This is a genomic window from Marinobacter albus, assembly GCF_030238305.1.
GTDB classification, from domain to species: Bacteria; Pseudomonadota; Gammaproteobacteria; order Pseudomonadales; family Oleiphilaceae; genus Marinobacter; species Marinobacter albus.
Genome location: NZ_JASSQD010000002.1, coordinates 229,573 through 344,215, shown reverse-complemented (window position 1 = coordinate 344,215; position 114,643 = coordinate 229,573). Strand labels below are relative to the sequence as shown.

Sequence of the window (114,643 nt, the reverse complement as noted above, 5' to 3'; positions counted from 1 at the left end):
GGAGCGCCCGCTCGGAATGGGTTCCAATGGCTCGGACTGGAGCGTGCCATCCCGGCGCTGCTCCAGATACGCCTTGGCCTGATCCGGGAACATGGCGTAGGTCAGCACATCCTCATCGCTCTCGGCCAGCTCGCCCACCTGCTTGCGCAACTCCTCAAGCTCGCGAGGAATCAGGTTCGCTGGCCGTTCTTCAACCAGCTCCTCCTTGCCAACCGCGCGACGCTGTAGTTCGGCGTCCACCTCGGCAGGCGCCTGGCCATACCAGCCCTGGAGGTACTTTTTCACCTCGTTGGTGATGGTGTCGTAGCGCTTACCTCCCAGCACGTTAATGACCGCCTGGGTGCCGACAATTTGGGAGGTCGGGGTAACCAGCGGCGGGAAGCCGAGGTCCTTGCGAACCCTCGGGATTTCCTCGAACACCTCCTGGATGCGGTCCAGGGCGCCCTGCTCCTTGAGCTGATTGGCCAGGTTGGACATCATGCCGCCCGGCACCTGGGACAACAGCACCGAGGTATCGACACCGTTGTAGGCGCTCTCGAACTGGTGGTACTTCTTGCGCACTTCCCGGAAATGGCCGGTGGCCTTGTCCAGCAGCTCCAGATTCAGGCCGGTGTCGAAGCCGGCGTCGTGCAACGCCGCCACCAGCGATTCCGTAGGCGGATGGCTGGTGCCGCCGGCAAAGGCCGACAATGCGGTATCGATGTGATCGACACCGGCTTCCATCGCCGCCCACTGGCACATCGGCGCCATGCCCGAGGTGGCGTGGGAGTGCAGGAACACCGGTAGATCAAGGGTGCTCTTGAGCTTGCCCACCAGCTCGGCGGTGACCGCCGGCGTCAGCAGACCGGCCATGTCCTTGATGGCGATGCTGTCCGCGCCCATCTCGGCCATGGCTTTGGCCTGCTCCAGATAAGCATCGGTGTCGTGCACCGGGCTGACGGTGTAGCACAGGGTACCCTGGGCGTGCTTACCGGCTTTCTTGACGGCCTTGATGCTGGTTTCCAGGTTGCGCACGTCGTTCAGGGCGTCGAACACCCGGAATACATCGATGCCGTTTTCAGCGGCCTTGGCGACGAAGGCTTCCACCACGTCGTCGCCGTAGTGGCGATAGCCCAGCAGGTTCTGCCCGCGCAGGAGCATCTGCAGACGGGTGTTGGGCAGGGCCTGGCGCAGCGTGCGCAGGCGCTCCCAGGGGTCTTCCTTCAGGAATCGGACACAGGCGTCGAAGGTGGCACCGCCCCAGCACTCCAGGGACCAGTATCCGGCCTGATCGAGCCATTCACAGGCCGGCAGCATGTCTTCGGTCCGCATTCGGGTGGCGATCAGGGACTGATGGGCGTCCCGCAGGATAACGTCGGTAATATGAATCTTGCGCTTGGTCATTCTGGATCTCTCCGGTGTTCGGTTTACAGGCCCGCCTGGGCGGCGATGGCCGCGGCGATGGCTGTGGCGATGGCTTCAGGACGGGTCTTGGTGCTGTACTCCAGCAACTGAGGATTTGCTTCGACAAAGCCGGTGTTAAAATTGGCGGCCTGGAATTCCTCATGGTTCAGGATCTGTTGGTAATAGGGGATGGTGGTCTTGACCCCGTAGATGGCCATATCGTTCAGCGCCCGGCGCGAGCGGGCAATCAGCTCCGGCCAGTCCATGGCCCAGACAATCAGCTTGGCGCACATGGAGTCGTAGTAAGGCGGGATCTCGTAGCCGGTGTACATGTTGGCGTCGGTACGCACGCCCGGGCCACCGGCCGAGTAGTAGCGGCTGATCCGGCCAAAACTGGGCAGGAAGCCGTTCTTGGGGTCTTCGGCGTTGATCCGGAACTGGGCGGCAAAGCCCCGGTAGCTGATGTCCTCCTGCTTGAGCCACAGCTCCTCGCCGGAGGCAATCCGGATCTGGGCCTTGATGATGTCCACCCCGGTGATTTCTTCGGTGATGGTGTGCTCCACCTGCACCCGGGTGTTCATCTCCATGAAATAGAAACTGCCGTCGTGGTCGAGCAAGAATTCCACGGTGCCGGCATTCTCGTACCCGCACTGCTTGGCCACCCGCCGCGCCAGTTCGCCGATGTACTCACGCTGGTTCTCTTCCAGCTGCGGCGATGGCGCCAGCTCAATCAGCTTCTGGTTCCGGCGCTGGATCGAACAGTCACGTTCGTACAGGTGTACCACGTTGCCGTGGCTGTCTGCCAGGATCTGCACCTCGATATGGCGGGGGTCGATGATGCACTTTTCCAGAAAGACCTCGGCGCTGCCGAACGCCTTGGTGGCCTCGGAAATCACCCGCACGTAGTTCTGACGCAGCTCCTTCTCGTTGTCGCAGCGACGGATACCCCGACCACCGCCGCCGGAGGTTGCCTTGAGCATGACCGGATAGCCAATCTCAGAGGCCTGCCGAACCGCGTCTTCGACATCTTCCAGATTCCCCCTGGACCCGGGCGTTACCGGCACACCGGCGGCCTCGGCCGTCTGACGGGCCTGGGTCTTGTCACCCATGGAGGCAATGGCCTCTGATGACGGGCCGACAAAGGTGATCCCCCGCTGTTTGCAGATCGCCGGCAGCTCGGCATTTTCCGAGAGGAACCCGTAGCCGGGATGCAGCGCATCGCAGCCGGTTTCAACTGCCATATTGACGATATGATGGGGGTTCAGATACCCGGATAGCGGATCCTGACTGATCTGGTAGGACTCGTCGGCTTTTTTGACATGCAGGGAATACTCGTCCGCCTTCGAATAGATGGCGACCGAGCGTATACCCAGTTCGCTACAGGCCCGGGCAATTCTGACTGCAATCTCACCGCGATTGGCAATCAGCAGCTTCCTTATGGCCATGAAGTTACCTCCGGTATTGGTTTTGGTTGATGTTGACGGCCGGCACTCCCTGGCCAGCTCCGCCATGCCCGGACCGGCCCCGAGGGGATGCCGGGGCCGAACCGGGCCGTGCTAGTTCTAGAAATTCCCCTGAACGACATTCACGATTTCCGAGAACGACGACGCGCGATGCTCAAGGTCGATGGGAATGTGGAGCTTTTCGACCAGCTGGCTGGCCGAGACAATGCCACGCAGGTACTGCTCGCCGGCGTTGTTCCGGTCGTCGTCCACGACCAGCAGGTACTCCTCATGGACCGACCTGAAAGTACTGACAAGGTCGCCGACGGAGGCGCGGCACAGGTCCTGGTAGTGGATCGCGGGGAGGCTGCTGAGGGGGGTCATGATGTCCCTGACCCGAATTTCCCCGGGTAACACCCCCCGACGGTTGGCAAGGCTCAGGGGCAACTCGCCGTTGATGTCTGCGATGGTGATGACCCCGACACACTCGTTGACCCCGTTCTCCACCAGCTTGAATGCGGTATCGGCCATTTTCATCCACAGCCTCGCCTCGGAGACGCTCATGTCTGAGTTCAGGGCCGGTGGACGGCGCGCGCGGAAATCGGTCAGCAGATGAACCGCAGAATCATTGCTGCCGATGTTGTAGGCGGGCTGGAGGGTGGCCAGGGAGTGGGTACGTCCCAGGTCGCGTACTGGTATCGCGTGAAAGTGCTTGCTCATGATGAACCTCACTGATTCCGGATGTTCGCTGTAACACTCCGCCTGTTCTGGCCAGGCAATGGGAGTGCGGTTAATCGACGGAGATCAGGTGAGCGAAGGCGGGCCCTGAGGCAGGGCGGGATAGCTAACGAGGCGAACCGGCGGCTCGATGAAGGATAGATTCGGGGAATGCCCCGGATATCCCGTAATGAGGGGAAGGCCAGGGCCCAGTGAACCGGTCAGCCCGGCTTCGCCGGATGGTGAATCCCCGGATGCATCCAGCATGGTGACCTGGAACGATCCCGGTTCCTCCAACTGAGGGTCCAGCGCCGGCACGTTGAAACCCGAAGTGGCCCACGCGAGAACGACCAGTGCCATCACAGTTGTCAGGCAAAGACGAACCTTGTTTTCCGATGCTCGCAAATGGGCCATGAAAATCCTTTGGCGGGCGCTAACGTCCAGACTATTTAATTTCTATCACAGTTGAATCAGCAGGCATGATCGTTTTTTTGAGTGTTTAAATTCGTTTTTTTCGATGTCCTACACCCAGAATCCCGCAACCCGCTCCACCAGCCAGAAGGACGCGATACCACCGATGGCATAACTGGCCACCCGCTTCCCGGTGCTCTCGAACCACTGCAAGCCGACATCCCGACGCTGGAATGCCCTTCTGGCCAGATAGCCGCCCAGAACCACCGCAACGACAAACGCGATCTGACCCGCCTCCACCCCCAGATTAAAACTCAACAGCGCCAGCGGGACGTCCCCCGCGGGCAGACCGATCTCCCTCAGCGCCCCGGCAAAGCCAAAGCCGTGCAGAAGACCAAACGAAAATGAAACCAGCCAGGGATAACGGGTCGTGAGTCTCTGACTATCCGTCGGCCGGGCCAATTCCGTGGCGAGGAACACAATCGACAGCGCGATCACCGCTTCCACCGGAGGTGCCGGGAGCGTGAACATGCCCAGCGTCACTCCGGCCATGGTCAGGCTGTGGGCCAGGGTGAAGGAGGTCAGCGCGGCAACCAGCATCCGGAGGGTTGGAATCAGGAGCAGCAGGGCAAAGACAAACAGGAGGTGATCGAAGCCTTCGAGAATGTGTTCGACACCCAGCGCAAAGTAGCTGGACAGCACCGAATCAAAGGACCCTGTCCGGGCAATATCGAAAGCGACGGCATCCGGCGTCAACCGGGTCACCACCGGCGCCGCGCCGGAATCCGGGCTGTAACGCACCAGCACGTCCGTTCGCGTGGCTTCCAGGCCTCGGACCGCTACCGTGCCACCCTCCAGTCCTCCCGCGCAGGTGGCTACCCAGCGGCTGACAAAGGCGCGGCCATCGAACTGCATCGGGCCGGGCGCGACTCGGGGCGCGCAGGTCTCGGGCAGCACCGCCTCGATCACCATCGGTTGGCCGCGCACCTGGGGCACCCGCCAGACCGCCTGCCAACGGTCGTTACCGGCCGGCGCCAGGCTCAGGAAACCCGGCTCCAGGGCATGGGCCTGAAGCAGTGACGGCACAGTCATTAAAACGGCCAACAGGACCGCCGGCACCACTCTGGTCATTGCGATACCCCGTCCACATCCGGTACGGAGATGTCGTAGTCCGATTTCATCGCCAGCAGCTGTTCCTTGCTCAGCCGTTCGGCGGTATCACGGCGCCAGGCGTCCTCCACCTGCTCCCGGATAGCCTCGAAGCCGGGCACCGTGCCAGTGGTTTTTCCGGTCACTTTCACCAGGTGCAGGCCAAAAGCCGACTGAACCGGGCCGGCCCAGATGTCCGGTGGCAGGGTAACGAGCTGGTCAAAGAATCCGACGCCGAAATTCGAATCCACGGTGGTCGACACACTGGGCCGCATTTCCGGCGCCAGCAAGGTGGCCTGCCCGACCTCGCCCGGCGCCGCGCCCGCCTCAAGTGCCTGACGCGTGGATGCCACCGTTGCCTCGTCGACGGTTTTACCCAGGAAAACCTGCTGGAACCCGACATTGGGCCGGGTGGTAAACAGCTCGGCATTGGCGCGGTAGTACTCTCTCAAAGCCTGGTCAGACGGCACCAGAGACGCGACGGCGCCATCAAGAATAAATTCCATCTTTTGCCTCAGGCGCTGGCGAATCACCGCATCACCGGTGTCGAGCCCCATGGCCAGGGCTTCCCGGACCAGGATTTCTTCCTGCACGTACTTGTCGACCAGGCGCTGCAGCTCTTCACGGGTTGGCGGTCGTTGCCAGACCTGCCGGAAATTGCTTGCCAGTTGCGCGACGTCACCTTCGGTGATCACCAGACTCCGGACCGACGTGTCTTGAGGCGCGTCGTTCAGCCAGCCATAAAGCCCGAAGAGCGCCACTCCGATCAGCAGGAAGTGAACGAAAGGCTCGGTTACCAGTCGTTTGATTGATCGATCAGCCACCGGATCAGCCCTCCGGTCCGTACCAGATGGGTGAGGTGTAGGCGCGGTCGACCACCTCCATAGGCGTGCCTTCCGGCATTTCAATCTGGAAGTACTTCGCGTCGTAGGCCGTCCAGCGGGGTGTCGGGATCTCCAGGACGCGCACGTAATAGAAGGCGCGCTGGTCCGGATCGAACTCGGGGTCGGTCCAGTGGCCGGCCAACGCGGCGCTGCCGATATCGTTGGTGTAACTGGCGTTGGCAACGTTCACGGTATTGCCGACGTCGCGGTCGCAGCCGCCGTCCACGATCTCGCGTCCGGCACAGGCGACATCCCAGATCTTCTCGTGGGTATCGCCGCTGTCATCAACCCAGCCCTTGATCATCTGAATCCGGTCGAGGTTGGCACCGTCCGGATCCCTCAGGGCCCGAACCATAAAGGTTGGCGCCTCCTGGCCTTCCGGTGCCGGCCGCAGATCGCCCCCCATGGGCACACCCCGTGAGTAGCCGGCATCGGCAAAGTCCGGGCGCAGCACCTCTTCCGGCTGGAAATCCCAGCCCCCGAACACCCGCACGCGGAGCCGGCTGCCGGAAGTGGCGAATACCTCGCGCCGGGCGAAAGCATCCCAGATGGCTTCCCGGGTGTTTTCCGTGGCCCAGACCCCGGCCAGGCCAGAGGCCCCCAGGTCAATGTCGTAAATGGACAGCTTCGGATCCACGGTGCTTTCGATCAGCACGCCTTCCTTACGGTGGGGCGAGGGTTCGACGATGTAGGCCTTGCCGAACCAGTTCTCCTCCCGGGTCGAAGGCAGGGCGTTGTGGGCATCGGTCGCACCGATCATGCCGAACTTGAAGGGATTCACGCCCAAACGTTCGGCTTCGGCGAGCCCTAACTTCAACGCGGAACGGGCGTATTCGGTGCGGAGCATCTCCTGCTCCTTGGCCGCGGAACCGGCCAGGTTGGAGGTGTCGATAATTTCGTGGTCGGCAAAGGCATCGTCCGGCGACAGGAAAGGGTGGGTTTCCCCTGTGCCCTTGGGCTGGGTCACTTCGACCACCGGCTCAAAATTTGCGCGCCGCCGGGCGTAGGCTTCGTCGAACGCATCACCGTCGAAGGTTTCCAGCATAAACATCATGCCGTTGGACAGGTTGCCGTTGTGGGGAATGGCCAGCACCTGGCCTCCCGTGTCCTTTTCATAGGCCTCGAGGTAGTCCCAGAGGTCTTCGGGGTCGTCGCTGTCCAGTGCGGAAAAAGGCACGACCTGACGAGTCCGGTCGGCGCCGTCCCGGAAGATGACGTTCCGGTGCAGGTTGTTTCCGTCCGGGCCGGAGGTCCATTCGTAGCCGATAAAGGTGGTGAAGACGCCCGGTTCATAATAATGCTCGGCATTGTCGATCACCTTTTGCCAGACCGCAGCCACCATCTCCGGACTCTTGATCATGTCCTCACCACGCCCGTTGGCCGCGATCCATTCGATGAACGCATCGTAACCATCCCCGGCCTTAAACATCTGGTACCAGCGCTCGCCACCTTCGGTGCGGCGCACGAGCGGATCACCGCGTTCCAGGTAATCCGATAGCCCCAGATTCTCGGCGTGATCAGCGACGACCACGAAATCCAGGGGTCGAATCAGCTTGAACGGGCCCGCAGTCTGGCTTTGGACCACCTCACCGCGCGCGGCGCGGTAGGCCACGTCCGGACCCGGTTTTGCTCCGCCCATGCCAGCGTCGGCGGACCAGGCGGTGTGCAGATGGGTATCACCAAAATAGACATTTTGGGGGAAGTGATCGTCGACGTAGGGGGAATATGGGTTCGCCGGCGCGGCGTACTCATCTTCGCTGATGCTCAGATCCTGGCCGTGGGTTCCCTGGGTCATGAAACCCACTGCAAGGGGCAACAGACAACAGTGCCAACCTCTTCGGTTCATCGCGGACCTCCTGATCCTTAACTCTGGTGCTCGCTTAGACCAGACCGCCATCCTTGGTCACACCGACATTTACGAAGCACTCATTACTATAGCTCACTTTCTGACCAGCGAACCGACAACCGGAACTACCTGTCAGGCACCTCCGTCCGTGCACAAAAAAGCCCCGGCACGGGGGACGTTGCCGGGGCTGAAGATGCAAAGCGAGATTTGCGTTAACTCAACTCAGGTGGTTCCTACCGCACTCAGAAACTCAGCTTCGCAGATGCCATCACCTGCTCGTACTGATTGCTGCCACTGCCGGCAATCTCGCCGAAGTCCCAGTAGGCGTACTCCAGGCCCAGGGTCAGGTTGGAATGCGCGGACCAAAGCAGGTTCACATGAGCCGAGGTGGAGGAGTCGAAGTAGCTCAGGGTTCCCGCCGGCGGTGCAGTCAGATCGTCCACGATTTCGGTGTGGGACACGGTCACCGTGGAGCGCCATGCCGGCGACCAGAAATGGCGGTAAGCCGCGGTCGCGCCGTAGGTATCCAGTGCCTTCACCTCGCCACCGGCCTGGGCCACGAGATCCACATCCGGGTAGGTGAACAGCCCCATGTAGCGACCCAGCGCGCCGTAGCTGTACTGCAGACGGATGTCGTCCTTGCCAATGGTCGGAATGCGGGCACTGACGGAAACGGCACCGGCCAGCTCAGACTCACCGGAGGCGTCGTCCTCCAGGTTGCGCAGCAGACCTGCAACCGAGTAGAACCCGTGTTTGCCGCGAATCTGGTAGCGGGCGGTGAGGTCCGGATAGGACTGATCGTCATAGGAGTTGGTGCCAAACCCGTCTTCCGGGTTTTCCAGGGCCATCATCAGCTTGCCGCCGGGAACGGCCATGTTGTAGCGAATCATCGGCTGGGTCACGTAAATGAAGGCGGCCTGTTTGCCCTGATTCAGGATTTCCGGCATCGCCGCGAGGTCGGTAAAGGTGGTGTAGGTCTGGCCGAACTCCCAGCCATTCCAGTTGCCGTAGGCCTGACGCAGGCGCGGTGAATAGCTGTTGGAGACCACCTCGTTGCCGGGTGCACCAATACCCTGCTGGAAGTCCATCTCGAGGTAAGTGCGCAGTTGATGCCCGGCCACGCCTTCAGTGGAGGTACCAAAACTGAAACGGGATTCCCGGGCACTGAACCCGACCTTCCAGTCGTTGTCGGTCGCGGCCGCGGACGCGAAGGTGCGGGGCAGCCCGACGGAGTAGGTGTTGCGCTGACCGTTGCCGTTGGAGCCATACATCATGTCGGCCTTGATAAAACCGCCGAAAGAGATAGTGGTACCACCGATTTTCAGGCCGTCGCCTTCGCGCAGGATGTAGGGATTGTCTTCGCTCGCCTCCGGAGCGGTGGAAACCGCGCCTTCCAGCTTGCTCTCGAGCATCTGCACACGTTCCCGCAACTGGTCCAGCTCGGCGTTGCTCTGGGCGGAGACGCCAGCGGACGCAAACGTGATCAGTGGCAGGCTGGCGAGGGCCATGGCACGGGCAAGCGGACGGGGTTTGAAGGATGTTCTTGTTGTCATAACTAACCTCTGACGGAGTTGATTGTGTCTTTGTTATTGAACTCTCCGGCGCCGGTACAGCGGGACGCACTTTCAACCTTTCAGTTTCGCACTGCGGTATTTTTTATATTTAGATTTCCGCATAGCGGTACCAGCTTCCGTGTTAGCGACTATAGACAAACGCATTTACACCATCAACCCGCATTTAATATTTTTTTATGAAAGCAATGGTTACCTAGCGTTTCATAATTTCATTATCGTTGACACGGGGCGAATTATTGAAGGATCATTGAGTAATTCTGCTATGCGGTATATATTTTCGCTGTAATGCAAACGAGGTTATCTCATGAACATGAACTACACGGCCGAGGAACTTGCCTTCCGAAATGAAGTGCGCGCGTTCCTGGATGAGAAGCTGCCGGCGGATATTGCCGCCAAAGTGAAAGGTTTTCGCCGCCTGACCAAAGACGACCATCTGCGGTGGCAGAAAATCCTCAATGCCCAGGGCTGGTACGCCACCCACTGGCCGGAAGAGTACGGCGGCGTTAAATGGACGCCGGTCCAGAAACACATCTGGGATGAAGAGTCCTGCCGCTACGGCGTACCCCGTTCCATTCCATTCGGGGTCAACATGGTGGCACCGGTCATCATCAAGTTCGGCAACGAGGAGCAGAAGCAGCGCTACCTGCCCCGCATCCTCAGCGGCGAAGACTGGTGGTGCCAGGGTTACTCTGAGCCGGGCGCCGGTTCTGACCTTGCCTCGCTGAAAACCCGTGCCGTGCGCGAAGGCGATCACTACATTGTTAACGGCCAGAAGACCTGGACGACGCTGGGCCAGCACGCCAACATGATTTTCTGCCTGGTCCGCACCAATACCGAGGTGAAGGCCCAGGAAGGCATCTCGTTTTTGCTGATCGATATGGATACCCCGGGCATCACCGTACGTCCGATCATCACGCTGGACGGTGAACACGAAGTGAACGAGGTGTTCTTCGAAGACGTGAAGGTGCCGGTGGAAAACCTGGTGGGCGAAGAGGACAAGGGCTGGACCTATGCCAAGTTCCTGCTTACCTACGAACGCACCGGACTGGCCGGCATCGGCATGTCCAAGGCGGCGTTGTCACACCTGAAACAGCTGGCCTCCCGTCGCATCAAGAATGGCCGACCGCTGATCGAGGATCCTTCCTTCAGCCAGCGCATTGCCAAAGTCGAGATTGACCTGACCGCGGCGGCCATCAGCAACCTGCGCATCATCGCCTCGGTCGAGGGTGGTGGCGTGCCGGGCGCCGAAAGCTCCATGCTCAAGGTCAAGGGGACCGAGATCCGTCAGTCCATCAATGACCTGGCACGACGCGCGATCGGCCCCTACGCGATCCCCTTCGTCGAAGAGGAACTGGACTACGAGTACGACGGCGACTTCCTGTCAGACGAGAACGCCGCCCCGCTGACCGCCCAGTACTTCAATAACCGCAAGCTGTCGATTTTCGGCGGATCCAACGAGATCCAGAAAAACATCGTGTCGAAAATGATTCTCGGGCTTTAAGGAGGCGACCATGGATTTCCGACTGAATGAAGAGCAGCAGATGCTGCAGGACACCGTGGCCCGCCTGGTGCGCGGTGAATACAGTTTTGAAAAGCGCCTGGAGTTCAGCGAAACCGACGCCGGGTTCAGCGAGGCCTTCTGGACCCAACTGAGCGAGCTGGGTCTGACGGCCGTGCCTTTTGCCGAGGAGCTCGGTGGGTTCGGCGGTGGTGGCGTGGAGGTTCAGTCGGTAATGACTGAGCTCGGTCGCGGCCTGTGCCTGGAACCGTACATGCAGTCCGTGATCCTCGGCGGCGGCCTGATTGATCACGCCGGCAACGATAGCCAGAAAGAGCGATGGCTGACCGGCATCGCCAGCGGCGAACTCAAGGCCGCCGTGGCCCTGCAGGAGCCACAAAGCTTCTACAATCTGAAAGACGTGGCAACCCGCGCTGAAAAGTCCGGCGACGGCTACGTACTCAACGGCCGCAAAGCCGTGGTGATCGGCGGCCACTGTGCCGATCTGATCCTGGTGTCCGCCCGCACCTCCGGTGACAGCCGCGATACCGACGGCATCAGCCTGTTCGCACTCAGTCCGGAGCTGGCCGGCGTCGAGCGCCGGACCTATCCCACGATCGATGGCTCAAAGGGCTGCGACATCACCCTGAATAACGTCGAGGTGGGCGCCGATGCCCTGTTGGGCGGCGAAGGCCGGGCCGGCGAGATCATCGAGTACCAGAGCGGTCGCGCCATTGCGGCCGTGTGTGCCGAAGCCGTTGGCGTTATGGAGATGGCCAACGAACTGACCCTGGACTACCTCAAGCAACGCAAGCAGTTCGGTGTGCCCATTGGCAAGTTCCAGGTTCTGCAGCACCGCATGGTGGACATGATGTCGGAGCTGGAACAGGCCCGTTCCATGGCCATCCTGGCCGCCAGCGTGGCCGATGCAGAGCAGAGTGACGAGCGGCGCCGGATTCTGGCCGCCGCGAAGAACGTGATTGGCCGCAGCGGCCAGTTCATCTCCGAGAACGGCATCCAGTCCCACGGCGGCATCGGCATGACCTGGGAATACAACTTTGCCCATTACGCCAAGCGGCTGATCATGATCAACCACCAACTGGGCGATGACGATTTCCACCTGGAGCGGTACGCGGGCCTGTTGCAGGCCAGCTGACCCCCTTCACCAGTGAGCCTGGGGCCTCTCTCCTTCCAGTCAGAGGTCGTGTTCGGGGGTGCCCTTCAGGCCACCCCCTTTTTTTGGTTCTGCACCAATCGAGGTGATCACAATGACAACAGACGCCCAACACACCAACACCGAGTCGCTGAACAAGGCCGAATGGCAGGTGCGCACGGAACTGGCAGCCGCTTATCGGCTGGTGGCGCTGTTCGGCTGGGACGACCTGGTCTTCACCCACCTGTCGGCCCGGGTGCCCGGTCCTGACCATCATTTCCTGATCAACCCCTACGGCCTGCTGTTCCACGAAATCACCGCCTCGTCGCTGGTGAAGGTGGACCGCGATGGCCAGGTGGTGGCCGCGGGTGGCCTGGGCCGGGTCAATCCGGCCGGTTTCACCATCCACAGTGCCGTGCACATGGGACGGGCGGACGCCGGCGCGGTGATGCACCTGCACGCCGCCGATGGCGTGGCCGTGTCGGCCCACCGGGACGGCCTGCTCCCCCTGAGCCAGACTGCCATGCTGTGCCTGGACCACCTCAGTTACCACGATTACGAAGGGGTGGCCCTGAATCTGGACGAGCGCGAGCGGCTGATCCGGGATCTGGGCGACAAGTCGATGATGCTGTTGCGCAACCACGGCGTTCTGACCGCCGGTGAGTCGGTGCCGGAGACCTTCACCTACCTGTACTTCCTGATGAAAGCCTGTGAGATCCAGGTCAAGGCGCAGAGCTGTGGGCCCACCTGGATGCCGTCGGAACAGGCGGTGCAGACCACCGCCGAGCAATCGAAAAATCTGGGCGCGGCCGCGAAGCTCACCTGGCCCGCGCTGTTGCGCCTGCTCGACAGCAAGAACCCGGGCTACGCGGTTTAAGGGGAAAACAGATGATTGAAGTCAAATTGGACGAACTGGCTGATAAAAAAGGCACTCTTGTCAGTCACAGCCCCTGGTTGACCGTCACCCAGGAGATGATTGAAGCGTTTGCTGACGCCACTGGCGACCATCAGTGGATTCACATCGATATCGAACGGGCGAAGAAGGAATCCCCCTGGAAAAGTCCGATTGCCCATGGCTATCTGACCGTGTCATTGATATCGCGGCTGAACCCGCAGGCTCTCAAGGTGACCGGGCCCACGGCAACCATCAACTATGGCCTGAACAAGTTGCGGTTTCCGTCTGCGGTTAAGTCCGGATCGGATATCCGCACCAAGGTCCAGCTGCTCGACGTCAACCAGGTGGATGAGCACCGTTATATGGCCAGCTACCTCACCACGGTAGAGATCAAGGGCGAGGACAAGCCCGCGTGCGTCGCAGAAAACCTGGTGATGTACGTGATCTGACCGGTTGACCGGGCCCTCAGGCCCGGCCTTCCAGTGCCGCCCGCATCTTCAGCGTGACCAACACGGTATTCAGGTGTGGAACGGCAATGCCTTGACGCTCGGCAATGGCCACCACATTGCCCAGCACGGCATCCCGCTCGATGGGGCGATCGTTGAGGTAATCCAGTGCCATGCTGTTCTTGTAGGGCGGCATCTTGCGGGTACCGTCAATGTTCTGATCAATCAGCGACTCGTCCATGGGGTAACCTTCCGCTGCGGCCACGGCCATCACTTCGCCGATCATGGCCCGAATCAGCGCCTCTCCGCCGTCGGTATCCAGAATGGTTTTCGTGTCAGCACCGTTGGCAATCACCGACAAAGGATTGAATGGTGTATTCCACAGACATTTGCGCCAGCGTTCGCCCACCACAGCTTCTGTCACATCCACCTTGATCCCACCTTCGATGAACAGTTCCGACAGGGTCCGGCAATGCTCGTCGATGCCCCGGGGGTAAGTCCCCATAACCAGTTTGCCATAGGCCTTGTGCTCAACAACGCCCGGTTCCGTCCGACTAGCGGCAATAAAGGCCAGACAGCTGATGATGGGATTCTCAGGGAACGCCTCCGCCAGCTCCTGCTCGATGCCCAGACCATTTTCGATCAATACCAGGCGGGTGTTCGGCCCCATCCAGGGCTTGACCAGTTCGGCCCGGTTGACGCCGGGTAACACTTTCACACACAGAATGAGGTAGTCCGGCCAGACCTCCGGCGTACCACCGTCACGGTATACATGATCCGGCCGGAAAGACAGGTCCCCCAAGGGGCTGGTGATCCGGATACCCTTTTCCCTCACCACTTCGTACTCGGAGCGCAAGACGGTGTCGACCGGACATCCGGCCTTTTTGAGGATGGCCCCATAGAAGCTACCGATGGCGCCGGCGCCAACAATCAGGATGCTTGGTTTTTCAGTCATTTTCTGCTCACTTTGCCTGCTGCGATGCCCTGTTTTATCTTCGTACCGGAGCCATGCCCAGGTGCGCTCCACCGTCGATCAGCAGGGTCTCGCCGGTGGTCAGATCCCCCCCTACGATAAGCCCGAGACACACATCGGCCACTGATTCCGGGGAAGCGGTATCGTTCAGCGGTGCGGCGCCTTTGGTTTTGGCCAGCAACGCGTCATATTTGTCTTCGCCCAGCCCCTTTTTCAGCCACTCGCCCTGAACAAAGCCCGGACATACAGCATTCACCCGCACTTCCGGACCCATCACGCGGGCGAGCGATCGAGTCATGGTGATCAGCGCGCCCTTGGAGGCCGCGTACGCAATTGAACTGCCAATTCCTGCCAGTCCGGCGATGGAGGCCATATTGATGATGTGGCCGGACCCGTTTGCTCGAAGCGCGGTCTCAGCTGCCCGGGTCATCTGGAACGGTCCCACGGTATTAATCGCATAGAGGTCCAGAAAATCCCGCTTGTCCAGGCCCTCAAGGTCACCGTGGTTACAGAACTTCGTGGTTCCTGCGTTGTTGACCAGGATGTCTATACGACCAAACTGCGCCAGGGTTTCGTCCACAAGGGCACGACAGTCTGCATCCTCTGACACATCGGCCCGGCACACCAGCGCTTTTACACCATACTGTTCACAGTCCGAGGCCACGGCGCGTGCACCAGTCTCGTTCCGACTGAAGTTGATCACCACATGACAGCCATGCTCGGCAAATAATCGAGCCACTGCGGCTCCAATTCCTGACGAGGATCCGGTCACGATGGCGACAGAGTCTTTCAGTTTCATAGAGCGCCTCACCTACCAAAAAAAGGGGCAGGCCATTCGTGGCCTGCCCCCTGTTTAACACAGTGACGTTTACTCGATCTCTTCCTGAACAATCTTGCCATCTTTTACCACGGCCAGCGTGGTATCCGTGACAAAACCGCCCTTGTCGGTCACGTTGGTCACCTCATACGGGTTCTTGCGAGTGGGCATGTTCTTCAGGGCATCACCCATGGCGGCGCGGATCACCTTTGGATCGGTCGACTCGGTGGCATCCATCGCTTCCACCAGCCCGTGCAGGGCCAGGTAGTTGTAGGCGGCTTCCGATCCCGGGGTCTTGCCGTATTCGGCCTCGTAGCGCTTGATGAAGTCCTGGGCGGCCTCGGTCTCATAGACGCTCAGGGGCACCACGCCAACCGCACCTTCAACCATCTCCAGCCCGCCAGCGACATTGGCGACCTCGTCAATCTTGGCTTGATCCATGACGATGAAACCGCCCTGGAAGCCCATCTGTCGGGCCTGCTGAACCACCAGACCGGTCGGCTCGGAGGCACCACCGACGAACATCACGTCCGGGTCCTCGGCAATGATCCGGCTCACGCCGGTGAAGAAGTCGGCGGACTTGTTGTAGTCCATCGGGTTGTTGGCCACCACTGTACCGCCCTTGGAGGTCCACTCCTTTTCAATCATGGAGGCCCAGATCTTGGCATACTCATGGGTCGCACCGGCCATGCCCAGGGAGGTACCCAGGTTTTCCAGGGCATAGTCCGTGAACGCCCGGACATAGCCATCAAAGGTCGGCGGGATTCGTATGGTCAGGGCATTCCCCTTTTCGGTCACGGTCGGCACGCTGGTGTAGGCCATGATCAGGAAATTGTCCTTCTCATTGAAGTCCTGCAACGCAAACACACCCCCGGAATGCGGGATAAAGATCGCCGGCACGTTCGATTCCTGCTTCAGGCGCTTGGCGTTGGTGGCCGCCTGGGCCGGGGAATAGCGGTCGTCCAGGGAGACCAGATTGATGGTGGTTTTTTCCCCGTTGAGGTCGAAACCGCCGGCGGCGTTGATTTCTTCCGCGGCCATACGCAGACCGGACAGGGTGTTCTCTCCGTACAGGGCGGCGCCACCGCTCAGCGGGCCGGTGAATCCAATGTTGACTTCACCCGCCATGGCGCCGGCGGTGAGGCTCATACCAAGGGTCGCCGCTGCAACCGTTTTCCCCAGTGTCTTTGCTGTTTTCATTGTTGTCTCCTGGTTGATTGTGCTCGTCGAAATTCACTTGCCGGAGCCGTCAGGCCCCGATATATGCCTTACGGACCTGCTCGTTGCCTAGCATGGCCTCGCGGTCACCCTCCATGACGAGGTGCCCGTTCTCCATGACGTAGGCCCGGTGGGCGATCTTGAGGGCCGCAAAGGCGTTCTGTTCAGCCAGCAGCACCGTAGTACCCAGGCTGTTGATCTGCCGGATGGTCTCGAACATCTGCTTGACCACCAGCGGCGCCAGACCGAGCGAGGGCTCGTCCAGCATCAAAAGCCGCGGACGACTCATCATGGCGCGGCCAATGGCGACCATCTGTTGCTGCCCCCCGGACAGGGAGCCGGCCGGCTGCTGGGCCTTGTCCTCGAGGATCGGGAACAGCTCAAGCACCTCATTCAGACGCTTCCGGTTGCCCTGCCGGTCACCCCGATGGACATAGGCGCCCATCATCAGGTTCTGCTGGACGGTCATCTGTGGAAACAGCTTGCGACCTTCGGCGCACTGCACCACCCCGCTGGACACAATGGCGCTGGCCTTCATGCCGTTGAGTTTCTTGTCCTCGAACCTGATCTCGCCGGCGGCGGGCTTGACCAGTCCGCTGATGCCGTTGAACAGGGTGGTCTTGCCGGCCCCGTTGGCGCCCAGCAGAACCACCAACTCGCCGGTTTCCACAGTCATGGAGATGTCGGTCAGGGCCTTGAAGCTGCCGTAGCAGACATCCACGTGATTAAGCTGCAGCATCTTCATCCCCTCCCAGGTAGGCCTCGATCACCACCGGATTATTACGGACCTCCTCGGCTGTGCCCTCGGCAATCTTCTCGCCGTGGTCCAGCACCATGATCTTGTCCGCAAGGCTCATGATCATGTCCATCTTGTGTTCGATCAGGCACACGGTCAGGCCGTTATCCACCATCTTGCGCATGAGCGTGGCAAAACCTTCGGTCTCCTCCGGGTTGATCCCGGCGGCCGGCTCATCCAGAAGCACAATCTTCGGGTCGGTAGCCAACGCCAGGGCGAAGGCCACCCGCTTGCGCTCTTCCTGGGTGATGTCCGCGATGAACTTGCCGGCTACGTTGGTCAGCCCGACGAAGTCCAGCGCTTCCATGGCCTTGTCCCGGGCCGCCTTCTCTTCGCGCTGCAGCCGCTGGCTGTTGATCAGCACGTCCCAGAGCCCGGATTTCGTCCGCAGGCGATGGCCAACAATGAGGTTGTCCAGAACAGTTGCCTGTTCGAACAGGTTGGTGGTCTGGAAGGTCCGGCCGACACCGAGCCGCGCGACCTGGTCGCAGGGCATGCGGGTCACATCCTCGCCATCCAGCAGAATCCGGCCGGACGTGGGTTGATGCAGCCCGGAGATCAGATTGAAGAACGTGCTCTTGCCGGCGCCGTTGGGCCCGATGATCGCGTTGATCTTGCCCGCCTCGAATTCCACGGACACATCGTTTACCGCGGCCAGGCCGCCAAACATCTTGGTCAGGTGCTCTACCTTAAGCATTGTTCTCGGCCTCCCGGGTCCGGGTTGTGGTCACCTTGCTCTCGGTGCGCTTCTTCTCCGGCGCAACGCTCTGGGCCTTGCGATGCATCCAGGTCAGGAACGAGCCGGTGATGCCCCGCGGGAAGAAGATCACCAGCAGCACCAGCAGCGGACCGAAGATAATCATCCGGTACTCTTCCAGGAACTGCAGCGACTGGGTGATCCAGACGATACCGACGGTCCCCAGCAGTGGCCCGGTGATGGTGCCGATACCGCCAACCAGCAGGTAGGTGATCATGTCGAAGGTGTGCACGATGTTGGCCTCTTCCGGCCCGATGAACCGGACCATCCCGGCGTAGAGTGCACCGGCCAGACCGGCGTAGGTGGTGGACAACACGAATGCCAGCACCTTGTTGCGCATCAGGTTGATACCCAGGGACTGGGCCAGCTCATCGCCGTTACGGATGGCGATGAAGGTACGCCCCAACAGGGAACGGGAAAGCCGCCCCATGAACCAGATCGCGAACACCAGAAACGCCAGCACCAGGTAATAGAAGGGGGTGGTTTCGGTGAAGTCCACCAAGCCAAAGCCATAGGGTTCGGCAATGTCACGTACCCCGATAGGCCCATGGGTCAACTCCTCCCACTTGTCGATCAGCAGGTAGATGATGAACCCCACACACAGCGTGAAAATGGCAAAGTAATGCTCTTTCAGACGCAGGGACACGATGCCCACGAAAAATCCCAGGACGGCGGTCACCACCAGGGCGGCCACAAAGGCAGGCCAGAAACTCCAGCCGGCATCCGCGGTCAGCAGGCCCAGGGTGTAGGCACCGATGGCGAAGAAGCCACCGTGGGCCAGGTTCAGCTGACCGCAGAAACCGGTAATGATGTTCAGGCCGTATACCGCAATAGCCCAGACGAAGGCCGACGCCATCACATAGACCTGGTACTCGTTACTGGCGAGAAATGGAAACACGATCGCAAAAACCAGCAGTGCCAGTTTCGCGCCCGGTGTCATTAACATGGCTCCAAGCTTGAACAACATGGTCAGTGCGCCCCCTTTGCGAACAGGCCCTGTGGGCGTATGGAGAGAATCAGTACCAGCAGGCCGAAGGCGATAATGTCCTTGTAGGCGGTGGAGATGTAGAAGCCGCCAAACGCCTCGGCAAAACCGATGATCATGCCGCCGACAATGGCGCCGGGAATGCTGCCCATGCCGCCAAGGATGATGATCACGAAGGCTTTCATGATCACCAGATGCCCCATGGCCGGGTACACCAGGTTGATGGGGGCATACAGGGTGGCTGCCACCGCGGCCAGGGCACCGGATATCGCGAACGTCATCATCGCCACCCGGTTGGCGTCGATACCGACCAGGAATGCGCCTTCCCGGCTCTGGGCCATGGCGATAATGGTGGCGCCGGTCATGGTCTTGCGCAGGAACATCTGCAGCGCAAACACCAGCACAAAGGCAGCGACGATGATGAGCAGGCGCTGCTCCGGAATGATCAGACCGTCAAAATTCATGATGCCGGTGAAGGGCGAGCTCATGCGGCGGAAATCGGCGCCCCAGAACATCTGCACCAGCGCCTCCAGGAACAACAGAATGCCGATCGCGGCGATCTTGTCGTGGATGGGTGGCGAGTGCCTCAGGGGGTGGAACACCAGTCGCTCACAGACAATGCCCAGCAAGGCGATGACGGCCGCAGACCCTGCCATGGCAAGCCAGTAATGGACACCGAGGTCGACCATGAAGAAGTAGGACATGAATGCACCGACCATGTAGAGCGCGCCGTGTGCAAAGTTCGGAATGTGGAGTATTCCGTAGACCAGGGTCAGCCCCAGGGCTACGAGACCGTAGATGCTCCCCAGGGTTAACCCGTTGATGACTTGCTGCAGGAAAAGGTTCAATTCTGCCCCTCCGTTGGTTGTTTTTATCGGAAATCTTTGAGGCTAAAGTCTGCAGGGCATGGCGGCCCTGCGGCTTGATTGAAACAATTACATTGATCGTCTCAATTGTCAATTATTTAAAATCATGTTTCGCAGTGCGAATCTTAGGTATCGATTTTAAATATTTCTAGGCATTTTTCTTCCACTCTTCTTCCTGAAGGGCGCGCCACATCAATTTACCGGTGGGCGACTTTGGGAGCGTCTCCACGAACTCGACCAGCGTGGGCACCTTGTAGGCGGCCATCTGCTCCTTGCACCAGCCGGTGATGTCCTCGACCGAGGTCTTGCCGTCCGCTTCCGGGGTCAGCACGATGCAGGCCTTCACGGTCTCGCCCCGCTTGGGATCGGGCGAGGAAATGATGCAGACCTCGTGGATGGCCGGGTGCCGGTACATGAGACCTTCCACCTCGGACGGCCAGACCTTGAAGCCCGAGGCGTTGATCATGCGCTTGACGCGATCGACCATGAAGAAATAGCCATCCTCGTCGTAGTAACCCAGATCTCCGGTGCGGAAGAAGCGTTTGCCGTCGATTTCCACAAAGGCCGCCTCGGTCTCCGCCGGCCGGTTCCAGTAGCCGATCGTGACCTGGGGGCCACAGGAGACAATCTCGCCGGTCTCGCCCGGGGCCTTTTCTTCCAGGGTTTCCACATCGATGATGCGGCTGTCCACGTCGAACACCGGGATTCCCAGACACTGGGGTTTGGGATTGGCGTTCGGATTGATGTGGGTAGCCGCCATGGTCTCGGACAGGCCATAGCCTTCGATGTAGTCCAGCCCGGTCATCGCTTTCAGCTTTTCAGCCACTGCAACCGGCATGGCGGCGCCACCGCCCCCGATCATGTTGAGGCTGGAAAGGTCGTACTTGCCGATGTCCGGATTGGACAGGAAGTCCACCGCCATGGTCACGATGTTGGTCCAGCCAGTGACGCTGTACCGCTCAATGAGTCGCGCCGCCGTGGTGCGCTCCCAGCGGGTCATGATCACGGACGTCGAACCGCTGTAAATGGGACCGTTCATGGAGCCGGTCATGCCCGTCACGTGGAAGAACGGCAGGGTCGCCAGCTGCACGCTGTCCGGGGTGCTCAGATTCCAGAACACCCGATGTACGGCCGTGGCCATCACCGACCGGTGGGTGTGCATGCAGCCCTTGGGCGCACCGGTGGTTCCGGAGCTATAGGGAATGACCGCCAGGTCATCCGGCGTCGCCGTATGGGGCGCCGGCGTGTGGTGGGCGGCCATGGCCGTTTCCCAGCTCACCATGCCGGGAAGATCTTTGGACCACACCGGCGCCGCCACTTCCGCCGGCAGGTCCAGATCGGTATCCGGCTTGATGTAGGCGCTGTAGGACGCCACCACCACCTGTTCAAGATCGGTTTCCGACAGCAACGGCGAAATAAATCCGGCCAACTCCTGGCCGGCGAGGCACACGGAAGCCCCCGTATCGGCGATGTAATGCTCCAGTTCAGCAGCCCGGTTCATCGGGTTGACCGGAATCACCACGGCATCCGCACGGAGAATGGCGTAGTAGGAAATGACGTACTGGGGCGAGTTCTGCATGTACAGCAGCACCCGGTCACCCTTCTTGACGCCCTGGGCCTGCAGGTAGCCCGCCATGGCCTCGACCTCATCCAGCAGCCGACGGTAGGTGATCGGTGCATCGTAGAAAATGATCGCCGTGTGGTCCGGAAACCGTTGGGCCGAGATCTCCAGATTGGTGAACACACTGGTCTTCGGAAGGGTCATGGTCTTGGGCAGTTCGTGGGGCCAGACCTTGTAATGGCGCGTGAACATCATTGTTGTTCTCCAGGTTTTAATCAGTCAGCCGCCAATGCGGACAGATCGAATTCGTTGACGCCCCCGGGCAGGGGGTCTTCGTGTCGTAGGGGGGTAATGGCGATGGCCTGGTTCCGCAGCACGGTCACGTCGGCGTCCGGCGCAACGATGTGGCGGGAGTTGCGATCAAAGCCGAGCCACCAGTAGGGCAGGCTCCGGGCGTCCCGTCCGGCCATGAGCCGGGCGCGCTGAATGGAGCCGGTGGACTGGCGGCACCAGTGAGCCCGGGTAATAGCGGTGGCCTCGCAGGCGGGGAAATTGACGTTCCAGGCCCGCACCTGGTCCGGCTGAAAGAGTTTGCGGACAACGGCCTCGCCAAAACGCCGGACCGGGTCCCACTGGATACCCTCGCGGGACAGAAACGCCTGACTCAGGGCGATGGCCGGAATGTCCATGTGCACGGCACTGAGCACCGCACCGACCGTGCCGGAGTACTGCACCGAATCACTGATATTGGCCCCGCAGTTGACGCCGGAAAGCACCAGGTCCGGTGGACTCTCCTCGAACCACTTGGCCAGGGAATAGAGCACACAATCCGCCGGGGTGCCGGACACCGCAAAGCGCCTCGGACCGGTTTCGTAAACCCGCAGCGGATCGTGGATGGAGATGCTCTGGCCGGCGCCACTGCGATCATGCTCCGGCGCCACCACCCAGACCTCTTCGGCCAGGTTGTTGGCAATGGCCTCCAACACCGCCAGCCCGGGGGCGTTGATGCCGTCGTCGTTGGTGATCAGGATGCGTTGAACGATGGGACCCGTCATGACTTTGCTCCTTCGCTGGCGATCTTCCAGCCCACCTGAGCGAGCAGGCTGGCGCGTTTACCGACGTCCAGGGCGTTGGCATTGGCGGCGTTACCATCCAGGGCACGCTTGTAGACACCTTGCAGGATGGCGGCCAGACGGAACAGCGAGAACGCCAGATACACATGCCAGTCATCAATGCCGTCACGTCCGGTCCGGGCGCAGTATCGGGCGATGGTTTCCTGTTCGTTGGGAATCCCCAGCGCCTCCAGGTCCTCCCCTTGCAGCCCTCGCATGCCTTCCAAATCCGATGGCAGGTAATAAGGCAGGCAGTAATAGGCCAGATCCGCCAGTGGATGCCCCAGGGTGGACAGTTCCCAGTCCAGGATGGCGATCACCTCGGGCTTATCCGGCGCCAGCATCAGGTTGCCAAACCGGTAATCCCCATGGGCGATGGCGCACTCGTCGCTGGACGGCAGGTTCTCCGGCAGCCACGCCATCAGTTTGTCCATGGCTGGCATGTCATCGGTCTTGGAGGCCAGGTATTGCTTGGTCCAGCGCGACACCTGCCGGGCCACGTAACCCTCGGGCCGGCCAAAATCACCGAGGCCGACGGCGTTGACATCCACCGAATGCAGCTTTGCCAGAGTGTCGATGGCGGAGAGGTGGGCCGGCAGTCGTTCATGACGGTCCAGCGCCCGAAGGGCCGAATGGCTGACAATCCGGCCTTCCATGTAGTCCATGACGTAGAACGGGGTACCAATGACATCGCTGTTCTCACACAGCACCCGAACCTTTGGCACTGGCACGGTGGTATGCTCCGACAGAGCACGCATTACCTTGTACTCGCGCTCGACCATGTGGGCGGAGGGCAAGGTTTTCCCGGGCGGTTTCTTGCGCAGGACATAACGGCCACTGTCGGTGTCCAGCAGGAACGTGGGGTTGGACTGACCGCCCTGAAATTGTTTGACGTCCAGTCGGTTACCAATCTCTGGCAACTCTTTTTGCAGCCAAACCAACAGCCTGGACTCGTCGAACTTGTGTGCTGGCAGAACGTCCACCAACTCCGGCTCAATACTCATCGTCTCAGCCTTCTTTAACTCTTTGTGTACCGCAGCCCGCAACGGTTTCAGCGGACGGCGGGTGGGTTGCCTTTCTGCAGGGAACAAAGGTGTCTGAGCGCAGCGAGTTCTTTTTTCCGGAAGAAAGGCAACCCACTCGCCGGCCCACCGCCACTCACAAGGACCTGCCTCAACAAATGGTTTCCCCACCATCGGCGACGATCACCTGACCAGTGATATAGGCACTGGCCTTGGTGGACAAAAACACCGCCAGCCCGGCGATGTCGACCGGATCGCCGATTCTTCGAAGCGGAGTCTTGTCTTCCGCGCGCTTAACCCGGACAGGGTCTTCCCAGAGCGCCTTGGCGAAGTCGGTCTTGATCAGGCCGGGGGCGATGCTGTTGATGCGGACGCCTTTCGGGCCCCACTCAACCGCAAGGTTCCGGGCCAGCGCCGCTTCCGCGGCCTTGGACACGCCGTAGGTACCGATGGTGGTGTTGCCCCGGATACCGGCGATACTGGACAGCAGTACCACGGCGCCTTCGCCTTTCTCAGCCATCTGCGGCAGCACCATGTTGGTGAGCCAGAAGGTCCCCTTGACGTTGGTGTCCATGATCTTGTCCCAGGCCTCGTCGGTCATTTCGGACGTCGGGCCGTAGACCGGGTTGGTGGCTGCGTTGCACACCAGTACGTCGATGGCACCCCAGGTTGCGTTGGTTTTCTCGACCAGGTTCTGAAGGTCTTCTTTCTTACCGACATGGCAGGGAATGGCGAGAGCCTCGAAGCCCTGCTCCTTCAGCTCGTTGGCCACCTGCTCGCAGGCGTCGGCCTTGCGGCTGGAGATGACGACTTTCGCGCCCAGGCGCGCCATTTCTTCCGCAATGGAACGGCCAATACCCTTGGTGGAGCCGGTAATCAGGGCAACCTTGCCGGTCATGTCAAAAAGCGGGTTGTTCATAACAAGATCCTCATACTCAAAACTCGCGACACACGTGAACAGCGGCCATGATTCAAATCAGCGGTACTGGCGAAGTTCCAGCTTGGCCACCGAATCCAGGTGTACCTCGTCCGGCCCGTCCGCCAGCCGCAACGTCCGCACCTTGGCCCAGGCCGCTGCCAGGAAGGTGTCCTGACTGACACCGGCACCGCCGTGCACCTGGATGGCCCGGTCGATTACCTTCAGCGCCATGCTCGGGGCAATCACCTTGATCATGGCAATCTCCTGGCGGGCCACCTTGTTGCCCACGGTGTCCATCATGTGGGCCGCCTTCAGGGTCATCAGGCGGGCCTGTTCAATCTCGATGCGGCTGCGGGCGATGTCCTTGCGAATGGAATCAAAGCTCGACAGCGGCTTGCCGAAAGCTTCGCGTTCGTTGGCGCGCTTGCACATCAGCTCCAGCGCCCGCTCGGCCACGCCGATGGTGCGCATGCAATGGTGGATGCGGCCCGGCCCGAGACGGCCCTGGGCGATCTCGAAACCCCGCCCTTCTCCCAGCAACATGTTGCTGGCCGGCACGCGGACGTTCTCATAATGGATCTCGGCATGGCCGTGAGGCGCGTGGTCGTAGCCGAACACCGTCAGCGGCCGGATCATCTTCACGCCAGGCGCGTCCAGCGGCACCAGGATCATCGACTGCTGCTTGTGCTTTTCCGCCGTCGGGTCGGTCTTGCCCATGACAATGGCGATCTTGCTGGTGGTCGTCATGGCACCGGAGGACCACCATTTCTTGCCGTTGATCACGTACTCATCGCCCTCGCGGCGGATCTCGCAGGCAACGTTGGTGGCGTCGGAGGACGCGACATCCGGCTCGGTCATGGAGAAACAGGAGCGGATCTCGCCGGCCAGCAGGGGTTTCAGCCACTGTTCCTGCTGCTCGGCGTTGCCATAGCGGGCGATGGTTTCCATGTTGCCGGTGTCCGGCGCTGAGCAGTTGAACACTTCCGGTGCCATTTCCGAACGCCCCATGATTTCGCACAGGTGGGCGTATTCGAAGTTGGTCAGGCCGGCGCCGTACTCGCTCTCCGGCAGGAACAGGTTCCACAGGCCCTCGGCCCTGGCCTTGACCTTCAGTTCCTCGATGATCGGCACCGGCGCCCAGCGGTTCTCGGCCTGCTCGACCTGTTCATGGTGCTTGTGCTCGTTCGGATAGATGTGCGCATCCATGAACTCGTTCAACTGCGCCTGCAGTTTTTTTGCCTTGTCAGACAGCTCAAACATGTCCGCTTCCTCTTGTTGGTCTTGTCAAAAATTCAGATCGGGACGCCTTCCGGCTTGTCGCTGCCAGACCGGATCCGGAAGGTGCCTTCGGCAATGGCCAGCAGGTTGCCCTGGTCATCGTGGACTTCACCGGTGCTGTTGAAAATCCGGGTACCACCGGCACGCTTGCGGCCAGTCACGCGGATGGTTCCGCCCGAACACTGGCCGGTGAACGTGGTGGTCAGAGACAGGGTGATGGCCTTGCGCATTCGACCGGGATAGGGGCAATAGGTGCCGGCCTGTGCCATGGCGATGTCCAGCAGCGAGGTCAGCACGCCACCGTGAATCACACCGGCGAGGTTCAGGTGCCTGGGCTGGAGTTCCAGCGCAATGACCGCCTCGCCCTCGACCCATTCCGCCTGTTGATAACCCAGCAGGCTGTGGAAGCCCGACAGCTCGGCGCCATGGAGGAACTCGGAATCGTGATCGCCCATCAGACTTTCATCCCCGGCAGGTTAAGTGAAGCGGTGTTGCCACCATCCACCGCCAATGCCTGGCCGGTGATATAACTGGCATCGTCACTGGCCAGAAACAGGATGGCGGCCGCAATTTCCTCGGGGTCGCCGTAGCGACGCAGTTCGCAGCGGGAGCCCAGCTTGTGGGCTTTCTCGTTGGCGCGAGCGTAATCGAATACCGCCCGGGTCATGCCACTTTCGACCAGGCCCGGGCAGACCGCGTTCACCCTGACATTGTCGCTGCCCAAATCGCAGGCCGCGGTCATGGTGAGGTTGATCACACCTGCCTTGGAGGCACTGTAGGCGTTGCCGCCGGCGCCGGAACGAATACCTGCCACCGACGCCGTATTGACGATCGAACCCAGCTTGCGGGCCTGCATGTGCGGCGCCACGTGCTTGATCAGGAGCATGGTACCCACCAGGTTTACCGACAGGACCTTGTCCCACTCCTCGCGCAGGTTACCGGTGACCGGCGGATGCTTGCCTGTGGTGCTGGCGATGCCGGCGATGTTGCACAGGACATCAATCTTGCCGAAGCTCGCCAGGGTTTCCTCGACCAGGGCTTCCACTTCGGCTTCGTTGGCCACGTCCACCACACGGCGCAGGTGCTTCGAGCCCTCGGGCATACTGTTTTCCGTTTCAACCAGTCCCGATTCGGAGGTATCCGCCATCACCACCCGGGCCCCCTCACGGGCCAGGCGCAGGGCCGTCGCCCGGCCGATACCGCTGCCGGCACCGGTTACGATGGCAGTCCGGTTTTCAAAACGCGCCATGCCACTTGCTCCTTATGTTTCTGGATTCTTGTTGTCCCGGCGGCTATTACTGTCGCAATAATTTGTCACGCCTTCCGGTTTTGAGTCAATATATTCGAAAGATAGTTTCACTAGTCAAAACACCATAGCACCGGAGCGTCGCAAAATGAAAAACAACATGCAATCGATGCCCGTCTTCGCACCCGTGGAGGCCGGCGAACCCCTGAACCCCATCGGACACCAGATCCAGCAGCACGCCAGTCAACGGGCAGACCAGCCGGCAATCATCGACGAGGAGGGGACCGTCAGCTGGGGCGCCCTGATTGACCGGGTCAACCGGATTGCCAACCGCCTCCGGGAGGCCGGCCTGGAACCGGGCGAGGCCGTCGCTGCCGTGTCCGAAAACAGTGCAGACTACGTCGCGCTGTACCTGGGCACCCTGGTTGCCGGTGGGTGCATGGTGCCGCTGTCCGGCATGGCCAGTGCAAACGCGCTGGCCCTGATGCTGGAGGACTGTGAAGCGCGCTTCCTGTTTGTGTCGCCGAAAAATGCCGAGCTGCTGTCAACGTTGCGGTCGCAACTGACAACCCTGGACGACAGCCGCATCCTCGCGCTCCGGGGAAACGGGGACGGAATCGGTGCCTGTCTGCCGGACTGGCTTGACGGCGTTTCTGCCATCCCCGCACCAGCCGCCGTCACCCTCGATGCCCCCTTCAACATTATTTACAGCTCCGGCACCACCGGCACGCCCAAGGGGATCCTGCACGACTACCGTTTTCGCCAGCGCCAGATCCTGCGCATGAGCCGGTTCGGTCTGGACGGCGATGCCATCAACCTGGTTTCCACCCCGCTGTACTCGAACACCACCCTGGTGTCGGTTTTGCCGACCCTCTTCTACGGCGGCACCCTGGTCCTGATGGCGAAATTCAACGCGCATCGGTTCCTGGAGCTGTCGGAGCAGCACCGGGTCACCCACGCCATGCTGGTCCCGGTCCAGTATCAGCGCATCCTGGCGGAACCGGATTTCGACCGGTTTGACCTGTCCAGCTACAGCTTGAAGCTCTGCACCAGTGCGCCCTTACGGGCCGAGGTAATCGCCGACGCCATGGCGCGCTGGCCCGGTAACATCCGGGAAGTCTATGGCCTGACCGAGGGCGGCATTTCCACCTGTCTGGACTGTGCCGCCCATCCGGACAAGTGGGAGTCGGTAGGAACGCCCACCGAAGGCGCCGAGGTACGAGTGATTGACGAGGCCGGCCGGGAACTGGGGCAGGGCGAGATTGGCGAGATTGTCGGGCGCGCCATCTCGATGATGCGCGGCTATATCAACCGGCCCGAACAGACGGAGGAGATGCTGTGGACCAGCCCGGAAGGCGAGATTTTCTACCGCAGCGGCGACATGGGACGCATTGACGAGGACGGCTTCGTCTACATTCTTGACCGTCGCAAGGACATGATCATTTCCGGGGGGTTCAACATCTACGCGGTGGATCTGGAGAAAGTGCTCCTGGCCCATCCGGCCGTGGCTGATGCCGCAGTAATCGGGATTCCCAGCGAGCACTGGGGCGAGACACCGCTGGGGCTGGTGGTAAGGCGCCCCGGGTACACCGACAGCGTGGCCGACATTCTCGACTGGGCCAATGAACGGCTGGGCAAGTCCCAGCGCCTGGCCACCCTTGAATTCCGGAACGACCTGCCGCGTTCAACCATCGGCAAAGTGCTCAAGCGGGAGCTGCGCGCGCCCTACTGGGACAGGCACGCACACTGACAGTCAGCGCCGGCCCAGTCGGGCCAGTGCCGCCCGGCAGTCGTCCGACCGGAGCCGCTCGGTAAACACCGTCCGCTCCCGCTCCAGCGCTTCCTTGATCTGTTCCCGCCAGGGCGCGCGCATCAGTTGCTTGCTGGCCCGCAAGGCGTCCCGCGGCTTGCCGGCCAGCCGCCGGGCCAGCGCGAGCGCCTCGTGCACGGCGCAGCCATCATCCACCACCTTGCTGACCAGTCCGCACTCCCGGGCCTCGTCACCGTTGAGCACCTCACCGAGCAATAACAGGTCCGCCGCCCGTCGGGCCCCCAGGTGCAGCGGCATGGTCACCGTCGAGGCCGCCTCCGGCACCAGGCCCAGATCGACGAATGCGGTCTTGAAGGTTGCACTCCGGGCCGAGATTACCGAATCGCAATGCAGCAGCATGGTGGTACCGATACCGATGGCCAGGCCTTCAACGGCGGCGATCACCGGGGTATCGCAATTCATCAGGGTTTCGATAAAGGCCAGTCCCGCCGAGGGCCTGGGGTTGTCATCGGTGGCGCGGGCGCGGAAATCATCCAGATCGTTGCCGGCGGTAAACACCGCTCCGGCCCCGGAAACGACAATGGCACTGACCTGCTCATCCTCGTTGGCAACGCTCACCGCGCGGGCCAGGGCCTCGTACATGCTCCGGGTCAGCGCGTTTTTCTTTTCCGGACGGTTAATCACGAGGTGGAGAACACCGTCGGCCTGCTGAACGTCGATCATTGGGCTATCCTTCTGACACAGTTTTCGGTTGTGGTGCCCAAACATCCTATTGCAAACGACCGATCTTGTGATAGATTCAGAGAACACAAATTCACCATGCAGTTAACAGTTCTGCACAGTGAAACACCAAGAGACATCATTACAACAACGAATGAGGCCCCTCATGACTCTTTTTGCACATGCCCGCAAAACCCTGACCGTTTACGCGTCGGCCCTGACCCTGGGGATTTCGGCCGCCCTGAGTGCCGGCCCGGCCGCTGCCCAGGAAACCTACACCTGGAAGGTCCAGTCACACTGGCCGGGTTCCAGCAGCTCCTATACCGACAGCCTCGAACGACTGCAGCGGGTTCTGGACGAGCGCACCGATGGACGTCTGCAGCTGAAGCTCTATGAGGCCGGCGCCCTGTTCAAGGCCAAGGAGACCTTCAACGCCGTCAGCCGTGGCATTCTCGAAATGGGCACCATCTCCCCGGCCTACGCCCAGGACAAGATATCGCTCGCCGGCATTGCCTCCGGCCTGCCGTTCGCATTCCGCAATGTCTGGGAAGCCGCTTACTTCCACCAGAACCTGGGCTTCGAGCAAATGCTTCGGGACGAAGCTGCCGAGCATGGTGTCTACTGGGCCACCGACAAGGTATACCCGACCGAGATGGTGGTGAAGAAGCCGATCACCAGCTGGGACGATTTCACCAGCCTGAAGATCCGTTCTTCCGGCGCACTGCAGACCTTCCTGACCGAAGCAGGTGCGGCCGCTTCCTATATACCGGGCGGTGAGCTCTACACCGCGCTGGATTCCGGCATTGTCGACGGCGCCCATTGGGGTGCGTCCCAGGGTGCCTTCAGCATGGGTCTTTACGAAGTCGCCAAGTACCACGTGCAGCCCGCCCTCAACATCGCCGGCACCGACGCGATCATTGTCAGCCAGAAAGCGCTCGACAAGCTGCCGGAAGACATGCAGAAAATCGTCAAGGACACACTGCAGGAGCAGTTCTGGATCCGCACCAACGAGTACCAGTATAAGGAACGCATCACCCTGGCCAAGGCGATTGCCGAGCAGGGTGTCGAGGTGAATGTCCTGCCGGACGAGGTCCAGAACAAGCTGGTGCAAACCGCCCAGAAAATGTGGGACGAGGAAGCCAAACGCAGCGACAACGCCAAGAAGGCGCTGGCCATGCTGAAAGACTACCTGGCCGAGCTGGGTTACCTGTAAGCCCCGCATACCAGGCACAAACCAGGCCGGAGCATCGCGTCTCCGGCTTTTTTGCCTCCGATAAAAATCACCGTCCTTCTGGAGAAAGCCATGGGTGTGTTGACCGCATTCATGAGAGGGGTCACCCGTCTCAATGATTTCGTCGGGCGATGGATAGCCCTCCTCATTTTCGCCATGTTCGCGTTTCTGTTGCTGGAGGTTGGCTTTCGCTACCTGCTCAACTCGCCCACGGTCTGGACCAACGAGCTGACCCAGATGCTGTTCGGAATCTACGCGGTGATGTCCGGCGGTTACATCATGGCCCATCGCGGGCACGTGAACGTCGACCTGCTGCATTCCCACCTGGCGCCGCGCAAACGGGCGCTCATGGATATGTTCACATCACTGGTGTTCTTCATTTTTACCCTGGCCCTGCTGTGGTTCGGGGTCGACATGGCCCAGGAATCCATGTCCAGCTGGGAAACCTCCTACTCGGCCTGGAATCCGCCGATCTGGCCGGTGAAGCTCGCCATCCCCCTGGGCACCGGCCTGCTGGTCCTGCAGGGGCTGGTCAAGCTGCTGGAAGACATAGCCGTAGCGTTCGACCTGGATTACTACACGCCGGACGCGGGTGATTCCGAAGGAGAACAGCTGTGAGCATTGAAGTCCTGACCCTGCTGTTCTTTGGCGCCCTGCTGTTTTTCCTGCTGCTGGGACTGCCACTGGCATTCGTGCTTGGTGGCGTCTCCGTGGTGTTCCTGTATTTCACCTGGGGCTTTGACTCCTTCTATATGGTGGCCTCCCAGATCTGGGGCACCATGGGCAGCTTTACGCTGGTGGCAATCCCGCTGTTCGTGTTCATGGCCATGGTGCTGGAACGCACTGGGGTAGCCCGGGACCTGTATCGCATGATGCACCTCTGGTGCGGCGGCCTCCGGGGCGGATTGGCGCTGGGTACCCTGATTATCTGCGCGGTGTTTGCCGCCATGGTGGGCATCAGTGGCGCGGCCGTGGTGGCCATGGGCACGATCGCCCTGCCATCGATGCTGGAGCGCGGCTATGACCGCAGCATGGCCCTGGGCGTGATCAACACCGGCGGTGGCTGGGGCATCCTGATACCGCCCAGCATCCTGATGATCCTGTACGCCCTGATCACCGGTGTGTCGGTCGGCCAGATGTTCGCCGCCGGCATCATGCCCGGAATACTGCTGATGGTGCTCACCGCCATCTATATCCTGGTCCGCTGCCACCTGCAGCCGGAACTGGCACCCGCACTGCCGGAAGAGGAACGCGCGAGCTGGCCGGAGAAATTGCGCGCCCTGCGGGCCGTTCTCCTGCCAATCGGCGTGGTGATCATGGTCCTTGGCTCCATCATCGGCGGCATCACCACACCGACCGAAGCGGCTGCCATGGGCGTACTCGGGGCGCTGATTTCCGCCGCGGTTTACCGCCAGTTCAAGTGGAGCGTGATGCAGGAAGCGGCCATCCGCACCTTCAAGCTCACCGGCATGATCATGTGGATTCTGTTCGCCGCCCATGCGTTCAGTGCGGCCTATCAGAGCATGGGCGCGCAGGAACTGATTGAAAGCCTGATGAACATGATTCCTGGCGGGCCCTGGGGGATCATTATCGCGATGATGGTGATCGTGTTCCTGCTGGCCATGGTTCTGGATCCGGTCGGCATCATGCTGATCACCCTGCCGGTGTTCATGCCCATCGTGGAGAACCTGGGCTTCGATCCGATCTGGTTCGGCATCCTGTTCGTGATCAACATGGAAATCGGCTACATGACACCGCCGTTCGGATTCAACCTGTTTTACCTGAAAGGCATCGTGCCGCCCGGCATCACCATGACCGACATCTACAAGTCGATCATTCCGTTCGTCATCGTGGAAATCGTCGGGCTTGGACTGATCATGGTGTTCCCGGAGATCGCGACTTGGTTACCAGATCTGTTCTTCTGACGGTCTGAATCTGCCACCCCGGCCCCCTGTGGGTGGCAGATTTCCGAACTACGCATTACTCTCAGATCACGGCCCCGGACTCAAGGAACCGGGGCCGATCAACAAGGAGAGTACCCATGATTCAACCCTACCCCGACCACCAGAACCCGCTGGCCCACCTGCTGACCCCGTTACTGATTGCTGTTCTGGCCCTGGCTTCCCTGCCTGCCCAGGCCCGCGACCTGACAGAACAGACCATCCGCTCGTTCGTTGACACCATGAAAGCCGCGGAGTCCCTGGAACCCGAGTTCGAAGCACTCGCCGATGAGATGGCCACCGACCAGGAATCCGAGATGCCGGATTTCGCCCACATCTTTTCCGACACCCTGTCCTCGATGGAAGGCCAGCCGGCCTATGGACGCCTGGAAGATATTGCCCAGGACCACGGCTTCAGCGATCTTGAGGAATGGGGCGCCACGGGTGACCGGATCTACCGCGCGTGGATGGCGATTGAACTGGAACGGCAAAACCCGGAGGCCCGGCAGGAAATGGCTTCGGCCCTGGCGGAGATCGAGAACAGCCCCCACCTGACCGAGGCCCAGAAAGCGCAGATGCGGGCCATGATGGAGAACGCCATGAGAGCCATGGAGAGCGCCAAGGATGCGCCTCAGGAAGACGTTGAAGCGGTCCGCCCGCACCTCGATATCCTGAGGTCGTTCTCGCAGCCCGAGTAGGCCTCCCGGCACAAAAAAACCCGGCTCACGAGGAGCCGGGTTTTCGGTCTGACGACAATTGCCGCCGGATCAGGCCATCAGGTTATAGGCAAACACGATGACGACCGCAACCGGGGTGACGAAGCGGATCAGGTTGTACCAGAGGGTGAACGCGCCTCCTTCCAGAGCCAGGTCCAGCTTCAGGGACTCCCTGGCCACAAACCAGCCGACAAAGACCGCGGTCAGCAAGCCTGACAGTGGCAGCATGATATTGGCAGTCACATAGTCGAGCAGATCGAAGATGGTCTTGCCGTCAAACCGCTCAAACATACCCAGCGGTGCAAAGTCCGACCAGACGTTCAGCGAAAGGATCGAGGCGATGCCCAGCGCCCAGCACAACACCCCCACCAGAATGGCACTAGCGGAACGACCCAGGCTGCTTCTCTCTTCCACCCACTCGACCACGGGTTCCAGCAGGGAAATGCCGGACGTCCAGGCGGCGAACAGCAGCAGAACAAAGAACAGGGTGCCGAAGAGACCGCCCAGGGGCATGTTGCCGAATGCCAGCGGCAGGGTCTGGAAAATCAGTCCAGGACCCGCACCGGCTTCCAGGCCGTTGGCAAACACCACCGGGAAAATCGCCAGCCCGGCCAGCAATGCCACCACCGTGTCCATGATCGCCACGCTGATCGCGGTACGGGCGATGGAAACATCCCGGCCCAGGTAGGACCCGTAGGCCATCATGATCGCCATGCCCAGACTCAGGGTGAAAAAGGCATGTCCCAGGGCAATCAGCACACCACTGATCGACAGGGCACCGAAGTCCGGGGTGAACAGGAAGCTGACGGCTTCACCGAAATGGCCGGTGGTGGTGGCGTAACCTACCGCAGCCAGCAGCAGAATGAACAGGGCCGGCATCAGGATCGTGGCGGCTCGTTCCAGGCCACCCTTGAGGCCTCGGGAAACCACCAGAACCACCAGAGCCATGAAGATGGTGTGCCAGATCAGTAACTGGACGGGGCTCGCCAGCAAACCGCCGAACAGATCACCGATGGATTCCGCGGTACCCCCGGTGAAGTCGCCCATGGCCGCGTGCTCAATGTAGGACGCCGACCAGCCACCGATCACCGAATAGAACGACAGAATGACGAACGCGGCGATCATGCCGACAATCGCCGAGGCCCGCCACAGAGGCGATTTCAGGTTGCGCTCGGCCACCAGACGCATGCTGGTGATCGGGTTGTGCCGGCCGTTACGACCAATGAAGACTTCCGCCATCATGATCGGAATACCGATCACGGCGATACACAGCAGGTACACCAGTACGAAGGCACCGCCACCGTTCTCACCGGTTACGTAGGGGAACTTCCAGATATTGCCGAGGCCGACGGCAGAACCGGTTGCGGCCAGGATGAAGGCCAACCGGGATGACCAGAGACCGCGAGAAGCCGCTGCGCCATTGCCCGAAGCCGAAGTGGACTGAGTCATGATTGCTTCCTGTGCGTGTGGCTGAGGAATAGAAAACGACGACGAACGCCCGGGCCATGCCCGGACTGTTGGAGCGCGATTCTGCCAGCACTGGCGGCGCGATTCCAGCGTCGGCACGGCATCGGACGGAAGGTGCCCGACGCCGTGCCGGAGCACGAAAAGCTAACTAGCCGTTTTTGCTGATAAAGCGTGCCACCAGATCTTTCAGGCCCCGGGACATGTCACTGAGGTGGTCGCTGCTCTTTGATTCGGATCTGAAAACGAAACGACGGACCGCAGGTAACCATGCCCATGCTACCCATTGTAGTTATCAGGCACGATCCTGTAATCCGGTCGATATCGGCAAGACCGTCAAAGACCTTAGTACGAGCAAATACCTACGCTGTTGCCACGAGGCGGGCGCGGGGATGGAAGCGGGCGTTGACCCACAGCGAAAAGGCGATCACGCCGCCTCCGATGGCCAGGCGCATCAGATCGGCATCCCGGTTCCAGATCAGCAGGTTGACGAGCAAACCGGCGGGCACCAGCGCGTTGTTCATGATCGCCAGGGTACCGGCGTCCACATAGCAGGCACCCCGGTTCCACAGGAACAGGCCAAGCCCCGAAGCGGCCAGGCCCAGCCAGGCCAGAATGCCCCATTGCAGGGAGGTGGACGGCAGGCGCTCGGCATTGCCGAAAATCAGGAACGACGGCAGCGCAATGAGCAACGCACCGATAAAGAAATAGCCAAAGGTGCGGAACGCGGGCAGCTCCAGGGGATAGTGCCGCATGATGTGCTTGTACCCCACCTGACCGGCAGCAAAGGTGAAGTTCGCGACCTGCAACAACAGGAAACCGGTGATGAAATCCTCGCTGAGCCCGTCGTAACGAATGATGCCCGCGCCCAGGGTCGCGATGCCCGCGGCCACCAGTGCGACCGGTGAAAAGCGCCGGAACAGGGCATCATCGATCAGCGTCACGTAAAGCGGTGTGAAGATGGTAAACAGCAGGACTTCCGGCACCGTCAGATAACCGAACGACCGGTACAGGCAGAGGTAGGTGATTCCGAACTGCAGCATGCCGGTCACCAGGATGCCCAGTTTCATGCCGGAGGGTACACCCCGCCAACGGGTAAATGGCAGGAACACCAGGGCACCCAGCAGGACCCGGCTGAGTACCGCGAAATCACTGTCCACCTGGCCGGCCAGAAACTCGCCGATCAGGCTGAACGAGAATGCCCACAGAACCGTAACAAAAACCAGTAATCCCATCGTGACAGCCACCCTTGAAAACCGAGGCGCGTACTTTACCCGTTTTGCGCGGAATTTTCAGGCGGGGACAGGGCCAGACGCAGAAACCCCGATGCCCGCACCCGGCACGAATGGGTTACCATGCCTACCCTGCCTGCTCGTGGCAGGGAACGCCAATATCATGAACGGACACCCGGACCTGCCACGCTATGGACGAAACCCACCAGCCCCTACCGGAACCCCGCCAGCCGCTGGTGCACCAGACCCTGGGCGAATGGCGAACCCTGGCGATGCTCGGCGGCCCCATCCTGATTGCCCAGGTTGCGCAGATGGCCAACGGCGTGATCGATACTGTTATGGCCGGCCATGCCAGCGCCGAGGACCTGGCGGCCGTGGGCATTGGCAGCAGCCTGTGGATGCCACTGTTCCTGTTCTTCATGGGGCTGCTCGGAGCCCTGCAGCCGATCATCTCCGGCTACAACGGCGCCCGAACGCTGGACCGGATCATGCCGGCCACCTGGCAGGGGTTGTACCTGGCGGCCGCCGGGTCGGTGGTAATGATCCTCTTGCTGACCCACGTGCACCCGGTGCTGGCCCTGCTGAACCTGGAAGTCCACACCGCCGGCATTACCCAGGGCTACCTGGATGCCTTTGCCTGGGGCGTGCCCGCCATGCTGATGATGACCGCCCTGCGGGGGCTGACCGACGGACTTGGCCATACCCGGGTGATCATGGCCTTCTCCGTCCTGAGCACCCTGATCAACCTGCCGCTCAACTACATTTTCATCTACGGCAAGCTGGGGCTACCGGCAATGGGCGGCATTGGCTGCGGCTGGGCCACCTCCCTGTCCAACGGCGTCGCCGCCGTTGCACTGCTGGTGTACCTCAATCGCAGCGCCGCCTATCGCCGGTTCCACCTGCTCGCCGATTGGGTAAAACCGGAGCTGGCCGGCCTGGTCTATATCCTGAAGCTCGGTGTGCCCATCGGCTTCACGATTTTTGTCGAAGCCAGCATGTTTTCGGTCATTGCCCTGTTTCTGGCACCTCTGGGACCGGTCGTCGTCGCCGGCCACCAGATCGCCCTGAACGTGGTGTCGCTGCTGTTCATGCTGCCCCTGAGCATTGGCATGGCGCTGACCTTGCGAGTGAGTTTTCTCATGGGCGCCGGCACACCCGACACCGCCCGGCTGATTTCCCGCAGCTCTTTGATCCTGGCGGCAGCCACCGCACTGGTCTTCGCCGTGCTGCTCTGGGTATTTACCGAGGGCATCGCGGCGCTATACACCAGCGAAGTCGAGGTGCAACAGGTCACCATCCGGCTGCTCCTGTTTGCTGCCCTGTTCCAGATTGCGGACGTAATCCAGGTGACCTGCATCAGTGCCCTGCGGGGTTACAAGGACACCCGGACCCCCATGTTCATCATGCTGTTTTCGTTCTGGGGCCTGGGGCTGCCGCTGGGCTATCTGCTCACCTTTACCGACGTGATCCGGCCAGCAATGGGAGCTGCCGGCTTCTGGGTGGGGCTGACCGGAGGGCTTACGTCAGCGAGCATTCTTCTTGGCTGGAGGCTGTTTCGCTTTGCTCCGGGTCCGGATCCGCATAAATGATGCAATCGCGACCGGAGGCTTTTGCCTGGTACAGGGCGGCGTCGGCGCGGGCCAGCCAACTATCGACACTCTCTCCGTGCGCGAGCTGGGCGACACCGAACGACGCGGTGACCGGGCCGCCGGGGTGTTTGAGGTGTTTCCGGAGAATCTGTTGCAGATTGTTCAATGCCGTTTTCAGCCCGGCGCCATGGGTACCCGGTAACAACAGCACGAACTCTTCACCGCCGTAGCGAAACAGGTGATCCGTTCGCCGGGTGTTCTGCCGGGTCAGGGCGACCATATCCACAAGCACTTCATCACCGACGCTGTGACCGTACTCGTCGTTGATTTTCTTGAAGTGATCGAGATCCAGCAGGGCCACCGCGTAGGGCAGGCCAGTGCGGTCGGCACTGGCGACCGCGAGAGCCAGTTCCTGATCCATGGAACGCCGGTTGCGGACACCGGTCAGCGGGTCAATGGTGGCCAGGTGCTCCAGTCGTTCACGCTGGCTTTCATTCCGGTGGGCAAAAACGTAGGCACAGGCACTGACGACCACCGCGCCCGCCGCGAACGACCACATCTGAACCGCCGACCGGAAGATATCGACCTGGACCATCAGGGCAAGGATGGCGCCGATGTTGATGATGATGGCCAGACGCGGACGCGCCAGAAAGAAACTGGTGACCAGACAGGGAAATACCCAGAACAGACCCGGCTCGCCGGTTACTGCCCCCACCACCACAGCACTGGAGGAGGTCATCACCGCCAGGAACAGCCCACTGCGTTCAGTTCGGCCGGTCAGCCAGGCGTAGGTTACGCTGACGATAATCCCCGCCAGGATAGTGACGTCGACCAGCGCGGCCAGAAGATTGCCCTGCACGAATCGAAATACCGCAAACGGTGTTATGCCCAGAATGGCACTGGCACCGAGCAGCGTGATAATCGAGAGGCGGAAATCCGTCTTGAGGCGGTAAAACATCAGGTATGAGAACCGATGATAGGGTTGTTTAGCTCGGTAGCTTAGCTCAAGGCTCGGGAAGGTTCCCTATGCCAGCACGAGATTTTACAAATCGGTGACGCACCGTCACAAAACGTGAACCACTGCTCAGTCCTTAAACCCGCTGCCGCCCTTTGCACTGGCAAATCGGGCAAAAGAAGCCTCCTGCATCAAGGAGATATAGAGGCCGAAGCCCGTTCGGGGGTACACTCGTACACTGTTAACTCTGTCAACAGGACACTCGATCTTGCGCAATCTTGTCCGAATCGCACCCGGCGCTCTTGAGCTGGGCCGCCCCCTGCCGTGGAACGTCTACGACGCCGACGGCAACGTATTGCTGCGCCAGGGCTACGTGATTCAGACCAATTCCCAGCTGGAACAACTGTTCGAGCGAGGCCGGTTCGAGCCGAGGAAGATCGAACGTCCCCACGAGGAGATCTTCGAGGATGCTCGCGAACGAAATCCGTTTGCCGATTATCCCGACCTGCTTCATGCGCTGGAAACCACGCTCAACGCCATAACAGAAGGCGATCCCTCAGCCCAGAAGCAGCTGATGGGACTTTCGCGGATGATTGAACGGACCTGCTCCGAGGCGCCCGATGCCAGCCTTGCACTGGTTCACCTCTATTCCATCGGCCCGAACATCCTCGAACAAACGCTGTTCTATGCCATCCTCAGCCAGTTCGTCGCGCGCCAGTTCGGACTGGAGGAAAAACGCATCAGCGTGCTCACCGCCGCTGCTCTTACCGCCAACCTCGCGCTGGTGCCGGTTGCCGATCAACTGAATGCCTCCAACAAGTTGTTGACCGACGATCAACGCAACGTGATTCAGAAACATCCGCAACGCAGCATCCAGGCCCTCCAGGCTGCCGGCATCAATAACAAGCTGATGAATACCATTATTGCCCAGCATCACGAACAGGCGGATGGCTCCGGCTATCCGCAGGGATTGAGCGGCAGCGACATACGCCCGGAAGCGGAAATTCTGGCACTGTCCGAGCGTTACGTGGCCATGATTACCAAACGGGCCTATCGCGCCCGTATGAACGTGGCGGACGCCCGCCGGCTCATCGCCACGCTCGGCGACGGCAAGTTCCGCCCAGCCATTCCCAGGGCGCTGCTTCAGGTATTGGGGGACTATCCGCCCGGCATCCTGGTGAGGCTCGACAACAATGAAGTGGGAGTGGTTACCAGCCGACCGCTCCGCGCCCGCGGCCCGTTCGTGCAGGCCATCTTCGGCCCCCGTGGCAATCGCTACAATGGCACCTTTGAACGGGACACCAGCCTTCTGGAGTTCAATATTCGGGCTCTCGAAGAGCCCGAAATCATGCCCTCGATGGATTTCAGTCGAATCTGGGGCTTCCGGACCTGAATCCGCGCCGCCCCCTGATCAGCGAAGCCCCAGAGCCTCGGCGTGGTAGACGAGATGATCGTCGATAAACGAGGCGATGAAGAAATAGCTGTGGTCGTAGCCGCGATGCATACGGAGATTGATGTGATGATGGAAGGTCTCGCAGGCCTCCGCGAGGGCATCCGGGTTGAGCTGGGTGTCCAGAAAGTCATCCGCGGTTCCCTGGTCAATCAGCAGCGGTAACCGTTCCCGCGCCGTTGGAATCAGCAGGGTGGCGTCCCACTCCTCCCAGGCTTTCACATCCTCCCCAAGGTACCCCGAAAACGCTTTCCTGCCCCAGGGGCACTCGGTTGGATTGGCTATCGGCGCGAAGGCTGAGACCGAGGCGTAGCGACCCGGGTTTTTCAGGGCCGCAATCAAGGCACCATGCCCGCCCATGGAGTGGCCGCTGACGGATCGCTGGTCAGTCACCGGCAGCTCGTTCTCAACCAGCTGTGGCAGTTCCTTGACCACGTAATCGTACATCCGGTAATGGGGCGCCCAGGGTTGTTGCGTGGCGTTGATGTAAAACCCGGCGCCGGTGCCGAAGTCGTATTCGTCATCCTCTCCGGGGAGATTGAGGCCGCGAGGGCTGGTGTCGGGGCAGACGATGGCGAGGCCCAGCTCCGCCGCCCGTTTCATGGCCCCGGCCTTCTGCATGAAGTTCTGGTCGGTGCAGGTCAGACCTGAAAGCCAGTACAGCACTGGTACTTTGCGCGTTTCCCGAGCCACCGCCCGCGGCGGCAGGAACACCGCAAATTCCATGTCGCATTCCAGCGTCGCTGAGTGGTGCCGGTAACGACGGTGCTCGCCGTCGAAACAGAGATTGGTGGATAGGAGTTCCATAGCATCCTCGGCTTGGAGAAAGTTGGTATCAGTCGTCAGCACTGACGAACTTGGGCAGCTCGATTCCGCAACCCGCCCGCGCCAGTTCCGCCAGAATAGCCGTACGCGTCACAATACCAATCAGTTTGCCATGATCCACAACCGGGAAAACTTTGGGCTTGCCGGCCCCGAGGTTCTGGGCGAGATCCACAACGGCCATCTCCGGCGAGATCGTGACCGGCTCGCGGAACATCACGTCGTCAACAATGGGATCCCCCTCACAGTGGTAACTGCTGACCAACAGGGAATGGATGCAATCCTGTTCCGACACAAAGCCCAGTACGTGCCGCTGATCGTCGACGACGGGCAACCCAGTCACATGGTTCTGGAGAAGGGTTTTCACCACTCGAGTCAACGGCGTGCCACACCGAACGGGTTCAATGTGATTCCACATGACATCAGAGACTTTCAGTGAGCGCATGGACAGGTCTCCTCCCGCTGAATCTGATTGCAGTGGCTCCCAGATGGAGCCCCTTTCTATAACCATAGGCAATGCAACACAGAAAGGAAAACAGAAAAAGTCCTCAACCGTTTACAGATCAAAATTATCACTTAAACTCATTCGGTTAAGCCCCACAAGGGCACCCATTGCTAACTACGGGAGATCCCCATGGAAGCCATATCCTCGCTCGTCGGACAAATCAATTCACTGGTGTGGGGTCCGCCCATGCTGGTTCTCATCCTCGGGGTCGGGCTGTTTCTGAGTCTCGGCCTGAAGTTGATGCCCATCCTGAAACTGGGTGCCGGCTTCCGGCTGATGTGGCAGGGCCGCAAAGCCGCCGGTGCCGAAACCGAGGGCGAGATACCGCCGTTTCAGGCATTGATGACTGCCCTCTCAGCCACGGTGGGCACCGGTAACATCGCCGGCGTGGCCACTGCTGTATTCCTGGGCGGTCCCGGCGCCCTGTTCTGGATGTGGCTGACGGCCCTGGTCGGGATGGCGACCAAATACTCGGAGGCCGTCTTGGCCGTGCGTTTCCGTGAGGTGGACGAGCGCGGCGCCCACGTCGGTGGCCCGATGTACTATATCCGCAACGGGTTGGGCGCCAAATGGGCCTGGCTGGGTGTGCTGTTTGCCGTATTCGCGGCCATCGCGGCTTTCGGGATCGGCAATACCGTCCAGGCGAACTCGGTGGCCGACGTGATGGAAGCGAGCTTCGACATACCCCACTGGGTGACCGGTCTGATTCTGATGGTTCTGGTGGGCGCGGTGCTGATCGGCGGTATCCGCCGGATCGGGCACGTTGCCAGTGCCCTGGTGCCGCTGATGGCGCTGTCCTACCTGATCGCCGGGCTGCTGGTGCTGGCCATCAACGCCGCCGACATCCCGGCGGCCCTGGGGCTGATATTTGAACACGCCTTCAGCCCCATCGCAGCCGAAGGCGGCTTTGCCGGCGCCGCCGTCTGGGCCGCCATCCGATTTGGTGTGGCGCGCGGTATTTTCTCCAACGAAGCCGGTCTCGGGTCGGCCCCCATCGCCCACGCGGCCGCCCAGACCAAGAACCCCATCAACCAGGGCATGGTGGCCATGCTGGGCACCTTCATCGATACCATTGTCATCTGCACCATCACCGGGCTGGTGATCATTACCTCCGGCACCTGGACCGCCGGCGTGTCCGGCGCCGAGCTGACCTCCATGGCCTTTGCCGAGGCCCTGCCAGGCGTCGGTAACTACCTGGTGGCCATCGCCCTGGCGGTCTTCGCGTTCACCACAATTCTGGGCTGGTCCTTCTATGGTGAACGCTGCATCGAGTTCCTGTTTGGGGTAAAAGCCATTGTCCCGTACCGGGTCGCCTGGATCGCTGCCATACCCGTCGGCGCGACCCTGAAACTGGGCTTTGTCTGGCTGGTCGCGGACACCCTGAATGCCATGATGGCCCTGCCCAACCTGATCGCGCTGCTGTTGCTCAGCCCGGTGGTGTTCAGGCTGACCCGGGAGCACTTTGACCAGCAGAAAACCGTGGGCAACGTCTAGGGCCTTGTTTTCCGGCCCTACACGACCCACGTTTGTTGTATAGACTGAGTAAACATTCCGGCGGATACGCGGCCGGTCAACGAAAACTGCCGAAGCTTGCAGCAAAAGGAGAGTAGCTTATGAGTTTACGTCTTGGAGATACCGCACCGGATTTCGAGCAGGATTCAAGTGAAGGGAAAATCTCGTTCTACGACTGGCTTGGCGATAGCTGGGGCATCCTGTTCTCGCACCCGGCCGACTTCACACCGGTGTGCACCACCGAGCTGGGGCTGACTGCCAAGCTCAAGGACGAATTCGCCAAGCGCAACGTCAAGGCCATTGCCCTGAGCGTGGACCCGGTCGAATCCCACAAGGAGTGGATCCAGGATATCAATGAAACCCAGGGCTGCTCGGTCAACTTTCCGATCATTGCCGACCAGGACCGGAAGGTGTCCGAACTGTACGACATGATCCATCCCAATGCCGACAGCAGCATGACGGTTCGCTCCCTGTTTGTGATTGATCCCAACAAGAAGGTGCGCCTGATCATCACGTACCCGGCCAGCACCGGTCGCAACTTCAATGAGGTTTTGCGGGTAGTCGATTCCCTGCAACTCACCGACGATCACAAGGTTGCCACCCCCGGAAACTGGGAGCGCGGCGGCGATGTGGTGATTGTTCCGTCCCTGCAGGACGAAGACGAAATCAAACAGAGATTCCCGCAGGGCTACAAGGCGGTGAAGTCCTACCTGCGGATGACACCGGATCCCAAGGCCAACTGGAGTGGCGACTGATCACCGCACTCCATCACACCGATGGCCCAAAATAAAAAGGCCGGGCAGCGAAGCTGCCCGGCCTTTTTTATCCGTCGTTCCGGCCGTGGGCCGGCGCACTTCAGAACGCAGGAACCACAGCGCCCTCGTAATTTTCCTTGATGAACGCCCTGACCGAATCGGACGTCAGGGCGGCAGCCAGCTTCTGCATGGCTTCGCTGTCCTTGTTATCGGGACGGGCAACCAGAATGTTCACGTACGGGGAATCGGAACCTTCAATCACCAGCGCGTCCTCGGTCGGATTCAGACCGGCCTCAAGGGCATAGTTGGTGTTGATCAGCGCAACATCGACCTGGTTCAGGATCCGCGGCAGGGTCGCCGCTTCCAGTTCCTTGAAGTCCAGATTCTTCGGGTTCTCGGCAATGTCACGGGGCGTTGCCGTGATCTTGCTGGCATCCTTCAACGTGATCAGGCCGGCTTTCTGGAGCAGCAACAGGGCACGTCCGCCATTGGTGGGATCGTTCGGAATGGCGACAACCGCACCGTCTTCCAGTGCTTCCAGGGAATCGATCTTGCTGGAGTAGGCGCCGAACGGTTCTACGTGAACACCGGTTACTGTCACCAGATTGGTGCCACGCCCGGCATTGAACTCATCCAGATAGGGCTTGTGCTGGAAGAAGTTGGCGTCCATCCGTTTCTGGTCCACCTGGATGTTGGGCTGGATGTAGTCGGTGAATACCTTCACATCCAGTTCCACACCCTGTTCCGCCAGGGTCGGCTTCACAAATTCCAGGATTTCCGCGTGGGGAACCGGCGTCGCCGCTACCGAGAGCTCCTCGGCGGAGGCGGCGGCAGAAACAGTTACAGCGGCAGCCAGCGCCACCAGGGATTTCTTGAGATTCATTCTACGTTCTCCTGTTTGAATTATTTACGGCTGAAATAGAGCACCAGACGGTCACCGGCCATCTGCAGCACCTGAACGAAAATCACCAGCAAGGCCACGGTAATGACCATGACATCGGTCTGGAATCGTTGATATCCGAAGCGGATCGCCAGGTCACCCAGACCGCCACCGCCGATCACACCGGACATGGCGGCGTAGGAAACCAGGGTGATTGCGGTAACGGTAATACCGGCAATGATGCCCGGGAGGGCCTCTGGCAGCAGCGCGCCGAAGATGATCTGCTTGACGCTCGCGCCCATGGCCTGGGTCGCTTCGATGATGCCGCGATCCACCTCACGCAGCGAGGTTTCCACCAGCCGGGCAAAGAACGGCGCGCCGCCCGCCACCAGCGGTGGAATCGCGCCGGCAACGCCGAGGGAGGTGCCGATCAGCATCACCGTGAACGGAATCATCACAATCAGCAGGATGATAAAGGGCACCGACCGCAGCACGTTCACCACAAACGACAACACGGCATAGGCTACCGGCTGCTCCAGCAACTGGCGCTTGCCGAAAAGAAACAGCAACACACCGACGGGCAGGCCGATCAACACACTGAACAGCAGGGACATGCCCACCATGACCAGGGTGTCCCAGCTGGCCCAGCCGATTTCCGACCAGTCAACGTTGCTCAGTAAACCATCCATCAGGGCGTCCATCAGCGCAGCACCTCCACGTGAACGTCGGCGGCCTTAAGGGCGTTCATGGCGACCTCCAGATCGCCACCGACCAGCGACAGAGTCAGCTGCCCGTAGGGCGTATCCTTGATGTGATCGATCCGGCCGGACAGGATACTGAAATCCACGCCGGACTCCCGGGCCACGCTGCCCAGCAGCGGCTTGTAGGTAGCATCACCCTTGAAGGTGAGGCGCATGATACGGCCATCGGCCTTCTGCAGATCTTCCTGAAGCTCCTCACTGTCGATGCTTTCGCTTTCGAACACGAAATCCCGGGTGGTCGGATGCTGCGGATGCAGAAACACCTCACTGACCGGCCCCATTTCCACCACACGACCGGCGTCCATCACCGCTACCCGGTCGCATACCCGGCGCACCACATCCATTTCATGGGTAATCAGAACAATGGTCAGGCCCAGCTCACGGTTGATGTCCGCCAGCAGTTTCAGCACGGACTGGGTGGTTTGCGGGTCAAGAGCACTGGTGGCCTCGTCGCACAGCAGAATGGTCGGCCGGCAGGCCAGGGCTCGGGCAATCCCGACCCGCTGCTTCTGCCCGCCGGACAGCTGGGACGGGTACTTGTTGGCATGGTCAGTCAGGCTCACCCGGGCGAGCAGCTCCTCTACCCGGTCACGGATCTCGGATTTCGAGTAGATGCCGGCCAGTTTCATGGGAAAGGCGATGTTGTCCGCGACGGTCTTGGACGACAGCAGATTGAAGTGCTGGAAGATCATCCCGACCTTGCGCCGGAAGGCCCGCAACTCGGCGGCGTTATAATGGGTAATGTTTTCGTCGTCGATCAGAATCCGGCCATCGGTGGGCGGTTCCAGCAGGTTGATCAGACGCACCAGCGTGGATTTACCTGCGCCGGAGTGACCGACGATGCCAAACACCTCGCCGGTTTCAATGGTCATATCGGTGGGATGCAGCGCGGGGATCGCCCGGCCGCCTACCTGATACGACTTCTGTACCTGGTCAAATACAATCACGGTAGCGCCTTGTGGGTGCAGCGTTAAAACCGGCGATTATAGCCCATTCACTCGCCAAACCCGAATCCGCAGGCACCGATACCCGTGGGTAAATGCCCTTACACAAACGGTTACCTGACACCGCATCGGGCGGTGAACTAAACTGGAGACCAAACAATAACCTCCGTGTTCCCTGAAGCGCTCTGCCCTGAGACCACCCAAGTGACCAACCAAACCGATACGATGCCCTCACGGATGACCTCGACCCGGGCCTGGGTCACCTACCTGAGCAAAGTGGAGCTGCCGGTACTGGCCAACACCCTCCGGCGCATCAACGAGCTGACCGACAGCCGCAACAGCACCGTCAACGAGCTGGCCTACGTGATTCTCAACGATGCCCAGCTCACCTCCCAGGTGCTGCGGCTGTCCAACACAGTGTTCTACAACCAGACCCGCACCCAGGTCAGCACCGTCAGCCGGGCCATCACCCTGATTGGCTTCGATGCCGTGAAATCCATGGCCATTTCCTCGCTGATTGTCGACGCTCTGCTTCAACTCAATGACCGGCCCCACCTGTTGCGGTGCCTGGCCCGAGCCATCCATGCCGCTGTCCAGGCCCGCTGCCTGATGCCGAAACGGAATGAAACCGCGCTGGAGGAAGTCTTTATTGGCGCCCTGCTGATGAACATCGGGGAACTCGCGTTCTGGTCCTGCGAGACCGAACAGGCCACCGAACTGGAACAGCGGTTGCGCCTGGAAGAACCACCGGTGGAAGCCCAGAAGACCGTGCTGCACACCACCTTTACCGAGATTACCCGGGGCCTGGTGGAGGCCTGGTCGCTGGGACCGTTCATCAAGGACGTGGTAGCGCCCGGGCAGGCCAATTCCCCCAATGCCAGCCTGGTACGGCATTCGGTGGAGATGGCGCGATTGTCGGAGCAGGGCTGGCGCGGCGCCGAAATGGACAAGGTGCTGGAACAGCTGGGCAAGGATATCGGCGAAAATCCGGCGACGGTTCGTGACCAGGTCAAGGTCAATGCCACCGAGGCTGCCCGCGTGGCTGTCTCCCTCGGCATTCCGCAAATCACTGCCCTGATGCCCGGCAACCAGCAGGATGGCGACAAGGCGGCGGCGAAGGCACCCGAGATGGATCCGGAACTGCAGCTTCAAATTCTGCGCGACCTGACCGAGAGTCTGGCCGAAAAGCCGGACATCAATGAAGTCTGCCAGCTGGTGATCGAAGGCATTCACCGGGCCATCGGCATGCAGCGGGTCGCACTGTTAATGGGCGATCGCACTGGCCGGGAACTGGTGCCCCGGAAACTGAGCGGCCGGGGAACCGATGACTGGCGTGACCAGCTCACCGTCCCAAGGGAGGGCTCTGGCCCGCTGGGTAAGCTGGTGCCGGACGCCGGCTGTTTTATCTACCGTCCTGACGCCGATGCCGGCCAGACCGGTTACGACCGCTGGCTTGGCCGGGTGCCGGCGCTGGTGGGCCCACTCCGGGCCAACGGCCGTCTGGTGGGCCTGTTCTACGCCGACAATGCCGGCGGCGGTTACACCCCTTCCGAGCAACAGCTGTCGGCGTTCGGTCACTTCATCCAGAACGCCCAGCTGTGCCTGGCGCTGATCGCCGCCAGATGAGCCTGTATTAAAGCTCGTAGAGTTTGGTCACGTGCAGAATCGGGCCCGTGGGCGCGCCGGTCGGTGATCCGCCCAGGGGCTCAAGGCTGATCGCCAGGGTTCGACTCTGCGACAATGCCGTCCGGGCCTCATCGGTCAGGGTCACCTGATGCACGCCACCGGCGGGAATCACCCCGAGCGACAGCGGCTGCCCGTCTTCAGGCACGATCCAGAGCTCATAGTCCTTGCCGGCATCGGCGGCGCTCGCGGCGACCGATCGCAATTTCAGCAAATTGTTCTGCCCGGACTCGCTGACCAGCCAGAGCGGGTCACTGATATCGGCCTGCACAATCGCGCCGGATAACTGCGGCGTTGGCGTTGGCTGCTGGACCAGCAACACTGCCAGCACGACGGCAGCCGCCGTTGCCGCCAGGCTCCACCCCGGCCAAATCCAGCGCAAGCCGATGCCGGAGCGGGCCTTGACCCGGGCCGTCTGCGGCCAGAGCCGACGTTCGATGGATTTCCAGGCGGACCGGGGTGGAGTTACCGGCGGCACTTCTGAGGAAAGCTGGCCCAGCTTCTCCTCCCAGAACCAGACCTCCTGGCGAACCCGGGCCGACTCCATCATCCAGCGCTCGAACCTGACCCGGGCCTGGCCCCTCAATGAACCCAGCACATACTCGGCGGCCAGGCTTTCGATACGTTCCGGTGTCTTTTTCATTGTTCCAGGCACCTCTTCAACGCCAGCAAACCGCGCCGGATCCAGCTTTTCACCGTACCGATCGGCGAACTCAGGGCCTGAGCCAGTTCCTCGTGGGTGAACCCGCGATAGTATGACAGCAGGATGCTGTCCCGCTGTACGTCCGTAAGCTCTTCCAGACAGCCCGTCAGTTGGGCCGAGCCGGCGTTGCGCAGGGAATCGTCCAGGGGGCCGGCTCGCTGGTCTTCCACGTGTTCAAGGTGATCATCACCAGCGGTCTGCCTGACTTTCCGGGACCGGATCAGATCCAGGGTCCGGTAACGGGCAATGGTCATCATCCAGCCCATCGGCGTTCCACGCCCTTCATGGTATTCACCGGCGTGGTGCCAGATCTGGATAAAAGCCTCCTGCAGAGCTTCCTCCGCCAGCTCCCGCTGGCCTGCCAGTTTCATGCACAACCCGAACATCCGCGATGCGATGGCTTCATACAGCCGCGCAAAGGCCTTCCGGTCCTGGTGCGCCACCGAGAACAGCAAGCGCATCAGGTCCTCCTGATCAGTCTGGCCTGGATTCATAACATCTCCGCTTATTATTGGCTCTGGTTCCAGTACGCTCAAAGTAGGCATAGGGATGCGAAACCTGCCCAAAAGATTATTTTTGTTCGGTCCTGCATCTTTCTTCCGAAGGCTCCCGTTTCCTCCTGTGAACCAACCGCACAAAAAGAGGAAAAAGGAATGAAAACGATTCTGAAACGCTCCGGCCTGGCAATCGCCGTTGCCGGGTTTTGCCTGAGTGCCACGAGCGGCCACGCGTCCAGCCACCGGGAAGCACCCTTCATCACCGAAATCCCGAAAGTTGATGGCACCGATTTTTACATGTTTCGCAGCTACGAATCCGGGCGCGCGGATTATGTGACCCTGATTGCCAATTATTTGCCCCTGCAGGACGCCTACGGTGGCCCGAACTACTTTGATCTGGATGAAGACGCGGTCTACGAGATCCACGTCGACAATGATGGCGACGCCCGGGAAGACATCACCTTCCAGTTCAACCTCCGGGACCAGTTGAACGATATCCAACTGCCCGTGGGCGACGAAGGCAGCCAGGAAATGGTCTCCGTGCCGTTGAAGAACATCGGCGACGCCTCTGCCGACGGCAACGTCCAGTTGCAGCAGCAGTACACCGTGACGGTGATCCGTGGCGACCGCCGGAACGGGCTTTCCTATGCCTCGACCAACGTCACCAACGGAACCGAAACTTTCAGCAAGCCCCTGGATAACATCGGCGGCAAATCCTTTGCGGACTACGCCAGCTACGCCGACCAGCATATCTTCGGCATGACCATTCCGGGCTGCAGCACAGACGGCCGTGTGTTTGTCGGCCAACGAAAAGAAGCGTTCGCGGTCAACCTCGGCGAGATCTTCGACCTGGTCAACACCAACCCGCTGGGCATGCGCAATGCGGAAGGACCTGGCGATCTGGCCAACAAGAACGTGACGTCGTTTGCCCTGGAAATCCCCACCGAGTGCCTGACCGGCACCGCCACCAACACAAACAGCCAGCCGGTTATCGGCGCATGGACGACCGCAAGTGTTCGCCAGGCGCAGATCATCAACCCGGGCCCCTCTGCGAATGGCAAGGGTGCCACCGTGGAAGGCGGTGCCTACACCCAGGTGTCCCGTCTCGGTATGCCGCTGGTCAACGAGGTGGTGATCGGCCTGAAAGACAAGGATCAGTTTAACGCCAGTGAGCCCAAGGACGACGGCCAGTTCGCGACCTACGTAACGCATCCGACACTGCCGGAACTCCTGGAAATTCTCTTCGGGGATGCCGGTGCGGTCGCGCCGAACAACTTCCCGCGGACCGATCTCGTCACCGCCTTCCTGACGGGCGTGCCAGGCGTGAACATGCCGGTGGGCGTGACCGCCTCGGAAATGCTGCGACTCAATCCATCCGTCCCGGCGACACCGGCGGGCTCCCAGAATGACCTTGGTGTACTCGGCGGAGACAACGCCGGTTTCCCCAATGGCAGGCGCCCGGTCGATGATGTTGTCGATGCGGCGCTTCGTGTCGCAATGGGCGCGCTCACCGACGATGCACCAAACAAGGACGTTCCGTTCACCGATGGTGTCCAGCTGGATCCCGCGGAGCTGAGAACCACCTTCCCGTACCTGGCGACCCCGACCCCGGGTTCACCGAACGGCCTGTAGGAGGGAGCGCGTATGTTTTCCATCGTGAAAATCGGATTGGCGGTCACCATGGCTGTTGCCCTGTCAGGCTGTTTCAGTGACTCCGGCAACTCCGGCCAAGGCCCCAACCTGACCCTTGATTTCACCACGTTCGTGAAGGCGCAGGTCAAGGCCACATCTAATACCGGGGCTCCCGAGAGCCTTGACCGAATCAACTTCAGCTTCAACGACCAGAACAACCCTCAGGCCTACGATGACCTGCTGCGGTAATGCATCGCTTCGCCGGATCCACACTGGCCTGTCTCCGGCGTTGTTTTTCCCTGCCCTTCGGGGCAGGGCTTTTTCGTTCTGGATCGGTCTTGTGAGCCTGATGGCCTGGCCGCTTCCGGTCGCCACGGCGCCGGCCCCGATCCAAACCAATTTCGCAGACGAAGCGATCCTCGCCCGCCTGCCTGATGCGGTACCCCGGAGCACCCGGCTACCGCCGAGCGCGGCGGCCATGGCGGAGGAGGTCCAGGCCCTGATCGACCAGGCGCGGGGAAGCGGCGACCCGAGATTTCTGGGCTATGCCGAAAGACGCTTCCAGCAGTGGCCGGACGACGCCATGACCGACCGCCTGCGCGTTCTCAGGGCTACCCTGGCGCAGAGCCTCCACCGTTTCGACGAGGCTCGGCAGGATCTGGCGGAGGTGCTCAACCGGAGTGCCGATCGCCGGCAACGCATTCAGGCCCGCCTGACCCTGGCCAACCTCGAAACTGTCCAGGGTCGCTACCACCAGGCCCGTACCCATTGCCAGCGGTTGTCCACGGAATTCCCTGGCCTGATTGCCGCCAGTTGCCTGGCCCAGGTGGACGCCCGATCCGGTGCGCCACGGGCCGCCTACGACCGTCTCGCGAACCAACTGGCCGCCGCTGGTAACACCGGATCCGCGGGCTACCTCTGGGCCAGGGGCACCCTGGGGGATATCGCAGCACAACTGGGACTGGCTTCCGCCGAGGCGCACTGGCAGGCCGTTCTCGCCAGTAGCCCGACGGATCTGTATACCCTTACCCAGCTGGCAGATTGGTACCTGAGAAACGGGCAGGTCCAGTCGGTCATGGCGCTGACCCTGGGATACGAGCAGGTCGACGCGCTCGCAGTCCTGCGGGTGATTGCCATGCGCCGAACCAGGCATCCAGACCAGGACGGGCTGGCCAACCGGATTCGGGAGCGTTTCGAGGAAGCACAGTGGCGCGGGGCCCTGCTGCACAAGCGGGACTTTGCCCGCTTCCAGCTGGCCATCGAGGAACGGCCTGATATTGCGCTGCGCCACGCCATGGCGAACTGGGAGACCCAGCGCGAACCCCTCGATACGGCACTGGCACTCCGGGCGGCCATCGCCGCTGATGACCAGGCGGCGGTCAGGACGCTGCGAAACTGGCTGGAGCAAACCGGCCAATCCGATGCCCGATATCCGGAGCTACCATGAGCCGATCAGCCCCCTGCATGCGGCTGATCGCGGCCGTGCTACTGATGTTTCCCCTCGCCACTCCCGCGCTGGCACACAAGGCCAGCGACAGCTTCCTGTACGTCGACACCGGCCAGTCGGAGCTGAGGATTGATGTTGCCCTGCGCGACCTCGCCCTGCTCATGCCGCTGGATCGGAACGGCGATCAGCAACTATCCGGTCGGGAGGTCCGCGCCCAGCGCGCCGTTATCACCCGAACCCTGGAAGAAGCCGTCACGGTTGTCAGCGCCTCCGGCTCCTGCTCCCTGACCGGAACGGACTGGGGCATCAGCACTCACAGCGATGGGCATTATTCTGCCGCCCGCTACCGACTGGGCTGCCCGAACGGCGAGGCGCCCCAGACCTTGAGTTACACCCTGCTGTTCGATCGCGACAGCCTGCATCGTGGCCTGGTCCGCATCGACTCGGCCGATCGACATACCCTGGCGGTGCTGTCACCGGCGGAGCGTACCGTCAACCTCCTTCCCGGGACCGCGCCGGGGGCGTGGGGCATCTTCACGACCTTTCTCTACGAAGGGGTGATTCACCTGCTGATCGGGTTGGACCACATCCTGTTTCTGCTGGTCCTGGTGTTGCCCGCGAGCCTGATGTCCGCATCACCGGGCAGCACCGGACCGCCCGGCCTGCGGCCGCGACTGATTCAGCTTGCCGGCATAGTCACCGCGTTTACCCTGGCCCACTCCGTCACCCTGGCACTGGCTGCGCTGGGAATCGTCCGGCTCCCCGTTGCCTGGGTCGAGACCGTGATCGCGCTTTCCATCGCATTGGCGGCATTGAATGTGGTCTGGCCGGTCTTTGGCCGGAAAACCTGGCGGCTGGCCTTTGCCTTCGGGCTGGTTCACGGCTTTGGGTTTGCCAGTGTCCTGGGAGATCTGACCGGCGGCGAGGCCAATCTGGCCGTTGCCCTGGCTGGCTTTAACCTGGGGGTCGAAGTGGGACAACTGGGCTTACTCGTACTCGGTTTCCCGGTGCTCTACCTGCTGGCGCGTTTCCGGCTTTACCAGCGGGCGCTGGTTCCCGCCGTGCTGGCCGGCGTGGGCGGTATCAGTCTGCTCTGGGTAATAGAACGGGCGGCCTCGATCTGAGGCCGGAAGGGAGGTGTTCAGTGCCGCCGGCGCCCTCGGCCCCGGCGGCTGTGGGCAGATCAGTGCAGGGCGCGCATCTGACGCGGGTAGAGCGCCGCAGTTACCTCCGGCTCTTCCAGCAGATCGGCCAGTTCCCGGTCGACGGCAGTTTCCTCACCCTCATCCGGTAACGGTTCGAACAGCGTGCTGAGCCAGGCAGTGACGGAAGGTGCCTCGTCGCGCTTGTAGTCGGTCGACAACGCCTTGATCCGGCGGAAGCCGATGATGCGCTGATGCTTTGGATCCCGGATCTGCTCGAAGCCCCGCCAGTACACGTGATCACGGGTGTGCAACTGGACGAACAGGGTGTCGATCGGGCTGTTATCGCCATCGTCGGACTGCTCGACAGGATCCTCAGTAAGTTGTTCCGCCTCCGGTTCGGGTTTCTTCTGACGAATGGTGGTCCAGGCCGGGTACAGCACCGCCACCGCATCCGCTTCCACATGCTCGCGGGCTGCACGGAGGATCAACCCCCAGCGGGCCTTGTCGGCATCGGTTTCAAGGGAATTAATGGGCAAGTCGTAGCTTTGTTCGCTGGACAGGACGATTGCCATCATCGGGGCATCCAGCTCCCCCATGGCTTCGGCCTGTGCTACTGATACCAGATCATCGATTGCCATCGGTTGGTTCATAATACGCTCGCCTCCTCGATGCCATCAGGGTCTATCAGGAAGAAAAGGGTCTTCCTGATAAACAGCATAGCCTGTTCCGCATACAAAGATAAACGTGGAGTTTTGGCAAGCGGATCACAACCCCTAACTGTCGAAGGCGTTCTCAAGGCGTTCATACTGGCCAAACCAGGGGCTTGCCTCCTCCAGCTGGGCCGCCAGCTGTAACAGGCGTACCTCGTCTCCATGACGCCCTCCGAACTGGACGCCGACGGGCAGGCCTGACGCGGTCCAGTGCATGGGGACCGACATCGCCGGCGTACCGGTCAGGTTGGCAAGCTGGGTGAAGGGGGTGCGGGCGAGGCTCTCCAGAACCATCTGATCGACCTGGCCGGTGCGGTGCACCAGCTTGCCCGCCTTCAGCGCCAGCATCAGTCTCGCGACAATCTTCAGGTGGGCCGGTGTCTCCAGCTCCCCGATGCGAGCCGGAAGCTGGCCGGTGGTGGGGCACAGATACAGATCGTAGCTGCCAAAAAACGCGCCGAGAGCGCGGGCAAAGTCGTTCCACTGCTGCCGGCGCCGAACGTAATCGGACAGGGGCATGGAATTGCCCAGCATTCCGATCAGCCGGGTATCCAGCTCGAAGTCTTCGTTCCGGGCCCCGAAGCGTTCCCGGGCCTGCGCCATCAACGCCGATACTTCACCGAAATACAGCCCCAGGTAACAACGGGCCAGCGCCATACCGTCAAATTCAGGCCGGGCGTATTCCACCTTGTGGCCCAGGTTTTCCAGCACCCGGGCCGTCGCCTCGACCGCGGCAACACAGTCTGGCGCAACCTCGGTATCGTAGGGCGAGGAGGTGAACACACCGATTTTCAGGGTACCCGGCGACTGCTGGCTCAACTGGGAAAAAGGCGCCGGCGGCGCGGGAATGGCGAACGGATCGCCGGCGGCCGGGCCACTGAGGATATCCAGCATGGCCGCGCTGTCCCGCACGGTCCGGCTGACCACGTGGTCGGTGGAGGCGCCGGTCCAGGCCTCACCAACCAGTGGGCCGCTGGAGATGCGCCCGCGCGAGGGCTTCAGGCCGAACAGGCCGTTGTAGGCGGCCGGGATCCGAATGGATCCGCCACCATCATTGGCCCCGGCCATGGGGACAATACCGGCCGCCACAGCCGCCCCGGAGCCGCCACTGGACCCCCCGGGCGTGAGGTCGGTATTCCAGGGGTTCCGGGACGCGCCCCAGAGTTCGGATTCCGTGACCGCTTTCAGGCCGAACTCGGGCGTTGCCGTCCGACCCAGAAACACCAGACCACCATCGCGGGCACGTCGGACAAACTCGGAATCCTGGGTCGCCACGTTTCGGGTGAAGCCCCGACTGCCATAGGTACAGGGGTGACCGGCCTGTTCCTGAGCCAGGTCCTTGAGCAGCAGGGGAACGCCGGCAAAGGGTGCCTGTTTCGGAAAGTCCTGGGCGGGTGCTTCGGAAAACTGTGGGTAACAGATGGCATTCAGGGTACCGTTTACACGGGTGGCCCGCTCCGTGGCAGCCTCGCAGATTTCTCGTGAGGTAACGTCGCCACGCCGGATCAGATCGGCCAATGCCGTGGCGTCGTACCTCAGATATTCTGATTGCTTCATTATCGGTTCCGTTTGTTATTGTGTTATCGGGAAGGTCACGGATGTTACGTGTATGAACTGGAGACTCATGAGCTTACGACAGCTCTGCCTATTTTTCATCCTGGCGTGCATTGCCTTGAATCAAGCCAGCGCCGAAGCAGACCCACCAACGGCCCCGGCCGACTGGACCCGGGTGGTGCGGGATACTCCCTACTGGGCCAGCCAGGGTGTTTACAGCAACATCCTGACCATTCGCGGCTGGGTACTCCGGGAATCCGGCTACTGCAGCGACATTGATCGCCATATCCTGTTCGACATGCGGGGCCAGTTCCTGGCCTGGATTTCCGACGGCGCAGACCGTGAAGAAACCCAGTCACGCCTGAACGACACCCGACGTTCCCTGCACAACAACCAGCGCACCGACACCTGGCTCCCGGGGGAAGCAGGCCAGACCGGCTACCCGTTTGCACTGGCCTGCAACCAGCCCCACGTCAACCTGGATGAAGCACTGGCCCGATATCTCGGCACTCTGCCCGCGGACCGCATCTGGGGCGCCTGGGACGATCTCTCGTTCGCTTCCGGTGACCAGCCGGGCTCGCTGCACGACGCCTTGATGTATGTGTATCGGACCCGCATGGATCAGGACCGGCTGGACCTGCCACAGGCTCTGCCGCGCTACCTGGCCGGGCAAATCCTGATCGAGAGCGGAGGCCAGGTCCGGGCTCATTCCGGGGCCAATGCCCGCGGCATCCTGCAACTGTCACCCTCGGCACTGTCGGACTGCCAGATCAAACCCCGGAACTACTGGCACCGGCTGGCGCAGATTGACTGTGCACTGCGCCTGATGGACCAGAATGCCAGTAATCTCCGGCCGGTCTTCCAGCAACGTTTTGGCGATCTGCCCGAGACCAAGCAGCAACGCCTGTTCACGCTCCTGCTGGTGCAGGCCTACCATGGTGGCGCCGGCCGCGTTGAGGCCCTGCTGATTGATGAGGAGCTGTCCAGACCCGCCGCCTATTTTGCCGAGCACCACGAGCGCTTCACGGCGGGTGATATTGCCTTCGGTATGGTGTTTCACAATCTGGGCCGTGATCGCCTGGGGCTGGCCTCACTTTACTACGTGGCCGACGTGCAATTGGCCACGGAGGCCCTGTGCCGGTCGCCCCGGCTGGCCACCACGGAATTCTGCGAATGGAACTGACCCTGCTGCCCGACAGCCTGAGCGGGCCTGTCGCGGCATTCCTGCTGGCTTGCTCGGTTCTCACGTCGATGATCACCGCCAGCCTGGGCGCCGGTGGCGGCGTGCTGTTGCTGGTGTTGATGGCCACCTGGATGCCGCCCGCCGCCATCATCCCGGTGCACGGCATGATCCAGCTCGGTTCGAACGGCGGGCGGGCCCTGCTGACCCGTAACCAGGTGGACTGGCAAGTAATCGCCGCGTTTGCCCCGGGTGTGGTGGTGGGTGCGGGCCTGGGTGCCTGGCTGCTGGTCGACCTGCCCGCGCCGGTATGGCAACTGACCATCGGCGTGTTTGTGCTTTACCTGTGCTGGGGGCCGCCCCTGCCCAGGGCGTCCTTTGGCAAACCCGGCATATTTCTGGCTTCCGGGCTCACCAGCTTTGTCAGTCTCTTTGTTGGCGCCACCGGCCCCCTGGTGGCGGCGTTCATCAAGCAGATCCATGTCGACCGGTTTGCCACGGTGGCCACTTTCGCCACGGCAATGACTCTGCAGCACGCGCCCAAGGCGCTGGTGTTCAGTGTGGCGGGATTTGTCTTTCCGGAATGGCTGGCGTTCATACTGGCCATGATTGCCTGCGGCTTCGCCGGGACCTGGCTGGGCCTGCACCTGCTCAGGTCACTGAGCAATCGGTGGTTTCATCGCACGTTCAACCTGATTCTAACCCTGTTGGCACTGCGACTCCTGTGGCAGGCCGGCAGTGCGACGGGCTGGTGGGCCTGACCCGTCAGGACCGGGCCGGCCCCGAATCGTCCGAGGGCGCCGGAACCACAACCACGGCGTTTCGACCCCGGGATTTGGCGATGTAAGAGCCTTCGTCGGCGCGCGAAACCACTTCCCTGGGACCACTGTCACCCGGGGTCAGTTCGGTCAGGCCGATGCTGGCGGTCACCCCGAAGCTGCGGCCGTCCTGTTCAATCCGAAGGTCCTGCACGCGGGCACGGATGCGTTCCGCCAGCGCTTCGGCCCGTTCGAGGCCGCAGGCGGGAAGAATGATCCCGAATTCGTCGCCCCCCAGCCGGGCAACGATGTCAGACTTCCGCACCGCCTCCTTGAACAGATCCGCCAGTCGCTTCAGCAGGTCGTCACCCACCAGGTGACCGCCCTCGTCGTTGACCGGCTTGAAATGGTCCAGGTCGATCAGCATCAACACCGAGCGCACGGTCTGATGCGGTACCTCCGCCATGCACTTGACCAGCGAGGCGCTGAACGCCCGGCGATTGAGCAGCTGGGTGAGGCTGTCGTGGGTCGCCTCCCAGGACAGCCGCTCTTCCTCGCGCCGGCGCTCACTGTCGTCCCTGATGACAAACACCATGCGTTCGTTGTGCTTGCCCTGGCGAACGTGGAGCATGGTCAGATCGATGTCGAAGACCTCATCCTTCTGGTTGCGCAGCGTCCCGTACAGACTGTCGACATTATCTCCGGTCAGGAAATCGGCATGAGCCAGAGGCCCGTCGTTCGCCTCAATAACCACCAGATCGAAGAAGTTGCGTTTGAGACACTTACCATCGGTACCCAGGAACACGCATGCGGCCTGGTTGGCGTAGCGAATCCGGCCCTGTACGTCCACCATCAGGACGCCCTCCTGGAGCACGCCGAGAATGTGCTCCGCCCGTTGCTGCTCCTCTCTGAGCGCCTCTTCAACCTCGAGCTCACGGGAAATATCCCGCACCACGGTTATGCTGCCCAGCGCCTTTTCGGGTGTCTCGATCACCGCCGTCATGACGTCGCCCCAGATCAGCTCGCGCTCGCCACGGCTCGGAATCCGGAACCGTCCCCGGAATATCTCCTTGTCCCTGAGGGCCTGCTGCCAACCGTTCCGGACCGCTTCACGATCGGCTTCGTAAACACCGTTGATGAGCTGAGTATGCTGGAGTTCGGAGGCAGGGCGACCGATGAGGCTCTCGAACGCGGGGTTCACGAAATCAATCCGGCCCAGGACATCGGTCTGGACGATGCCGATCGGTGCGCTCTGGGTCAGCGAGCGGAAGAAGGCTTCACGCTCTGCCAGCGACCCGAGGACTTCCTCGCGCTCGTCCATCACCGTGTTGAAGATCTCGGCAACCTGACGAATTTCACGGCCGCCGGAGACCTCCACCGGGTTGGTCCGAACCCCGAGATGACGCTCGTTGATCTGCCGGCCGAGGGCGCGAAGCGGCGCCATCAGGCGCTGAAACACCCACAGCGCCAACGGTCCGATGACGGCGATGACAGCAAGCAGGGTCCAGCCAAAGGCGTCGGCCATTCGCGTTATCGGGGCAAAGGCTTCGCGGGCCGGCCATACCACGGCAACGAACCAGGGCACCTGGGCCATCTGCTGCACCGACATGATGGCGCCTTCACCCTGGCCATTGCGGGTCTGACGGGTGCCTTCGAAGCCTCCCATGGCGTCTTTCAGCACCGGATCCTCGACCCGCACCGGAACCATGACCTCATCGGTTCGGCCATGGGCCAGGGTAATTCCGCTGCGGGTGCCAATCTCAAGATAACCGGTTTTGCCGATCCGGATTCCGGCGAACTCCGCCATGAAGTTGGAGCCCTTGAGGAGGATCGCCCCGCCAATCATGCCGAGGAACTTTTTCCGATGGTCAAAAATGGGCGCCGCGATCATGACCGCCGGCTTGTCCCGGTAGTTCGACACGTAGGGATCGCTGATCACCGGCGTCATGTGATGGGAAACGTCCTGAAAATACTCACGGGTGCTGACGTTCAGACCGGTCTGCTCGAACGCCTCGGGGTACTCGGCCAGGACCACGCCGCTGGCATCGATGAGATAAAGGCCATCAAACAGGTGCTGCAGCGCGGTTTGCTGGCGAATAAGGACCCGTGCACGGGCGTTGAGCACGGACTCGTCCATGGTGAAGCTTTCGGCGACGTGGCTGAGGGTTTCGAGTCTCAGGGCGAGCTTGTCGTCCAGTCCGCTCGCTACCAGACGCGCCATGGTTTCGACCTGGTTTTTCGCCTGTTGCTCAAGCTCACCCTGACTGAGCATGGCACCTACGATGGTGACCACCAGTGCGGACAGAAGAATGACCAGAATCACCAGGGCCACCGCGCGATTAACGAGGCTGCCGAACCAACGTTTGATCATCGCAGCGTTTCGACTCCGAATACAGGGGCGTTACGGTAAATAGAGACTCTCCACACCTGGCCGCCGCACAACGATGGCAGCATGCCTTGATCACTGATCATTATTCGAATCTTAACAGAGCCTTCGGGAATGTCAGGTTACACCTTGCAAACTTATTGATAATCGTTATTATTTAGATCACCAATTCCAGTACCGAGTCGAATGCCATGCCAGAGACTGCCATGCTCCCTGCAACCGAACCCTTCGGAAGCCTGCTTTCCCGTTTGTTCGACATGGGTGGACCGGTAATGATGGTGCTGGTGGCTATCGCCGTGGCCGGCGCCATTACCTTCATCTATCTGATGCTCATGGGCACGTTATACGCCCCCCGACTGACCGCCAGACTTAAAAAGATTGTGACGATCTGGCAACAATCCCCGGCCACCGTGCGACCAGCAGATCTGCGCCGGCAGGTGGGCGCGGTCGGTCGCCTGAACCCGATGCTTCATCTTATCGCCGATACCATCGAAGCCTGCCAGCATCAACAAGACAGCGGGAGAGTTCGAAGCACAGCGGCCCGGGACGCCCAACAAGCCCTGGAACCCTTCGAGGCGCCGTTGAAAATCATTGAAGTGATCGCGGCTCTGGCCCCGCTTCTCGGGCTGTTGGGGACCGTCATGGGCATGATGGAAGCCTTCAGTGCCATGGCGGCAACGGAAGGCCGCGCCAATGCTGCCCAGCTGAGCGGCGGCATCTACGAGGCCCTGACCACAACCGCGGCTGGCCTGATCATCGCAATCCCTTTCGCGGCGCTGGCCGCCTGGATCGAATTCCGGCTGCGACGCATCCACAAGACCATCGACGGCACGCTGGTCACGGTGCTGAATGCCACCAACCACGTGGACGCAGACCGACCCGAGTTGCAGACACCCGCCGTTGACACCACAGCCGAGGTCCGTGCCCACCGGAATCCGGAAACGGCCCAGGACTATCCGGACCATGGCCGGCCGCGCTTCGCCCATGCAACTGGTTGAACCCCGTCCGCGACGGCCGATCCCGATTCGAATGACCCCACTCATTGACGTGGTGTTCATCCTGCTGGTGTTTTTCATGCTCACCAGCCGGTTGCTGCCGGTCGGGTTTCTGGAACTGGGCAATGCCACGCCGGAGCGACAGTCGGTGACCGGGCAATCGATCCCGGAGGTGACCGTCACCGGGACTGGCGAGGTACTGTGGCGGGCACAACCCCGCTCGATTGAGGAGCTGATGACCGAAATGACCGCGAACGGCATCTCGGAAGTAAATCTCAGCACCCGGCCGGACACCGGGCTCGGGGACTTTACCCGGATCCTCAGTCGTCTCGACAGCGCCGGCATCGACACTCACTGGAAACGGCTCCACACACAGACACCATGACCCATCTGGTTCCCCCGCCATCAACCTCTGGCAAGACGCTGATGGAGCGCGTGGAAGACGCGCTGCTGCCGCTGGTCAATCTGGTGTTCCTGCTGCTGATGTTCTTCATTGTCGCCGGACAGATCGCTGACGAACCCTTACCGGAATTGCCAGGCGCCTCGAATCTCAGCGAACAGTCGGCCCATGCCGATCTGCTGGTGACCGCCAGCGGCGACTGGCAGGTGACCGGTGAAATTCTCGGCTCCGAGAACCTGATCCACCGTCTGCCTCCGCCCGATCCTGACCGCCCCCTGAAAATCGCCGCCGCAGAGTCCGTCGCCATGGCCGACCTGGAAACCCTGTTCCGCGTGCTCGAAAAAGGCGGCTACACCGACCTCGTCCTGCTGACGGAGCCGGCATCATGACCACCGCTTCAAGGCGGGTGCGTGCAGCTTTGCTGCTGGTCGCGAGCCTGACCATCGTGCTGGCCAGTCTGCTGGCCGCCCCGGATCAGCCTATCCGACTGCCGGTCCTGGGCGATGCTGACATCAACACGGCGCCAGCCATCAGGATCAGCCTGGCTGCAGAACCCGCGCCCACCCCGGAGCCAAGCCCGGCACCCCAGCCCGCTCAACTGGCGCCGACCGCGGAGCCAGAGCCAGAGCCAGAGCCAGAGCCAGAGCCAGAGCCAGAGCCAGAGCCAGAGCCAGAGCCAGAAACGGTACCCGACCCCGCACCGGAGCCAACCCCCGATCCTGTCGAGGAAGCTCCCACCACGCCGACAACATCGGCGGGCACCACCAGCTCCGAACCCGCGCCCCAGCCTGCGAACCAGCAGGTTGAACTGGATGCCGGGCGTTCTGCCACGGTCGACAACTACCTGGCTCGCCTGGGCCGGCATCTCGGCCGTTTCTACAACTACCCCAGGCGAGCCCGCCGTCTGGGGCAGGAAGGCACGCCGGTGGTGGTTTTCAGCTTCCGGCGCGACGGCTCCCTGCTCACGCATCGCCTTGAAACCAGTTCCGGGCACCAACTGCTGGATGGCGCCGCGCTGGAGATGCTGGAACTGGCGGCCCCGCTGCCGGCCGTCCCACCGGACATGAAAGGCCGACGCTTCAGCTACGCCCTCCCGATCCGATTCCGGCTGCGCTAGACCGTTCAAACACCTGTTCCAGAGTGCAGCATGTCGCTGAAAAACGCACTGAACGGGTGCGGCCACGGACTGATCGCAACCTGCACCTCGCCCGGGCAGTGCTGACAAGACCCTGAAATAAAATACCTTTTATAGCTATCCAGACACTCTGGCACGGTCTCTGCAAATGCTTGGGCAACGGAGCCAACGTCGGCTCTGTTCACAGCGACAGAATATTTTCAGACGACGGCGTCTGCTCACCCCTGCACTCCTGAACGCGGCAGTGGGCGAGCAGCGCCGTTTTTTTGTGGGCTAGAGGAACGAGTTATGTCTTATATTTTACCTTCGGAGTTCGTCACCAAGATGGTGGACGCCGGCGAATCCAAGATCTACATGTCAACGCGGGACACCCTGATCCGGGCCTTTATGGCCGGTGCCATCCTGGCTCTGGCGGCCGCCTTTGCCATCACCGTTGCCGTCGAGACCGGCGTCTTCCTGATCGGCGCCGTGCTGTTCCCGATCGGCTTCTGCATGCTGTACCTCATGGGCTTCGACCTGCTGACCGGGGTGTTCATGCTAACGCCGCTGGCGCTGCTTGATAAACGCCCGGGCGTGACACCGAAGGCCATCCTGCGCAACTGGGGCTGGGTATTCCTCGGTAACCTGGGTGGTGCCCTGACCGTTGCGGTCATGATGGCGTTCATTTTCACCTACGGCTTCAACACCGACCCGGGCGCTGTCGGCGCCAAGATTGCCAGCGTCGGCGAAGCACGTACCCTGGGTTACGCCGAGTACGGCGCAGCTGGCTGGGCCACCATCTTCATCCGCGGCATGCTGTGCAACTGGATGGTCTCCATGGGCGTGGTTGGCGCCATGATCTCCACCAACGTCAGCGGTAAGGTACTGGCCATGTGGATGCCGATCATGCTGTTCTTCTTCATGGGCTTTGAGCATTCCATCGTGAACATGTTCCTGTTCCCGTCGGCCATCATCATGGGCGGTGAATTCTCGGTGATGGATTACCTCTGGTGGAATGAGATCCCGACCGTACTGGGCAACCTCGTGGGCGGCCTGGCCTTCACCGGCCTGACCCTGTACACCACCCACGTGCGCACGGCTCCGAAGCGTCCGGCTCCGGCGGCCTATAACGACTCTGCCCTGGCCAACCGTGCCTAAGAGTTGCGTTGTTCCGGCCGCCGCACAGGCCGGATTGCCCCCGTCGGCTTCGCGGCCGGGCGGGGGCTGATTTATGACGGGCACCCTCACCATCTCCGTCGGCCAGTATTCTGACAAGGGTCGCAAAGCCCTGAACCAGGACTTTCATGGCCTTTTGATGCCCGACAATCACCAGCGCGCCACCAAGGGCATTGCCGTCGCAATCGCCGACGGCATCAGTTCCAGCAACGTCAGCCAGGTCGCCAGCGAGTCCGCGGTCGCCGGCTTTCTGAGCGACTACTTCTCGACCCCTGAAACCTGGTCGGTCAAACAGTCTGCCCAACGTGTGCTTCGGGCCACCAATGCCTGGCTGCACGCCCAGACCCGGCAGAGTCAGTACCGATACGACCGCGACCGGGGCTACGTCTGCACCCTGAGCGTCATGGTGCTCAAGTCCACCACGGCGCACATCTTCAATGTCGGCGATTCCCGGGTGTACCGGGTTCACGGCCGCACGCTGGAACAGCTCACCACGGACCACCGGCTCTGGCTGTCCCGGACCGAGAGCTGCCTGACCCGGGCCATGGGCATGGAGCACCGGCTCGACATCGACTACCGCCAGACGCCATTGCGCGTGGGCGACAGGTTCCTGCTGGCCACCGACGGCGTATACGAGCATGTGCCGGAGCCCGAGGTTATCCGGCTGCTCGACGAACACGCCAATGACCTGAACGCCGCCGCCGAGGCCATTGCCGGGGCGGCCCTGGCGGCGGGCAGCGACGACAACCTGACCGTTCAGGCGCTGCGCATTGACAGCCTGCCGGACGCGCGGGAGGCGGGTGAGCTCTACCAGGCGCTGGGCCAGTTGCCCTTTGCGCCGGACCTGGCACCGGGCCAGACTCTCGATGGCTATCGCATTGTCCGGCAACTTCACGCCAGCGGCCGCAGTCACGTCTTCCAGGCGGTGGACGAGGCCAGCCAGACACCGGTGGTCATCAAGACCCCTTCCATGGATTTGCGCGACGATCCGCAGTACCTGGAACAGTTTGTCGCCGAGGAATGGATCGCCCAGCGTATCAGCAACCCCCATGTGGTCAGGCCCTTCGCGCCGGACCGGCCGCGAAGCTGCGTGTACCTGGTGACGGAGTTTGTCGAAGGCCGGACCCTGAAACAATGGATGCACGACCACCCCGCGCCCGACCTGGAAACCGTGCGCCGCCTGATCGAACAGGTTGGCCGGGGGTTGCGCGCTTTCCACCGGCTGGAGATGGTGCACCAGGACCTGAAACCGGAGAACATCCTGGTCGACGCCGAGGGCACGGTTACCCTGATCGATTTTGGTGCCACCCGAGTCGCCGGGCTGCAGGAGCTGGCCGACAGCGACGAGGCCCACCACCCCAGGGGCGCGGCCCTGTACAGCGCGCCGGAAACCTTTCTGGGCGAACCGGGCAGCTGGTTCGCGGACCAGTTCTCACTCGGGGTCATCGCCTACCAGTTGCTCACCGGGCGACTGCCCTACGAAGCCGAAGTGCCGCGGATTCGCAGCCGCAGCCACCAACGCCGACTGACGTACCAGTCGGCCCGACCCTACCGGGAGGACGTTCCCGTCTGGGTCGACGACGCTCTGGCCCGGGCGGTCCACCCCGAACCGCACCGGCGCTATCCGGCGCTGTCCGAATTTCTCCACGACTTACGCCAGCCCGGCGCAGACTGGCAAAGCCGGCACCGCCCGCCGCTGATGGAGCGGCATCCGGTCACCTTCTGGCAGAGCGTGTCCGCGCTGCTGTTCCTGGCGCTGCTCGCCACACTCGCCTTTGACGGATAGATACCGGCCTCCAGGAATTCAGCCAGGACATTACGGCTGGCCGTTGTGGTTTTTACCCCTGCGCCGGCAACGGGTATCATGAGGTCTGATGTCACTGAATGAAGTATCCGCTTGATGATAAGTGCGCAGGCCCGGCAACTCGGCCAACTGATGTGCGACACCACCTATGACGTGCTCTGGCGACCCGCCGCGGGCTGGGTTCGGGACCGGTCTCCGGGCAGTTCGCTCGTTTGTCGGGTGGGCTCAGGCCAGGCCACCTACCACCGTTTTGATCCCCAGCATAAACAGCACCTGATTACCTACGGCGTTCGCATGGTTGAGGCCAAATACCGGCCGACCACCGCCCAGGGCTGGCTCTCAAGCCGGGAAATCCGTGAACGGGCGTATTTTGGCGGGCAGTTGAGCCCTCTCAACCTGTTGGCCCATACCTGCTGTCACGAGTTCGCTCACCTGCTGCAGCAGAGTGCCGGACAGCGATTTCGGGGCTCGGTGCACAACCGGCACTTCTACGGCATTCTCGATGAGCTCCACGAAAGCGGGGGCGCCGAGGCGACGCGACAGGCCCTGGCTGACCGTGCCGCCGAAACCGGCCTGGCGTTGTCCGATGCCGCCTTCGAACTACCGGATCCAGTGGTCGAGCGGTCTCACTGGGAGGTGGGCGAGGCCGTTGCCTTCAGCTCTGGCGCCCGGGAGGTTCACGGCAGCATTCTCCGGGTTAACCGCAAGACGTGCACCGTCAAGGCGACCGGGCGTACCCGGACTGTGCGCTACCGGGTGCCGATCCAGATGCTGCGCAAGCTCAACTGACGACCCCGTCAGGACGCCACCTGCGCCCGCTGCGGCAGAGTTTCCGTCAACAAACTGCGCAGTTCCGGGACACAGGAGCCGCAATTAGTACCACACTTCAGCGCCTCGCCCAGAGCTTCAACACTGTCCTGGCCCGAACGGATGGCACTCTCGATCTGTTTTTCACCGACCTGGAAACAGCTGCACACCAGCGCACCGGCGTCTTCGGTCTCCACCGACCGGGCCGCGAGCAGACACTGGCGCTGTTCACGGCTTAGCCGCTCGGCTCCAAAACACTCATCCAGCCAGGCCAGATCCGGCAAGTCGGCGGCGGCTGTGTCGACCAGCAGAACCGCCTGCAACTGGCCATCCAGAATCCGGGCCGCACGGAAACGACCGCAGGCGGGGTCCCCCATCAGTACCTGGGGCGCACCCCCCAGCCAGGCTTCGACCTCGCGCGCCCAGTCCACCGGCTGGTAGCCCGCCAGCCACCAGCTCTGACTGTGGCCCAGCGGTTGCCGGCTCCAGTAACCGTCCGGACGGGCCTGATCCGGCTGCCAGTCGTGGCCCGGACGCCGCATTAATCTTGCGTGCCAACGGCTCGGCGCCGGCTGCAGCCTGGCCACCCCGTGTTTGCCCTCCGGTTGTCCAGAGAACGGGTCGGTCACTGGCTTCATCAGGTTGGTTGCTATGCCCTGCGAGGCAAACCGGTCGTTCCAGTGGATAGGCACAAACACCTCACCCGGCCTCTGATCCGGAGTGATCCGGATCCGGCCGACGTAAACACCAGCGTCCGGGCCGGTGAGCCGGCCCAGTTCACCCTCCCGAAGCTTCAACCGCTCGGCATCCGAAGGGTGCACCTCGATAAAGGGTTCCTGGCGATGCGCCAGCAGGCGCGGGGCCAGTGCGGTCCGGGTCATGGTGTGCCACTGATCGCGGATCCGGCCGGTGTTCACCACCAGCGGATGGCTCTGCGTCGGCGCCTGTCCCGGGGCAATCGTGGCCACCGGCACCAGACAGGCCCGCCCGTTCGCGGTTGAAAAGGCGCCATCGGAATACAGCCGGCGGGTACCAGACAGGTTCCCCGCCGCATCGACGGCCAGGGGCCATTGCACCGGCGCCAACCGGTCATAGTCGGCTTCCGTCAGCTCACCCAGGGCACCAATATCGAATTTTCGCTGCCCGTAGGCCTCGCGGGCTGCCAGACCGGACAGCGCCGCATGCTCCCGGAAGATCTCCGCCGGCGTCTGGTAATCAAAGGCCTGACCATGGCCCAGGGCCCGGCCCACGGCGCTCAGTATCCACCAGTCAGGCCGTACCTCTCCGGGCAACGGCAGGAACGAACGCTGGCGCGAGATACAACGCTCCGAGTTGGTCACCGTCCCGTTTTTCTCTCCCCAACCGGCTGCCGGCAGCAGAATGTCGGCAAATGCGGTGGTGTCCGTTTCCGCCATGCAGTCGGACACAATCACCGTGGGACAGCGGGCCAAAGCCTCGCGTACCCGCGCCGAGCGGGGCAGACTGACCGCAGGATTGGTGCCCATGATCCACAGTACCTTGATGTCGCCCCGATGCACCGCCTCAAACAGATCCACCGCCTTCAGGCCCGGGCTCTCGGGCACCGCGTCTGCGCCCCAGAATCGGGCCACGTTCCTCCGGGCACCCGGGCTGTCGTAATCCATGTGCGCCGCCAGGGTGTTGGCCAGGCCACCCACCTCTCGTCCGCCCATGGCATTGGGCTGCCCCGTGAGCGAAAAGGGACCGGCACCGGGCAATCCGACCCGGCCGGTCGCCAGGTGGCAGTTAATGATGGCATTGCATTTATCGGTGCCGGCCAGCGCCTGGTTGATGCCCTGGGAAAACCCGGTCACCGTGCGCGGGGTCTCCGCGAACCAGCGATAGAAACTCTCGACATCGCCAACCGGCAGATCACACTGTTGGGCAACGGAACTCACCGAGGGCGCCGCCTCAAGGGCAGCCTCGAGGGATGCGTCATAACCCTGGCAGTGGCGGGCGACATAGTCATGGTCGACGGCCCTGTGCCTGGCCAGCCACACCAGCAGCCCGTTAAACAGGATGGTGTCGGTGCCCGGCTTCAGTTTCAGGTGCAGGTCCGCCAGCTCGGCGGTGGCGGTACGGCGGGGATCAATCACCACCACCCGCCGTCCGGTCCGGCCCGCCGCCTTCATCCGCTGATACAGCACCGGATGGGCCCAGGCCGCATTGCTGCCGGCCAGCACCAGCAGGTCCGCCAACTCGAAATCCTCGTAACAGCCAGGCACGCAGTCCTCGCCAAAGGCCCGCTTGTGGGCCGCCACCGCCGAGGACATGCAAAGCCGGGAGTTGGTATCCACATGGGGCGTGCCGATAAACCCCTTGGCCAGTTTGTTGGCCACGTAATAATCCTCGGTCAGCAACTGTCCGGAAAGGTAGACGGCCACCGACCCGGGCCCGTGCCTGGCGACGGCCTCACGGATGGCCCCGGACACCGCCTCCAGCGCGTCTGGCCAGCTGCGGTCCTCACCCGCCACCCTGGGCGTCAGCAGCCGGCCGGCTGGCACCAGGGTTTCATGCAGTGCAGAGCCTTTGACACACAGGCGACCCTGGTTCGCCGGATGATCCTGATCGCCGGTGACTCCGTCGGGGCGCGCGGCAACACCGCAGCCAACGCCACAATAAGGGCAGGTGGTCTGAATCCCGGTTGCGGAGTGAAGCTTGGTATCCACGTCTCGTCCTCTTGGCTCACCAACAAAAAGCCCCTCGACTGCTCACGGGTGGTCCGGCGGGCAGTGGAGGGGCTTCTTTGCCTGGTTTCAATATTTGGTCAGTAGTGCTGGCAGTTCACGGTGCAATAACAGGGCCAGTGCTGCCCTGAGCGGGGTAATGATGCTCCAGGCCTGTGTCCATGCCGCCCCGGGGCCCGGGCTCGGCATGATCTCCGACTGGCGCTCGCATCGAAGCCCGCGCAGGCAGGGCCACAATGGTGCAGAAAACCATCAACATGCACTAAAACAACCCGGCGCGACCGTCGCCAGAACAGCCTCTGTACCCACATGGATTTTCTTACCTACTGTTTTCGCAGTCTTTTTGATCACTGGCACAGGCTGTGCAAACCCTATCCGTGAACATTCGAGAACATCACAGATTCGACAGGCATCGGCGCCTGCTTTCCGGCAACGGAGAGCAGGCGCTTTTTTTTTGCCTGAAAGAACATCGCGAGGTAAGGAACCATGAAGACATCCCTGACAACCGTCACCGGAACACTCCGACAGCTGGCCGGGCTGGCCGCCGCGGTCTCGCTGCTGACCGGCGCCAGCATGGCCCAGGCAGAAATTGGCGCGCCGGAAAAGCCGGACCTGAAACTTGGCTTCATCAAACTGACGGACATGGCCCCGCTGGCCGTGGCCTGGGAGCAGGGCTTCTTTATGGACGAAGGCCTGTTCGTCGAACTGGAAGCCCAGGCCAACTGGAAGGTCCTGCTCGATCGTGTGATTACCGGTGAACTGGACGGCGCCCACATGCTGGCCGGCCAGCCTCTGGGTGCCTCCATCGGTTACGGTACCCAGGCCGACATCATCACCGCCTTCAGCATGGACCTGAACGGCAACGGCATTACCGTTTCCAACGACGTCTGGGAAACCATGAGCCAGCACATCCCCGAGCAGGATGGCAAACCCGTGCATCCCATCAGCGCCAGCGCGCTAAAACCGGTGGTGGAGGAATCCCGGGCCAAGGGCGAACGTTTCCGTATGGGCATGGTGTTCCCGGTCTCCACCCACAATTACGAGCTGCGTTACTGGCTCGCCGCCGGGGGCCTGAATCCGGGCTACTACGCGCCCCAGCGCGGCGACACCAGCGGCACCCTGGACGCCGACGTGCATCTGTCGGTCACGCCACCACCGCAAATGCCGGCTACCATGGAAGCTGGCACCATCCAGGGCTACTGCGTCGGCGAACCCTGGAACCAGCAGGCTGTGTTCAAGGGCATCGGGGTACCGGTCATTACCGACTACGAGATCTGGCCGAACAACCCGGAGAAGGTCTTCGGCGTCACCCAGACCTGGGCCGAGGAGAACCCCAATACCCACCTGCACCTGCTGCGTGCCCTGATCCGCGCCGCGCACTGGCTGGATGAGAACAACAACGCCAACCGGGAGGAAGCGGTCGAGATCCTGGCCCGTCCCAGTTACGTCGGCGCCGATGCCGAGGTCATCGCCAATTCCATGACCGGCACCTTCGAGTACGAGAAAGGCGATATCCGCGAGGTACCCGACTTCAACGTGTTCTTCCGCTACCACGCCACCTACCCGTACCCGTCTGACGCCATCTGGTACCTCTCGCAGATGCGTCGCTGGGGACAGATTCCGGAAGCCAAGTCGGACGACTGGTACATGAAGACCGCCGCCCAGGTCTACCGTGGCGACATCTATGCCGAAGCGGCCAAATCCCTGATCGAAGATGGCCTGATGAATGCAGAGGATTTCCCCGACTTCAGCCAGGAAAACTTCGCCCGCCCGGACCAGGGCGAGCTGATTGATGGCGTCGCGTTCACACCGCGCAAGCCCAACGCCTATATCGACAGCTTCGAGATTGGCCTGAAAGGCTCCGACACACCGTAACCGGGAGTACCCAGGAGAACGACATGAGTACGTTAACCACCCCCACTTCCAGAACCGGCGCATCCGGCTGGCTGAAACTACTGGCTGACCGGTTTACCGGCGCCGAGCTGGCCCAGGGCGGCAAACAGCTGCTGCTGCCGACCATAGGCATTCTGATTTTTCTCGGCTTCTGGCATCTGGCCGCGCCCCAGGTGGACACATCCCTGGGCACCTTCCCCGGGCCCGCGCAGGTCTGGGAGCAGGGTGGACAGCTGTGGCAGGAACACGCGAACCAACGGGCACGGGCGGACCAGTTCGTGACCATGCAGGAGGAGCGCAACGCCCGGATCCTGGCCGACAACCCTGAAGCCGAGGTCAAAATCCGTGACTACCCCGGAGCTCCGACGTTTCTGGATCAAGTCGTCACCAGCCTCATTACCGTGCTGGCGGGCTTCATACTGGCCACGATCATTGCCGTACCCCTGGGCATCGTGTTCGGCCTGAACCGCTATTTCCAGGCTGCGGTCAATCCCCTGATCCAGATCTTCAAGCCGGTGTCGCCCCTGGCCTGGCTGCCGCTGGTCACCATGGTGGTATCCGCCACCTACGTCAGTGACGATCCGATGTTCGAAAAGTCGTTCCTGACCTCGATGATCACGGTGACCCTGTGCAGCCTGTGGCCCACCCTGATCAACACCAGCGTCGGCGTCGCGGCCGTGAATCCGGATCTGCTGAACGTATCCCGGGTGCTGCGGCTGTCGTTCTGGACCCACGTCCGGAGGGTCGTCCTGCCATCCTCGGTCCCGATGATCTTCACCGGCCTTCGGGTGTCCCTGGGCATTGCCTGGATGGTGTTGATTGCGGCCGAAATGCTGGCCCAGAGCCCGGGCCTGGGCAAATTCGTCTGGGACGAATTCCAGAATGGCAGCAGTCAGTCCCTGAGCCGGATCATGGTGGCGGTACTGGCCATCGGGTTTATCGGCTTCCTGCTGGATCGCATCATGCTGCTGATCCAGAAGAAAGTCGCCTGGAACGAATAACGGAGATGATCATGACTAAAGCGCATTTGGAACTGACCGGGGTCGAAATGGCCTTCGATACCCCGAAGGGCCCCTTTGTGGCCCTGGACAACGTCGGCCTGAAGATCAAGAAGGGCGAATTCGTGTCCCTGATTGGCCACTCGGGTTGCGGAAAATCCACGGTCCTGAACATCGTCGCCGGCCTGCTGCAGGCCACCAAGGGGGGCTGCGTGCTGGACGGCCATGAAGTCAATTCACCCGGCCCGGAACGGGCGGTGGTGTTCCAGAACCACGCACTGATGCCCTGGCTGACGGTGTACGAAAACGTGGAACTGGCGGTGCAGCAGGTGTTCCGAAAATCCATGGCGAAACAGGAACGCCGGGACTGGATCCATCACAACCTGGAACTGGTCAACATGGCCCACGCCGCCAACAAGCGGCCGGGGGAAATTTCCGGGGGTATGGCCCAGCGGGTGGGCATTGCCCGGGCCCTGGCCATGAAACCCAGCGTGTTGCTGATGGACGAGCCGTTCGGGGCGCTGGATGCCCTGACCCGGGCTCATCTGCAGGATTCGCTGATGGATATCCAGCAGGAGCTGAACAACACGGTGATCATGATTACCCACGACGTCGATGAGGCAGTACTGCTGTCTGATCGCATCATCATGATGACCAACGGCCCGGCGGCCACCGTTGGCGAGGATCTGCACATCGACCTGCCCCGACCCAGGAACCGTGTCACCCTGGCCGACGATCCGACCTACGTGCATTACCGGCAGGAGGTCCTGAAATTCCTTTACGAGAAGCAGCGCAAGCTGGAGCATATTGCGCCCCGACGAGGCAGCCAGCCTGCTGAGACAACCCCGGAGACGAACTCTGCCCAGGCCGCAAGGGCCTGAGCAGTTCCTCCTTACTTCAGAACATCGGCCATGGAGACCAGGGCCCGGGCTACCTCGGGCAGCTTCTTGCCCTGATCCATGGCCAGTTTCCGCAACACCCGGTGGGCCTCGTCGTTGTCGATCTTGCGATGATCCATCAGCAACAACACCGCCTTCTCCTGGGTTTTCCGGTCTTCCAGCGCTTCCTTGGCGCTCTGCAGTTCGTCATTCATCTGCTGAAGCCGGCGGGTCTGCTCCTGCACTAGGTCGAATATGGACCGACCAAACTGCTGACCCACCCCGTCACTGTTCCAGGATTCGCCCGCCCGGGCATCGTCGCCGGAATCGCACAACACCAGTAGCGGCTGGGAGGGCGTGTCCTGTTGGTCCAGTGAGGCGATCAGGGTTTCCTGATGCGCCAGGGAATTGCGCGCCTCGGCGAAACGTTCCACACAGCGGGTATGAAAGCTGCCTTCCACTGCATCTTCCACTGTCTTGAGCTCGTCCATACGCTCTGACATCAGCCTGAACCAGTGGTCCGCCAATTCCGGATCCAGCGACTTGTAACGCCCCACCGAACAGCCGAGCTGGCGCAACCGCTCGATCTCGACCTCGCGGTCATTCGCACGCAGGGTCTGCCACAATTCGCGACTCTGGTCGTCGGAGAAACTGACAAACACCTCAAAACAGCGCTCCTGCGCCTCAACAAGGTGCATCATGCGCTTCGATAGTGCGCCGTCAAAGCCGCCACTGGAAAATCCGGCGGACCCCACCGCCCGCTCCTGGCCACAGAATTCCTTACCGTTCATCAGATGCACCATCGCCACCAGCAAGCCGGCAATGGAGGGATCGACCGCGGTGTCCGCGGCCTCGAAAACCACGGTGATGAACTCGTGGATCAGACCGGAATAGGCTTCGGTGGCTTCCGCCGCGGACAAGCCCCGGCTTTCAACCCCCGCCCTCAGTGCCGGCAATTCCTCCAGCCCGTGCAGGGCGCTGGCGATGTGGTTCAGCAGGTGACTGCTGACCGGGTGGGCCGTCAGCTCCTCGTGCACTTCCGCCAGGGCCTGTTCGAAGATACCGGCCAAGCGCTCCGATTCGGCGATCGTTGCGCGCCGCTCGTTCACGAACTTCTCGCCCCCGGACCCGAGGAACACGTTGGACGCTCCCCGTTCCCGCTGCAGTCCGTGCACCAGATTGCTGATGCTCTGGACCACCTTGCCCATTTGCAGGAAATACTGAAGGTTCATCAACTCACACTGCCGCGAGGCAATCAGGTAATCCGCCGCAGAGGGCGGAGTGGGGGCTTGCTGCTTTCGACTGGTGTTCATGGCGTGACTCCCGGCACGTAGCCGTACTTTCTCGATACCGAATAACTCAGCAATTACCGCGCCAGCAAAAGCCTCAAAGTCGTGCAATCCGCCCCAGTACAGGGCAACCGATTCCGTGTTTCCCCGACCCTTCCGCCCCCATTAGTACGTATCCAACTGATTTTAATAGCCTTAAAAAAGTGGCACGAAGATCGCTTAGCCAAAACCAAGGACGAACGTCCCGGCCATGGATTGGGCCGGACCATCAGATCATAGTTGTTGGCATTGGCGCCGGACCATCGATTCCCCCACGGGGATGAGATGCTCCGGCTTTTTTTGTTTGTTCGGAAAGTAAGAGGAGCAGGTATGACCCGGAACAGGGAACGCACTCTGGTCGTCTGTGGCCATGGCATGGTGGCACAACGATTCCTGGAGGAGCTGGTGGCCCGGGATCCTGCGCCCCGTCTGAACATTGTTGTCTTCAACGGGGAATCCCGTCCGGCCTATAACCGGATCCAGCTGTCGGCACTGCTGAGTGGCGATGCCGACGAGGACAGCCTGACCCTCAAACCCGGGGACTGGTTCAGCCGCCACGGCATTCAGGTCCATGGCGGCGAGTCGGTCCGGGCCATCGACCGTCAGGGCCAAACCGTGACAACCACCACCGGGCGCGTCCAGCGGTACGACCGACTGGTGATCGCCACCGGATCCCGGCCCGGACAGCTCGGCATTCCCGGGGAGGACCTGCGCGGGGTTACCCAGTTTCGGGACTTCAATGACACCTGCCACCTGATTGAGCAGAGCCGGACCCGGCAACGGGCGGTGGTGGTAGGGGGCGGCTTTCTCGGTCTGGAGGCTGCCGCCGGCCTGCTGCGTCGGGGGGTAGCCGTGACCGTCCTTCATCGCAGCGGGCACCTGCTGAACAGGCAACTGGACCCCACCGGCGGCAACCTGCTCGCCGACGCCCTGACGTCTAAGGGCATGGACATTCTGACATCGACCGCTCCGGTCCAGTTTCTGGGTCGGGACAGCGTTCGGGCGGTGCAGCTGAACGATCAGACCGTCATCAGTACCGACCTGGTGGTCGTCGCCACCGGTATCGTGCCGAACCGGGAACTGGCGGAAGCGGCAGGCCTGGACTGTGGCCGTGGCATCCGGGTGAACCGGCAACTGCGCACCAGCGATCCAAACATCCATGCCCTGGGGGAATGCTGTGAGCTGGAGAGCGAGACCTTCGGCCTGGTTGAACCCGGATACCAGCAGGCCAGGGTGCTGGCCCAGGTACTTACCGATGAAACCAGCAGCGCCAGCTACCGGAGTTCGGTGCTCGCCACCCGACTCAAGATCAGCGACGTTCCGGTCTTCTCCTGCGGCCTGCAAGCCCCGGACGACAGCACCGAATCCCTGATCTGGCAGGACTTCGAAACCGGCGGTTACAGCCATCTGATGATCCGCGAGAACCGCCTGGTCGGCGCCATTCTGGTTGGCGACACCGGCCAGGGCCCCTGGTATCAGGAACTGATCACCGAGAACGCCAACATTGCCCGGTTCCGGGCGCAACTGCCCTTTGGCAGGCAATTTTGCGAGGTGGCGGCCTGAGCCGCCACCCAGGAGAGAGGACATACCCATGAGCAAGAAAACCCTGATCGTGATTGGCAATGGCATGGTGGGCCATCACTTCCTGGAACAATTCGTTGCCACCCCCTCGGCCTCCGACTACGAGATTATCGTCTTCGGTGAGGAGAAGCAGCTGGCCTATGACCGGGTCCACCTGTCCGAATACTTCGCCGGCTCGACCCACGCCGATCTCGCCATGGGGACTGCGGACTGGTACACCGAACAGGGCATCCAGCTGCGTCTGAACGAGGCGGTCACCAGCCTTGACCGTGACCAGCGCACAGTGACCACGCCCAAAGGGCAGTACCGTTACGACGAACTGGTGCTGGCCACCGGCTCCTACCCGTTCGTACCGCCCATCGAGGGTCGCGAGCACCCGCACTGTTTCGTGTACCGGACCCTTGAGGACCTGGACGCCATCCGGGCCAGTGCCCAGAGCGGCAAATCCGGCGTGGTGGTCGGCGGTGGCCTGCTCGGCCTCGAGGCCGCCAACGCCCTGAAAAGCCTCGGCCTGCAGGCGCATGTGGTGGAGTTCGCGCCCCGGCTGATGCCGGTGCAGCTGGATACCGACGGCGGCGCGCTGCTGCGCCACAAGATCGAAGAGCTCGGTGTGCAGGTTCATACCGAGAAAGCGACCACCGCCATCGTGGAAGGCGTGGATGCTCGCCTGCGCATGAACTTCAGCGATGACAGCCACCTCGAAACCGACCTGATCGTGTTCTCCGCCGGTATCCGCCCCCAGGACGCCCTGGCCCGGTCCAGCGGCCTGGAGATCGGTGAACGCGGTGGCATCGTCGTCAACGACCAGTGCACCACCTCGGATCCGCACATCCACGCCATCGGCGAGTGCGCCCTCTGGGACCAGCGGATCTTCGGCCTGGTCGCACCCGGCTATACCATGGCCCGCACCCTGGCCTCGGTGCTGAACGGCGATGCCGAGGCCGCTTTCACCGGCGCCGACATGAGCACCAAGCTCAAACTCCTTGGCGTGGATGTCGGCTCCATCGGCGATGCCCACGCCCAGACCCCAGGGGCGCGCAACATCCGCTTCAACGACGAACAGGCTGGGCATTACCGCCGCATGGTGATCAGCGAGGACGGCAAGACCCTGCTGGGCGCCATCCTGGTGGGCGACAACAGCCATTACGACACCCTGCTGCAGTACACCCTGAACGACATCACCCTGCCGGACAATCCGGAAACCCTGATCCTGCCGGAAAGCCAGGGCGGCGCCCCGGCATTGGGTCCGGATGCGTTACCGGAAACCGCGTCCATCTGCTCCTGCCACAACGTCAGCAAGGGTGACATCTGCGGCGCCATTGACGCTGGCTGCGGCGACCTTGGCAGCGTCAAGGCCGAAACCAAGGCCAGTACCGGCTGTGGTGGCTGCACCGCTCTGCTCAAGAATGTCGTCGACAGCGAACTGGAAAAACGCGGGGTCGAGGTCAGCAAGGATCTGTGCGAGCACTTCCCGTACAGCCGTCAGGAGCTCTTCCACCTCGTCAAGGTCAACGGCATTCGCACCTTCCGCACCCTGATCAGCCAGCACGGCAAGGGCCACGGCTGCGACATCTGCAAACCGACGGTGGCCTCCATCCTGGCCACCTGCTGGAACGACCACATTCTGGCCACCGACCACGTGCCACTGCAGGACACCAACGACACCTTCATGGCCAACATGCAGAAAAACGGCACCTACTCCATCGTGCCGCGCATCCCTGGCGGTGAAATCACCCCGGACAAGCTGATTGTCCTGGGCGAGGTGGCCAAGCAGTACAACCTGTACACCAAGATCACCGGCGGCCAGCGGGTCGACCTGTTCGGCGCCACCCTGAGCGAACTGCCGGAAATCTGGGAAAAACTCATCGCCGCCGGCTTCGAGACCGGTCACGCCTACGGCAAGTCCCTGCGGACGGTCAAATCCTGCGTCGGGAGCACCTGGTGCCGGTACGGCGTCCAGGACAGCGTGGGCATGGCCATCCTCCTGGAGAACCGCTACAAGGGCCTGCGCGCGCCGCACAAGGTCAAAATGGCGGTGTCCGGCTGCACCCGGGAGTGCGCCGAGGCCCAGAGCAAGGACTTCGGGGTCATTGCCACCGAGAACGGCTGGAACCTCTACGTCTGCGGCAACGGCGGCATGCGCCCGCGCCACGCCGACCTGTTTGCCACCGATCTGTCGGACGAGGAACTGATCCGGACCATCGACCGGGTGATCATGTTCTACGTGCGCACCGGCGACCGGCTGCAGCGCACCAGTGTCTGGATGGAAAACCTGGAGGGCGGCCTGGATTACCTGAAGCAGGTAGTACTGGAGGACAGCCTGGGGATCTGTGCGGAACTGGACGAGCACATGGACGGCATCGTCGACACCTACCAGTGCGAGTGGAAGACCGCGGTGGAGGATCCGGAGAAGCGCAAGCGGTTCCGGGAGTTTGTGAATGCGCCGGAGCAGAAGGACCCGGTGCAGCAGTGGACTACCGAACGGGATCAGCGGCGGCCGGTTTTGGAGTCAGCCTAGCCTGTTTTCTGGGTGCAGGAGCGCGGCGGCATGGGGATATTTTCCTCTGGGAAAAAGAACTCGCTGCGCTCAGACACCTTTTCCCCGGCGGAAAATATCCCCATGCCGCAGCACTCACTGAACTTTTGAAAACAGAAAGACAACGAATTAAGGAGGAAGACCATGAAAGCTCGGACCTGTTGGGACGCAGTTTGTACCGTTGAGGATCTGGTGCCGGAATCCGGTATTGCGGTCTGGACTGACGACGGACCGGTGGCGGTATTCTATCTGCCGCACCGGCTGCCCGCCCTGTTCGCCATCAGCCATACCGATCCGTTCAGCGGCACTAACGTTCTGGCCCGGGGCATTACCGGTGATCTGAAAGGCGAACCGGTGGTTGCCTCACCGCTCTACAAACAACACTTCAGCCTGGTAACCGGTCAGTGCCTGGAAGATGAAAACGTGTCGGTCAAAACCTATCCCGTGCTGTTGGACGGCGACAAAATCCGTCTGGAAGTGCCAATCGACCAGTCAGAATCCGCCGTAGCCTGAAAAGCGGTCTATCTGAGCAGCCGAACAAGCCGATTTGGGGGTACGGTGTCTTTTTTCTGCCAGGAAAAAGCTGTCTGAGCGCAGCGAGTTCTTTTTCCCAAAGAAAAAAGACACCGTACCCCCGAAGCGGCGATACCCCCCCAAAGAAGACCGCTACCGGCCAGCCCCCGAAGCAGCCTGCCAACGCTCCCGCCAGCCCAGAACAACAATGGTCAGCGCCGGCAGAAACGTCACCGTCACAATAGCCGCACCCACCAGGCCAAACAGCACAATCGCCCCCACACCACGATAGAGCTCCGTACCCTCGCCCGGCAGGAACACCAGGGGCGACAGGCCACACAGCGTGGTCAGGGTCGTCATGGCAATGGGGCGCAGGCGGGTGCGGACCGCATCCGTAACCGCGTCCACCACCGAGGCGTCCTTGTGGCGCAGGTTCTGGCGCGCCTGGTCCAGCACCAGAATCGGGTTATTCACCACCGTGCCCATCAGGATCAGGAAACCCAGCATGGTGATCATGTCAAAGGGCTGGCGCAGGGGCTGCAGGCCGATCAGGGGCAGCTGGCCCCCGACCAGGTTCATCAAGGCCAGGCCGACAATGCCGCCGGCGACGCCCAGGGGAATCGCGGTCAGGATCAGCAGGGGGAAGCCCCAGTGCGCAAAGATCGCCACCAGCACGAGGTAGACGATCGCTATGGCGATGATGAAGTTGCCGGCCAGGGCGTCACGGGTGGCGTTGAGCTGGTCACTGGCGCCGGAGATGTCGACGTTCACGCTGGCCGGCAGCGTGCCTTTCTCCCGCATCGCCTGCAGCAACTCGGTACGCACCCGTTCCACGCCGGCTTCCAGCGGGACATCCCCGGGTGGAATCACGTTGAGCGTGACCGTTCGCCGACCGTCCACCCGCCTGACCACACTGGTATCCACGGTTTCCTCGATGGCCGCCACACTGGACAGCGGCAGGGTGGCGCCTTCCGGAGTGTGCACCATGACATCCGGCAGCCGGGCGAGCTTTGAACCCCGGCCCTCTCGGCCGTACAGGTAGATATCGATCTTGTCGTCATCGAGGAAGAAATCGTCGATGTAACTGCCTTCCGTCAGCGACGCTACCGTGAAACCGATGGCTTCGGTATCCAGGCCCAGTTCGGCCGCCCGGTCCCAATCCGGGCGGATCTGGATCAGCGGCTGCGCCAGGGACAAGGTGGGCGGCTGGCTCTGGATCCGGGGGTTGTCGAAAATGGCCTCGGCCCGCCGGTAGGCGGCGTTGGCGGCCTGATAGACCGAGACCAGGTCCGGGCCGGAAATATCCAGATTGATGCTGCGGGTGCCGCCATCATTGCTGGAAATAATCGACCCCTTGGCGGCAAACGCGCGCATGCCCGGAAACTGCTCATAAACCCGGGTGATCTCGTCCATCAACGCCTCGATGTGCGTCGGCTCCAGGGTCTCCGCGATGATTCTCAGGCCGGTGGGCGTGATCTGCAGGTTCAGGTAGGCCATGGGTGGAACGCCGGTCTCGCCGGCTGCGTAGGCCGCGCCATCCGCATTCACATGGGGCAGGAAATGGTCCTCCACCTGCTGCCCGATCGCGGCCATTTCGTCCAGGTTGTAGCCGGGCGGTGCGCTCATGGCGGCAAAGGTCTTGGGTTCCTCGCCCTCAGGCAGGTACTCCGCCGGTGGCGTCAGGAACAGGATCACCCAGGCGCTGACCAGCACCGTCGTGGCGATCACCAGGATGCGGCGCATTGATCCGGCCACCAGCCAGCGCACGGCCGCCATCACGGTGGTGGCCCAGCCGCCGGCGGTCTCATTGCCGTACTGGTCGGTCTGGACCGATCCGCGGCCAAAATCGAGCCGGGCACACAGGGTCGGGATCACCGTGATGGCCACCAGCATGGACGCCAGGATGGCGGCCGAAATGGCGATGGCGACGTCGGAATACAGCTGCCCAGCTTCCTCTTGAATAAACAGGATCGGCAGGAAGACCAGTATGGTGGTGGCGGTCGAGGCCAGCACCGCCGGCCAGACTTCCTTCACGCCCTTGAGCGCCGACTCGAAACGATCCAGGCCCAACCGTCGATGCCGTTCGATGTTCTCCAGCACCACGATGCTGTTGTCCACCGTCATACCGATGGCGAAGGCAATGCCCGCCAGCGAGATCACGTTGATGGTGCGACCGGTGATCAGCAGGCCGAGGAAGGCTGCGATGGCACACAGGGGGACCCCGCACACGCCGGCCAGGGTGGCCCGTCCGGAACGAAGAAACAGGTACATGACCAGGGTGGCGAACACCGCGCCTATGCCCAGGTTGGTCCAGACGTTGGCGACGGATGCCTCGACGTAGCGGGCATCGTCGGCCGTCAGTTCCAGGACCAGACCCGCCGGCCGGAGGACCTCCTCGTTGATGACCGCCACCTCGTTCATCATCGCGTGCTTGATGTCGATAACGTTGGAGCCGCTTTCGCGCCGGACCTGCAGACCAATCACCCGGCGGCCATTGATCTTCGCCAGTTGCCGGATGCGCGAGTGCCCGGGCTCGATCCGGGCAACGTCCGCCAACCGCACCACACTGTCACCCGTGCGCCGCACCACCAGCCGTTCAAGCGCCTCGATATCGTCGAAGCGGCCGACGGTGCGCAGCAGGTAGCGGCGCTTGCCGGACTCGATTTCGCCACCGGAGATGTCCCGGTTGCGGTCGGTAACCGCATCGCGCAGCTCCACCAGGCTCAGGCCACGCTGGGCCAGCGCCGACGCGTCGACAATGATCTGCAGCTGCCGATCGGCGCCACCACCGACTTCCACCTCGGACACCCCGGGTACGCTTTCCATCCGGGGGCGCACCCGGTCTTCAATGAAATCGCGCATCAGCTCGATGTCCAGCTCCCGCGGGTTGCCTTCCAGGGTCGAGACGCGCAGGTACATGAACGAATTGGAGGAGAAGGAGGCGGCTACAATGCGCGGTTCATCCACGTTTCGGGGGTAATCAGGAACCTGGCTGAGGGCATTGTTGATCTGAATGAGGGTTTCGGTGATGTCGACACCGAACGGAAACTCCAGCTCGATCTCCGCATAGCCACTCTCGGAGGTCGCCATCATCCGGCTCAGGTTCGGCACATTGCGCAGGTAACGCTCCTGCTCGATCAGGATCTCTTTCTCGATGTCCTGGGGCGTGGCGCCCGGCCAACGGGTTTCCACGGTCACGGTACGGACTTCCAGGTCCGGGATCATCTGCACCGGTATCCGGAACGCAGCCGCCGTCCCGAGAATTGCCACAATCAGCGCGATAACCGCAACGAGGGTGCCGTGTCGGATGATGCCGGCAAACATCAACGCGCCTCCCGCTCGGCAATCCGGACGGTGATGCCCTCACTGAGCGACTCGTTGCCCCGGACCACGACCTGCTCACCGCCGCTAAGGCCATCGGTCACCTCGACCCGCCCCTTGAAGGCGGTCCCCAGGCGGATTCGTTTCTCACTCACGGTGTAGGTTCCACCCTCGGCGGCCCGGGCGATCCAGACCGTCACCCGGCCCTCCGGGTAGCGATTGATCGCGTCCCGAGAAACGGTCAACCCTTCTTTGCCGGTGCTGACCCGAAGGACGGCCTGCACCGCCATGCCAGGCCAGAACCCGGCGCCTTCCGGCTGCAGCGCCCGAAGCAGGAAGGTTCTGGACTGCGGGTCGGTTACCGGAACCCGGACGTTGATGGTCGCCTGAGCAAGGTCGGAACCCTGCCGCACAAGCAGCTGCGAGCGCTCATCCAGCCGGTTGAAATAGTCCTGGGGTACCTGGAAATCCAGCCGAAGGTTGGTGGTATCCACCAGCCGGAGCAGTTCGTCGCCCGGGGTCACCCACTCGCCCAGGTCACTGCTGCGCTCGCTGATGACGCCGTCAAAGGGCGCCCGGACGTGATGCCGACGGACCCGAACCTCCATCTGGTTGAGTACGGCGTGAAGCCGCGCAAGGGCAGCGCGGGCCGCCACCACTTCACTCTCGCGGCTTCGAACCTCGGTGGCGGCAATGTTCCGTCCGGCCCCCACCGAGCGGGCTTCCCTGAGCCGCCGCTCCGCTTCCGCCAGAAACGCCCGGGCCTGATCGGATTCGGCCCTGGCGGCCGCCAGTTCGTAGACGGCCTGCTCGTCATCGAGCTCGACCAGCACATCATCCCGGGCTACCCGGTCACCGGTTTCAACCCGCACCGAATCCAGCAGCCCGGCCACCGCCGGCGAGATTGAGGACACCCGCAACGGGTTCACGGTGCCGTTGAGCGACACCTCCTGGATGATGGCTTCCCGGGACACGGTTTCGAGCCGCACCCCGGGCGCCTGCTGCGCCGCGGCCATTGCCGCTACCTGCAGCATCAGCAACAATACCCCGCAGCGGGCACCCCTGAGGGCAGTACTGGTTTTCTGTCCTCCCGCTTCGCGCACCCGCAAACCTCCGATCTGGTTGATAGCCTGAATCAAAGACTACGAAATGAACCTTAGACCAGACCTGACCGTCGGCAACCCCCGAATTCGCGAATGGGTCAATTAAGGCCGCTGGTAATTACGCTACTATCTGCGCATACGACCAATAAAAAGGATGGCAGCGTGAAACCCCTGAGCCCCACCGACCAGCTGTTTCTCTGGCTTGAAAAACGGCAGCAACCCATGCATGTGGGTGGCCTGCAGCTGTTTTCGTTTCCAGACGACGCCCCGGATGATTACGTCGCCCAACTGGCCGAACAATTGCGCCAACACTCCCAGGTAACGGCGCCCTTTGACCGGCGGCTGGACACCCGACTGGCACAACCGGTGTGGGTACACGACGAACACCTGGATCTGGAACACCATTTTCGCTTCGAGGCGCTGCCCACGCCCGGGCGAATCCGGGAACTGCTGACCTTTGTCTCCGCCGAGCATTCACACCTGATGGACCGGGAGCGCCCGCTCTGGGAGTTTCATCTGATCGAGGGGCTGAGGGATCGGCAGTTCGCGCTCTACATCAAGGTTCACCATGCGCTGATGGACGGGGTTTCTGCCATGCGCATGGGCCAGCGCATGCTGAGCACGGATCCCTCAGAACGGAACATGCCACCGATCTGGGATCTGCCGCTGGGCGGCCGCGGGGAGACCGATGACCGGGCAACACTCTGGCGCAGCATTGCCCACCTGCTGGGAGAATCCGGGAAACAGTTGGGGACGTTACCGACGGTGGCACGGGAAATCCTGCGCACGGTGAATGAGGCCCGCAAGAATCCAGCCTACGACTCCATCTTCCACGCACCACGCAGCATCCTGAACCAGAAAATCACCGGCTCCCGTCGTTTCGCGGCACAGTCTTACGGTATGGAGCGCATTCGTCAGGTCTGCCAGGCGTTTGGCGCGACCGTGAACGATGTGGTGATGGCGATGTGTGCCAGTGCGCTGCGTACCTACCTGATGAACCAGGATGCCCTGCCTGACAAGCCGCTGATCGCCATGGTGCCGGTTTCCCTGCACCGCGACGACAGTGCCGAAGGCAACCAGGTCGGCATTATCCTGGCGTCCCTGGGCACCGATCTGATCGATCCGGTGGCCCGACTGATGCACATTCATCAGGACGTCAAGCTGGCCAAGGACCGCTACGCCAAGATGTCCTCGGAGGAGGTCATCAATTACACCGCGCTGATCCTGGCGCCGGCGGCGTTCCACCTCCTCACCGGGATGGCGCCGAAATGGCAGACCTTCAACGTGGTTATCTCCAACGTTCCCGGGCCCAAAGAGACCCGCTACTGGAACGGTGCCCGGCTGGAAGGCATGTATCCGGTGTCGATCGCCATGGACCGACTGGCCTTGAACATGACCCTGACCAGCTACCGTGACCAGGTCGAGTTCGGCCTGATCGGCTGCCGCCGTACCCTGCCAAGCCTGCAACGCATGCTCGACTACCTGGAGGACGGCCTGGTGGAACTGGAGCGGGCGGCCTCCATCTGATCAGTCGAACCGATGCTCCCGGTTGCGTTCGGAAATCTGGTCGTTCAGGGTCCAGAAATCGTAGAGCACACCCAACAGGAACAGGCCGCCGGTGAGCAGGTAGATGATGCCGCTGATCCATTTACCCATGTACATCCGGTGCAGGCCGAATACGCCGGTGAAGGTCAGCAGCAGCCAGCCAATGTTGTAGCTGACCTCGCCCTCGCGGAACCGGAAGTCCGCCTCCCGGTCCATGGACGGGATCAGGAACAGGTCGATGATCCAGCCGATGAAGAGCAGGCCCAGGGTAAAGAACCAGATGGTGCCGGTGATGGGTTTGCCGTAGTAGAAACGGTGGGAACCGAGGAATCCAAAGATCCAGAGGAGGTAACCGAAGAGTTTGCTGTGGGTGTCAGTTCTGGTTTCCATGATGCTTTCCTTCTGGCTTCCATTGATGGTTCGACTGCGGACCTGGCCTTTGGGGTTTGGTGGCTGGCCCGGGGGCTGGATTATTTTTCCCTTGGAAAAAAACAACTCGCTGCGCTCAGACATCTTTTTCCTGGCGGGAAAAATAATCCAACCCCCGCCCGTCAAACAATAAGGGCATAGTCCCTGAATTCAAAAAATAAACATCCACCCTGCGACCACACGTCCAACCAGGCAGCCCCAAGAACCGAATTCCCAACCTCAGGGCCCCACCTCCGGCGCCGGATCCGGCCCGTCCTCCCGAAACTCGCTGGCAGACTTGCCGGTCCACTTGCGGAACGCCCGGCTGAAATTGGACAGGTCCGCGTAGCCCAGTTCGTAGGCAATTTCGCTGACCGACTGATTGGTATAACGCAGCAGCTGGATGGCCCGGTCCTTGAGCACCGCCTCGACGATTTCCCGGTAGTGGGTGTCCTTTTCCGCCAGCCGCCGCTTAAGGGTCCGGGACGAGACGCAGAAGCGCTCGGCCATGACCTCCAGTGACGGCAGGGGGCCCGGCATCATCCTCAGCATGTTGCGGATGGCCAGGGAGATGTCGCCCTGCTCCTTGAGGGCTTTCTGCAACTCGAATTCACACTGCTCGCGGGCCATCTCCGAGGCGTCCGCATCGGCCAGGCGCATGCGAACCTCCAGCAATTGCCGGGGGAAGACCAGCATTTCCTCCGGCTGACCGTACTGGAACTGGACCGGAAACTGGTCGGCAAACCGTCGATAATAAGGCGGCTCCGGCGCGCTCAGGCGCACGGTGACACCCGGCAGTTTTCCCTGCTCGAGGGCGAACCCCTTGCCCTGGGCATCGTCGCGGTCGAGCAGCTGTTCGGTCAGGAGAATCAGGGTGGCGCTGACGGTTTCGGCCAGAAACGGGTAGAGCTCCGGCACGTCGAACTCGGTGCACAACTGCACCAATACCCGCTCGCCAGCCAGGGACTGCTTCATGCTCAGAAACGGCGCGCGCAACTGCAGGTATCGGTGCACCGAATCCAGCGCACCCTCAAAGGTGGGGCTGGTGAGGGCGGCAAAACCGAGCGTTCCGTGAATGGTCAGACGCAACTCGCGGGCGAGGGCGAAGCTCAGGCCGTCCGGCCCCGCCAGATCGAGGGCACGTTGTGCCATCAGGATCGCGTCGGTCACAAACACCCGGCTGTCGTTGGCTTTGAGGTCATCGGCGGTAAAGTTGAGGCCCTCGTAGAGCTTCCGATCATTGTGGCCGAGCTGCCGGACCGTTTCCGCCAGTACCCGCATGTAGACACCGGGCACCAGGAACAGCCCCAGCGTCCGCAGCTCGTTTTCCGGTCCGGTTGTTGCCATACAAGATCCTTTAGGGAAGGTTTCGAAACGCGACACCCCGACTCTATCAGAAGGTCCCCGGCGCCACAGTGGGGCGGGGGGCAGGTATGGTTCCGTCAACATAGTCAATCGTCACACCTGCTCTGGCCCATCCTGAACGATGGCCGTCCCTTTCGCGCATTCCGTCCCGGCGTTGACTCTCCCACACTTGAGCCATGCCATCAGCCAAAGTGAGGAGTACACAGATGCTGAGCACGAAAACATCGGAAAAACGGGCAGCAGCCGTCCACAAGGGGTCCAACACCCCCGACAACGTCACCATCAGGCCCCAGCGCATGGGCTTTGAATTCGACGTTCGAGTGCCCCGGTACTGGGTCGACAACAACTACCTGATCAGTCACACCATGAACGCCCTGTCGGTCCTGTTTCCCGAGGGCGAGCAGTTCTTCGTGGATTCCGTGCGTGCGTTCCGAAGCCAGATCCAGGACCCCAGGCTCAAGGACGAGGTCCGGGGGTTCATCGGACAGGAAGCCATGCATTCCCTGGAACACATTGCCATGAACCGGCATGTGCGAGACCAGGGCATGCCGGTCGAAGCCATGGAGAAAGATCTCAAGGTACTGCTCGATGTGGTCCGCCTGCTGCCCAAACGCCATCAGTTGGCAGTCACCTGCGCCCTTGAGCACATCACCGCGATGATGGCCGACATGCTGCTGGAACGGGACGACGTGCGTGAAGACATGGACGAGAGCATGCGTCCACTCTGGGTCTGGCACGCCATTGAGGAGACCGAGCACAAGGCCGTGGCCTTTGACGTGTTCCAGCAGGCCGGCGGTACCTACGCCGAACGCGTGGTTTACCAGCTGGTGAGTACCGGCGTGCTGGGCGTGGTAGCGACCTGGTTCACCGGGCGGATGATGCTCAACGATCGCGGGAATTTCTCGGTGAGGGCGGCGGCTACGGGGATGTGGCGCATGTGGGGCATAAACGGCTCTTTCTCCAGCCTGATTCCGGCGTGGCTGGAGTACTTCAAACCGGGTTTTCACCCCTGGGACAAGGACAACAGTGACCTGATTGCCCGGTTCAAGGAGGAGATCCAGCAGTACATCGCGCCCGAGTACCAGAACGGCAATCGCCGAACTCTGCAGTAACGCCGCTCAGGGCGGCGATTCGGACGTCCGGAACCGGGTGGCAAAGGTCATCCGGCTTCGTCCTTCCCGGACATGACGACCTCGCCCTTGCGCCACAGGCGCCATTCACCGGGCCGGTAGATGTCCCAGACCTCGTCCGTTGTCAGCGGTTCGGTAACAATCACGCTGACCACATCATCGGGCGTGGTTTCGGATTCGAAGTCGACGATGACATCGGCATCTTTCAGCCTCGCCGGTCCGAACGGGGCTCGGCGGGTGATGCTCGCCATCTTCGTGCTGCAGAAGGTGAACAGCCAGTCGCCGTTACTGAGCAGGAGATTGAACACCCCCGCACGCGCATAGCCCTGTGCCAGTGCCACCAGATGCGCGACGATGGTTTCCGTTGGGGTATCACGGCCACAGTCACGCCGGAGGTGATTGAGAATATCGCAGAACAGCGACTCGCTGTCGGTGCTGCCGACCGGTTCGTAGAAACCCGGAGTCGGCCGGAATCCCGAGATCTGGCCATTATGGGCGAATACCCAGTAGCGGCCCCAGAGCTCTCTCTGAAACGGGTGTGTGTTGGCCAGACAGATTGCACCGACATTCGCCTGTCGGATATGGCAAATGGCCACCTCGCTCTTGATCGGGGTGGTCTGGACCACTTCGGCGATGCGGGAGTTGGCACTGGCATCGACATCGTGGAACGCCCGCACCCCTTTGCCCTCATAAAACGCCACACCCCAGCCGTCCTTGTGGGGCCCGGTATCACCACCGCGACGGGTCAGACCGGTGAAGCTGAAACAGAGATCCGTGGGCGTATTGGCACTCATGGCCAGGAGTTCGCACATGACGGGCATTCGTTCCTTGCGGGAAATGGCTCATGACCCAAGGGTACCGGATTTAACTGGCCCGACCAGAGAGAATTTCACGCGGTATCTGCGACGCCACGCCATCGGGGCGGGCGACGCAGTTACGGCCGGACCGTTTACCGGAATACAGGCCGCGATCGGCCATGCAGAACAGGGTCTGGACGTCCCGGCCATCCGCCGGCCACTGGGCAATGCCAAACGAGGCCGTAACCCTGATGTGAACCTCGCCGTAGGTCAGGTCCCGTTCAGCAATACGCTGGCGTAGCTCGTCCATCAATTCGAACGCCACCGCCGGCTTCACGTCCCGCAGGATCAGGCCGAACTCCTCACCGCCCAGCCGCCCGACCGAATCCGTGGTCCGTAGACGCTCGGTCAGGCGCCGTCCGATGCTTTTCAGCACCTGGTCGCCGGCATCGTGGCCCAGGGTGTCGTTAACAACCTTGAAGTGGTCGATATCCATGATCACCAGTGCAAATTCGGTACCGCTGCGTGCGCTTTCGGCGATGGTACGGTTCAGGATGCCCTGGAATTTGCTGCGGTTGGCCAGCCCGGTCAGGGCATCGGTTTCCGCCATATCCACCAGGCGCTGTTCGGCTTCTTCCCGCCAGATTTCATAGACGTGTATGAACGCCAGCATGAGTACACCGCAGAGCATCATATTCAGGAGGTCAATCAGCATTTCCGGGCTGCCGACCCTGCCAAGGTGCAGGTAGTAGACAACTCCGCCCAGAAGCATGAACGGCACACTCAGCAGCATACCCTCGCGTTTGCCCAGCAGCAGATACGCCAGCACCGGAATCATCAGGACCCAGACAAACGCCGACACCGAAGCCTGCGGCAGCAGCATGATGATCATGAAGAACGAAAACAGGGTAATCAGGTAGGCGTAGGTCCAGTGCTGGAGGTGCGGTGTGGCACGCAATCTGCCCACGCCAAAGAACAGGAGCGCACTGGCAAAGAGTTCCATGGCACCCACCCACCAGTACCCGTTCAATACCTGGAGGCAGGCAAACACAACCAGAGATGAACCGGTGACCGCGAACAGGAGTCGCATGATCGACCGGCGATGGCTTTCCCTGAGGCCAGAACGACTCCGCTCCAGAGTCGCCCCCAGATCCGTATGGAGAGGCGTGTTCATGCTGGATTCTTTCCCTGAATGAACCCCAAGTATAGGACCTGCCTCGACTGTATGTAAAATGTACAGCAGGTGTTACCCCTTTCCACCTGCCGCCATTCTGTTATGCCTCAGACATACAGGTTCTTGCGGGAGAAGCGCTCAACCAGCGGCTGATACGCGGCGCCCAGCAATCGATTGATGGCCTCGATGCCCCAGGCATCCGGGCCGACCAGAATGCGCGACTCGTCCCGGAGTATGCCTTTGACGATGATTTCCGCCGCCTTTTCCGGCGTGGTCATCGCCAGTTTGTCGAAACCCTTGCGCTGGGCGGCCGCGTTCTCCGATTTGCCCATGCGGGCGGCGTTCGCGATGTTGGTGCGGATACCTCCCGGGTGTACGCAGCTGACGGCAACCGGCTGATTCTCCAGTTTCATCTCCTGGCGCAACGCTTCGGTGAAGCCGCGAACCGCGAATTTGGCGGCGTTGTAGGCGCTCTGCTTGGGTACACCGATCAGGCCGAAGACACTGGAAATGTTCACCACATGGCCCTCGCCGGAGGCAATCAGATGCGGCAGGAAGGCCCGCGTGCCATGGGCGACCCCCCAGAAATCAATATCCATGACCCACTTGAAGTCTTCATCGGTCATCTCGCGAACGCTGGCGGAGAGGGCCACGCCGGCGTTGTTGACCACGAGATTGACCTGTCCGAAATCCTTTGCCACCGCGGCGGCGTGGGCATAAATGGCGTCCCGGTCCGACACATCAAGGTGGTAGCTCTTCACCTCGGTACCCTTGAGCGCGTCCACCGTCTCCGCCAGCCCGGACTCGTTGACATCGGATACGGCCAGACGGCACCCGCGCTTCGCCAGCGCCAACGCCAGTGCCCGCCCAATACCGGAGCCTGCGCCAGTAACCACTGCAACCTTGTTGTTCAGATCCTTCATGGCCACACGACCTCTTGTTGTTGAATGTCCTGGAAAGCCATCACTTTAACAGCTGCCCCGGTGCCGGATATGGCTGCAGTCGACATCTCACTCAGGCATTACGGCCACCCTGAGACGCGCCCGCCGGATTTGGGTACAATCGATCTCCGCTGGCGGGCAACCGCCGCCCCGATCACCACTATGGAACAATGGAAGTCGTATATGGAATGGAGCCTTACGCATTTCTGGCTGATCCTCGCCCTGGTTCTGAGCCTGGCCGAGCTCACCTCCGGCGTCCTGCTGTTGCTGGCACTGGGTGTAGCGGCGGCACTGACCTCACTGCTGGCGTTCTTTGGTGCGTCCTTCGAATGGCAACTGGTCGGCATGGGCGTTTTTTCCGGCCTTCTGGTTCCGATCGCAATACGCTGGATCCGGCCCCGGTTTTCCCCACGGGGGGTCGCCTACGGCACCACCGGCACCGGTGTTGAACATGGCCAGCGCTATCGCATCCTGAAACGGGATTTTGACGGCGCCTGCGGCATCAAGGTGAACGGTGACTTTTATCGGCTGAGAGTCGAGAGCACCGGCACCTCCGAGCTTCCCGAAGGCACCGAGGTTATCTTTAAGCAATTTGACGGCACCACCGCCGTCGTCGAAACGATCACTCACACGGAGCAGTAAACATGGAACCGTTCATCACACCGGGGCTGGTTCTCAGCCTGGTTTTCGTTGTAATCGGCATTTTTATCATCGCCAAAGGCCTGGTGATTGTCCGTCAATCCGAGGTGATGGTTATTGAGCGCCTCGGGTCCTTCAACCGGGTCCTCGAAAGCGGCGTCAACATCATCATTCCGTTCATCGAGCGGCCGCGCCCGATTACCATGATCCGCTACATGCGCGTGGGCGAGGAATACCACCCGGTCACCACCGACGAGACCCGCATTGATCGCCGTGAAACGGTCATGGACTTCCCCGGCCAGCCGGTCGTCACCACCGACAACGTGACCGTGAAGATCAACGGAGCCCTGTATTACCAGATTATTGATCCACGCCGGGCGGTGTACGAAGTCGCCAACATGAGCCAGGCGGTGGAAGTCCTGGCCAAGACCACACTGCGCTCGGTGGTCGGCAAGATGGAGCTGGACAAACTGTTTGAATCCCGCAGCGAGGTGAACAACGCCATCCAGGCGGAGATGGAAGAGCCAGCCTCCAAGTGGGGCGTGAAGCTGACCCGGGTCGAGGTCCAGGACATCAGCATGCCCGAAGAGGTTGAGGAGGCCATGCGCCTGCAGATGGCCGCCGAGCGGAAGCGCCGGGCCACGGTCACCGAGGCCGAGGGCGAGAAATCCGCTGCCATCGCCATGGCCCAGGGGCAGCGGGAATCCGCCATCCTCAACGCCCAGGGCGACAAGGAATCGGCGATTCTGCGCGCCCAGGGCGAGCAGGAGTCCATTCGCCTGGTACTCAGCGCCATGGGCGACTCCGAAGAGAACAAACAGACCGTCATCGGCTACCTGCTGGGCCAAAGCTACATCAAGGTCCTGCCGACGATGGCGAAAGACGGTGAACGGGTCTTCGTTCCCTACGAATCGTCAGCGCTGCTTGGCTCCATGGGTATGTTCCGGGAACTGGCAGGCAGCCCCGAAGACGCAGTCCGCCAGGCGTTACGCCGTGACGGCCTGAAGGGCGGTCTGGTGGGCTCCGCCGCCGACGCCTGAAGGCAACCAACCGCCTCCCGGAGCATCACTCCAGCAGGTTATCCAGTGGCTGTTCGTAACTGGGCGCAAAGACGCTCATGAAATAGGCCACTTCCCGCAGCCCGTCTTCCTCCAGACGGGCCCGGATCTGTCTCGCGGCCGGTTCAAATTCCTTGTTACCGGCGCGGATTTCCGCCTGGCACTTGAGCCAGGCGGACAGACGATCCGCCGCCTTGATCAGTTCCCTGTCCTCCGCCGGCAGCCTCGATTCCCGCACGTAGGGTGAAAAATCCGCCCGCAGATCCTCCGGCAGCAGCGCCAGCAATTCGGCCTCGGCCTTGTGCTCAATGTCACCGAAGGCCTCGCGCATCACCCTCGAGTGGTACTTCACCGGCGTTGGCATGTCCCCGGTGATGACCTCGGTGGCGTCGTGGTAAAGGGCCGCCGCTGCGATCCGGTCAGCATTGGCCTGGCCGCCAAAGTGCCGGTTACGGATCAGGGCCAGGGCGTGGGCCAGGGTTGCCACCTCCCAGGAATGCGTCGCCACATTCTCTTCAATGGCGTTGCGCATCAACCCCCAACGCTTGATCCAGCGAAGTCGGGAAACGTAGGCGAAGAAAGGGCTCGACGCATTAACCATGACGCGGCTTCCGGTTTTGCATAAGTTTATAATCCAGTTGTTCAGTCCCACCCATTCCAGTGCTAGTCTGAATGAGTATTCATTCTTTACAGGTGTAAGACCCAGCGTGCCCGCAACCCATCGAATGAGCAGAACACTGGCTTTGGTCACCGGCGTATTCGCGATGTGCTGGGGCTCGGCCGCATCCCCGAAGACCGAGATCACCGTCGGTGCCTACTATTTCCCGCCCGTTGCCGAAATCAGCCACACCAACGAACCTCAAGGCTTGCTGGGTGACCTGATTCAGGGCATCGAGGCTGCCAACGAGGACGTCGAGATCCGGGTCTTCTACACCTCTCCCAAGCGTCGCTATCTCGACTTCGAGGCCGGCCTCTACGACGTCATTTTCTTTGAGAGCGCCGACTGGGGCTGGTCAGACCGGGACGCCACAATGAGCCGTCCGATCCTCACGGACGAGGAGCTCTATGTTGCCCTGAAAAAACCCGATCGCGACCTGTCGTTTTTCGAGGACATCAGCCGCCATCATATCGTGGCGATGTCCGGTTACCACTACGGGTTTGCCGATTTCGAGACCGACAGCCAGGTCCTCCTGGAAAAATTCAATATTGAGTTTTCCGACAGTCACAGCCGCAACCTCCAGCTCATCAAAGCCGATCGGCCATCGGTTGCGGAGGTGGCGATTATCAGCCGCTCCTACCTTCAGATGCACCTGTCGGAACACCCCGAGGACTGGCGTACCCTGCTTATTTCGGACAAGCTCGACCAGCGCTACCAGCTCCGCATCATTGCCCGGAAAGATGGCCCCGTGACTGCCGATGACATGCTTCATCTCATGGCGCCGCTGGTAACCAACGGCGCCTATCGACTGATGGTCGAAAAATGGGGCCTGCAGCTGCCCCGGGGCTTCCTCACCGGCTTCGACCTGCCCTAGCGAACATCCAGAGTAAACTGGACGGTCACCGCGCCATCGTCGTTGACGTTCGCGTCGCGAGAGGGGTCCAGCATGAACAGCTGGTCCGCGGGCACCTTGTGGGTATCCAGCAATACCTTCCGGACCGCAACACCGCGGGCGGAGGCCAGATCGTTCAAGGCCTCGGGCGGTAATTGACGCTCACCGGCGAGGTAGGCCTGCTTCGCCGCTTCCCACTCGTCATCGGACAACGATTTCCGGCCACCCGATGTCAGTTCCTCCCGCAGCAACGCCAGGCCATCCGCCTCGGGTGCGACACCGCCACGGACGTTCAGCAACAGTTCCGGACGCTCCAGCAGGCCGTCCGCGAGGGCCGCGAGCTTGGCGGGTTCGCCTTCGGTCAGCGCCACGCTGCCTGGCTGGAAACTGACCTGCCCCAACTCGTCGCTGCTGAACCCCGCTATCTCGGCAATGGACCCCAGCATGCTGAACGGCGACGTCGCTGCCTTGACCAGCAGGTTCACGAAGGCTCGCATGATCACCTGGCCCAGGCTGAAATCCGGGTCCGAGAGGTCACCGCTGATGGGCAGATCCACCTCAATCACGCCGTCCTGATCCTTGAGCAGGGCCAGCCCCAAAGCCACGGGCGCATCGACGGCGTTCTCACTGGCGACCGGCTGCCCCAGCTCGAAGCGGTCCATGACCACCAGGTTGCTGGCGTCTATCCGGCTACCTGAAATTTCATAGGCCAGGTCCAGGTCCAGCTTGCCGCTGTCCACGCCGTAACCGATGTAGCGGCCGAAGTACGGTGACAGCGCCGGCAGCGACAAACCCTTCATGGTCAGCTTCAGGTGGCTTACATCGTCGGTACCGAGGGCCCCCAGGGTGCCCCCAAACTTCGCTGTGGCGACGTCACTCACGCGCCCACTGATGTCCACCTTGCCCTGCTGCGGAGGAATATTACTGAGCCCGGTCACTGACCCACTGAGTTCGTCGAAGGAGGTGGTAAATGCCGGGCTGATGCTGCGGTCGGTGTAGGCAATCGCCCCCTGCTCAAGCATCAGTTGGCCAATCCGGAAGATGAACCCGGGCTTGTCACCAGCAGCTTCATTCGATTGACCACCGGCGCCGGAGCGGACAATACGCGACAGGTTATGCACATTATTGCTCGCGCGCACCACACGGACTTCGGGCCCGGTCAGTGTCACGGTGCCGATTTCCAGTCGGGCCGGATTCACGTTGTATTCGATGGGCGCCAGGCGGAGAGATTGCCAGGTCAACAGCCGATCGTTCCCGTCCCTCAATTGCAGCGCGAGGCCGGCCACTTCCGCCGTGCCGCTAAAAGTGCCGGTCAGGGGCTCCTGCTGGCCATCCAGGTCGAGGTTGCCATCGACCCCGAGGGTACCGTCGGCAATGGTCAGGTTGGCCCCTTCCTGCACGTAGGGTTCAAACGCCGCCAGCGCCACCTGGGAGCCGGATATACCGGCTTCGAGGGTAAACGGCTTTGGCGTCAACTGGCCGTCGAATGACAGCGTACCGCCACTGGCGAGGTTGGCCTGGAGCTGATAGTTCACCGGCTCATCGAGTCTGTGGCTCAGGGCGCCGGTGGTCAGGGAAATTTGTTCCAGAGTCAGATCCGCCGGAGTCTCCGTCCGACGATCCTGCCACCGTACGCGCCCCTCCGACAGGCTAATGCCGGCGACGGACCACCGGAAAGGACGGGCTCCCGCTGAGGCCCGCGAGTCAGATTCCCCGTCGGTTGTTTGCCCGTCCTCCTCCGGGGCCAGCGGCGCCAGCCAATCGATTGTCCCGGTTTCATCACGGGCAAGGGCAAGCTCCAGGGCATCGAGGGAGACCTGACCCACGCTGGCCTCCCTGGCATTGAGATCGAAACCGATCTGGTCAACGCTGACGGTCCCGGAAGTCAGGCGGGCTTCTTCGCTGTCGGCATTGACGGCGACCGCCAGATCCTCGAGCGAAAGGGTGCCGTTACGGGTTGCCAGGAACAGCATGTCGCCGGCCTGGAGTTCATAATCCGAACGCAGGCTGACCCGGCCACCACGCAGATCGTAGGGCAGGTAGGGGGCGAGAAAATGCTTGAGGGTCTGGAAACCAATGCCGCTGATGCTGAGCGATCCCCGGGAGTACAGGGGAGTGACACTGAGGTCGCCCTGCCACTCGATAGTCTCGTCCCCGATGGCAGCCTGAAGGCTGTAATTGCTGTCCTCCCCATCCCGTGGCCAGGTCGCGAGATCATTCAGGCTGAGATCCAGCGGGGTTATCCGGAACTCGGCCGGCTCGGCCTTGCTATAGTCCCGGAACAGCAACTCACCGCCTTCAATGGCAATCCCGGTGAAATAAAAGCGGGGTGGGCCTGACTCGTTACCGTCAGGTGCCGTCTCCTTGGTCGTCGGATTGTTGTCCTGCCAGTCCCGGGCGAAATTGACGCTGTAATCCTCAAGCAGGTCCAGCCGGATGAACGGTTCCTGCAACTCAATAGCCTCGAACCCGATGATCCCCCGAACCAGCTGAAAAAAGTTCAGGTTCAGGGACAACCGGTCGAAGGCAACGACTTTTTCGTCATCACTGTCCCGCGCCGAAAGGCCAAGCGTCTCAACACTGAGTGCGAATGGATTGACCGAGATCCCGGTGACTTCGGCCTGCCACCCCATGCGCTGATTCAGCTGCTCGGGCAGTGTCCTTTCCAGCCACCAGGGCAGGAGGAGGAAACCAGCAAGCCCGTAGAGAACAACAAGTACGAGGAGCCCGATGAGCAGGTTCCTGGCGAGGCGGTTCGGTTGACGGCTCTCGGCCACAGATCTCTCCTTGTAAGAGGCACAATCCCGGGGGCTTCGTCGCCCCCGCCTGTTCACAAGGATAGTCGGCCCCGACCGGTTTTGTCAGCTGCCACGGACCTGGCCGGGCAGGGCCAGGTCCGGATCGGCCTTCATGTTGGCGAAATGTCCGATCTCGCCCGGGTCACGGGGCAGCATGGCTGCCCGCACCAGTTTTCGGCTTGAATTGCCGGTGGTCGGGAAAACCGACTGACCAATGCGCCAGGTTATGGCCACACCGGCGGCAGTGATTGATCTGTCAATCTGTCGCAGGTGCTTGTACATGAACGCGTGATCGGCACTCTCCGGGTCTGGCACCAGGGCCACAAAGGCGCTGGATGAATACCGGGCGAGGTATACGGTTTCGGTCAGAACCCCCCGCACGGCGTTACTGATCTCAAGCACCGCACTCTCCAGCTCCCGATGCCCAAGCCGGTCAGCAAGTTCCCGGAAATTGGCAACATCGAGATAGAGCAGCGCAAACGGATGCTCACGCGCGTCGGGCCGGGCAAGGTTATCCAGTAGCTCCTGCTCCAGTCCCGAACGATTGGGCAGCCCCGTTACCGAATCCACAAACGCCATCCGTTCAACCCACCGGCTTTCTTCCGCCTTCTTGAATTCAAGCTCCCGCCGGGCGCGCACATCCAGAACGGTCACCACCAGCGCGACCATCAGGAGCAGGACACAGGCCACCGCCAGGGGAATACCGATCCATTCGCCACGCAGGCCATTGTCTACAGCAGGCACGGCATCCGCCGGAAACTGCAGCGCAACCATGCCGGTGTAATGCATACCGCAGATTGCAGCAGCCATCACCAGGGCCGCCGCGAACTGAATCGTCATGGCACGTCCGCCTTGCAGCCCCTGCAGCTTGCGACATATTGCCAGGGCCGCTCCGGACGCCACCACGGCGATAACCACGGAGAGCACCAGGAAACCGGTATTGACGGTCGGGTCCGCCGACATTCGCATGGCGTACATGCCGAGGTAGTGCATGACCACCACACCGCCGGACATCGCCAGTGTGGCAGCGGCAAAGAGCGCAACGCTGATCCGGGAACGACCGATGATGTTCAGCGCCACGCCGGAGGCCACGACAGCCGCGAGCCACGACACCGCCGTCATCACTGAATCAAAGGACAAGGGGGCCTCCATCGGCATCGCACGCATGCCCACGAAGTGCATGGTCCAGACGCCGGACCCCATCAGCAATGCTCCGGTTGTCAGCCAGCGCCGGCGCTCGCCGCCACGGGCGGCGTTTAACCGGGTTCCAAAGTACAGGGCGGTGTAGGCCGCGAGTACCGCGACCACATATGACGCAATGACCAGCGAAAAATCGTATTCTAACAACATGGTTTCTTCTCTCTTTTTTCAGCGCGGCGTTCCCGATTGGTATCGCTGCGCCCTGGCACCAATCAATGTGGGAAGTAATACGGGGCGAAATGTGAACCAGCGCTCACTCTTTTGTTTATTTGTGTAACCGAAACGGACATATGCGACGCCTGACAGCCGACACCGAACCGGTTATGCTCAGCGGTCGGAGTGATCTTGACTTGTTAATGACGAGGGGAGCGGTATGGACATCGGCGATATGCGCCGGGACTTTGAAAGCGAAGGGCTTGATCGCGAGGCCCTCGACGACAATCCAGTGCGCCAGTTCCAGCACTGGTTCGAGGATGCCCGCAATGCCGGGATTCTCGAACCCAATGCCATGTCATTGGCAACTGCCGGCCGGGATGGACTGCCCGACCTGCGAACCGTGCTGCTGAAATATTTCGATCAGAACGGCTTTGTGTTCTACACCAACTATGGCAGCCGCAAGGCTCGTGAAATCGAGGAAAATCCCCAGGCCGCCCTGCTGTTTCCCTGGATCGGTCTGAATCGGCAGGTCCGGATTCAGGGGTCGGTGGAAAAGGTCAGCAAGTCGGAGTCCCTGCGCTACTTCGCCTCGCGCCCCCGCGGCAGCCAGATTGGTGCCTGGGTATCGGAACAGAGCAAGGTCATTAACTCCCGGGGATTGCTGGAGCAGAAGGTGGCCGAACTCAAGCGCAAGTTCAGCGTTGGCGAAATCCCGCTGCCCAGCTTCTGGGGCGGCTACCGGGTGGTGCCCGACCGGATCGAGTTCTGGCAGGGTCGTCCAAGCCGGCTCCATGACCGATTCGAATACGTGAGGGATGGCGATGGCTGGCTCATCCAGCGCCTGCAGCCCTGATCCGCGGCCGGCAATATGGCTGTGCCGGGAGGGGCGCCGGGAATCCCCCGGATTACCGGACTGGCTCACAGACTACGAGCGCGAGACGGCGGCCAAGTTCAGCGGCCCACGCAAGCGCGAATACCTGTCGAGTCGTTGGCTGATCCGCCGGGCGATCGCCGGAGCCAGCGGTCTGGAGGCCTCCGATTGCAGACCGGTTAATGGCCGTCCGGTGGAGTCGGCGGCGCCGGTTGGCTGGCACTTGTCACTCAGCCACAGCCACGGTCTTTCTGCCTGCGCAACCAGCCCGGGGCAAAGAATTGGTCTGGACCTTGAGCCCTGTACCCGCCATCCCCACTGGCAACGGGTCGCCAGGCGCTGGTTCACGCCACGGGAGCAGGCATGGCTGCTTGCTGAGGATTGTCCGGAAACATTTCTCAGGGTCTGGACGCTCAAGGAAGCCTGGCTGAAAGCCACGGGCCGGGGCATCGCCGGCAACCTGCAAACCCTGGAAGTCGGGCCGGGCTTCGAACTCCGGGGCGACCAGAACGAACCCGACTGGCAGGCCGATTGCTGGAAGGTGGACGGATTTCTGGTGACGCTGGTCTTCCGCCAGACCGACCCGGCGCCCCCGGCACTCTGGCGGCTTGGCTCTCCACCGGATGACTTCGGTCTGGCCGGGACAGGAGCGGTGCGAGGCGCCGAGCCCCCGATGTTGCGTCGCCGCATTTCCCCTGCAACCCGTTACTCAGAGGAGCGAAAGTAAGCGATGACAGACACCGGACGCTGCCCCTGGTGCGGCACCGATCCCCTCTACGTGCACTATCACGACACCGTTTGGGGACGGCCCGAGTACGATGAGCTGGCCCTGTTTGAAAAGCTTTGCCTGGATGGCCAGCAGGCCGGTCTGAGCTGGATCACCATCCTGCGCAAGCAAGGCAGCTACCGTGAGGCATACGATGGCTTCGATCCGGAACGGATCGCTCGATACGACGACGCGAAAGTCGCAGAGCTGCTGGCCAACCCAGGCATAATCCGCAACCGCCTGAAAGTCCGGTCGATCATCAAGAATGCACGGGGATTTCTTGAGTTTCGCGAAAAGGGCGAAAGTTTCAGCGACTTTCTGTGGTCGTTCGTCGACGGTGCCCCGATCCAGAACGCCTGGGAGCACTTCGACGAAGTCCCGGTCACAACCCCCGAATCCGAAGCCATGTCCCGGGCACTAAAGCGAGCCGGCTTCACCTTCGTCGGACCAACCATCGTCTATGCCTTCATGCAGGCAACCGGCATGGTGAACGATCACCTGGTTCGTTGCCCCCAGCATCAAAGGTGCCTGGCGCTCGGCAACTGATCTCATTGCGTACCGGAGTCGTAACACTGGCAATAAAACCAACTCCGGAGCTTCACAGTGAGAATCACCCTGGAAGAACTGCGTAACAGCAAAGGTCCGGTCATCGAACTGCTGGAAATCATCTCCCTGGAAGGCCAGCACTACATGGCTCGGCTCACGCTGGATGGTCGCCTCCTGTTGCTGTCTGACAAGGACGGCGTCACCAGCCTCTTCCGAAGCGCCTGGCAGATCCAGGACACCCTCGCCGGGTTTCAGGTTCGCGAAACCCAGGTCGTACACCCGTCTGCCTACCACGAGATGGTGGGTATGGAGCCTGCCGACATAGAGCCCATGCGTATACGGGTCCAGAGGGAAAAAACGTGATTGCCGTCGCCCGATTGGCCATGGTGTTTGGCGTCGCCGGCCTGCTGCCATTCCTCGCCGCGGTGGTGACTGTGTTCGTGATGCCGCAGTACAGCGTCGCCGCCGTTTCCTGGTTTTATTTGTACAGTGCGGGGATCCTGGCGTTCATGGCGGGTGTGTACTGGCCCATCTCCATGCAGCTGGACGATTGCTGCTACCCCCAATCTCCACTCGTTACCATGGTATTCAGCCAGCTGTTCTTTATCGTGGCGGGCGTCGGGCTGTTGCTGTCGACGCCCGGACGGATTCTGCTCTACACCGTCGCATACATCGCCCTGTACCTGGTTGATGCACGCTGGATGAAGATCTACTGGCCGGACTGGTACCTGCGACTGCGCCTGATTCTCACCTTCGTGGTGGTGCTCTGCCAGGTAGCGATAGGCATCTGGTACGTCTTCTTCCAAGGAGCCTGACCGGCTCAGGCTCCGAACACGTCCTCGGGATTATTGAATCGACTCTGCAGCTTCTTCACCGCCATTTTTTCGATCTGGCGGACCCGTTCCCGGCTGATACCAAGGTCGTCGGAGATGGCCTGCAGCGTCTCGGGCTCGGGCAGTCCAAGGCCATAGCGCCGTGACAATATGGCCTGCTCGCGATCGGTAAGCTCCCCCAACATGGCAGTCAGGGTCCGGCTACGGTCCCGTTGGGACATCGGGTGATCCGGCGCGAGCTGCTCCCCGGCCTCAAGGCTATCGCCCAGGGTTACAGACCCGTCGTCGACCAGCGGAACGTCGGTGGATACCTCTCGCAGCGCGAGCGCACGCAGCTCGCCGATCCGCGATGGAGATGCCTCCATCTCCCTGGCCAGTTCCGCCTGGGAAGGCGTCCGGCCCAGCGTCTGGTGCATACCCAGCGACACCCGGTGCAACTGACGAATTTCGTCAACCACGTTCTCCGGGGTATGCACCAGGCGGGTTCCGCGCTGCAGACAGCGCTTCACCTCTTCGCTGATCCACCAGTATGCGTAGGTCGAAAACCGGAAGCCCTTGCCCGGATCAAAACGCTCAGCCGCCTTGATCAGACCGATGTTCGCATCCTGGATCAGGTCTGACATGGGAATACCATGCTGGCCATAGCGACGTGCAATGTGGACGGCCAGACGCAGGTTGCTCTGGATCAGCTTGCGACGGCAGGCCGTCGCCAGATGGAAGGCCCGGCGACATCGCGCTGAAAAGGCACAGGCATCCCCCAGGCTGCCGATCACTTCCCGAAACGTCTGTGGCGTGTCTGCCGGCAGCGCCAATTCGGTGCTGATGATGCGGTAACAGCGTGTCAGCTTGCGGGAGAGACGGCGTTCTGCCGCCTCAGTCAGGAGCTCATACCGGGACGCATCCCTGAAGTACAGCCCAACCAGGGAATCCCTTTCGCCATCGTTGGGCGTGGTCGGAGACGGTCCCAGCCTATCCGTTTTACGCATGGCTATGGTACCGGTCGGAAATTTAAAGAGAATACGTTGGTCAGTCGCCGATGGATTTACCGTCGGTGAGCTTCCGGGCAGCGGGTAAGGGCGGGAAATCGCAGGTTAGCAGGCGGTCCGCAGAAGGGATCGGACGGTGCCCGACCTGAAAACCTGCGAACGCAGGTCGTACAGCCGGGCACCCCGATCTGGAGGCAAGACAACCTCCATTACCCGCAGAAGAAGCGACCGGTTTCCGCTGCGGGTAATCCGTTACTCGATCGAGGCCGCCACGATAGCGTACTCGTGGTTGTGTGGCTCAATCAGGGCACCGTGGAGGGCTGCGATGGCCTTCTCGTAATGGTCCTCGTCTACCACAAACTGGATGTCCACCTGACGCATACACTGGTGGATAGCCAGCACACTGATTTCGTTATCCGTCAGCGAATTCACGGATCGGGCGAGAATGCCCGGCACCTTCATGTCGCTGCCAATCGCCGAAACCAACGATACCTTCCGTGTACTGAGCTCAGCGTTGGGGAATTCTTCCTTGAGTGCCCGCACCACCCGCTTCACGTGCTTGAGCGTGCTGTCCACGTAGTGGGTGATGGTATTGGCATTGGTGTCCTTGGCCATGAAGCGCACCTTGAAGCGACCCAGTACATCCAGGATGCGGCGGTCGGAACCGGGCTCGCCCTGCATGTCCTGATCAAACACTTCGATGGCAAACACGCCCTTCGCACCGGCAATGATTTCGACCTGCGGAGTCTCGCTGACGTAATCACCGGTGATCAGTGTCCCGGTGTGCTCCGGCTCGAAGGTGTTCATTACCCGCAACGGGATTTCGTTCTGGCGCATGCCCTTGCCCGCACGGGGGTGGATGGCTTCCATCCCGAGGTTGGCAAGCTGGTCCGCCACGTCGTAGTTGGTGCGACCCAGCGGAACCACCTTGTCAGCACCGACGATGTTGGGGTCGGCGGAACTCAGGTGGTATTCCTTGTGGATGATGGCCTCACGGGCTTCGGTGATCACCGCCACCCGGCTGAAGGTCATTTCGCTGTAGCCCCGGTCGAAGGTGCGCATCAGACCTTCCTTGCATTGCGCGTAACCGGTAACGATCGGCAGCTCCCGGGTCAGGTCGACCGCATCGAACGCCTGCTTGAGCTTTTCATCCAGCGGCAGCAGTTCCGCATCCCGCCAGCCGGTCAGATCGACAAAACGGGCATTGATGCCTTCCTGCTGAAGCTTCAGGGCGGTGTTGAACGCACTGTGGGCTTCACCAATCCCGGCCAGCATTTCACGAACCGTCAGCAGGTGCTCCTCGAGCTGGAACTGACCGTAGGAGCACAGGCGCTGGAGATCGATCAGACAGCCCCGGACCCCTTCAATGCGGTCGGTGATGAACTGGTCGGCCTGCTGCTTGAGCATCGGGTCTTGGAACAGCTCGCCATTGATGTCGGTCAGAAATTTGACCAGCTTGGTGAGGTCATCCCCCCAGGCCCAGTCCGACTCGGCGTCGGCAAACAGGGCGTAAACGCCCGGCTCGCCGGTTTTCTTGTGTTCCAGCAATTCGTTGGTAACGCCACCGTAGGCCGAAACCACGAAGATACGCTGGTACAGGTCGTCCTTTTCACGATTACCGATAATGATGTTATCGCGGACGGCCTCGTAGTTGCTCATCGAGGTACCGCCAATTTTTTCGACGGTATGTTGTTGAGTAGTCATAGGTTTGCCTTCGCTATCCTGCAGAATGAATGTGCTTAGCAATGAAACATCTCAGGATGCCTCGCTGACCCCTTCCTGCATGATCTCGTCGACGCTTTCACCCAGCAGCGCGGCGCCCTTCTTCAGGTCATCCTCACTGGTGGTAAGCGGCATCAGGCACTTGATGACCTCGTCGTTCGGACCACTGGTCTCAATGATCAAGCCACGCTCGAACGCGCGCTTGGTGATCGGACCGGTCAGATCGGCGTTCTTGGCTTCGATACCGCGCATCAGACCACGACCTTTCATTTTGAACTGGCCGGGATACCTGTCGCAAATTACCTGCAGGGCATCGCTCAGCACCTTGGTCTTGGCTTTCACCTCATTGGCGAAGGCGTCGTCTTTCCAGTAGGTCTCGACAGCCGTGCGCGCGGTGATGAAGGCCATGTTGTTGCCACGGAAGGTACCGTTGTGCTCGCCCGGATCCCAGACGTCCAGCTCCGGCTTGAACAGTACCAGCGCCATCGGCAGGCCATACCCACTGAGGGACTTGGACACGGTCACGATATCGGGCTTGATGCCCGCGAACTCAAAGCTGAAGAACTCACCGGTGCGGCCGTTACCGGCTTGGATATCATCCAGAATCAACAGGATGTCGTGCTTCTTGCACAGCTCGGAAAGACCCTTCAGCCATTCTGCGCGACAGGCGTTCAGACCACCTTCGCCCTGCACAGCCTCAACGATCACCGCCGCCGGCAATTCAAAGCCGGACGAGCCATCGCTCAGCAGCTTGTCCATGATGGCAAGGGTGTCCACATCGTCCCCGAGGTAGCCGTCGTAGAACATGAAATCAACGTTACCCAGTGGCGTACCGACACCACCGCGGTGATGCTTGTTGCCGGTAGTGGCCACGGCGCCCATGGTTACACCGTGAAAACCGTTGGTGAAGGAGATGATACCGCTGCGGCCCTTGACCTTGCGGGCCAGCTTCAGGGCAGCTTCAACGCAGTTGGTACCGGTCGGGCCAGTGAACTGCATCTTGTAGTCCAGGCCTCGCGGATCAAGGATGTGCTTCTTGTACGATTCCATGAAGTCATGCTTGGCCGTGGTAAACATGTCGAGTCCCTGGCTCACGCCATCATCCTCGATGTACTCAAGCAGGGCTTTCTTCAGGATATCGTTGTTGTGGCCATAGTTCAGGGAACCGGCACCGGCCAGGAAATCCAGGTATTCCTTGCCGTCTTCGGTGTACAGGTGCGCGTTCTTCGCGCGATTGAAAATGACCGGAAACGCACGGCTATAAACACGTACTTCGGATTCAGTTGACTTGAAAATTTCCATTGTCTTGCCTCTTAGCATGTCAGGTTCGAGGTAGATGCGCGGGGGGCCTATCGGGTAATGCAGAGTCGGTCGCGATAAGCCCGCCGTGCGTTGGTTAAAGCCTGATGGCAGACCTACCTCAGTGGTCTGCCGGCTAGTCCAAAACACAGTCTCACAGTCGTTCACGGCCGGCGGTCACCGGCGTGGACCGGGGCTCTCAGACAGGCTTCGTGAAGGGCCCAATGCGCAGCAGAAATTCGGAATCATGCTGCCCACCAAAGTGGGTCTCTTTCTCGAAGTGCTCGTGGTAGGTGAGCTCGGCTCCCATATCACGGGCGAATGAGCGGAACAATGCCCATGAGGCCTCGTTGTCAGCCGTGATCGTCGTCTCCATGTGCGTGACGTCTTTGCACGCATCACGAGCAACGATCTCTTTCAGCATCCGCTTGGCCAGGCCCTGTCCACGACCTTTCTCGTGAACGGCCACCTGCCAGACAAACACGGTCTCGGGCTGTTGGGGAGGGATGTATCCGGAGATAAAGCCGACCAGATCGCCTTCCTTCTCCGCGGCCACGCCGGTCTCGGCAAAGTGGCTGCACTGCAAGAGATTGCAGTAAATCGAGTTGGGGTCCAGCGGCGGGCACTCTGCCACCAGCTGGTGGAGCCTGTAGCCATCATCCTTCACCGGTGTGCGAAGCGAGATGGCGGTGGTATTCGATCCTTCAGATGTCATAACGTGATCAATTCGCCTCAAAAAGTTAGTGCTGAATTATATAGACCACAAAATATAATTCAAGTCAGCTTTCCTCGGCACCCCTGAAGCGGGCCCCGACTCGTTCTTTCAGAATAGACCGGATTGAGGCATTCGCCAGTGACAAAATGGTTAGGAAACGGAAGGAAAAACCATCTCACCGGGATCCAGGGAAGTGCCCGCGAGAATTCGCTGTCGATAGGATTCCGCAGCATCCGAGCCCGCTGGCCAGAGATCGTCGAACCGCTCCAGCCAGGCTTGGGCATCAAAGGCTACGGGCAGCAGGGAGACAAGAGCGCCCGGCTGCTCACAGCCTGCCACGGCCTCGATCGGGGGGCGGGAAAGACCAATCCGCGTAATCAGGCCCCGGGGATCCTCCCGCAGGTTACCCATGCCCGCCGAGCCGTTATTGACCACTGTGCGCACCCGGCCCTGAACCCGCCCCGACCAGAGCACGGGCAGGCAGGTGTGAGTGCAGGCAATGACATCGGCACCGGTGGCACGCAGCCACTCCTGCACCACCAATTCATTAGCTGCACTAAAGGACTCGTGGGCCAGCCCCCAGCCGGCCAGGGATTCCGGATCGCCGTGCAGAACCAGAATCTTTAGGCCTCCAAATATCAGACACAGGTATCGGGGGAGCAGTGACAGCCGGTTCTGGAGATCAGGGTGGCGGTCAGCCACCCCCTGAAGCCGAACCATGATCCGATTCGAACGTTCAACCACTCCCTGATCCACAAAATCGGGGTAGGCACAGCCGCAGCCAGCTTCAGCACTCGGGTTGGCAAGCTCGTATTCAACATTGCCCAGACTGACGGTATGTTCGAGGACCCGCGTATTGATGTCGCGAAACAGGTCATCACGGGCGTTGAACCAGTTGAAGTCACCGTTGAATACCAGCCGGACCCGATGCCCAAGGCGCTCCTCGGCAGCGACCATCCGCTCGATTTCGTCCAGGGCATAGGGATTGCCGTAAAGTCCGCCGACGATGTAGAGCACTTCCTCAGACACAGGCGTAGCCTGTTCACACAGGGCGTCGGGACGATAACGGTAGGCTAGCGGACAACTCCGGCCTGCACTCATGACACCACCTCAGGCCTCCCCGGCCGCCAAAGAGCGACCAGCCAGACGGCGCAGCGCGAGCGGCACGAAGAACCCGAAAGAGCAGATCAGGAAGCCATAGGCGTTTACCCCGAGCAGCATGGCGTACTTGCCATCACCGATGGCCCAGCTGTCCGGAATCAGACCGGTCGCGAGCAGCACACCAAGCCCCAGGCCGGTCCAGAAACTCAGATGGAAGCTCCAGGGCGACCAGCGGGTGAAGCCATAGAACAGGAACACCGGCGCCAGCCCCATCACCATGGTGCCGGAAATGGTGGTCGCCTTGAGGATATCGGTGCCGGCAAACATTGGCAGATTGCCGGCAATGGCAAAGATCACCATGACCACCGCACCCACCCGGATACTGGGTAGACGGTTCTTTGCCCGTCTGGCCAGCCGCGGCAGGTCCACCGCCAGGGATTTGGCCAACGAGGTGAAAGTGGAGTCCAGGGTCGAACCGGCCGAGGTCATCATCACCACGCTCATGAAGAACAGCGCCGCCAGACCAAGGGACTGGCCAACCGCCGCCGGAGCGTTGCCCATGGCGTCAATGCCATTGAGACGGGCATGCACGCCCACGAGACTGAAGATAAACACCGCCACAAAACCCAGCAGCCCGGCGACCACGAAACTCTTCAGCATGGTCTTTTCCTTGTTCACAAAGCCCCGGTCGGTCAGGACCGGATCGTGGAACGGATAACTGAACATCTGCAGCAACGCCACCAGCAACAGGTCAAAGCCGGCATCCAACCTGAACTCGCCATTGCTCAGAAGGGCACTCGTGTCATTGGCAGGAATGATCAGGAACAACACCGCGCCAACAAAGAAGACAAACACAAACGCCTGAATCACATCGGTGAAGATCGACGACCGCAAGCCACCCTTGAGGCTGTAGGCGAGGGTAAATACCGTGAAAAGCATGGCCGCCGCGTAGTACTCCCATTCGCCGGGTAAGCCAAAGTAACCACCCACAACCGCCGTGTTGCTCCAGACCTCGTTGTACAACCGGATCAGAATCGCCGCCGCAAAGGCCAGAGAGGCCAGCCGGCCAAACCGCGACGTCAGGAAATCCTGCAGACTCCGGGCCCCGGTCTGGGTCCGGATCAGATAGATGATGTAACCGGCCACCGGAATCGACAGCCAGTAACTGGCGTAGGCCAGGCCCCCGGTGACGCCATAGGCGGCACCCAGATTGGCGGCGTTGGTCACGGACTTGGCAAAAATCCAGCTGATAAAGATACTCGCCGTCAGCGACCACTGACTCACCGGATTACCCTGATCGTCAGCACCTTTATAAAAGGAATTCGCGTTCTTGCTCCGAGGCGACAGCACATACATCACAATGCCGTAAACCACCAGAAACCCCCAGAACAGGGCACCTTCAAATGTCGTCATCTCAGTATTCCAAGTCTTTACCAACGACCAGCACGGCGTTACGTGCGGTCTGTGGGGCGGGAATTAATTTCCGCCAGAAAAATATGTCTGAGCGAAGCGAGTTATTTTTCCAAGGAAGTTAATTCCCGCCCCGCAGGCCGCCAACTCCCAACAAGCAGGCTGCGACAATCAACCGGGCGCCGAACAACTCGCCCCAAACCGATAACAGGAAAAGCACCGGTGATGCCGCAGCATAATGCGCTCATCCATGCTCTCCGCCAGCGACCCGCCCAGATCGTACTGCGGATCATCATCCACCAGCGTGCAGGCATACACCCGAACCTTATCGCCCTTCTTCACCAGCATCCGCGTATAGGTACACATGAAGTGCGCCCGACTCTCCCGCGTCGGATACTTCTCCATGCACGCCTCGGTAATCTCCGGGCTTCCGTCTTCCGAGCCCGGCGTGCCCAGATCCGGAAACGCAGTGAACGCCAGGTTCTCCGGAATCTGCCGCGCCCGGAAGATTTCCCGGAAGGCGGCCTCCACGTCCGCCGGAATTTCCTCCGGATCGGTCTGGCGGGCAATCGACACCTTGAAGCCCTGCTCCAGCAGCCAGCGAATGCCCTCAAGCGCCTGCTCGAAACTGCCCTCGCCCCGATCCCTGTCGTGCCGGGCGAGATCCGGGAAATCCAGACTGACCCGGAAATGAATCGGGTAGGCGTTGTCCAGTAACGGCAGCACCTGGTGCCGGCGCTTGAGCAAGGGCTCGGTGGCGTTGGTCAACACGAAACAGGGCCGGCGCTGACTGGCGTAATCCAGGATGTTAACGAAATCCCGGATCACGAAGGGCTCGCCGCCGGTGAAGGAGAATTGTTCGACACCCATGTCCAGGGCTTCATGGATAAACGGCTTCACATCGCTCAGCTTCATGCCCGGGATACGGCCGTCTCCGGGGTGAGAACCCTCCAGACAGAACGGGCAGGCCAGGTTGCACGCCGTCCCGGTGTGAATCCACAGCTCCTTGAGCTTGTCCGCATCGATGTAACCCCGGGGGTCGCCCTGGCGGGTATGGGTCCAGCTGTCGAAGGCACGAGGCTCAAGTATTTCCACCGCCGGGATACGCTTCCGGGCTGGTCGTACTTCAGTCAGGGGCATAAGCGCTCCTTGATACATTGGTGTCTTTTCCACGGCGCCAGCCGTGCAGTTTTTCCAGCAGTTTCAGCACCCCTTGGGGCGCATGAGCCCGCTTCCACTCGCCAGCCGCGAACTTGGCCGACTCATTCCAGGTCGGGTAGGGATGGATGGTGCCGAGAATCTTGTTGAGTCCCAGCCCGTGTTTCATGGCCAGGGTAAATTCGGCCAGGATTTCACCGGCGTGGGTACCCACCACTACGGCCCCCAGGATCTTGTCCTTGCCCGGCGGGGTCAGCACCTTGATAAAACCATGGTCATCGCTCTCGGCGATGGCACGGTCGAGATCATCCAGACCGTAGCGGGTGACCTCGTAGGCCAAACCCTGGTCCTTGGCCTCCGCCTCACTCAGACCCACCCGGGCCACTTCCGGCGAGGTAAAGGTGACCCAGGGCATGACCCGGTAATCCACATTGAAGCGCTTGAACTGGCCAAACAGCCCATTCACAGCGGCATACCAGGCCTGGTGCGCGGCGGCATGGGTAAACTGGTAGGGGCCAGCCACATCGCCGCAGGCGAAGACGTTGGGGTAGCGCACACTCATGTCCTCATCCACCGGGACCGTGCCATTAGGCAGTGTTTCCACACCGATCCGGTCGAGATGAAGACCGTCCGTATTGGCCGCCCGACCAACCGCCACCAGCACCTGATCGAATACAATCCGCACCCGCTCACCCCGATGTTCGCAGTAGACCACCTTCTCACCGTCCTCAATGACAAACTCCCTGGCGGCATGGCCCAGGCGCACATCAATGCCGTCCTGTTCGAAGCGGTTTTTCACCAGTTCCGACACGTCGCTGTCTTCCCTGGCCAGCAACCGGTCGCCCATTTCAACCTGGACCACCTGGCTACCCAGCCGCGCAAAGGCATGGGCGAGTTCCGATCCGATAGGCCCTCCACCAAGCACCAGCAAGCGTTCCGGCTGGGTGTCGAGTGACCACAGGTTGTCGGAGTTCAGCGGTTCCATCTCCTTCAATCCCGGAATCGGCGGCATCGCCGGTTTACCGCCCGTGGCTACCACGATACTGCGGGCGGTCAGTCGCTCGGTGCGGCCATCGCTGTGCTTTACCTCAAGCTCCCAGGGAGATACGAAGCTGGCTTCACCGGAGATGCACTCAACCCCCAGCTTGCGGTAACGCTCCGGGGAATCGTGGGGCTCGACTTTGGCGATTACCTTCTGGACCCTGTCCATGATCGTCTTGAACGAGCCCTTCACCGGCACGGCTTCCAGCCCATAGCGATCCGCGTGGCGCAGGGTGTCCGCCGCCTTGGCACTGCGTATCAGAGCCTTGGAGGGAACACAGCCGGTGTTGAGGCAGTCGCCCCCCATCTTGTGTTTTTCGATCAGCGCCACTTTGGCCTTGACCGCCGCCGCAATGTAGGCAGACACCAGACCGGCGGAGCCACCGCCAATCACCAGCAGATTGTAATCAAACGATTCCGGCTTCCTCCAGCCGGCATATACCCGGCGACGGCGGATGAACCCCACCACGAACTTGGCTATCAGGGGGAACAGGCCGAGCAGGGCAAATGACAGCAAGAGATCGGCGGAAACGATGTCGCCGGTGGATTCAATCTGAGCCAACTGGGTACCCGCGTTGACGTACACAAAGGTGCCGGGAAGCATTGCTATCCAACTGACCAGGGCATAGGTGCGCAACTTCATGCCGGTCAGCCCCATGGCAATATTGATCAGGAAGAACGGGAAAACCGGGACCAGGCGAAGCGTGGCCAGATAGAAGGCGCCATCCTTTGCAATGCCCCGGTCCATCCGGGCGACGGTGGCAGCGTATTTTTCCCGAAGGCTGTCGCGCGCCAGAAAACGGGCCACCAGAAAGGCAATGGAGGCACCGATCGTGGAAGCAACTGACACCGCGGCGAGACCGTAGAGATTGCCAAAGAAAGCACCGCCGGCCAGGGTCATGATGGTGGCGCCCGGAAGTGATAATGCAGTGACCAGGATATAAACCAGCATGTAGCCGCCCACCGCCAGCCAGACATTACCGGCAATCCAGGCGTCCAGGCTCTGCTGGTGGGCTTTGAGGGATTCGAGGGTGAGATAGTCGTGGGCACCGCTGCTCCAGAAGGCAATCACCACCACCAGAATCGCCAGTATCATCAGCCACTTTTTCCGGTTCATCACTTTATCCCGCGTCGTTGATTGGTTGCATCACTGACTCAATAACGTTTCCGTTGTTACAGATGCCGTCAAAAATCCTCGGCACTGACGGCAGCATCCTTTTCGAAGGGTACGTGGTTTTCTGCCCAAAGAGGTCACAAATTCATAACAATCCCGTCAAAAACACCTGACATGTCCTAAACTTGCAGACAATCTTCCGTTTTTATTCCGGTTCCGGGAACCGCGGCTCTCTTGTACTGACCAGGGGCCGGGACCAACGACCGACAGAGTAAGTACGCGTGATTCAACAAACAGACCTTGACGAAAGCAGCCTGGTTGAAGCCTTGAAACGCGGCGAGTCGTCAGCGTACGCCCGGGCAGTCGCGCACTTCAGCCCTGGCATGCTCGCGGTGGCCCGATACTATCTGGATGCAAGCAGCGCTGAAGAAATCGTTCAGGATTGCTGGGTTTCCGTTATCGATGCGATCCAGAAATTTGAAGGGCGCTCCGGTCTGAAAACCTGGTTGCATCGAATTGTCGCCAACCGATGCAAAAACAAACTGCGATCCAGCCAACGGGAAATCCCCACCGACTTTTCCGAGCGCCTCGATCCGGAGCTGGCCAGCCGATTCAATACCTCAGGTCGTTGGGCCTCGCCCCCGAAGCTGCGCTTCGACGAATCCGCTGACGCTCTGATGGAAAACGAGGCCCTGAGTGACTGTCTCGACAAACACCTGAGTCACCTGCCGGAAACCCAGCGCTCGGCCCTGATTCTGTACGAGGCTCACCAGCATAAATCCGAGGACGTCTGTAACATTCTCGACGTCAGCGCCTCTAACCTGCGTGTGATGCTTCACCGCGCTCGGCAGAAAATCCTATTGATGGTGGAAACCTTTCAGGAGACCGGCGAATGCTAATGTGTCGCGAACTGGCTGGCATTGCCAGTGACTACATAGACGGGGAACTCAGCGCCGGCCGGAACCTGTCCGTGAAAATGCACCTGACGATGTGCAGGCACTGCCGGTCGTTCATTGGCAATCTACGCGCGAGTACCGAGCTGATGCGGGCGCACTCATCCGCCCGGGTAGACCCGGCGGTTATCGACCGAATCAGTGACCGGGTATCCGAAGCTCTGCGCGACCGCTGGCAACGGCCGCAGCAGGACGACTAGGCGCCGCCAGCTCCGGCAGGGCAGCATCCCGCAGGAACAGGTAAAAATGCCCGTGTTCCGGATGGTCACTGCGGTGCGCGTGGTAATAGTACTGCGAGCCCGTGGAGGCGTCGAAAACGTCGTCTTTCGGGTAGTGATCCAGCTCGTAAAAAGGCCCTTGCCCGCGAAGCACTTCGCCGACGATATTCAGGTCACCCTTTTTCAACACCCGGTAGCATTCGCGGATCTCGGCCACGGCCTCAAGGCTGGCGCGAATGCAGGGTTCACCCAGCATCTTCAGGTCTGGTATGCGAAGCTCGGTCATTGCCATTGCTCCTGGACCTTCAGCATGTAAGCCGTCAGTGCCGCCAGCTCCTCACTGTCCCACGGGAGCGGCTCATCGGCCATGGGCTGCACCATGCAGACCTGGACCATTTCATCCATGTGCACGGACTCCATGCCGAATATGTTTTGGGCCATGGCCACGGAGTGCGGATAGGCATCCGCGAAAGTGGCCTTGTAGCCCGCGCCGTCGTTGTGGCAACTGGAGCAGGACAGGCCATTGCTGCTCAGCGAGGTATCGTTGAACAGTTTCTCACCGGTGGCCACTAGCGCACAGGGATTGCCCTCGTACGGCTGGTAACCGGCCGGTCGGGTCACCCGCTTGGCGGCACAGGGATTGGGCTTGGCGGCGCACTGGCCGGTCGCGGCGCACGGGTTGCAGCTTTTCGTAGCGCAGGGGTTCTTGGTAGCGCATGGATTCTTGGCCGCACACGGATTTTTACCACTGCATGGGTTCTTGCCGCTGCACGGGTTGCACTTGGCCTTGCACTGTTGGGTGGCGCCGCATTTACCCTTGCAGGGCGAACAGGGGCCGCAGGCCGCTGCCGCCCCGCCAGGGCCAGCCAGCATCGCGGTCATCAGAACTGCCGACCACCAAGTGGTACGTCGGTGATCATGGCTCGTGCGAATGGCTTGTCGAAGTGGATGGATTGTAGTCATGACCTCTCTCCCTGATCACAGAGTTAGTGAGGGAACCCTTAGGGTCCGCAACCGCCTTTTCAGGCGGCCACTCAAGAGACACATGACTTATGCAACTATTACAGCAATTGCTGAAATTAATTGCTCTCGAAAATTAGCGTATCCGGGTGAAAGGTGTACCAGGCGAACCAGAACGCCCGGGTTGCCGGCAGCAGTGCGCCGTTCTCATCCCGAAGCTCCGCTGATGGGACGTCCGGGTCATAATGGACAGTTACGGCCTTCCCTCCAACCTCATCCCTGAGTGCTCCTTCGTGCCTGGCCAACTCGGGAAAAGGCCATACCTTTGCCTCGCCGTTGTGACTCCAGCCCAGCACCCAGGTCTTCGGATGATACTTGCGGCTGGTCTTGGATACCGGGAAGTGAAGCCGCTCCGACTGATCATAGTTGCCATATGGGGACTGCCGGTAATTGCGACGGTGGCCGGTGTCGGTCGACAACACCCTCGCCCGGTCACCAACCCGGTCGCGCCACTGTTGCCACAACTCGTGACGCACCGGCACCCGCTCCAGTGATTTACCGGCCAAGGGGCCGGAGACTGCCCGCCCCTCGATCTGCGACCAGAGCGACTCCGTTTGGTGGTCATACATCAGCAAATCGCTGTTATAGAGCAGGCCCGAAACACCGAAACTCAGTTCCCGACCGTCAACGACCGGATCAAATCCGATGCCTGATCCACACAGGGGGCAGAAAGTGATCAGCAGCGATTGGTCAGGCAGCTGTACATTGACGATTTCGTGCCAGTTCAGAATACCCACCGGAAAGGCCCGACTCTCACCGTCACCGTCCCAGGTCAACATCAGGTCATCCGGCTGCCAAGGCTGTGTGCTATCCGGGCGTTCGAACTTGGGCTCCCGGATCGCCGGAATTCCGTCCCGGGGCGGGCCACCCCGCAGGATCTGTTCCGCTGGAATTAGCGCGGACTGGAGGTCAAAACCGTTCTTCTGCTGGGCGTGCCCCCCGGCGGAGCCCAGCAACAGACACACTCCCAGCCAACAACTCAGCTGCCAATTCCGCGCCCTTCGGATGCTATAAGTGAGTGTGCCCATGGCTGGCACCCCTTCAACCTCGTTTCGTTTTTTGCGCAGTAAACACGCAACCAACCCTT

104 protein-coding genes (1 of these 104 cut by a window edge) are annotated in these 114,643 nt (G+C 61.4%); 45 read left to right on the top strand and 59 right to left on the bottom strand.

The genetic code is table 11. The features are described from left to right. The 8 genes from oadA to QQF73_RS13065 all read right to left on the bottom strand — a co-directional run. A protein-coding gene (gene oadA, locus QQF73_RS13100) for a sodium-extruding oxaloacetate decarboxylase subunit alpha (RefSeq protein WP_285368483.1) crosses the window boundary here: on the bottom strand, positions 1-1,383 show its 5' portion. It extends 414 nt beyond the left edge of the window; 1,383 of the gene's 1,797 nt are visible here — the first part of the coding sequence; the start codon lies at positions 1,381-1,383; its stop codon lies off the left edge, out of view. A 23-nt stretch (positions 1,384-1,406) separates the two neighbouring features. Further along, a complete protein-coding gene (locus tag QQF73_RS13095) occupies positions 1,407-2,828 on the bottom strand; it encodes an acetyl-CoA carboxylase biotin carboxylase subunit (protein WP_219867686.1) in 1,422 nt (473 codons plus the stop codon). Positions 2,829-2,945: 117 nt separating this feature from the next. Then, on the bottom strand, positions 2,946-3,545 hold the full coding sequence (locus QQF73_RS13090) for a CBS domain-containing protein (protein WP_285368481.1): 600 nt from the start codon (positions 3,543-3,545) through the stop codon (positions 2,946-2,948). Between the two features lie 84 nt (positions 3,546-3,629). Continuing rightward, positions 3,630-3,956, bottom strand: a complete 327-nt coding sequence (locus QQF73_RS13085; RefSeq protein WP_219867684.1) for a hypothetical protein — start codon at positions 3,954-3,956, stop codon at positions 3,630-3,632. 108 nt (positions 3,957-4,064) lie between these two features. Then, positions 4,065-5,084, bottom strand: coding sequence for a HupE/UreJ family protein (locus QQF73_RS13080; protein ID WP_219867683.1), 1,020 nt, complete (start codon positions 5,082-5,084; stop codon positions 4,065-4,067). Further along, positions 5,081-5,926, bottom strand: coding sequence for a peptidylprolyl isomerase (locus tag QQF73_RS13075; RefSeq protein ID WP_285368478.1), 846 nt, complete (start codon positions 5,924-5,926; stop codon positions 5,081-5,083). The genes QQF73_RS13080 and QQF73_RS13075 overlap by 4 nt, the downstream gene beginning before the upstream one ends. Before the next feature lie 4 nt (positions 5,927-5,930). Further along, positions 5,931-7,832 carry a DUF3604 domain-containing protein gene (locus QQF73_RS13070; RefSeq protein ID WP_285368476.1) on the bottom strand — a complete coding sequence of 634 codons (1,902 nt, stop codon included), beginning with the start codon at positions 7,830-7,832 and terminating at the stop codon, positions 5,931-5,933. A gap of 242 nt (positions 7,833-8,074) precedes the next feature. Beyond that, positions 8,075-9,385, bottom strand: coding sequence for a DcaP family trimeric outer membrane transporter (locus QQF73_RS13065; RefSeq protein ID WP_285368474.1), 1,311 nt, complete (start codon positions 9,383-9,385; stop codon positions 8,075-8,077). 325 nt (positions 9,386-9,710) lie between these two features. Here QQF73_RS13065 and QQF73_RS13060 point away from each other — a divergent pair, with 325 nt between their 5' ends. From QQF73_RS13060 to QQF73_RS13045, 4 genes are all read left to right on the top strand, one after another. Then, on the top strand, positions 9,711-10,907 hold the full coding sequence (locus QQF73_RS13060; protein WP_219867680.1) for an acyl-CoA dehydrogenase family protein: 1,197 nt from the start codon (positions 9,711-9,713) through the stop codon (positions 10,905-10,907). 10 nt (positions 10,908-10,917) lie between these two features. Then, complete coding sequence (locus tag QQF73_RS13055) at positions 10,918-12,060, top strand: acyl-CoA dehydrogenase family protein (RefSeq protein WP_285368471.1); 1,143 nt, start codon at positions 10,918-10,920, stop codon at positions 12,058-12,060. Between the two features lie 112 nt (positions 12,061-12,172). After that, on the top strand, positions 12,173-12,934 hold the full coding sequence (locus tag QQF73_RS13050) for a class II aldolase/adducin family protein (RefSeq protein WP_219867678.1): 762 nt from the start codon (positions 12,173-12,175) through the stop codon (positions 12,932-12,934). An 11-nt stretch (positions 12,935-12,945) separates the two neighbouring features. After that, the gene (locus tag QQF73_RS13045) at positions 12,946-13,401 is read left to right on the top strand and encodes a MaoC family dehydratase (RefSeq protein WP_219867677.1); all 456 of its coding nucleotides are present in this window, start codon (positions 12,946-12,948) and stop codon (positions 13,399-13,401) included. Positions 13,402-13,417: 16 nt separating this feature from the next. Here QQF73_RS13045 and QQF73_RS13040 read toward each other — a convergent pair whose 3' ends face one another. The 14 genes from QQF73_RS13040 to QQF73_RS12975 all read right to left on the bottom strand — a co-directional run bounded on the left by QQF73_RS13040 (position 13,418) and on the right by QQF73_RS12975 (position 26,951). Beyond that, the gene (locus tag QQF73_RS13040) at positions 13,418-14,353 is read right to left on the bottom strand and encodes a ketopantoate reductase family protein (protein ID WP_285368470.1); all 936 of its coding nucleotides are present in this window, start codon (positions 14,351-14,353) and stop codon (positions 13,418-13,420) included. Positions 14,354-14,387: 34 nt separating this feature from the next. After that, entirely contained in the window at positions 14,388-15,170 is a 783-nt protein-coding gene (locus tag QQF73_RS13035; RefSeq protein WP_219867675.1) for an SDR family NAD(P)-dependent oxidoreductase, read from the bottom strand. A 69-nt stretch (positions 15,171-15,239) separates the two neighbouring features. Next, a complete protein-coding gene (locus QQF73_RS13030; protein ID WP_219867674.1) occupies positions 15,240-16,388 on the bottom strand; it encodes an ABC transporter substrate-binding protein in 1,149 nt (382 codons plus the stop codon). A gap of 49 nt (positions 16,389-16,437) precedes the next feature. Continuing rightward, the gene (locus QQF73_RS13025) at positions 16,438-17,145 is read right to left on the bottom strand and encodes an ABC transporter ATP-binding protein (RefSeq protein ID WP_219867673.1); all 708 of its coding nucleotides are present in this window, start codon (positions 17,143-17,145) and stop codon (positions 16,438-16,440) included. After that, positions 17,132-17,899: an ABC transporter ATP-binding protein gene (locus tag QQF73_RS13020; RefSeq protein WP_219867672.1), complete on the bottom strand. Its 768-nt coding sequence runs from the start codon at positions 17,897-17,899 to the stop codon at positions 17,132-17,134. Before QQF73_RS13020 ends, QQF73_RS13025 begins: the two co-directional genes overlap by 14 nt. Continuing rightward, entirely contained in the window at positions 17,892-18,926 is a 1,035-nt protein-coding gene (locus QQF73_RS13015; RefSeq protein ID WP_219867671.1) for a branched-chain amino acid ABC transporter permease, read from the bottom strand. The genes QQF73_RS13020 and QQF73_RS13015 overlap by 8 nt, the downstream gene beginning before the upstream one ends. Before the next feature lie 2 nt (positions 18,927-18,928). After that, positions 18,929-19,792 (bottom strand): branched-chain amino acid ABC transporter permease, encoded by an 864-nt coding sequence (locus QQF73_RS13010; protein ID WP_219867670.1) that lies wholly within the window; start codon positions 19,790-19,792, stop codon positions 18,929-18,931. A 166-nt stretch (positions 19,793-19,958) separates the two neighbouring features. Further along, a complete protein-coding gene (locus QQF73_RS13005; RefSeq protein ID WP_285368676.1) occupies positions 19,959-21,623 on the bottom strand; it encodes a long-chain fatty acid--CoA ligase in 1,665 nt (554 codons plus the stop codon). A gap of 23 nt (positions 21,624-21,646) precedes the next feature. Then, on the bottom strand, positions 21,647-22,426 hold the full coding sequence (gene surE, locus QQF73_RS13000) for a 5'/3'-nucleotidase SurE (RefSeq protein ID WP_219867669.1): 780 nt from the start codon (positions 22,424-22,426) through the stop codon (positions 21,647-21,649). Continuing rightward, positions 22,423-23,487, bottom strand: a complete 1,065-nt coding sequence (locus tag QQF73_RS12995; RefSeq protein ID WP_219867668.1) for a phosphotransferase — start codon at positions 23,485-23,487, stop codon at positions 22,423-22,425. The genes surE and QQF73_RS12995 overlap by 4 nt, the downstream gene beginning before the upstream one ends. A gap of 169 nt (positions 23,488-23,656) precedes the next feature. Continuing rightward, positions 23,657-24,424 carry an SDR family NAD(P)-dependent oxidoreductase gene (locus tag QQF73_RS12990; RefSeq protein WP_219867667.1) on the bottom strand — a complete coding sequence of 256 codons (768 nt, stop codon included), beginning with the start codon at positions 24,422-24,424 and terminating at the stop codon, positions 23,657-23,659. Positions 24,425-24,481: 57 nt separating this feature from the next. Next, complete coding sequence (locus tag QQF73_RS12985) at positions 24,482-25,684, bottom strand: acyl-CoA dehydrogenase family protein (RefSeq protein WP_219867666.1); 1,203 nt, start codon at positions 25,682-25,684, stop codon at positions 24,482-24,484. Positions 25,685-25,716: 32 nt separating this feature from the next. Then, a complete protein-coding gene (locus QQF73_RS12980; protein ID WP_285368464.1) occupies positions 25,717-26,157 on the bottom strand; it encodes a PaaI family thioesterase in 441 nt (146 codons plus the stop codon). Continuing rightward, positions 26,157-26,951 carry an SDR family NAD(P)-dependent oxidoreductase gene (locus tag QQF73_RS12975; protein WP_219867664.1) on the bottom strand — a complete coding sequence of 265 codons (795 nt, stop codon included), beginning with the start codon at positions 26,949-26,951 and terminating at the stop codon, positions 26,157-26,159. The genes QQF73_RS12980 and QQF73_RS12975 overlap by 1 nt, the downstream gene beginning before the upstream one ends. Before the next feature lie 145 nt (positions 26,952-27,096). Here QQF73_RS12975 and QQF73_RS12970 point away from each other — a divergent pair, with 145 nt between their 5' ends. Then, positions 27,097-28,698: a class I adenylate-forming enzyme family protein gene (locus QQF73_RS12970; protein ID WP_285368462.1), complete on the top strand. Its 1,602-nt coding sequence runs from the start codon at positions 27,097-27,099 to the stop codon at positions 28,696-28,698. Positions 28,699-28,701: 3 nt separating this feature from the next. On the opposite strand, the gene QQF73_RS12965 is transcribed toward QQF73_RS12970, so the two are convergent. Further along, complete coding sequence (locus QQF73_RS12965; protein ID WP_219867662.1) at positions 28,702-29,442, bottom strand: enoyl-CoA hydratase/isomerase family protein; 741 nt, start codon at positions 29,440-29,442, stop codon at positions 28,702-28,704. Positions 29,443-29,605: 163 nt separating this feature from the next. Here QQF73_RS12965 and dctP point away from each other — a divergent pair, with 163 nt between their 5' ends. The 4 genes from dctP to QQF73_RS12945 all read left to right on the top strand — a co-directional run bounded on the left by dctP (position 29,606) and on the right by QQF73_RS12945 (position 33,308). Beyond that, positions 29,606-30,652, top strand: coding sequence for a TRAP transporter substrate-binding protein DctP (gene dctP / locus QQF73_RS12960; protein ID WP_219867661.1), 1,047 nt, complete (start codon positions 29,606-29,608; stop codon positions 30,650-30,652). Positions 30,653-30,742: 90 nt separating this feature from the next. Further along, positions 30,743-31,288, top strand: a complete 546-nt coding sequence (locus QQF73_RS12955; RefSeq protein ID WP_219867660.1) for a TRAP transporter small permease subunit — start codon at positions 30,743-30,745, stop codon at positions 31,286-31,288. Then, the gene (locus QQF73_RS12950; protein ID WP_219867659.1) at positions 31,285-32,595 is read left to right on the top strand and encodes a TRAP transporter large permease; all 1,311 of its coding nucleotides are present in this window, start codon (positions 31,285-31,287) and stop codon (positions 32,593-32,595) included. Before QQF73_RS12955 ends, QQF73_RS12950 begins: the two co-directional genes overlap by 4 nt. Positions 32,596-32,711: 116 nt before the next feature. After that, positions 32,712-33,308: a hypothetical protein gene (locus QQF73_RS12945; protein WP_219867658.1), complete on the top strand. Its 597-nt coding sequence runs from the start codon at positions 32,712-32,714 to the stop codon at positions 33,306-33,308. A 69-nt stretch (positions 33,309-33,377) separates the two neighbouring features. Here the strand turns inward: QQF73_RS12945 and QQF73_RS12940 are convergent, their stop codons facing one another. Continuing rightward, positions 33,378-34,775: a sodium-dependent transporter gene (locus QQF73_RS12940; RefSeq protein ID WP_219867657.1), complete on the bottom strand. Its 1,398-nt coding sequence runs from the start codon at positions 34,773-34,775 to the stop codon at positions 33,378-33,380. Positions 34,776-35,152: 377 nt separating this feature from the next. Then, positions 35,153-36,025 (bottom strand): carboxylate/amino acid/amine transporter, encoded by an 873-nt coding sequence (locus QQF73_RS12935; protein WP_219867656.1) that lies wholly within the window; start codon positions 36,023-36,025, stop codon positions 35,153-35,155. Positions 36,026-36,213: 188 nt separating this feature from the next. On the opposite strand from QQF73_RS12935, the gene QQF73_RS12930 reads away from it, so the two are divergent. Beyond that, positions 36,214-37,611: an MATE family efflux transporter gene (locus QQF73_RS12930; protein ID WP_219867655.1), complete on the top strand. Its 1,398-nt coding sequence runs from the start codon at positions 36,214-36,216 to the stop codon at positions 37,609-37,611. On the opposite strand, the gene QQF73_RS12925 is transcribed toward QQF73_RS12930, so the two are convergent. Then, positions 37,541-38,569 carry a GGDEF domain-containing protein gene (locus QQF73_RS12925; protein WP_219867654.1) on the bottom strand — a complete coding sequence of 343 codons (1,029 nt, stop codon included), beginning with the start codon at positions 38,567-38,569 and terminating at the stop codon, positions 37,541-37,543. The genes QQF73_RS12930 and QQF73_RS12925 overlap by 71 nt on opposite strands. A gap of 265 nt (positions 38,570-38,834) precedes the next feature. Between QQF73_RS12925 and QQF73_RS12920 the strand changes: the two genes are divergently transcribed. Beyond that, positions 38,835-39,959 (top strand): HD-GYP domain-containing protein, encoded by a 1,125-nt coding sequence (locus QQF73_RS12920; RefSeq protein ID WP_285368461.1) that lies wholly within the window; start codon positions 38,835-38,837, stop codon positions 39,957-39,959. Between the two features lie 18 nt (positions 39,960-39,977). Here QQF73_RS12920 and fghA read toward each other — a convergent pair whose 3' ends face one another. Together fghA and QQF73_RS12910 are read right to left on the bottom strand one after the other, a co-directional pair. After that, positions 39,978-40,823: an S-formylglutathione hydrolase gene (gene fghA / locus QQF73_RS12915; RefSeq protein WP_219867652.1), complete on the bottom strand. Its 846-nt coding sequence runs from the start codon at positions 40,821-40,823 to the stop codon at positions 39,978-39,980. 28 nt (positions 40,824-40,851) lie between these two features. Continuing rightward, positions 40,852-41,283: a CBS domain-containing protein gene (locus QQF73_RS12910; RefSeq protein WP_218636300.1), complete on the bottom strand. Its 432-nt coding sequence runs from the start codon at positions 41,281-41,283 to the stop codon at positions 40,852-40,854. Between the two features lie 189 nt (positions 41,284-41,472). Here QQF73_RS12910 and QQF73_RS12905 point away from each other — a divergent pair, with 189 nt between their 5' ends. Beyond that, positions 41,473-42,837 (top strand): alanine/glycine:cation symporter family protein, encoded by a 1,365-nt coding sequence (locus tag QQF73_RS12905; protein WP_219867651.1) that lies wholly within the window; start codon positions 41,473-41,475, stop codon positions 42,835-42,837. 119 nt (positions 42,838-42,956) lie between these two features. Further along, on the top strand, positions 42,957-43,610 hold the full coding sequence (locus tag QQF73_RS12900) for a peroxiredoxin (protein ID WP_219867650.1): 654 nt from the start codon (positions 42,957-42,959) through the stop codon (positions 43,608-43,610). Between the two features lie 100 nt (positions 43,611-43,710). On the opposite strand, the gene QQF73_RS12895 is transcribed toward QQF73_RS12900, so the two are convergent. From QQF73_RS12895 to QQF73_RS12885, 3 genes are read right to left on the bottom strand one after another with little or no spacing between them, the layout of a single operon-like run. Then, entirely contained in the window at positions 43,711-44,493 is a 783-nt protein-coding gene (locus tag QQF73_RS12895; RefSeq protein WP_285368460.1) for a MetQ/NlpA family ABC transporter substrate-binding protein, read from the bottom strand. A gap of 20 nt (positions 44,494-44,513) precedes the next feature. Then, entirely contained in the window at positions 44,514-45,191 is a 678-nt protein-coding gene (locus QQF73_RS12890) for a methionine ABC transporter permease (RefSeq protein ID WP_219867648.1), read from the bottom strand. Then, positions 45,191-46,198 carry a methionine ABC transporter ATP-binding protein gene (locus QQF73_RS12885; RefSeq protein WP_219867647.1) on the bottom strand — a complete coding sequence of 336 codons (1,008 nt, stop codon included), beginning with the start codon at positions 46,196-46,198 and terminating at the stop codon, positions 45,191-45,193. The genes QQF73_RS12890 and QQF73_RS12885 overlap by 1 nt, the downstream gene beginning before the upstream one ends. A 201-nt stretch (positions 46,199-46,399) precedes the next feature. Between QQF73_RS12885 and QQF73_RS12880 the strand changes: the two genes are divergently transcribed. Next, positions 46,400-47,821, top strand: a complete 1,422-nt coding sequence (locus tag QQF73_RS12880) for an HDOD domain-containing protein (RefSeq protein ID WP_285368459.1) — start codon at positions 46,400-46,402, stop codon at positions 47,819-47,821. 7 nt (positions 47,822-47,828) lie between these two features. Here the strand turns inward: QQF73_RS12880 and QQF73_RS12875 are convergent, their stop codons facing one another. Then, entirely contained in the window at positions 47,829-48,521 is a 693-nt protein-coding gene (locus QQF73_RS12875) for an anti-sigma factor (protein WP_285368458.1), read from the bottom strand. Then, positions 48,518-49,075 carry a sigma-70 family RNA polymerase sigma factor gene (locus QQF73_RS12870; RefSeq protein ID WP_219867645.1) on the bottom strand — a complete coding sequence of 186 codons (558 nt, stop codon included), beginning with the start codon at positions 49,073-49,075 and terminating at the stop codon, positions 48,518-48,520. Before QQF73_RS12870 ends, QQF73_RS12875 begins: the two co-directional genes overlap by 4 nt. A gap of 159 nt (positions 49,076-49,234) precedes the next feature. On the opposite strand from QQF73_RS12870, the gene QQF73_RS12865 reads away from it, so the two are divergent. From QQF73_RS12865 to QQF73_RS12850, 4 genes are all read left to right on the top strand, one after another. After that, complete coding sequence (locus tag QQF73_RS12865; RefSeq protein ID WP_285368457.1) at positions 49,235-50,710, top strand: DUF4331 domain-containing protein; 1,476 nt, start codon at positions 49,235-49,237, stop codon at positions 50,708-50,710. Between the two features lie 12 nt (positions 50,711-50,722). Then, the gene (locus QQF73_RS12860) at positions 50,723-50,959 is read left to right on the top strand and encodes a hypothetical protein (protein WP_219867643.1); all 237 of its coding nucleotides are present in this window, start codon (positions 50,723-50,725) and stop codon (positions 50,957-50,959) included. 100 nt (positions 50,960-51,059) lie between these two features. Further along, entirely contained in the window at positions 51,060-52,157 is a 1,098-nt protein-coding gene (locus QQF73_RS12855) for a hypothetical protein (RefSeq protein WP_285368674.1), read from the top strand. Further along, positions 52,154-53,281 (top strand): HupE/UreJ family protein, encoded by a 1,128-nt coding sequence (locus QQF73_RS12850; protein WP_285368456.1) that lies wholly within the window; start codon positions 52,154-52,156, stop codon positions 53,279-53,281. Before QQF73_RS12855 ends, QQF73_RS12850 begins: the two co-directional genes overlap by 4 nt. 59 nt (positions 53,282-53,340) lie before the next feature. Here QQF73_RS12850 and QQF73_RS12845 read toward each other — a convergent pair whose 3' ends face one another. Then, on the bottom strand, positions 53,341-53,952 hold the full coding sequence (locus QQF73_RS12845; RefSeq protein WP_219867642.1) for a hypothetical protein: 612 nt from the start codon (positions 53,950-53,952) through the stop codon (positions 53,341-53,343). Positions 53,953-54,075: 123 nt separating this feature from the next. After that, entirely contained in the window at positions 54,076-55,569 is a 1,494-nt protein-coding gene (locus tag QQF73_RS12840) for an amidase (RefSeq protein WP_219867641.1), read from the bottom strand. 67 nt (positions 55,570-55,636) lie between these two features. On the opposite strand from QQF73_RS12840, the gene QQF73_RS12835 reads away from it, so the two are divergent. Beyond that, on the top strand, positions 55,637-56,749 hold the full coding sequence (locus QQF73_RS12835) for a lysozyme family protein (RefSeq protein ID WP_324125078.1): 1,113 nt from the start codon (positions 55,637-55,639) through the stop codon (positions 56,747-56,749). Continuing rightward, the gene (locus QQF73_RS12830) at positions 56,740-57,507 is read left to right on the top strand and encodes a sulfite exporter TauE/SafE family protein (RefSeq protein ID WP_219867639.1); all 768 of its coding nucleotides are present in this window, start codon (positions 56,740-56,742) and stop codon (positions 57,505-57,507) included. The genes QQF73_RS12835 and QQF73_RS12830 overlap by 10 nt, the downstream gene beginning before the upstream one ends. A gap of 4 nt (positions 57,508-57,511) precedes the next feature. On the opposite strand, the gene QQF73_RS12825 is transcribed toward QQF73_RS12830, so the two are convergent. After that, positions 57,512-59,875, bottom strand: a complete 2,364-nt coding sequence (locus QQF73_RS12825; RefSeq protein ID WP_219867638.1) for a diguanylate cyclase domain-containing protein — start codon at positions 59,873-59,875, stop codon at positions 57,512-57,514. A 221-nt stretch (positions 59,876-60,096) separates the two neighbouring features. On the opposite strand from QQF73_RS12825, the gene QQF73_RS12820 reads away from it, so the two are divergent. The 7 genes from QQF73_RS12820 (at position 60,097) to QQF73_RS12790 (ending at position 66,168) form a co-directional block, all read left to right on the top strand. Next, positions 60,097-60,888 carry a MotA/TolQ/ExbB proton channel family protein gene (locus tag QQF73_RS12820; protein ID WP_285368455.1) on the top strand — a complete coding sequence of 264 codons (792 nt, stop codon included), beginning with the start codon at positions 60,097-60,099 and terminating at the stop codon, positions 60,886-60,888. Between the two features lie 31 nt (positions 60,889-60,919). Beyond that, positions 60,920-61,270, top strand: coding sequence for an ExbD/TolR family protein (locus QQF73_RS12815; RefSeq protein ID WP_345782960.1), 351 nt, complete (start codon positions 60,920-60,922; stop codon positions 61,268-61,270). Continuing rightward, entirely contained in the window at positions 61,267-61,674 is a 408-nt protein-coding gene (locus tag QQF73_RS12810) for an ExbD/TolR family protein (protein WP_219867636.1), read from the top strand. The genes QQF73_RS12815 and QQF73_RS12810 overlap by 4 nt, the downstream gene beginning before the upstream one ends. Next, the gene (locus QQF73_RS12805) at positions 61,671-62,402 is read left to right on the top strand and encodes an energy transducer TonB (protein WP_285368454.1); all 732 of its coding nucleotides are present in this window, start codon (positions 61,671-61,673) and stop codon (positions 62,400-62,402) included. The genes QQF73_RS12810 and QQF73_RS12805 overlap by 4 nt, the downstream gene beginning before the upstream one ends. Before the next feature lie 306 nt (positions 62,403-62,708). Continuing rightward, entirely contained in the window at positions 62,709-63,557 is an 849-nt protein-coding gene (locus tag QQF73_RS12800; RefSeq protein ID WP_219867634.1) for a formate/nitrite transporter family protein, read from the top strand. Between the two features lie 73 nt (positions 63,558-63,630). Further along, positions 63,631-65,361, top strand: a complete 1,731-nt coding sequence (locus QQF73_RS12795) for a bifunctional protein-serine/threonine kinase/phosphatase (protein ID WP_219867633.1) — start codon at positions 63,631-63,633, stop codon at positions 65,359-65,361. A 114-nt stretch (positions 65,362-65,475) separates the two neighbouring features. After that, entirely contained in the window at positions 65,476-66,168 is a 693-nt protein-coding gene (locus tag QQF73_RS12790) for a hypothetical protein (protein WP_285368452.1), read from the top strand. A gap of 8 nt (positions 66,169-66,176) precedes the next feature. Here the strand turns inward: QQF73_RS12790 and QQF73_RS12785 are convergent, their stop codons facing one another. Continuing rightward, positions 66,177-68,873, bottom strand: coding sequence for a nitrate reductase (locus QQF73_RS12785; protein WP_285368451.1), 2,697 nt, complete (start codon positions 68,871-68,873; stop codon positions 66,177-66,179). A 591-nt stretch (positions 68,874-69,464) separates the two neighbouring features. Here QQF73_RS12785 and QQF73_RS12780 point away from each other — a divergent pair. The 3 genes from QQF73_RS12780 to QQF73_RS12770 are packed head-to-tail and all read left to right on the top strand — an operon-like array spanning position 69,465 to position 72,663. Next, positions 69,465-70,766 carry a CmpA/NrtA family ABC transporter substrate-binding protein gene (locus QQF73_RS12780; RefSeq protein WP_228743527.1) on the top strand — a complete coding sequence of 434 codons (1,302 nt, stop codon included), beginning with the start codon at positions 69,465-69,467 and terminating at the stop codon, positions 70,764-70,766. Positions 70,767-70,789: 23 nt separating this feature from the next. After that, positions 70,790-71,785, top strand: coding sequence for an ABC transporter permease (locus tag QQF73_RS12775; protein ID WP_219867631.1), 996 nt, complete (start codon positions 70,790-70,792; stop codon positions 71,783-71,785). An 11-nt stretch (positions 71,786-71,796) separates the two neighbouring features. Beyond that, positions 71,797-72,663 carry an ABC transporter ATP-binding protein gene (locus QQF73_RS12770; RefSeq protein ID WP_219867630.1) on the top strand — a complete coding sequence of 289 codons (867 nt, stop codon included), beginning with the start codon at positions 71,797-71,799 and terminating at the stop codon, positions 72,661-72,663. Positions 72,664-72,674: 11 nt separating this feature from the next. Here the strand turns inward: QQF73_RS12770 and QQF73_RS12765 are convergent, their stop codons facing one another. Beyond that, the gene (locus tag QQF73_RS12765) at positions 72,675-73,973 is read right to left on the bottom strand and encodes a nitrate- and nitrite sensing domain-containing protein (RefSeq protein WP_285368450.1); all 1,299 of its coding nucleotides are present in this window, start codon (positions 73,971-73,973) and stop codon (positions 72,675-72,677) included. 345 nt (positions 73,974-74,318) lie between these two features. On the opposite strand from QQF73_RS12765, the gene QQF73_RS12760 reads away from it, so the two are divergent. The 3 genes from QQF73_RS12760 (at position 74,319) to nirD (ending at position 78,618) form a co-directional block, all read left to right on the top strand. Further along, on the top strand, positions 74,319-75,551 hold the full coding sequence (locus QQF73_RS12760; protein WP_285368449.1) for an NAD(P)/FAD-dependent oxidoreductase: 1,233 nt from the start codon (positions 74,319-74,321) through the stop codon (positions 75,549-75,551). 28 nt (positions 75,552-75,579) lie between these two features. Beyond that, complete coding sequence (gene nirB, locus QQF73_RS12755) at positions 75,580-78,087, top strand: nitrite reductase large subunit NirB (protein ID WP_219867627.1); 2,508 nt, start codon at positions 75,580-75,582, stop codon at positions 78,085-78,087. 162 nt (positions 78,088-78,249) lie between these two features. Continuing rightward, positions 78,250-78,618: a nitrite reductase small subunit NirD gene (gene nirD, locus QQF73_RS12750; RefSeq protein ID WP_219867626.1), complete on the top strand. Its 369-nt coding sequence runs from the start codon at positions 78,250-78,252 to the stop codon at positions 78,616-78,618. 153 nt (positions 78,619-78,771) lie between these two features. Here nirD and QQF73_RS12745 read toward each other — a convergent pair whose 3' ends face one another. Both QQF73_RS12745 and QQF73_RS12740 read right to left on the bottom strand, forming a co-directional pair. After that, entirely contained in the window at positions 78,772-81,942 is a 3,171-nt protein-coding gene (locus tag QQF73_RS12745) for an efflux RND transporter permease subunit (protein ID WP_285368448.1), read from the bottom strand. Further along, positions 81,942-83,042, bottom strand: coding sequence for an efflux RND transporter periplasmic adaptor subunit (locus tag QQF73_RS12740; protein WP_285368447.1), 1,101 nt, complete (start codon positions 83,040-83,042; stop codon positions 81,942-81,944). Before QQF73_RS12740 ends, QQF73_RS12745 begins: the two co-directional genes overlap by 1 nt. Positions 83,043-83,204: 162 nt before the next feature. Between QQF73_RS12740 and QQF73_RS12735 the strand changes: the two genes are divergently transcribed. Continuing rightward, positions 83,205-84,569, top strand: coding sequence for a WS/DGAT/MGAT family O-acyltransferase (locus tag QQF73_RS12735; protein ID WP_285368446.1), 1,365 nt, complete (start codon positions 83,205-83,207; stop codon positions 84,567-84,569). Here the strand turns inward: QQF73_RS12735 and QQF73_RS12730 are convergent, their stop codons facing one another. Both QQF73_RS12730 and QQF73_RS12725 read right to left on the bottom strand, forming a co-directional pair. Further along, entirely contained in the window at positions 84,570-84,977 is a 408-nt protein-coding gene (locus QQF73_RS12730; protein ID WP_219867623.1) for an NINE protein, read from the bottom strand. Positions 84,978-85,235: 258 nt separating this feature from the next. Further along, entirely contained in the window at positions 85,236-86,342 is a 1,107-nt protein-coding gene (locus tag QQF73_RS12725; RefSeq protein ID WP_219867622.1) for an AraC family transcriptional regulator, read from the bottom strand. Between the two features lie 224 nt (positions 86,343-86,566). Between QQF73_RS12725 and QQF73_RS12720 the strand changes: the two genes are divergently transcribed. Beyond that, positions 86,567-87,472: a metal-dependent hydrolase gene (locus QQF73_RS12720; protein ID WP_285368445.1), complete on the top strand. Its 906-nt coding sequence runs from the start codon at positions 86,567-86,569 to the stop codon at positions 87,470-87,472. Between the two features lie 47 nt (positions 87,473-87,519). Here the strand turns inward: QQF73_RS12720 and QQF73_RS12715 are convergent, their stop codons facing one another. From QQF73_RS12715 to QQF73_RS12705, 3 genes are all read right to left on the bottom strand, one after another. Beyond that, positions 87,520-88,302, bottom strand: coding sequence for a class II glutamine amidotransferase (locus QQF73_RS12715; protein WP_219867620.1), 783 nt, complete (start codon positions 88,300-88,302; stop codon positions 87,520-87,522). Between the two features lie 52 nt (positions 88,303-88,354). Beyond that, positions 88,355-89,461 (bottom strand): GGDEF domain-containing protein, encoded by a 1,107-nt coding sequence (locus tag QQF73_RS12710; RefSeq protein ID WP_219867619.1) that lies wholly within the window; start codon positions 89,459-89,461, stop codon positions 88,355-88,357. A 107-nt stretch (positions 89,462-89,568) separates the two neighbouring features. After that, positions 89,569-90,384, bottom strand: coding sequence for an SDR family NAD(P)-dependent oxidoreductase (locus QQF73_RS12705; protein ID WP_219867618.1), 816 nt, complete (start codon positions 90,382-90,384; stop codon positions 89,569-89,571). 69 nt (positions 90,385-90,453) lie between these two features. On the opposite strand from QQF73_RS12705, the gene QQF73_RS12700 reads away from it, so the two are divergent. Together QQF73_RS12700 and QQF73_RS12695 are read left to right on the top strand one after the other, a co-directional pair. Continuing rightward, entirely contained in the window at positions 90,454-91,044 is a 591-nt protein-coding gene (locus QQF73_RS12700) for an NfeD family protein (protein ID WP_228743369.1), read from the top strand. A gap of 2 nt (positions 91,045-91,046) precedes the next feature. After that, positions 91,047-92,081, top strand: coding sequence for an SPFH domain-containing protein (locus tag QQF73_RS12695; RefSeq protein ID WP_219867617.1), 1,035 nt, complete (start codon positions 91,047-91,049; stop codon positions 92,079-92,081). A gap of 25 nt (positions 92,082-92,106) precedes the next feature. Here QQF73_RS12695 and yfbR read toward each other — a convergent pair whose 3' ends face one another. After that, complete coding sequence (yfbR, locus tag QQF73_RS12690; RefSeq protein WP_219867616.1) at positions 92,107-92,700, bottom strand: 5'-deoxynucleotidase; 594 nt, start codon at positions 92,698-92,700, stop codon at positions 92,107-92,109. Positions 92,701-92,824: 124 nt separating this feature from the next. Here yfbR and QQF73_RS12685 point away from each other — a divergent pair, with 124 nt between their 5' ends. Continuing rightward, positions 92,825-93,631 carry a substrate-binding periplasmic protein gene (locus tag QQF73_RS12685; RefSeq protein ID WP_285368444.1) on the top strand — a complete coding sequence of 269 codons (807 nt, stop codon included), beginning with the start codon at positions 92,825-92,827 and terminating at the stop codon, positions 93,629-93,631. Here QQF73_RS12685 and QQF73_RS12680 read toward each other — a convergent pair. Then, positions 93,628-96,426: a DUF748 domain-containing protein gene (locus tag QQF73_RS12680; RefSeq protein ID WP_285368443.1), complete on the bottom strand. Its 2,799-nt coding sequence runs from the start codon at positions 96,424-96,426 to the stop codon at positions 93,628-93,630. The two genes, QQF73_RS12685 and QQF73_RS12680, sit on opposite strands and share 4 nt — an antisense overlap. Before the next feature lie 84 nt (positions 96,427-96,510). Further along, on the bottom strand, positions 96,511-97,797 hold the full coding sequence (locus tag QQF73_RS12675) for an MHYT domain-containing protein (protein WP_219867614.1): 1,287 nt from the start codon (positions 97,795-97,797) through the stop codon (positions 96,511-96,513). Positions 97,798-98,020: 223 nt separating this feature from the next. Here QQF73_RS12675 and pdxH point away from each other — a divergent pair, with 223 nt between their 5' ends. The 5 genes from pdxH to QQF73_RS12650 are packed head-to-tail and all read left to right on the top strand — an operon-like array spanning position 98,021 to position 100,801. Beyond that, positions 98,021-98,656, top strand: a complete 636-nt coding sequence (gene pdxH, locus QQF73_RS12670) for a pyridoxamine 5'-phosphate oxidase (protein WP_219867613.1) — start codon at positions 98,021-98,023, stop codon at positions 98,654-98,656. Beyond that, positions 98,625-99,401 carry a 4'-phosphopantetheinyl transferase family protein gene (locus tag QQF73_RS12665; RefSeq protein ID WP_219867612.1) on the top strand — a complete coding sequence of 259 codons (777 nt, stop codon included), beginning with the start codon at positions 98,625-98,627 and terminating at the stop codon, positions 99,399-99,401. The genes pdxH and QQF73_RS12665 overlap by 32 nt, the downstream gene beginning before the upstream one ends. A gap of 3 nt (positions 99,402-99,404) precedes the next feature. Next, the gene (locus QQF73_RS12660; protein ID WP_219867611.1) at positions 99,405-99,986 is read left to right on the top strand and encodes a DNA-3-methyladenine glycosylase I; all 582 of its coding nucleotides are present in this window, start codon (positions 99,405-99,407) and stop codon (positions 99,984-99,986) included. Between the two features lie 57 nt (positions 99,987-100,043). Then, positions 100,044-100,349, top strand: coding sequence for a DUF6482 family protein (locus tag QQF73_RS12655; protein WP_219867610.1), 306 nt, complete (start codon positions 100,044-100,046; stop codon positions 100,347-100,349). Then, a complete protein-coding gene (locus QQF73_RS12650; RefSeq protein WP_219867609.1) occupies positions 100,346-100,801 on the top strand; it encodes a DUF3429 domain-containing protein in 456 nt (151 codons plus the stop codon). The genes QQF73_RS12655 and QQF73_RS12650 overlap by 4 nt, the downstream gene beginning before the upstream one ends. A gap of 5 nt (positions 100,802-100,806) precedes the next feature. Here the strand turns inward: QQF73_RS12650 and QQF73_RS12645 are convergent, their stop codons facing one another. The 8 genes from QQF73_RS12645 to QQF73_RS12610 form a co-directional block, all read right to left on the bottom strand. Next, positions 100,807-101,805, bottom strand: a complete 999-nt coding sequence (locus QQF73_RS12645; RefSeq protein ID WP_219867608.1) for a sigma-70 family RNA polymerase sigma factor — start codon at positions 101,803-101,805, stop codon at positions 100,807-100,809. A 252-nt stretch (positions 101,806-102,057) separates the two neighbouring features. After that, positions 102,058-103,509: an aspartate kinase gene (locus QQF73_RS12640; protein WP_219867607.1), complete on the bottom strand. Its 1,452-nt coding sequence runs from the start codon at positions 103,507-103,509 to the stop codon at positions 102,058-102,060. A gap of 51 nt (positions 103,510-103,560) precedes the next feature. Beyond that, the gene (gene ectB, locus QQF73_RS12635) at positions 103,561-104,829 is read right to left on the bottom strand and encodes a diaminobutyrate--2-oxoglutarate transaminase (protein WP_285368442.1); all 1,269 of its coding nucleotides are present in this window, start codon (positions 104,827-104,829) and stop codon (positions 103,561-103,563) included. Between the two features lie 196 nt (positions 104,830-105,025). Further along, positions 105,026-105,541, bottom strand: a complete 516-nt coding sequence (gene ectA / locus QQF73_RS12630) for a diaminobutyrate acetyltransferase (RefSeq protein ID WP_219867605.1) — start codon at positions 105,539-105,541, stop codon at positions 105,026-105,028. Between the two features lie 150 nt (positions 105,542-105,691). Beyond that, positions 105,692-106,642: a metallophosphoesterase family protein gene (locus QQF73_RS12625; RefSeq protein ID WP_285368441.1), complete on the bottom strand. Its 951-nt coding sequence runs from the start codon at positions 106,640-106,642 to the stop codon at positions 105,692-105,694. A gap of 9 nt (positions 106,643-106,651) precedes the next feature. Then, on the bottom strand, positions 106,652-108,055 hold the full coding sequence (locus QQF73_RS12620; RefSeq protein ID WP_219867603.1) for a sodium:solute symporter family transporter: 1,404 nt from the start codon (positions 108,053-108,055) through the stop codon (positions 106,652-106,654). A gap of 168 nt (positions 108,056-108,223) precedes the next feature. Further along, positions 108,224-109,192, bottom strand: coding sequence for a radical SAM protein (locus QQF73_RS12615; RefSeq protein ID WP_285368440.1), 969 nt, complete (start codon positions 109,190-109,192; stop codon positions 108,224-108,226). Continuing rightward, the gene (locus QQF73_RS12610; protein WP_285368439.1) at positions 109,179-111,368 is read right to left on the bottom strand and encodes an FAD-dependent oxidoreductase; all 2,190 of its coding nucleotides are present in this window, start codon (positions 111,366-111,368) and stop codon (positions 109,179-109,181) included. The genes QQF73_RS12615 and QQF73_RS12610 overlap by 14 nt, the downstream gene beginning before the upstream one ends. A 278-nt stretch (positions 111,369-111,646) precedes the next feature. On the opposite strand from QQF73_RS12610, the gene QQF73_RS12605 reads away from it, so the two are divergent. After that, on the top strand, positions 111,647-112,264 hold the full coding sequence (locus QQF73_RS12605; RefSeq protein ID WP_285368438.1) for an RNA polymerase sigma factor: 618 nt from the start codon (positions 111,647-111,649) through the stop codon (positions 112,262-112,264). Then, a complete protein-coding gene (locus QQF73_RS12600; RefSeq protein ID WP_285368437.1) occupies positions 112,258-112,518 on the top strand; it encodes an anti-sigma factor family protein in 261 nt (86 codons plus the stop codon). The genes QQF73_RS12605 and QQF73_RS12600 overlap by 7 nt, the downstream gene beginning before the upstream one ends. Here QQF73_RS12600 and QQF73_RS12595 read toward each other — a convergent pair. The 3 genes from QQF73_RS12595 to QQF73_RS12585 all read right to left on the bottom strand — a co-directional run bounded on the left by QQF73_RS12595 (position 112,457) and on the right by QQF73_RS12585 (position 114,521). Continuing rightward, positions 112,457-112,822, bottom strand: coding sequence for a DUF6969 family protein (locus QQF73_RS12595; RefSeq protein WP_285368436.1), 366 nt, complete (start codon positions 112,820-112,822; stop codon positions 112,457-112,459). The genes QQF73_RS12600 and QQF73_RS12595 overlap by 62 nt on opposite strands. Beyond that, on the bottom strand, positions 112,819-113,499 hold the full coding sequence (locus tag QQF73_RS12590; protein ID WP_285368435.1) for a c-type cytochrome: 681 nt from the start codon (positions 113,497-113,499) through the stop codon (positions 112,819-112,821). The genes QQF73_RS12595 and QQF73_RS12590 overlap by 4 nt, the downstream gene beginning before the upstream one ends. A gap of 116 nt (positions 113,500-113,615) precedes the next feature. Beyond that, positions 113,616-114,521 (bottom strand): DUF3179 domain-containing protein, encoded by a 906-nt coding sequence (locus QQF73_RS12585; RefSeq protein WP_416383213.1) that lies wholly within the window; start codon positions 114,519-114,521, stop codon positions 113,616-113,618. Positions 114,522-114,643 lie beyond the last annotated feature (122 nt).

Bases quoted from the DNA above. Each gene is read 5' to 3' on its own strand.
- QQF73_RS13095 (WP_219867686.1), bottom strand. From the start codon at position 2,828: ATGGCCATAAGGAAGCTGCTGATTGCCAATCGCGGTGAGATTGCAGTC.
- QQF73_RS13090 (WP_285368481.1), bottom strand. From the start codon at position 3,545: ATGAGCAAGCACTTTCACGCGATACCAGTACGCGACCTGGGACGTACC.
- QQF73_RS13085 (WP_219867684.1), bottom strand. From the start codon at position 3,956: ATGGCCCATTTGCGAGCATCGGAAAACAAGGTTCGTCTTTGCCTGACA.
- QQF73_RS13080 (WP_219867683.1), bottom strand. From the start codon at position 5,084: ATGACCAGAGTGGTGCCGGCGGTCCTGTTGGCCGTTTTAATGACTGTG.
- QQF73_RS13070 (WP_285368476.1), bottom strand. From the start codon at position 7,832: ATGAACCGAAGAGGTTGGCACTGTTGTCTGTTGCCCCTTGCAGTGGGT.
- QQF73_RS13065 (WP_285368474.1), bottom strand. From the start codon at position 9,385: ATGACAACAAGAACATCCTTCAAACCCCGTCCGCTTGCCCGTGCCATG.
- QQF73_RS13060 (WP_219867680.1), top strand. From the start codon at position 9,711: ATGAACATGAACTACACGGCCGAGGAACTTGCCTTCCGAAATGAAGTG.
- QQF73_RS13055 (WP_285368471.1), top strand. From the start codon at position 10,918: ATGGATTTCCGACTGAATGAAGAGCAGCAGATGCTGCAGGACACCGTG.
- QQF73_RS13050 (WP_219867678.1), top strand. From the start codon at position 12,173: ATGACAACAGACGCCCAACACACCAACACCGAGTCGCTGAACAAGGCC.
- QQF73_RS13045 (WP_219867677.1), top strand. From the start codon at position 12,946: ATGATTGAAGTCAAATTGGACGAACTGGCTGATAAAAAAGGCACTCTT.
- QQF73_RS13040 (WP_285368470.1), bottom strand. From the start codon at position 14,353: ATGACTGAAAAACCAAGCATCCTGATTGTTGGCGCCGGCGCCATCGGT.
- QQF73_RS13035 (WP_219867675.1), bottom strand. From the start codon at position 15,170: ATGAAACTGAAAGACTCTGTCGCCATCGTGACCGGATCCTCGTCAGGA.
- QQF73_RS13030 (WP_219867674.1), bottom strand. From the start codon at position 16,388: ATGAAAACAGCAAAGACACTGGGGAAAACGGTTGCAGCGGCGACCCTT.
- QQF73_RS13025 (WP_219867673.1), bottom strand. From the start codon at position 17,145: ATGCTGCAGCTTAATCACGTGGATGTCTGCTACGGCAGCTTCAAGGCC.
- QQF73_RS13020 (WP_219867672.1), bottom strand. From the start codon at position 17,899: ATGCTTAAGGTAGAGCACCTGACCAAGATGTTTGGCGGCCTGGCCGCG.
- QQF73_RS13015 (WP_219867671.1), bottom strand. From the start codon at position 18,926: ATGTTGTTCAAGCTTGGAGCCATGTTAATGACACCGGGCGCGAAACTG.
- QQF73_RS13005 (WP_285368676.1), bottom strand. From the start codon at position 21,623: ATGTTCACGCGCCATTACAAGGTCTGGCCCCACGAACTGCCCAAGACC.
- surE (WP_219867669.1), bottom strand. From the start codon at position 22,426: ATGACGGGTCCCATCGTTCAACGCATCCTGATCACCAACGACGACGGC.
- QQF73_RS12995 (WP_219867668.1), bottom strand. From the start codon at position 23,487: ATGAGTATTGAGCCGGAGTTGGTGGACGTTCTGCCAGCACACAAGTTC.
- QQF73_RS12990 (WP_219867667.1), bottom strand. From the start codon at position 24,424: ATGAACAACCCGCTTTTTGACATGACCGGCAAGGTTGCCCTGATTACC.
- QQF73_RS12985 (WP_219867666.1), bottom strand. From the start codon at position 25,684: ATGTTTGAGCTGTCTGACAAGGCAAAAAAACTGCAGGCGCAGTTGAAC.
- QQF73_RS12980 (WP_285368464.1), bottom strand. From the start codon at position 26,157: ATGGGCGATCACGATTCCGAGTTCCTCCATGGCGCCGAGCTGTCGGGC.
- QQF73_RS12975 (WP_219867664.1), bottom strand. From the start codon at position 26,951: ATGGCGCGTTTTGAAAACCGGACTGCCATCGTAACCGGTGCCGGCAGC.
- QQF73_RS12970 (WP_285368462.1), top strand. From the start codon at position 27,097: ATGAAAAACAACATGCAATCGATGCCCGTCTTCGCACCCGTGGAGGCC.
- QQF73_RS12965 (WP_219867662.1), bottom strand. From the start codon at position 29,442: ATGATCGACGTTCAGCAGGCCGACGGTGTTCTCCACCTCGTGATTAAC.
- dctP (WP_219867661.1), top strand. From the start codon at position 29,606: ATGACTCTTTTTGCACATGCCCGCAAAACCCTGACCGTTTACGCGTCG.
- QQF73_RS12955 (WP_219867660.1), top strand. From the start codon at position 30,743: ATGGGTGTGTTGACCGCATTCATGAGAGGGGTCACCCGTCTCAATGAT.
- QQF73_RS12945 (WP_219867658.1), top strand. From the start codon at position 32,712: ATGATTCAACCCTACCCCGACCACCAGAACCCGCTGGCCCACCTGCTG.
- QQF73_RS12940 (WP_219867657.1), bottom strand. From the start codon at position 34,775: ATGACTCAGTCCACTTCGGCTTCGGGCAATGGCGCAGCGGCTTCTCGC.
- QQF73_RS12935 (WP_219867656.1), bottom strand. From the start codon at position 36,025: ATGGGATTACTGGTTTTTGTTACGGTTCTGTGGGCATTCTCGTTCAGC.
- QQF73_RS12930 (WP_219867655.1), top strand. From the start codon at position 36,214: ATGGACGAAACCCACCAGCCCCTACCGGAACCCCGCCAGCCGCTGGTG.
- QQF73_RS12925 (WP_219867654.1), bottom strand. From the start codon at position 38,569: ATGTTTTACCGCCTCAAGACGGATTTCCGCCTCTCGATTATCACGCTG.
- fghA (WP_219867652.1), bottom strand. From the start codon at position 40,823: ATGGAACTCCTATCCACCAATCTCTGTTTCGACGGCGAGCACCGTCGT.
- QQF73_RS12910 (WP_218636300.1), bottom strand. From the start codon at position 41,283: ATGCGCTCACTGAAAGTCTCTGATGTCATGTGGAATCACATTGAACCC.
- QQF73_RS12905 (WP_219867651.1), top strand. From the start codon at position 41,473: ATGGAAGCCATATCCTCGCTCGTCGGACAAATCAATTCACTGGTGTGG.
- QQF73_RS12900 (WP_219867650.1), top strand. From the start codon at position 42,957: ATGAGTTTACGTCTTGGAGATACCGCACCGGATTTCGAGCAGGATTCA.
- QQF73_RS12895 (WP_285368460.1), bottom strand. From the start codon at position 44,493: ATGAATCTCAAGAAATCCCTGGTGGCGCTGGCTGCCGCTGTAACTGTT.
- QQF73_RS12890 (WP_219867648.1), bottom strand. From the start codon at position 45,191: ATGGACGCCCTGATGGATGGTTTACTGAGCAACGTTGACTGGTCGGAA.
- QQF73_RS12875 (WP_285368458.1), bottom strand. From the start codon at position 48,521: ATGAAAAAGACACCGGAACGTATCGAAAGCCTGGCCGCCGAGTATGTG.
- QQF73_RS12870 (WP_219867645.1), bottom strand. From the start codon at position 49,075: ATGAATCCAGGCCAGACTGATCAGGAGGACCTGATGCGCTTGCTGTTC.
- QQF73_RS12865 (WP_285368457.1), top strand. From the start codon at position 49,235: ATGAAAACGATTCTGAAACGCTCCGGCCTGGCAATCGCCGTTGCCGGG.
- QQF73_RS12860 (WP_219867643.1), top strand. From the start codon at position 50,723: ATGTTTTCCATCGTGAAAATCGGATTGGCGGTCACCATGGCTGTTGCC.
- QQF73_RS12855 (WP_285368674.1), top strand. From the start codon at position 51,060: ATGGCCTGGCCGCTTCCGGTCGCCACGGCGCCGGCCCCGATCCAAACC.
- QQF73_RS12850 (WP_285368456.1), top strand. From the start codon at position 52,154: ATGAGCCGATCAGCCCCCTGCATGCGGCTGATCGCGGCCGTGCTACTG.
- QQF73_RS12845 (WP_219867642.1), bottom strand. From the start codon at position 53,952: ATGAACCAACCGATGGCAATCGATGATCTGGTATCAGTAGCACAGGCC.
- QQF73_RS12840 (WP_219867641.1), bottom strand. From the start codon at position 55,569: ATGAAGCAATCAGAATATCTGAGGTACGACGCCACGGCATTGGCCGAT.
- QQF73_RS12835 (WP_324125078.1), top strand. From the start codon at position 55,637: ATGAGCTTACGACAGCTCTGCCTATTTTTCATCCTGGCGTGCATTGCC.
- QQF73_RS12830 (WP_219867639.1), top strand. From the start codon at position 56,740: ATGGAACTGACCCTGCTGCCCGACAGCCTGAGCGGGCCTGTCGCGGCA.
- QQF73_RS12825 (WP_219867638.1), bottom strand. From the start codon at position 59,875: ATGATCAAACGTTGGTTCGGCAGCCTCGTTAATCGCGCGGTGGCCCTG.
- QQF73_RS12820 (WP_285368455.1), top strand. From the start codon at position 60,097: ATGCTCCCTGCAACCGAACCCTTCGGAAGCCTGCTTTCCCGTTTGTTC.
- QQF73_RS12815 (WP_345782960.1), top strand. From the start codon at position 60,920: ATGACCCCACTCATTGACGTGGTGTTCATCCTGCTGGTGTTTTTCATG.
- QQF73_RS12810 (WP_219867636.1), top strand. From the start codon at position 61,267: ATGACCCATCTGGTTCCCCCGCCATCAACCTCTGGCAAGACGCTGATG.
- QQF73_RS12805 (WP_285368454.1), top strand. From the start codon at position 61,671: ATGACCACCGCTTCAAGGCGGGTGCGTGCAGCTTTGCTGCTGGTCGCG.
- QQF73_RS12800 (WP_219867634.1), top strand. From the start codon at position 62,709: ATGTCTTATATTTTACCTTCGGAGTTCGTCACCAAGATGGTGGACGCC.
- QQF73_RS12795 (WP_219867633.1), top strand. From the start codon at position 63,631: ATGACGGGCACCCTCACCATCTCCGTCGGCCAGTATTCTGACAAGGGT.
- QQF73_RS12790 (WP_285368452.1), top strand. From the start codon at position 65,476: ATGATAAGTGCGCAGGCCCGGCAACTCGGCCAACTGATGTGCGACACC.
- QQF73_RS12780 (WP_228743527.1), top strand. From the start codon at position 69,465: ATGGCCCAGGCAGAAATTGGCGCGCCGGAAAAGCCGGACCTGAAACTT.
- QQF73_RS12775 (WP_219867631.1), top strand. From the start codon at position 70,790: ATGAGTACGTTAACCACCCCCACTTCCAGAACCGGCGCATCCGGCTGG.
- QQF73_RS12770 (WP_219867630.1), top strand. From the start codon at position 71,797: ATGACTAAAGCGCATTTGGAACTGACCGGGGTCGAAATGGCCTTCGAT.
- QQF73_RS12765 (WP_285368450.1), bottom strand. From the start codon at position 73,973: ATGAACACCAGTCGAAAGCAGCAAGCCCCCACTCCGCCCTCTGCGGCG.
- QQF73_RS12760 (WP_285368449.1), top strand. From the start codon at position 74,319: ATGACCCGGAACAGGGAACGCACTCTGGTCGTCTGTGGCCATGGCATG.
- nirB (WP_219867627.1), top strand. From the start codon at position 75,580: ATGAGCAAGAAAACCCTGATCGTGATTGGCAATGGCATGGTGGGCCAT.
- nirD (WP_219867626.1), top strand. From the start codon at position 78,250: ATGAAAGCTCGGACCTGTTGGGACGCAGTTTGTACCGTTGAGGATCTG.
- QQF73_RS12745 (WP_285368448.1), bottom strand. From the start codon at position 81,942: ATGTTTGCCGGCATCATCCGACACGGCACCCTCGTTGCGGTTATCGCG.
- QQF73_RS12730 (WP_219867623.1), bottom strand. From the start codon at position 84,977: ATGGAAACCAGAACTGACACCCACAGCAAACTCTTCGGTTACCTCCTC.
- QQF73_RS12725 (WP_219867622.1), bottom strand. From the start codon at position 86,342: ATGGCAACAACCGGACCGGAAAACGAGCTGCGGACGCTGGGGCTGTTC.
- QQF73_RS12720 (WP_285368445.1), top strand. From the start codon at position 86,567: ATGCTGAGCACGAAAACATCGGAAAAACGGGCAGCAGCCGTCCACAAG.
- QQF73_RS12715 (WP_219867620.1), bottom strand. From the start codon at position 88,302: ATGTGCGAACTCCTGGCCATGAGTGCCAATACGCCCACGGATCTCTGT.
- QQF73_RS12710 (WP_219867619.1), bottom strand. From the start codon at position 89,461: ATGAACACGCCTCTCCATACGGATCTGGGGGCGACTCTGGAGCGGAGT.
- QQF73_RS12705 (WP_219867618.1), bottom strand. From the start codon at position 90,384: ATGAAGGATCTGAACAACAAGGTTGCAGTGGTTACTGGCGCAGGCTCC.
- QQF73_RS12700 (WP_228743369.1), top strand. From the start codon at position 90,454: ATGGCTGCAGTCGACATCTCACTCAGGCATTACGGCCACCCTGAGACG.
- QQF73_RS12695 (WP_219867617.1), top strand. From the start codon at position 91,047: ATGGAACCGTTCATCACACCGGGGCTGGTTCTCAGCCTGGTTTTCGTT.
- yfbR (WP_219867616.1), bottom strand. From the start codon at position 92,700: ATGGTTAATGCGTCGAGCCCTTTCTTCGCCTACGTTTCCCGACTTCGC.
- QQF73_RS12685 (WP_285368444.1), top strand. From the start codon at position 92,825: ATGAGCAGAACACTGGCTTTGGTCACCGGCGTATTCGCGATGTGCTGG.
- QQF73_RS12675 (WP_219867614.1), bottom strand. From the start codon at position 97,797: ATGTTGTTAGAATACGATTTTTCGCTGGTCATTGCGTCATATGTGGTC.
- pdxH (WP_219867613.1), top strand. From the start codon at position 98,021: ATGGACATCGGCGATATGCGCCGGGACTTTGAAAGCGAAGGGCTTGAT.
- QQF73_RS12665 (WP_219867612.1), top strand. From the start codon at position 98,625: ATGGCTGGCTCATCCAGCGCCTGCAGCCCTGATCCGCGGCCGGCAATA.
- QQF73_RS12660 (WP_219867611.1), top strand. From the start codon at position 99,405: ATGACAGACACCGGACGCTGCCCCTGGTGCGGCACCGATCCCCTCTAC.
- QQF73_RS12645 (WP_219867608.1), bottom strand. From the start codon at position 101,805: ATGCGTAAAACGGATAGGCTGGGACCGTCTCCGACCACGCCCAACGAT.
- QQF73_RS12640 (WP_219867607.1), bottom strand. From the start codon at position 103,509: ATGACTACTCAACAACATACCGTCGAAAAAATTGGCGGTACCTCGATG.
- ectB (WP_285368442.1), bottom strand. From the start codon at position 104,829: ATGGAAATTTTCAAGTCAACTGAATCCGAAGTACGTGTTTATAGCCGT.
- ectA (WP_219867605.1), bottom strand. From the start codon at position 105,541: ATGACATCTGAAGGATCGAATACCACCGCCATCTCGCTTCGCACACCG.
- QQF73_RS12625 (WP_285368441.1), bottom strand. From the start codon at position 106,642: ATGAGTGCAGGCCGGAGTTGTCCGCTAGCCTACCGTTATCGTCCCGAC.
- QQF73_RS12620 (WP_219867603.1), bottom strand. From the start codon at position 108,055: ATGACGACATTTGAAGGTGCCCTGTTCTGGGGGTTTCTGGTGGTTTAC.
- QQF73_RS12615 (WP_285368440.1), bottom strand. From the start codon at position 109,192: ATGCCCCTGACTGAAGTACGACCAGCCCGGAAGCGTATCCCGGCGGTG.
- QQF73_RS12610 (WP_285368439.1), bottom strand. From the start codon at position 111,368: ATGAACCGGAAAAAGTGGCTGATGATACTGGCGATTCTGGTGGTGGTG.
- QQF73_RS12600 (WP_285368437.1), top strand. From the start codon at position 112,258: ATGCTAATGTGTCGCGAACTGGCTGGCATTGCCAGTGACTACATAGAC.
- QQF73_RS12595 (WP_285368436.1), bottom strand. From the start codon at position 112,822: ATGACCGAGCTTCGCATACCAGACCTGAAGATGCTGGGTGAACCCTGC.
- QQF73_RS12590 (WP_285368435.1), bottom strand. From the start codon at position 113,499: ATGACTACAATCCATCCACTTCGACAAGCCATTCGCACGAGCCATGAT.